100 protein-coding genes, 3 tRNA genes and 1 pseudogene (2 of these 104 only partly in view) are annotated in these 114,343 nt (G+C 71.0%); 60 read left to right on the top strand and 44 right to left on the bottom strand.

The genetic code is table 11. The features are described 5' to 3' along the window. Positions 1-109 carry the 5' portion of a 30S ribosomal protein S20 gene (rpsT, locus tag ACWCQ6_RS04350; protein ID WP_072483588.1) on the bottom strand. 158 nt of this gene lie to the left of the window's left edge, so 109 of the gene's 267 nt are visible here — the first part of the coding sequence; the start codon lies at positions 107-109; its stop codon lies beyond the left edge, outside the window. Between the two features lie 216 nt (positions 110-325). On the opposite strand from rpsT, the gene lepA reads away from it, so the two are divergent. The 4 genes from lepA to hemW all read left to right on the top strand — a co-directional run bounded on the left by lepA (position 326) and on the right by hemW (position 7,858). Then, complete coding sequence (gene lepA / locus ACWCQ6_RS04345) at positions 326-2,200, top strand: translation elongation factor 4 (RefSeq protein WP_451085290.1); 1,875 nt, start codon at positions 326-328, stop codon at positions 2,198-2,200. Between the two features lie 342 nt (positions 2,201-2,542). Further along, entirely contained in the window at positions 2,543-4,432 is a 1,890-nt protein-coding gene (locus tag ACWCQ6_RS04340) for an AMP-dependent synthetase/ligase (RefSeq protein WP_451085288.1), read from the top strand. 186 nt (positions 4,433-4,618) lie between these two features. Beyond that, positions 4,619-6,544, top strand: a complete 1,926-nt coding sequence (locus ACWCQ6_RS04335; RefSeq protein ID WP_451085344.1) for a SpoIIE family protein phosphatase — start codon at positions 4,619-4,621, stop codon at positions 6,542-6,544. Positions 6,545-6,616: 72 nt separating this feature from the next. Continuing rightward, a complete protein-coding gene (gene hemW / locus ACWCQ6_RS04330; protein WP_451085286.1) occupies positions 6,617-7,858 on the top strand; it encodes a radical SAM family heme chaperone HemW in 1,242 nt (413 codons plus the stop codon). Between the two features lie 29 nt (positions 7,859-7,887). Here hemW and ACWCQ6_RS04325 read toward each other — a convergent pair whose 3' ends face one another. Both ACWCQ6_RS04325 and ACWCQ6_RS04320 read right to left on the bottom strand, forming a co-directional pair. Further along, a complete protein-coding gene (locus tag ACWCQ6_RS04325) occupies positions 7,888-8,706 on the bottom strand; it encodes a DUF3097 domain-containing protein (protein ID WP_451085284.1) in 819 nt (272 codons plus the stop codon). A gap of 23 nt (positions 8,707-8,729) precedes the next feature. Further along, on the bottom strand, positions 8,730-9,452 hold the full coding sequence (locus ACWCQ6_RS04320; RefSeq protein WP_451085282.1) for an MBL fold metallo-hydrolase: 723 nt from the start codon (positions 9,450-9,452) through the stop codon (positions 8,730-8,732). A gap of 199 nt (positions 9,453-9,651) precedes the next feature. Between ACWCQ6_RS04320 and hrcA the strand changes: the two genes are divergently transcribed. The 9 genes from hrcA to ACWCQ6_RS04275 all read left to right on the top strand — a co-directional run bounded on the left by hrcA (position 9,652) and on the right by ACWCQ6_RS04275 (position 20,388). Beyond that, positions 9,652-10,668, top strand: coding sequence for a heat-inducible transcriptional repressor HrcA (gene hrcA / locus ACWCQ6_RS04315; protein WP_451085280.1), 1,017 nt, complete (start codon positions 9,652-9,654; stop codon positions 10,666-10,668). Next, entirely contained in the window at positions 10,669-11,805 is a 1,137-nt protein-coding gene (gene dnaJ, locus ACWCQ6_RS04310; protein ID WP_451085278.1) for a molecular chaperone DnaJ, read from the top strand. Positions 11,806-11,929: 124 nt separating this feature from the next. Then, the gene (locus ACWCQ6_RS04305) at positions 11,930-13,003 is read left to right on the top strand and encodes a nitronate monooxygenase (RefSeq protein WP_451085276.1); all 1,074 of its coding nucleotides are present in this window, start codon (positions 11,930-11,932) and stop codon (positions 13,001-13,003) included. After that, positions 13,000-13,746, top strand: coding sequence for a 16S rRNA (uracil(1498)-N(3))-methyltransferase (locus ACWCQ6_RS04300; RefSeq protein ID WP_451085274.1), 747 nt, complete (start codon positions 13,000-13,002; stop codon positions 13,744-13,746). The genes ACWCQ6_RS04305 and ACWCQ6_RS04300 overlap by 4 nt, the downstream gene beginning before the upstream one ends. Before the next feature lie 160 nt (positions 13,747-13,906). After that, positions 13,907-14,389 (top strand): hypothetical protein, encoded by a 483-nt coding sequence (locus ACWCQ6_RS04295; RefSeq protein ID WP_451085272.1) that lies wholly within the window; start codon positions 13,907-13,909, stop codon positions 14,387-14,389. 79 nt (positions 14,390-14,468) lie between these two features. Next, the gene (locus ACWCQ6_RS04290) at positions 14,469-17,702 is read left to right on the top strand and encodes a S41 family peptidase (RefSeq protein ID WP_451085270.1); all 3,234 of its coding nucleotides are present in this window, start codon (positions 14,469-14,471) and stop codon (positions 17,700-17,702) included. A 358-nt stretch (positions 17,703-18,060) separates the two neighbouring features. Next, positions 18,061-18,420, top strand: a complete 360-nt coding sequence (locus ACWCQ6_RS04285) for a histidine triad nucleotide-binding protein (RefSeq protein ID WP_451085268.1) — start codon at positions 18,061-18,063, stop codon at positions 18,418-18,420. Between the two features lie 18 nt (positions 18,421-18,438). After that, the gene (locus ACWCQ6_RS04280) at positions 18,439-19,347 is read left to right on the top strand and encodes a ribonuclease Z (protein WP_451085266.1); all 909 of its coding nucleotides are present in this window, start codon (positions 18,439-18,441) and stop codon (positions 19,345-19,347) included. 48 nt (positions 19,348-19,395) lie between these two features. Beyond that, complete coding sequence (locus ACWCQ6_RS04275; RefSeq protein WP_451085264.1) at positions 19,396-20,388, top strand: adenosine deaminase; 993 nt, start codon at positions 19,396-19,398, stop codon at positions 20,386-20,388. Here ACWCQ6_RS04275 and ACWCQ6_RS04270 read toward each other — a convergent pair. Further along, positions 20,352-21,707: an MFS transporter gene (locus tag ACWCQ6_RS04270; protein WP_451085262.1), complete on the bottom strand. Its 1,356-nt coding sequence runs from the start codon at positions 21,705-21,707 to the stop codon at positions 20,352-20,354. The genes ACWCQ6_RS04275 and ACWCQ6_RS04270 overlap by 37 nt on opposite strands. 339 nt (positions 21,708-22,046) lie before the next feature. On the opposite strand from ACWCQ6_RS04270, the gene ACWCQ6_RS04265 reads away from it, so the two are divergent. The 9 genes from ACWCQ6_RS04265 to era all read left to right on the top strand — a co-directional run bounded on the left by ACWCQ6_RS04265 (position 22,047) and on the right by era (position 30,578). Beyond that, positions 22,047-23,198, top strand: coding sequence for a carbohydrate kinase family protein (locus ACWCQ6_RS04265; RefSeq protein WP_451085260.1), 1,152 nt, complete (start codon positions 22,047-22,049; stop codon positions 23,196-23,198). A gap of 119 nt (positions 23,199-23,317) precedes the next feature. Further along, positions 23,318-24,349 carry a PhoH family protein gene (locus tag ACWCQ6_RS04260; RefSeq protein WP_451085258.1) on the top strand — a complete coding sequence of 344 codons (1,032 nt, stop codon included), beginning with the start codon at positions 23,318-23,320 and terminating at the stop codon, positions 24,347-24,349. Between the two features lie 9 nt (positions 24,350-24,358). Further along, positions 24,359-24,856: an rRNA maturation RNase YbeY gene (ybeY, locus tag ACWCQ6_RS04255; protein ID WP_451085256.1), complete on the top strand. Its 498-nt coding sequence runs from the start codon at positions 24,359-24,361 to the stop codon at positions 24,854-24,856. Next, positions 24,853-26,145, top strand: a complete 1,293-nt coding sequence (locus ACWCQ6_RS04250; RefSeq protein ID WP_451085254.1) for a hemolysin family protein — start codon at positions 24,853-24,855, stop codon at positions 26,143-26,145. The genes ybeY and ACWCQ6_RS04250 overlap by 4 nt, the downstream gene beginning before the upstream one ends. After that, positions 26,142-26,495: an MmcQ/YjbR family DNA-binding protein gene (locus tag ACWCQ6_RS04245; protein WP_451085252.1), complete on the top strand. Its 354-nt coding sequence runs from the start codon at positions 26,142-26,144 to the stop codon at positions 26,493-26,495. Before ACWCQ6_RS04250 ends, ACWCQ6_RS04245 begins: the two co-directional genes overlap by 4 nt. A gap of 76 nt (positions 26,496-26,571) precedes the next feature. Then, entirely contained in the window at positions 26,572-26,925 is a 354-nt protein-coding gene (locus tag ACWCQ6_RS04240; RefSeq protein ID WP_451085250.1) for a cytidine deaminase, read from the top strand. Positions 26,926-27,164: 239 nt separating this feature from the next. Continuing rightward, a complete protein-coding gene (locus ACWCQ6_RS04235) occupies positions 27,165-28,514 on the top strand; it encodes a beta-xylosidase (RefSeq protein WP_451085342.1) in 1,350 nt (449 codons plus the stop codon). Between the two features lie 83 nt (positions 28,515-28,597). Continuing rightward, the gene (locus tag ACWCQ6_RS04230) at positions 28,598-29,542 is read left to right on the top strand and encodes a WxL protein peptidoglycan domain-containing protein (protein WP_451085248.1); all 945 of its coding nucleotides are present in this window, start codon (positions 28,598-28,600) and stop codon (positions 29,540-29,542) included. A gap of 61 nt (positions 29,543-29,603) precedes the next feature. Then, positions 29,604-30,578: a GTPase Era gene (gene era / locus ACWCQ6_RS04225; protein ID WP_451085246.1), complete on the top strand. Its 975-nt coding sequence runs from the start codon at positions 29,604-29,606 to the stop codon at positions 30,576-30,578. Between the two features lie 203 nt (positions 30,579-30,781). Here era and ACWCQ6_RS04220 read toward each other — a convergent pair whose 3' ends face one another. Both ACWCQ6_RS04220 and ACWCQ6_RS04215 read right to left on the bottom strand, forming a co-directional pair. Next, positions 30,782-31,048 (bottom strand): protealysin inhibitor emfourin, encoded by a 267-nt coding sequence (locus ACWCQ6_RS04220; RefSeq protein WP_451085244.1) that lies wholly within the window; start codon positions 31,046-31,048, stop codon positions 30,782-30,784. 31 nt (positions 31,049-31,079) lie between these two features. Continuing rightward, on the bottom strand, positions 31,080-32,156 hold the full coding sequence (locus tag ACWCQ6_RS04215; protein WP_451085242.1) for a M4 family metallopeptidase: 1,077 nt from the start codon (positions 32,154-32,156) through the stop codon (positions 31,080-31,082). A gap of 294 nt (positions 32,157-32,450) precedes the next feature. Between ACWCQ6_RS04215 and leuA the strand changes: the two genes are divergently transcribed. The 4 genes from leuA to ACWCQ6_RS04195 all read left to right on the top strand — a co-directional run bounded on the left by leuA (position 32,451) and on the right by ACWCQ6_RS04195 (position 36,807). Then, on the top strand, positions 32,451-34,238 hold the full coding sequence (gene leuA / locus ACWCQ6_RS04210) for a 2-isopropylmalate synthase (RefSeq protein WP_451085238.1): 1,788 nt from the start codon (positions 32,451-32,453) through the stop codon (positions 34,236-34,238). Between the two features lie 240 nt (positions 34,239-34,478). Then, the gene (locus tag ACWCQ6_RS04205; RefSeq protein ID WP_451085236.1) at positions 34,479-35,156 is read left to right on the top strand and encodes a TerB family tellurite resistance protein; all 678 of its coding nucleotides are present in this window, start codon (positions 34,479-34,481) and stop codon (positions 35,154-35,156) included. Between the two features lie 47 nt (positions 35,157-35,203). Beyond that, positions 35,204-35,950, top strand: coding sequence for a DNA repair protein RecO (gene recO, locus ACWCQ6_RS04200; protein WP_451085234.1), 747 nt, complete (start codon positions 35,204-35,206; stop codon positions 35,948-35,950). 35 nt (positions 35,951-35,985) lie between these two features. Beyond that, on the top strand, positions 35,986-36,807 hold the full coding sequence (locus ACWCQ6_RS04195) for an isoprenyl transferase (RefSeq protein WP_451085232.1): 822 nt from the start codon (positions 35,986-35,988) through the stop codon (positions 36,805-36,807). A gap of 33 nt (positions 36,808-36,840) precedes the next feature. On the opposite strand, the gene ACWCQ6_RS04190 is transcribed toward ACWCQ6_RS04195, so the two are convergent. From ACWCQ6_RS04190 to ACWCQ6_RS04175, 4 genes are all read right to left on the bottom strand, one after another. Continuing rightward, positions 36,841-37,275 carry a Fur family transcriptional regulator gene (locus ACWCQ6_RS04190; protein ID WP_451085230.1) on the bottom strand — a complete coding sequence of 145 codons (435 nt, stop codon included), beginning with the start codon at positions 37,273-37,275 and terminating at the stop codon, positions 36,841-36,843. A gap of 65 nt (positions 37,276-37,340) precedes the next feature. Continuing rightward, positions 37,341-38,234, bottom strand: coding sequence for a metal ABC transporter permease (locus ACWCQ6_RS04185; RefSeq protein WP_451085228.1), 894 nt, complete (start codon positions 38,232-38,234; stop codon positions 37,341-37,343). A 2-nt stretch (positions 38,235-38,236) separates the two neighbouring features. Then, the gene (locus ACWCQ6_RS04180; protein ID WP_451085226.1) at positions 38,237-39,019 is read right to left on the bottom strand and encodes a metal ABC transporter ATP-binding protein; all 783 of its coding nucleotides are present in this window, start codon (positions 39,017-39,019) and stop codon (positions 38,237-38,239) included. Between the two features lie 38 nt (positions 39,020-39,057). Continuing rightward, a complete protein-coding gene (locus ACWCQ6_RS04175; protein WP_451085225.1) occupies positions 39,058-40,011 on the bottom strand; it encodes a metal ABC transporter substrate-binding protein in 954 nt (317 codons plus the stop codon). A gap of 207 nt (positions 40,012-40,218) precedes the next feature. Between ACWCQ6_RS04175 and ACWCQ6_RS04170 the strand changes: the two genes are divergently transcribed. After that, a complete protein-coding gene (locus tag ACWCQ6_RS04170; RefSeq protein WP_451085224.1) occupies positions 40,219-41,601 on the top strand; it encodes a glycine--tRNA ligase in 1,383 nt (460 codons plus the stop codon). Positions 41,602-41,848: 247 nt separating this feature from the next. Continuing rightward, positions 41,849-42,085, top strand: a complete 237-nt coding sequence (locus ACWCQ6_RS04165) for a DUF6243 family protein (RefSeq protein WP_451085223.1) — start codon at positions 41,849-41,851, stop codon at positions 42,083-42,085. 243 nt (positions 42,086-42,328) lie between these two features. On the opposite strand, the gene ACWCQ6_RS04160 is transcribed toward ACWCQ6_RS04165, so the two are convergent. After that, on the bottom strand, positions 42,329-43,813 hold the full coding sequence (locus ACWCQ6_RS04160; RefSeq protein WP_451085222.1) for an MFS transporter: 1,485 nt from the start codon (positions 43,811-43,813) through the stop codon (positions 42,329-42,331). Positions 43,814-43,883: 70 nt separating this feature from the next. On the opposite strand from ACWCQ6_RS04160, the gene dusB reads away from it, so the two are divergent. The 4 genes from dusB to ACWCQ6_RS04140 all read left to right on the top strand — a co-directional run bounded on the left by dusB (position 43,884) and on the right by ACWCQ6_RS04140 (position 50,447). Then, positions 43,884-45,032, top strand: a complete 1,149-nt coding sequence (gene dusB, locus ACWCQ6_RS04155) for a tRNA dihydrouridine synthase DusB (protein WP_451085221.1) — start codon at positions 43,884-43,886, stop codon at positions 45,030-45,032. A 636-nt stretch (positions 45,033-45,668) separates the two neighbouring features. Beyond that, positions 45,669-48,416 (top strand): pyruvate, phosphate dikinase, encoded by a 2,748-nt coding sequence (gene ppdK, locus ACWCQ6_RS04150; protein ID WP_451085220.1) that lies wholly within the window; start codon positions 45,669-45,671, stop codon positions 48,414-48,416. A gap of 506 nt (positions 48,417-48,922) precedes the next feature. Further along, positions 48,923-49,897: an ArsR/SmtB family transcription factor gene (locus tag ACWCQ6_RS04145; protein ID WP_451085219.1), complete on the top strand. Its 975-nt coding sequence runs from the start codon at positions 48,923-48,925 to the stop codon at positions 49,895-49,897. A gap of 145 nt (positions 49,898-50,042) precedes the next feature. Further along, positions 50,043-50,447 (top strand): VOC family protein, encoded by a 405-nt coding sequence (locus tag ACWCQ6_RS04140; RefSeq protein WP_451085218.1) that lies wholly within the window; start codon positions 50,043-50,045, stop codon positions 50,445-50,447. A gap of 12 nt (positions 50,448-50,459) precedes the next feature. On the opposite strand, the gene ACWCQ6_RS04135 is transcribed toward ACWCQ6_RS04140, so the two are convergent. Then, positions 50,460-51,389 carry an oxidoreductase gene (locus ACWCQ6_RS04135; RefSeq protein WP_451085217.1) on the bottom strand — a complete coding sequence of 310 codons (930 nt, stop codon included), beginning with the start codon at positions 51,387-51,389 and terminating at the stop codon, positions 50,460-50,462. Between the two features lie 85 nt (positions 51,390-51,474). On the opposite strand from ACWCQ6_RS04135, the gene ACWCQ6_RS04130 reads away from it, so the two are divergent. Further along, positions 51,475-52,263, top strand: coding sequence for a sulfite exporter TauE/SafE family protein (locus ACWCQ6_RS04130; RefSeq protein WP_451085216.1), 789 nt, complete (start codon positions 51,475-51,477; stop codon positions 52,261-52,263). Between the two features lie 24 nt (positions 52,264-52,287). Here the strand turns inward: ACWCQ6_RS04130 and ACWCQ6_RS04125 are convergent, their stop codons facing one another. Next, positions 52,288-52,911, bottom strand: coding sequence for a class F sortase (locus ACWCQ6_RS04125; RefSeq protein ID WP_451085215.1), 624 nt, complete (start codon positions 52,909-52,911; stop codon positions 52,288-52,290). Between the two features lie 100 nt (positions 52,912-53,011). Continuing rightward, positions 53,012-53,815: a hypothetical protein gene (locus ACWCQ6_RS04120; protein WP_451085351.1), complete on the bottom strand. Its 804-nt coding sequence runs from the start codon at positions 53,813-53,815 to the stop codon at positions 53,012-53,014. Positions 53,816-54,638: 823 nt separating this feature from the next. Here ACWCQ6_RS04120 and ACWCQ6_RS04115 point away from each other — a divergent pair. Continuing rightward, on the top strand, positions 54,639-55,265 hold the full coding sequence (locus ACWCQ6_RS04115; RefSeq protein WP_451085214.1) for an NADPH-dependent FMN reductase: 627 nt from the start codon (positions 54,639-54,641) through the stop codon (positions 55,263-55,265). 83 nt (positions 55,266-55,348) lie between these two features. Next, complete coding sequence (gene cutA / locus ACWCQ6_RS04110; protein ID WP_451085213.1) at positions 55,349-55,687, top strand: divalent-cation tolerance protein CutA; 339 nt, start codon at positions 55,349-55,351, stop codon at positions 55,685-55,687. 36 nt (positions 55,688-55,723) lie between these two features. Here the strand turns inward: cutA and ACWCQ6_RS04105 are convergent, their stop codons facing one another. Continuing rightward, positions 55,724-56,437, bottom strand: coding sequence for a SanA/YdcF family protein (locus tag ACWCQ6_RS04105; protein WP_451085212.1), 714 nt, complete (start codon positions 56,435-56,437; stop codon positions 55,724-55,726). 198 nt (positions 56,438-56,635) lie between these two features. Here ACWCQ6_RS04105 and ACWCQ6_RS04100 point away from each other — a divergent pair, with 198 nt between their 5' ends. From ACWCQ6_RS04100 to ACWCQ6_RS04085, 4 genes are all read left to right on the top strand, one after another. Beyond that, positions 56,636-57,952 (top strand): deoxyguanosinetriphosphate triphosphohydrolase, encoded by a 1,317-nt coding sequence (locus ACWCQ6_RS04100; protein ID WP_451085211.1) that lies wholly within the window; start codon positions 56,636-56,638, stop codon positions 57,950-57,952. Positions 57,953-58,044: 92 nt separating this feature from the next. After that, entirely contained in the window at positions 58,045-59,304 is a 1,260-nt protein-coding gene (locus ACWCQ6_RS04095) for an NAD(P)/FAD-dependent oxidoreductase (RefSeq protein ID WP_451085210.1), read from the top strand. Between the two features lie 103 nt (positions 59,305-59,407). Continuing rightward, complete coding sequence (dnaG, locus tag ACWCQ6_RS04090; RefSeq protein WP_451085209.1) at positions 59,408-61,315, top strand: DNA primase; 1,908 nt, start codon at positions 59,408-59,410, stop codon at positions 61,313-61,315. Between the two features lie 326 nt (positions 61,316-61,641). Beyond that, complete coding sequence (locus ACWCQ6_RS04085; protein ID WP_451085340.1) at positions 61,642-62,775, top strand: RNA polymerase sigma factor; 1,134 nt, start codon at positions 61,642-61,644, stop codon at positions 62,773-62,775. Between the two features lie 286 nt (positions 62,776-63,061). On the opposite strand, the gene ACWCQ6_RS04080 is transcribed toward ACWCQ6_RS04085, so the two are convergent. The 4 genes from ACWCQ6_RS04080 to ACWCQ6_RS04065 all read right to left on the bottom strand — a co-directional run bounded on the left by ACWCQ6_RS04080 (position 63,062) and on the right by ACWCQ6_RS04065 (position 68,708). After that, on the bottom strand, positions 63,062-64,993 hold the full coding sequence (locus tag ACWCQ6_RS04080) for an ABC transporter ATP-binding protein (RefSeq protein WP_451085208.1): 1,932 nt from the start codon (positions 64,991-64,993) through the stop codon (positions 63,062-63,064). Continuing rightward, a complete protein-coding gene (locus ACWCQ6_RS04075) occupies positions 64,993-66,726 on the bottom strand; it encodes an ABC transporter ATP-binding protein (RefSeq protein WP_451085207.1) in 1,734 nt (577 codons plus the stop codon). The genes ACWCQ6_RS04080 and ACWCQ6_RS04075 overlap by 1 nt, the downstream gene beginning before the upstream one ends. Before the next feature lie 168 nt (positions 66,727-66,894). Continuing rightward, positions 66,895-68,340, bottom strand: coding sequence for an FGGY family carbohydrate kinase (locus ACWCQ6_RS04070; protein WP_451085206.1), 1,446 nt, complete (start codon positions 68,338-68,340; stop codon positions 66,895-66,897). 68 nt (positions 68,341-68,408) lie between these two features. Beyond that, positions 68,409-68,708, bottom strand: a complete 300-nt coding sequence (locus tag ACWCQ6_RS04065; protein WP_451085338.1) for a YtxH domain-containing protein — start codon at positions 68,706-68,708, stop codon at positions 68,409-68,411. Between the two features lie 193 nt (positions 68,709-68,901). Between ACWCQ6_RS04065 and ACWCQ6_RS04060 the strand changes: the two genes are divergently transcribed. The 6 genes from ACWCQ6_RS04060 (at position 68,902) to ACWCQ6_RS04035 (ending at position 73,607) form a co-directional block, all read left to right on the top strand. Further along, positions 68,902-68,974: transfer RNA gene (locus ACWCQ6_RS04060), tRNA-Asn, on the top strand. Between the two features lie 5 nt (positions 68,975-68,979). Next, a tRNA-Asn gene (locus ACWCQ6_RS04055) sits at positions 68,980-69,052 on the top strand. 234 nt (positions 69,053-69,286) lie between these two features. Next, positions 69,287-69,360, top strand: a tRNA-Ile gene (locus ACWCQ6_RS04050). A gap of 707 nt (positions 69,361-70,067) precedes the next feature. Further along, positions 70,068-70,274, top strand: a complete 207-nt coding sequence (locus tag ACWCQ6_RS04045) for a hypothetical protein (RefSeq protein ID WP_451085205.1) — start codon at positions 70,068-70,070, stop codon at positions 70,272-70,274. A 125-nt stretch (positions 70,275-70,399) separates the two neighbouring features. Next, positions 70,400-72,283 (top strand): ABC transporter ATP-binding protein, encoded by a 1,884-nt coding sequence (locus tag ACWCQ6_RS04040; RefSeq protein WP_451085204.1) that lies wholly within the window; start codon positions 70,400-70,402, stop codon positions 72,281-72,283. Between the two features lie 58 nt (positions 72,284-72,341). Next, on the top strand, positions 72,342-73,607 hold the full coding sequence (locus ACWCQ6_RS04035; RefSeq protein ID WP_451085203.1) for an MFS transporter: 1,266 nt from the start codon (positions 72,342-72,344) through the stop codon (positions 73,605-73,607). A gap of 304 nt (positions 73,608-73,911) precedes the next feature. Here the strand turns inward: ACWCQ6_RS04035 and ACWCQ6_RS04030 are convergent, their stop codons facing one another. From ACWCQ6_RS04030 to ACWCQ6_RS04020, 3 genes are all read right to left on the bottom strand, one after another. After that, positions 73,912-75,267 carry a carboxyl transferase domain-containing protein gene (locus tag ACWCQ6_RS04030; protein ID WP_451085202.1) on the bottom strand — a complete coding sequence of 452 codons (1,356 nt, stop codon included), beginning with the start codon at positions 75,265-75,267 and terminating at the stop codon, positions 73,912-73,914. Continuing rightward, a complete protein-coding gene (locus tag ACWCQ6_RS04025; RefSeq protein ID WP_451085201.1) occupies positions 75,260-76,729 on the bottom strand; it encodes an acyl-CoA synthetase in 1,470 nt (489 codons plus the stop codon). The genes ACWCQ6_RS04030 and ACWCQ6_RS04025 overlap by 8 nt, the downstream gene beginning before the upstream one ends. A 320-nt stretch (positions 76,730-77,049) precedes the next feature. Next, the gene (locus ACWCQ6_RS04020) at positions 77,050-78,258 is read right to left on the bottom strand and encodes a nitrate/nitrite transporter (protein WP_451085200.1); all 1,209 of its coding nucleotides are present in this window, start codon (positions 78,256-78,258) and stop codon (positions 77,050-77,052) included. A gap of 147 nt (positions 78,259-78,405) precedes the next feature. Between ACWCQ6_RS04020 and ACWCQ6_RS04015 the strand changes: the two genes are divergently transcribed. Continuing rightward, entirely contained in the window at positions 78,406-78,837 is a 432-nt protein-coding gene (locus ACWCQ6_RS04015) for an Lrp/AsnC family transcriptional regulator (protein ID WP_072483521.1), read from the top strand. On the opposite strand, the gene ACWCQ6_RS04010 is transcribed toward ACWCQ6_RS04015, so the two are convergent. The 3 genes from ACWCQ6_RS04010 to ACWCQ6_RS04000 all read right to left on the bottom strand — a co-directional run bounded on the left by ACWCQ6_RS04010 (position 78,815) and on the right by ACWCQ6_RS04000 (position 82,095). Continuing rightward, on the bottom strand, positions 78,815-80,425 hold the full coding sequence (locus ACWCQ6_RS04010; RefSeq protein WP_451085199.1) for a GAF domain-containing protein: 1,611 nt from the start codon (positions 80,423-80,425) through the stop codon (positions 78,815-78,817). The two genes, ACWCQ6_RS04015 and ACWCQ6_RS04010, sit on opposite strands and share 23 nt — an antisense overlap. A 22-nt stretch (positions 80,426-80,447) precedes the next feature. After that, positions 80,448-81,482, bottom strand: coding sequence for a rod shape-determining protein (locus ACWCQ6_RS04005; RefSeq protein ID WP_451085198.1), 1,035 nt, complete (start codon positions 81,480-81,482; stop codon positions 80,448-80,450). Between the two features lie 169 nt (positions 81,483-81,651). Beyond that, positions 81,652-82,095: a MarR family winged helix-turn-helix transcriptional regulator gene (locus ACWCQ6_RS04000; RefSeq protein WP_451085197.1), complete on the bottom strand. Its 444-nt coding sequence runs from the start codon at positions 82,093-82,095 to the stop codon at positions 81,652-81,654. 151 nt (positions 82,096-82,246) lie between these two features. Between ACWCQ6_RS04000 and ACWCQ6_RS03995 the strand changes: the two genes are divergently transcribed. The 4 genes from ACWCQ6_RS03995 to ACWCQ6_RS03980 all read left to right on the top strand — a co-directional run bounded on the left by ACWCQ6_RS03995 (position 82,247) and on the right by ACWCQ6_RS03980 (position 84,984). Then, positions 82,247-83,266 carry an NADP-dependent oxidoreductase gene (locus ACWCQ6_RS03995; protein ID WP_451085196.1) on the top strand — a complete coding sequence of 340 codons (1,020 nt, stop codon included), beginning with the start codon at positions 82,247-82,249 and terminating at the stop codon, positions 83,264-83,266. Between the two features lie 82 nt (positions 83,267-83,348). Continuing rightward, positions 83,349-83,777, top strand: coding sequence for an organic hydroperoxide resistance protein (locus tag ACWCQ6_RS03990; RefSeq protein WP_451085195.1), 429 nt, complete (start codon positions 83,349-83,351; stop codon positions 83,775-83,777). Between the two features lie 112 nt (positions 83,778-83,889). Next, complete coding sequence (locus ACWCQ6_RS03985) at positions 83,890-84,681, top strand: EI24 domain-containing protein (protein WP_451085194.1); 792 nt, start codon at positions 83,890-83,892, stop codon at positions 84,679-84,681. A 24-nt stretch (positions 84,682-84,705) separates the two neighbouring features. Next, on the top strand, positions 84,706-84,984 hold the full coding sequence (locus ACWCQ6_RS03980; protein WP_451085193.1) for a hypothetical protein: 279 nt from the start codon (positions 84,706-84,708) through the stop codon (positions 84,982-84,984). On the opposite strand, the gene ACWCQ6_RS03975 is transcribed toward ACWCQ6_RS03980, so the two are convergent. Together ACWCQ6_RS03975 and ACWCQ6_RS03970 are read right to left on the bottom strand one after the other, a co-directional pair. Further along, positions 84,914-86,872, bottom strand: coding sequence for an FAD-dependent oxidoreductase (locus ACWCQ6_RS03975; protein ID WP_451085192.1), 1,959 nt, complete (start codon positions 86,870-86,872; stop codon positions 84,914-84,916). The genes ACWCQ6_RS03980 and ACWCQ6_RS03975 overlap by 71 nt on opposite strands. 125 nt (positions 86,873-86,997) lie before the next feature. Then, positions 86,998-87,588, bottom strand: coding sequence for a TetR/AcrR family transcriptional regulator (locus tag ACWCQ6_RS03970; RefSeq protein ID WP_451085191.1), 591 nt, complete (start codon positions 87,586-87,588; stop codon positions 86,998-87,000). 150 nt (positions 87,589-87,738) lie between these two features. Between ACWCQ6_RS03970 and ACWCQ6_RS03965 the strand changes: the two genes are divergently transcribed. Then, a complete protein-coding gene (locus tag ACWCQ6_RS03965) occupies positions 87,739-90,210 on the top strand; it encodes a glycoside hydrolase family 3 protein (protein WP_451085190.1) in 2,472 nt (823 codons plus the stop codon). Positions 90,211-90,382: 172 nt separating this feature from the next. Here the strand turns inward: ACWCQ6_RS03965 and ACWCQ6_RS03960 are convergent, their stop codons facing one another. Together ACWCQ6_RS03960 and ACWCQ6_RS03955 are read right to left on the bottom strand one after the other, a co-directional pair. Further along, complete coding sequence (locus tag ACWCQ6_RS03960) at positions 90,383-91,381, bottom strand: aldose epimerase family protein (RefSeq protein ID WP_451085189.1); 999 nt, start codon at positions 91,379-91,381, stop codon at positions 90,383-90,385. An 11-nt stretch (positions 91,382-91,392) separates the two neighbouring features. Continuing rightward, complete coding sequence (locus ACWCQ6_RS03955; protein ID WP_451085188.1) at positions 91,393-92,301, bottom strand: SGNH/GDSL hydrolase family protein; 909 nt, start codon at positions 92,299-92,301, stop codon at positions 91,393-91,395. 350 nt (positions 92,302-92,651) lie between these two features. Here ACWCQ6_RS03955 and ACWCQ6_RS03950 point away from each other — a divergent pair, with 350 nt between their 5' ends. Beyond that, positions 92,652-93,146, top strand: coding sequence for a DUF3145 domain-containing protein (locus tag ACWCQ6_RS03950; RefSeq protein ID WP_451085187.1), 495 nt, complete (start codon positions 92,652-92,654; stop codon positions 93,144-93,146). 85 nt (positions 93,147-93,231) lie between these two features. Here ACWCQ6_RS03950 and fabF read toward each other — a convergent pair whose 3' ends face one another. From fabF to ACWCQ6_RS03925, 5 genes are all read right to left on the bottom strand, one after another. Further along, on the bottom strand, positions 93,232-94,494 hold the full coding sequence (gene fabF / locus ACWCQ6_RS03945; protein ID WP_451085186.1) for a beta-ketoacyl-ACP synthase II: 1,263 nt from the start codon (positions 94,492-94,494) through the stop codon (positions 93,232-93,234). A 76-nt stretch (positions 94,495-94,570) separates the two neighbouring features. After that, positions 94,571-94,819, bottom strand: a complete 249-nt coding sequence (locus ACWCQ6_RS03940; RefSeq protein ID WP_451085185.1) for an acyl carrier protein — start codon at positions 94,817-94,819, stop codon at positions 94,571-94,573. Between the two features lie 63 nt (positions 94,820-94,882). Next, complete coding sequence (locus ACWCQ6_RS03935) at positions 94,883-95,914, bottom strand: beta-ketoacyl-ACP synthase 3 (RefSeq protein ID WP_451085184.1); 1,032 nt, start codon at positions 95,912-95,914, stop codon at positions 94,883-94,885. Positions 95,915-95,927: 13 nt separating this feature from the next. Next, positions 95,928-96,842 carry an ACP S-malonyltransferase gene (locus ACWCQ6_RS03930; protein ID WP_451085183.1) on the bottom strand — a complete coding sequence of 305 codons (915 nt, stop codon included), beginning with the start codon at positions 96,840-96,842 and terminating at the stop codon, positions 95,928-95,930. 89 nt (positions 96,843-96,931) lie between these two features. After that, a complete protein-coding gene (locus ACWCQ6_RS03925) occupies positions 96,932-98,131 on the bottom strand; it encodes a PucR family transcriptional regulator (RefSeq protein WP_451085182.1) in 1,200 nt (399 codons plus the stop codon). 403 nt (positions 98,132-98,534) lie between these two features. Here ACWCQ6_RS03925 and ACWCQ6_RS03920 point away from each other — a divergent pair, with 403 nt between their 5' ends. Then, positions 98,535-99,191 carry a pirin family protein gene (locus ACWCQ6_RS03920; protein ID WP_451085181.1) on the top strand — a complete coding sequence of 219 codons (657 nt, stop codon included), beginning with the start codon at positions 98,535-98,537 and terminating at the stop codon, positions 99,189-99,191. A 41-nt stretch (positions 99,192-99,232) separates the two neighbouring features. Here ACWCQ6_RS03920 and ACWCQ6_RS03915 read toward each other — a convergent pair whose 3' ends face one another. Continuing rightward, positions 99,233-99,823: a GNAT family N-acetyltransferase gene (locus ACWCQ6_RS03915; RefSeq protein ID WP_451085180.1), complete on the bottom strand. Its 591-nt coding sequence runs from the start codon at positions 99,821-99,823 to the stop codon at positions 99,233-99,235. A gap of 206 nt (positions 99,824-100,029) precedes the next feature. Between ACWCQ6_RS03915 and ACWCQ6_RS03910 the strand changes: the two genes are divergently transcribed. Then, entirely contained in the window at positions 100,030-101,229 is a 1,200-nt protein-coding gene (locus ACWCQ6_RS03910) for an eCIS core domain-containing protein (RefSeq protein WP_451085179.1), read from the top strand. A 71-nt stretch (positions 101,230-101,300) separates the two neighbouring features. Here ACWCQ6_RS03910 and ACWCQ6_RS03905 read toward each other — a convergent pair whose 3' ends face one another. Continuing rightward, the gene (locus tag ACWCQ6_RS03905; RefSeq protein WP_451085178.1) at positions 101,301-101,564 is read right to left on the bottom strand and encodes a DUF397 domain-containing protein; all 264 of its coding nucleotides are present in this window, start codon (positions 101,562-101,564) and stop codon (positions 101,301-101,303) included. Further along, positions 101,524-102,372: a helix-turn-helix domain-containing protein gene (locus ACWCQ6_RS03900; RefSeq protein ID WP_451085177.1), complete on the bottom strand. Its 849-nt coding sequence runs from the start codon at positions 102,370-102,372 to the stop codon at positions 101,524-101,526. The genes ACWCQ6_RS03905 and ACWCQ6_RS03900 overlap by 41 nt, the downstream gene beginning before the upstream one ends. Positions 102,373-102,459: 87 nt before the next feature. On the opposite strand from ACWCQ6_RS03900, the gene ACWCQ6_RS03895 reads away from it, so the two are divergent. Next, positions 102,460-102,894, top strand: a complete 435-nt coding sequence (locus ACWCQ6_RS03895; RefSeq protein ID WP_451085176.1) for an ATP-binding protein — start codon at positions 102,460-102,462, stop codon at positions 102,892-102,894. Positions 102,895-102,900: 6 nt separating this feature from the next. Here the strand turns inward: ACWCQ6_RS03895 and ACWCQ6_RS03890 are convergent, their stop codons facing one another. After that, positions 102,901-103,722 carry a serine hydrolase domain-containing protein gene (locus tag ACWCQ6_RS03890; RefSeq protein ID WP_451085175.1) on the bottom strand — a complete coding sequence of 274 codons (822 nt, stop codon included), beginning with the start codon at positions 103,720-103,722 and terminating at the stop codon, positions 102,901-102,903. Positions 103,723-104,021: 299 nt separating this feature from the next. Here ACWCQ6_RS03890 and ACWCQ6_RS03885 point away from each other — a divergent pair, with 299 nt between their 5' ends. The 4 genes and pseudogenes from ACWCQ6_RS03885 to ACWCQ6_RS03870 all read left to right on the top strand — a co-directional run. Beyond that, positions 104,022-104,579 carry a hemerythrin domain-containing protein gene (locus tag ACWCQ6_RS03885; protein WP_451085336.1) on the top strand — a complete coding sequence of 186 codons (558 nt, stop codon included), beginning with the start codon at positions 104,022-104,024 and terminating at the stop codon, positions 104,577-104,579. Between the two features lie 555 nt (positions 104,580-105,134). Further along, on the top strand, positions 105,135-106,385 hold the full coding sequence (locus tag ACWCQ6_RS03880) for a PP2C family protein-serine/threonine phosphatase (RefSeq protein ID WP_451085174.1): 1,251 nt from the start codon (positions 105,135-105,137) through the stop codon (positions 106,383-106,385). A gap of 359 nt (positions 106,386-106,744) precedes the next feature. After that, positions 106,745-107,206, top strand: coding sequence for a MerR family transcriptional regulator (locus tag ACWCQ6_RS03875; RefSeq protein ID WP_451085173.1), 462 nt, complete (start codon positions 106,745-106,747; stop codon positions 107,204-107,206). 17 nt (positions 107,207-107,223) lie between these two features. Further along, positions 107,224-107,367: pseudogene (locus tag ACWCQ6_RS03870) on the top strand (aldo/keto reductase); the annotation flags it as partial. Between the two features lie 27 nt (positions 107,368-107,394). On the opposite strand, the gene ACWCQ6_RS03865 reads toward ACWCQ6_RS03870, so the two are convergent. From ACWCQ6_RS03865 to ACWCQ6_RS03840, 6 genes are all read right to left on the bottom strand, one after another. Then, positions 107,395-108,441 (bottom strand): alpha/beta hydrolase, encoded by a 1,047-nt coding sequence (locus tag ACWCQ6_RS03865; RefSeq protein ID WP_451085172.1) that lies wholly within the window; start codon positions 108,439-108,441, stop codon positions 107,395-107,397. A gap of 161 nt (positions 108,442-108,602) precedes the next feature. Beyond that, positions 108,603-109,286: a response regulator gene (locus ACWCQ6_RS03860; protein WP_451085171.1), complete on the bottom strand. Its 684-nt coding sequence runs from the start codon at positions 109,284-109,286 to the stop codon at positions 108,603-108,605. Further along, on the bottom strand, positions 109,283-110,629 hold the full coding sequence (locus ACWCQ6_RS03855; RefSeq protein ID WP_451085170.1) for a sensor histidine kinase: 1,347 nt from the start codon (positions 110,627-110,629) through the stop codon (positions 109,283-109,285). The genes ACWCQ6_RS03860 and ACWCQ6_RS03855 overlap by 4 nt, the downstream gene beginning before the upstream one ends. 185 nt (positions 110,630-110,814) lie before the next feature. Next, positions 110,815-111,777, bottom strand: coding sequence for a DUF4429 domain-containing protein (locus tag ACWCQ6_RS03850; RefSeq protein WP_451085169.1), 963 nt, complete (start codon positions 111,775-111,777; stop codon positions 110,815-110,817). An 85-nt stretch (positions 111,778-111,862) separates the two neighbouring features. Further along, positions 111,863-113,074, bottom strand: coding sequence for an alpha/beta hydrolase (locus ACWCQ6_RS03845; protein ID WP_451085168.1), 1,212 nt, complete (start codon positions 113,072-113,074; stop codon positions 111,863-111,865). Positions 113,075-113,305: 231 nt separating this feature from the next. Beyond that, a complete protein-coding gene (locus ACWCQ6_RS03840; protein ID WP_451085167.1) occupies positions 113,306-113,992 on the bottom strand; it encodes a TetR family transcriptional regulator in 687 nt (228 codons plus the stop codon). Positions 113,993-114,109: 117 nt separating this feature from the next. Between ACWCQ6_RS03840 and ACWCQ6_RS03835 the strand changes: the two genes are divergently transcribed. After that, positions 114,110-114,343, top strand: partial view of an MFS transporter gene (locus tag ACWCQ6_RS03835; protein WP_451085166.1) — the start only. It continues 1,377 nt past the right edge of the window; only the first 234 of its 1,611 coding nucleotides appear in the window; it begins with the start codon at positions 114,110-114,112; its stop codon lies beyond the right edge, outside the window.

The raw sequence follows: 114,343 nt of genomic DNA, 5'->3' as shown, positions 1-114,343 counted from the left end.
CACGGGCCTTGCGGATAGCGGTCTTGAGCGAGGACTTGACGGCCTTGTTGCGCAGGCGCGCCTTCTCGTTCGTCTTGTTCCGCTTGATCTGGGACTTGATGTTCGCCACGAAAAGAGCCTTTTCAGGTTCGTTGGATCTTCGATGTGCGCCCCACGGCCCAAGAGAGTCGCGAGACACAGCTGTCAACGGTACCAGTCCCGCTCCGACCGGCCCAAACCGGTCTCCGCCCCGCAACCATGGGACCATGGAGGCTACGTATCGATCCGACCGAACCGACATCGACCCGAGACACGGCGTTCGGCGTCTCAAGAATCAGGACCCTGCGTGCCCGCGACTCCTACCAACGTGCCCGAGCCGAGCCGTACCGACCCGGCGCTGATCCGCAACTTCTGCATCATCGCGCACATCGACCACGGCAAGTCGACCCTTGCCGACCGGATGCTCCAGCTGACCGGCGTGGTCGACCAGCGGCAGATGCGCGCTCAGTACCTCGACCGTATGGACATCGAGCGCGAGCGCGGCATCACCATCAAGTCCCAGGCGGTGCGTCTGCCCTGGACGCCCGACACGGGCGAGGGCCAGGGCCGCACCCATGTCCTCAACATGATCGACACCCCGGGCCACGTGGACTTCACCTACGAGGTCTCCCGTTCGCTCGCCGCCTGCGAGGGCACGATCCTGCTGGTCGACGCCGCGCAGGGCATCGAGGCCCAGACGCTGGCCAACCTCTACCTGGCGATGGAGAACGACCTCACCATCGTCCCGGTGCTCAACAAGATCGACCTGCCGGCCGCGCAGCCCGAGAAGTTCTCCGAGGAACTGGCCAACCTCATCGGCTGCCAGCCGGAGGACGTGCTCAAGGTCTCCGCGAAGACCGGCATCGGCGTGGACGCACTGCTCGACCGGGTGGTCAGGGACGTTCCGGCCCCGATCGGCCAGGCGGACGCCCCGGCCCGCGCGATGATCTTCGACTCGGTCTACGACTCCTACCGCGGCGTCGTCACGTACGTCCGTGTCGTCGACGGTCAGCTCAACAAGCGCGAGCGCATCAGAATGATGTCCACCGGCGCCACCCACGAGCTGCTGGAGATCGGGGTCTCCTCCCCGGAGATGACCCCGGCCGACGGCCTCGGCGTGGGCGAGGTCGGCTACATCATCACCGGTGTGAAGGACGTCCGGCAGTCCAAGGTCGGTGACACCATCACCTCCCTGAGCAAGGGTGCGACCGAGGCGCTGGGCGGCTACAAGGACCCCAAGCCGATGGTGTTCTCGGGCCTGTACCCGCTGGACGGATCGGACTACCCGGACCTGCGCGAGGCGCTGGACAAGCTGCAGCTCAACGACGCCGCCCTGGTGTACGAGCCGGAGACCTCCGCGGCCCTCGGCTTCGGCTTCCGCGTCGGCTTCCTCGGACTGCTCCACCTCGACGTGATCCGGGAGCGGCTGGAGCGCGAGTTCGGCCTCGAACTCATCGCCACCGCCCCCAACGTCGTCTACCGCGTCGACATGGAGGACGGCACCGAGCACACCGTCACCAACCCGAGCGAATTCCCCGAGGGCAAGATCGACAAGGTGCACGAGCCCGTCGTGCGCGCCACGGTCCTGGCCCCCAGCGAGTTCATCGGCGCGATCATGGAGCTCTGCCAGAACCGGCGCGGCACCCTGATCGGCATGGACTACCTCTCCGAGGACCGGGTCGAGATCCGCTACACACTGCCGCTCGCCGAGATCGTCTTCGACTTCTTCGACCAGCTGAAGTCCAAGACACGGGGGTACGCCTCGCTCGACTACGAGCCCACCGGCGAGCAGACCGCCCAGCTCGTCAAGGTCGACATCCTGCTCCACGGCGACAAGGTCGACGCCTTCTCCGCGGTCACTCACAAGGACAAGGCGTACGCGTACGGCGTCCGGCTCGTCGCCAAGCTGCGCGAGCTGATCCCGCGGCAGAACTTCGAGGTGCCGATCCAGGCCGCCATCGGTTCCCGGGTCATCGCCCGTGAGACCGTCCGCGCCATCCGCAAGGACGTCCTCGCCAAGTGCTACGGCGGTGACATCTCCCGTAAGCGGAAGCTGCTGGAGAAGCAGAAGGAAGGCAAGAAGCGGATGAAGATGGTCGGCAACGTGGAGGTGCCGCAGGAGGCCTTCATCGCCGTGCTGTCCACGGACGAGTCGGGCGGGGACGGCAAGGGCAAGAAGTAGCCCGCCCCGGCTGCGGCCCCCGCCCCGGCCGCGGCCGTGACCCGGGCTCCGGCTCCGTCCGCTGCCCGGTGGCAGTCCGAACGGGCCCCTGTGTCGCAGTACTTCGCGACACAGGGGCCCGTTTGTTATGAAGCGGCGGCCCGTTGCCTCTTACGCGGTGGACGCGGGCGCTCTACCCTGATCACGGCTTCGTGGTTACTCGCCAGTTAAACAAGCCCCGCGCGGAACAAGCCCGCAGGATTGGCGCCGCAGGATCAAGCACGCAGACACCCGCAGGAACAACAGGAACAAGCAGCAATCAGCAGCCGGTCGTGAAGCACTGCCGCAGGCCCGGAGGACGTCGTGAGCGACACACAGACCTTGATCGAGAACCGACCGCCCTCCGTGGCGAACCTCTTCATCGACCGCGTGGCGGCCACCCCGGACGGGGAGGCCTACCGCTACCCCGTCCCCTCGGCCACCGGCGAGGGACCCGATGAGTGGAAGTCGCTGAGCTGGGCGCAGGCCGCCGAGCGGGTCTACGCCGTCGCGGCAGGGCTCATCGGTCTGGGCGTGCGGCCGGAGGAACGGGTCGCGCTCGCCGCCAGTACGCGGGTGGAATGGATCCTCGTCGACCTCGGCGTGCTGTGCGCGGGTGCCGCCACCACCACGATCTACCCGTCGACCAACGCGGAGGAGTCGGCGTTCATCCTCTCCGACTCCGAGAGCCGGGTGCTGATCGCCGAGGACGCCGCCCAGCTGGCGAAGGCCCGCGAGCGCCGGGCCGAGCTGCCGGACCTCGCCCATGTCGTCGTCATCGACCCCGAGGGCGCCGGACCCGCCGAGGGCGACCCGGAGGGCTGGGTGCTCACCCTCGCCGATCTGGAGGCCCGCGGCGCCGAGTACCTGGCGCAGCACCCCGAGGCCATCAAGGAGCGGGTCGACGCCATCACGGCCGACCAGCTGGCCACCCTGATCTACACCTCGGGCACCACCGGCCGCCCCAAGGGAGTGCGCCTGCCGCACGACAACTGGTCGTACATGGCCAAGGCCACCGTGGCGACCGGCCTCATCACCTCCGACGACGTCCAGTACCTCTGGCTGCCGCTCGCGCACGTCTTCGGCAAGGTCCTCACCTCCGGCCAGATCGAGGTCGGCCACGTCACCGCCGTCGACGGCCGGGTCGACAAGATCATCGAGAATCTGCCGGTGGTCCAGCCGACGTACATGGCCGCCGTGCCCCGGATCTTCGAGAAGGTCTACAACGGCGTCGCCGCCAAGGCGCGGGCCGGCGGCGGGGCCAAGTACAAGATCTTCCAGTGGGCGGCCGGGGTCGCCCGCGAGTACGCGACGGTCTCGCAGGACAATTTCCGGCGCACCGGCACGGCCTCCGTCCCGTTCGCGCTCGCCGCCAAGCACAAGGTCGCCGACACCCTCGTCTTCGCCAAGATCCGTGAGGCCTTCGGCGGTCGGCTGCGCGCCTGTGTCTCCGGCTCCGCCGCGCTCGCCCCCGACATCGGCCTCTTCTTCTCCGGCGCCGGAATCCACATTCTGGAGGGCTACGGCCTCACCGAGTCCAGCGCCGCATCCTTCGTCAACCCGGGCGAGGCCTACCGCACCGGCACCGTCGGCAAGCCGCTCCCCGGCACCGAGGTGCGGATCGCGGACGACGGCGAGATCCTGCTGCGCGGCCCCGGTCTGATGCAGGGTTACCACGGACAGCCGGAGAAGACCGCAGAGGTGCTGGAGTCGGACGGCTGGTTCCACACCGGCGACATCGGCGAGCTGTCCGTGGACGGCTACCTCCGGATCACCGACCGCAAGAAGGACCTGATCAAGACGTCCGGCGGCAAGTACATCGCCCCGGCGGAGGTCGAGGGACAGTTCAAGGCGGTCTGCCCGTTCGTCTCCAACATCCTGGTGCACGGCGCGGACCGTAACTTCTGCACCGCCCTGATCGCCCTCGACGAGCCGACCATCCTCGGCTGGGCCGCCGAGAACGGCCTGGGCGGGAAGCCGTACGCCGAGGTGGTGGCCTCACCGCAGGCCGTCCGGCTCATCGAGGGCTATGTGAAGCGGCTCAACGAGGGGCTGCAGCGCTGGCAGACCATCAAGAAGTTCCGGCTGCTGCCCCGCGATCTCGACATCGAGCACGGCGAGCTGACGCCCAGCCTCAAGCTGAAGCGGCCGGTCGTCGAGCGCGAGTACAAGGGCCTCATCGACGAGATGTACGCAGGGGCCCGCGAAGCCTGAGGGCTGTCCCCACGGTGCTCCTCCCCGCTCATTTTCTCCGCGCACTTCGGCAACTCGTTGCTTATGGGCATGGTCCATCTGTCACTCTGTCGGTGTCGTCAGCGCCGCCCAACGAGAACAGACAGACAGCAACGAGAACAGACAGAGCGAGAACAGGTCAGGAGCTGCACCGTGGGGCCCATTCCCTTGCAGCGGGACATCGTTCAGCGTCCCGGTATTCCCGCAGGCCGTGCGGATGCGCAGCCGGCCGCCCATACGTCACTGCCCGGAAACCTCCTCGCACCCTCCGCGGCCCGCCGGTTCCTGCGGGCCGCGCTCGGCGAGTGGACCGGGCTCGGGCTGCCGGCGGCCGTGGGCTTCAGCGAGCGCGTGGCCGAGGACGCGGAAGTCGTCGTCAGCGAGCTGGTCACCAACGCGGTCGTGCACGCCGGGACCAACGTGGAGCTGCTCGCCCGGCTGGAGGAAGCCACCGAGGACGAGGTCGCGGCCCTGGTGCTGGAGGTCTCGGACCACCATCCGGCCCGCGCCGTGCGCAGCGACCGCCCGGAGTCCGGGAGCGCGGCCGATGTGGCGGAGGGCACCGGCCTCGTCGGTCCCGAAGAGCCCGCCGAGTACGGTCGCGGGCTCCAGCTCGTCGGCACCCTCGCCGAACGCTGGGGCATCACCTACCGCACCGGCCTCAAGACCGTCTGGGCACGGCTCCCCGTGGACGACTGGAACCCCTTCCCGGAACCCGCGGCCGAGCCCGGGTTCCAGCAGGGCCTGCGCGCCGCCGAGCTGCTCGCCCCCACCGCCCGCCGCGCGCTGCGCGACGACGCGGACTGGGCCGGCCGCGGCGCGCTCTCGTTCCTCGCCGAGGCATCGGACCTGCTCGCCGGCCAGCTCGACGAGGACATCGTCGCCGCGCTCTCCGGGCAGTTACTGGTACCCAGGCTCGCCGACTGGTGCGCGATCTGGCTGGAGCCCGAGAACGGCGGACCCTCGGCCGTCCCCCGGCTCGCCAGCATCTGGCACCGGGACGAGGCCGAGACCGGTCAGCTGCGCACCCTGCTGGAGCAGGACCCGATCCGGCTCCCCGAGCGGGTCGGCACCGGGCCCGTCTCCATGCCGTGGCCCGGCGGCGAGGAGGAGGGCGGGGAGACCGAGGAGCGTGCCGCGTCCGCTCTCGCCTACCGGATCACCTCGGGCGGCCGGACCCTCGGCGCCGTACTCCTCGGCCGGGAGGGCCTCGCCCGCGTCCCCGACGAAGTGACCGCGCTCATCGAGGACTTCGTACGCCGGGTCGGCCTCGCCGTCGGCGCCGCCCGCGCCTACACCCGGCAGGCCACCATCAGCCGCATCCTGCAGCGCGCCCTGCTGCCCGGCAAGGTCGCCGACATACCGGGAGTCACCAGCTCGCTGGTGTACGAGCCCAGCGACGACGGCGTCGTCGGCGGTGACTTCTACGACATCTTCCCGTGCCCCGGCGACCGCTGGTGCTTCGTCCTCGGCGACGTGCAGGGCAGCGGCCCCGAGGCCGCCGTCGTCACCGGCCTCGCCCGGCCCTGGCTGCGGCTGCTGGCCCGCGAGGGCTTCGGCGTCGGCGAGGTCCTGGACCGGCTCAACCGGTTGCTCCTCGACGACGCGATGGAGGCCGCCGAGGCGGCCGCGCTCATGGTGGCCGCGGCCGGTGGCCAGCAGACCGCGGACACCGGGCAGTCCCGCTTCCTGTCCCTGCTGTACGGAGAGCTCGTACCGCTGCCCGGCGGCGGCGTGCGCTGCACCCTGGCCAGCGCCGGCCACCCGCTGCCGCTGCTGCTGCGGCCCGACGGTGAGGTACGCCCGGCCGCCGAGCCGCAGATGCTGCTCGGGATCTTCGACGACGTCGCGTACGAGAGCCAGATCTTCGAGCTGGCGCCCGGCGACAGCCTGCTGTGCGTCACGGACGGGGTGACGGAGCGGCGCTCCGGACCGCTGATGTTCGACGACGGCGACGGGCTGGCCCGTGCGCTGGCCGGCTGCACCGGGCTGTCGGCGGACGGGATCGCGGACCGGATCAAGCGGGCGGTGCACGAATTCGCCGAGCGGCCGCCCGACGACGATCTGGCGCTGCTGGTGCTCCAGGCCGGGTGAGGAGACGCGTCGGGGTACGGGCGGCCTCCGTGATCACGGACGTGGCCGGGGGTTCCCCGGCGGCGAGCGACAATGGGCGGTATGCCTTCCGTACTGCCCGATGGTGAACCCGTACCCGACGACGGGGCGCTGCCCCGCCACGCCCTGGAAGGCGCAGCCGGCCGGCCGCTCGGCTTCTACCTGCACGTGCCGTACTGCGCGACCCGCTGCGGCTACTGCGACTTCAACACCTACACCGCCACCGAGCTGCGCGGTTCCGGCGGCGCGCTGGCCTCCCGGGACAACTACGCCGAGCATCTGATCGGCGAGGTCCGCCAGGCCCGCAAGATCCTCGGCGACGATTCGCGCCCGGTCCGCACGGTCTTCGTCGGCGGCGGCACGCCGACCCTGCTGGCGGCCGCGGACCTGGTCCGGATGCTGGGGGCGATCCGTGAGGAGTTCGGCCTCGCGGACGACGCCGAGATCACCACCGAGGCCAACCCGGAGTCCGTCGGCCCGGCATACCTCGCCGAGCTGCGGGAGGGCGGCTTCAACCGGATCTCGTTCGGGATGCAGAGCGCCCGGCAGCACGTGCTGAAGATCCTCGACCGTACGCATACGCCGGGGCGGCCCGAGGCGTGTGTCGCCGAGGCCCGGGAGGCGGGCTTCGAGCACGTCAACCTCGACCTGATCTACGGCACGCCCGGGGAGTCGGACGACGACTGGCGGGCTTCGCTGGACGCGGCGATCGGCGCGGGGCCGGACCATGTCTCGGCGTACGCGCTGATCGTCGAGGAGGGGACGCAGCTGGCGCGGCGGATCCGCCGCGGCGAGGTCCCGATGACGGACGACGACGTCCACGCCGACCGCTATCTGATCGCCGACGAAGCGATGGCCGCGGCGGGCTTCTCCTGGTACGAGGTGTCGAACTGGGCCCGCACACCCGAGGGCCGGTGCCTGCACAACGAGCTGTACTGGCGCGGGGCCGACTGGTGGGGCGCCGGGCCCGGGGCGCACAGCCATGTCGGCGGGGTGCGCTGGTGGAATGTGAAGCATCCGGGGGCGTACGCGCAGGCGCTGGCCGAGGGGCGGTCGCCGGGCGCGGGGCGCGAGATCCTCTCCTCGGAGGACCGGCGGGTCGAGCGGATTCTGCTGGAGCTCCGGCTCGCCGACGGCTGCCCGCTGTCGCTGCTCGCCCCGGCCGGGCTGGCCGCGTCCCGCCGCGCCCTGGCGGACGGGCTGCTGGAGCGCGGGCCGTTCGAGCAGGGGCGGGCGGTGCTGACGTTGCGGGGGCGGTTGCTGGCGGATGCCGTGGTGCGGGATCTGGTGGACTGAGAGCGGGGCGGGGCCGCGCCGGAGGGGCGCTACTCCGGCGCTGTCACGAAGTCGATCAGGTGTTCCACCGAACCCAGCAGTGACGGTTCCAGGTCGTGGTACGAGCGGACCGTGGACAGGATGCGCTGCCAGGCCGCGCCGGTGTTCTCCGGCCAGCCCAGCGCGCGGCACACGCCCGTCTTCCAGTCCTGGCCGCGCGGTACCGCCGGCCAGGCCGTGATGCCCACGGAGGACGGCTTCACCGCCGCCCACACGTCGATGTAGGGGTGGCCCACCACCAGCACGTTCGCGTCCGACACCTGGGCCGCGATCCGGGACTCCTTGGAGCCGGGGACCAGATGGTCGACCAGGACGCCCAGCCTGGCGTCGGGGCCGGGGGAGAACTCGCGCACGATGGCCGGGAGGTCGTCGATGCCCTCCAGATACTCGACGACCACGCCCTCGATCCGCAGGTCGTCGCCCCAGACCCGCTCGACCAGCTCCGCGTCGTGCCGGCCCTCCACATAGATCCGGCCCGCCCGTGCGACCCGGGCGCGCGCCCCGGGGACCGCGATCGAACCCGAGGCCGTACGCGCGGGGCGCGCCGGAGCGGCGGCCGAGGGACGGACGAGGGTGACCACCCGCCCCTCCAGCAGGAAGCCGCGCGGCTCCATCGGGAAGACCCGGTGTTTGCCGAAGCGGTCCTCCAGGGTCACCGTCGGACCCTGGGCCGTCTTCTCGCAGCGGATCACCGCACCGCAGAACCCGGTGGAGACCTCCTCCACGACCAGATCGGCTTCGGCGGGGACCTCGGGAACGGGGGCGGACCTCTTCCACGGCGGGGTCAGGTCCGGCTGGTAGCTGCGCATCGGACGACGATAGGCCCTGAGGGTCACGACACGCCGAAGCGCACGGCGAGTTGTTCGCGCTGGTTCCGTACGAACGCCGCGTCCACCACCGCCCCGTGCCCCGGTACGTACACCGCCTCCTCGCCGCCCAGCGCCAGTACCCGGTCCAGCGCGACCGGCCAGCGGGCGGGGACCGCGTCCCGGCCCGCCTGCGGTTCGCCGGACTCCTCGACCAGGTCGCCGCAGAGCACGATCGCGGGGGAGCCGGGGACCACCGCCACCAGGTCGTGGCCACTGTGCGCGGGGCCCACGTCGGCCAGCAGCACCTCGCGCCCGCCGCCCAGGTCGAGCGTCCGCTCGCCGCACACCTGGTGCTGCGGGACCACCAGCGCGTCGACGGCCTCCGCCGCGTCGTGCTCGCCGACCCCCTGGCGCACCGCCGAGGTACGCAGATCCGCCGCCCCCCGCTCCAGCAGCTCCGCCAGGCCGACCGCCCCGTACACCTCGGCGCCGGGGAATGCGGCGGTGCCCAGAACATGGTCGAAATGAGCGTGGCTGAGTGCGATATGCGTCACCCTCCGGCCCAGCAGAGCCTGGGCCTGGGCGTGTACCTCGGCACCCTCGCGGAGCGTCGATCCGGTGTCGTAGAGCAGCACTCCGTCCGTCCCGGCCACCAGCGCGACCGTCGCGTCCCATCCGGGAAGACGCCGTCGGCCCACTCCGTGACCGAGTCGCTCCCACCCGAACTCTTCCCAAGAGGCATCCATACCGGGACGCTATCGGCAAAGGACCTGCGCGGTCTCGCGGTAGCGTGGCCGGTCGCCCTTGCTAGGTCCCCACTCGGCCGCCGTACACTGGCCGGGGGATTGCTGGCACTCGCGTTGACAGAGTGCCAGGCCGATTCCTGGGCAGAGAAACAGGAACGTCCCGAGAACCACCGAGGAAACGCAGCTGGAGGTGTGCGCGATGCTCAGCGAACGCAGACTCGAAGTGCTCCGCGCCATCGTCCAGGACTATGTCGGCACGGAGGAGCCCGTCGGCTCCAAGGCGCTCACCGAACGACACAAGCTGGGGGTCTCCCCGGCGACCGTCCGCAACGACATGGCGGTGCTGGAGGACGAGGGCTTCATCGCCCAGCCCCACACCAGTGCCGGACGCATCCCGACGGACAAGGGCTACCGGCTCTTCGTCGACAAGCTCGCGGGGGTCAAGCCCCTCTCGTCGCCGGAGCGCCGTGCCATCCACAACTTCCTCGACGGCGCGGTCGACCTCGACGACGTCGTGGGCCGCACCGTACGGCTGCTCGCGCAGCTGACCCGGCAGGTCGCCATCGTGCAGTACCCCTCGCTGACCCGGTCGACGGTGCGGCACGTGGAGTTGCTGTCCCTGGCACCCGCCCGGCTGATGCTCGTGCTCATCACGGACACCGGCCGGGTCGAACAGCGCATGATCGACTGCCCCGCCCCCTTCGGCGAGACCTCTCTCGCCGATCTGAGGGCCCGGCTCAACAGCCGGGTCGTCGGACGCCGCTTCGCGGACGTCCCGCAGCTGGTGCAGGATCTGCCGGAATCCTTCGAGAGCGAGGACCGGGGAACCGTTTCCACGGTGCTCTCCACTCTGCTCGAAACCCTCGTCGAGGAGACGGAGGAGCGGCTGATGATCGGCGGCACCTCCAACCTCACCCGCTTCGGGCACGACTTCCCTGTGATGATCCGGCCGGTGCTTGAGGCACTGGAGGAGCAGGTCGTGCTGCTGAAGCTGCTCGGCGAGGCCAAGGACTCGGGCATGACCGTACGTATCGGGCACGAGAACGCCCATGAAGGGCTCAACTCCACGTCCGTCGTCGCGGTCGGCTACGGTTCGGGCGACGAGGCAGTCGCCAAACTCGGCGTGGTCGGACCGACCCGCATGGACTACCCCGGAACGATGGGAGCGGTACGCGCAGTGGCACGTTACGTCGGACAGATCCTGGCGGAGTCGTAAGTGGCCACCGACTACTACGCCGTACTCGGCGTGCGCCGCGACGCATCCCAGGACGAGATCAAGAAGGCATTCCGTCGGCTCGCCCGCGAGCTGCACCCGGATGTGAACCCTGATCCGAAGACCCAGGAGCGGTTCAAGGAGATCAACGCCGCCTACGAGGTGCTGTCGGACCCGCAGAAGAAGCAGGTCTACGACCTCGGCGGCGATCCGCTGTCCGCCTCCGGCGGCGGTGGCGCGGGCGGATTCGGACAGGGCGGCTTCGGCAACTTCTCCGACATCATGGACGCGTTCTTCGGTACGTCGTCGCAGCGCGGTCCCCGCTCACGCACCCGGCGCGGCCAGGACGCGATGATCCGGCTGGAGATCGATCTGGCCGAGGCCGCGTTCGGCACCACCAAGGACATCCAGGTCGACACGGCCGTCGTCTGCACGACGTGCAGCGGCGAGGGCGCCGCCCCCGGTACCTCCGCCCAGACCTGTGACATGTGCCGCGGCCGCGGCGAGGTCTCCCAGGTCACCCGGTCCTTCCTCGGCCAGGTCATGACCTCGCGGCCCTGCCCGCAGTGCCAGGGCTTCGGCACGGTCGTGCCGACCCCGTGCCCGGAGTGCGCCGGCGACGGCCGCATCCGGTCGCGGCGCACGCTCACCGTGAAGATCCCCGCCGGTGTCGACAACGGCACCCGCATCCAGCTCGCGGGCGAGGGCGAGGTCGGCCCCGGCGGCGGCCCGGCCGGCGATCTGTACGTGGAGATCCACGAGCTCTCGCACTCGGTGTTCCAGCGCCGCGGCGACGATCTGCACTGCACGGTCACCATCCCCATGACGGCGGGCGCGCTCGGTACCAAGGTGCCGCTGGAGACGCTCGACGGCCTGGAGGAGGTCGACATCCGGCCGGGCACCCAGTCCGGCCAGTCGGTCCCGCTGCACGGACGCGGCATCACACATCTGCGCGGCGGCGGGCGCGGCGATCTCATCGTGCACGTCGAGGTGATGACCCCGACGAAGCTGGACCCGGAGCAGGAGCGACTGCTGCGGGACCTGGCGAAGATGCGCAACGAGGAGCGGCCCACCGGCCAGTTCCAGCCCGGCCAGCAGGGGCTGTTCTCCCGGTTGAAGGACGCCTTCAACGGCCGCTGACCGGTCTGCCGCACCCTCTCCGGACGCCGGACGGACCCGCTCGACGGGCCCGTCCGGCGTTCGAGCACAAAGCGGACCCCGTCCTGCGCGTCCCGCGCCGCGCCGGACGTGACACGATGCCGTCATGTCATCCGCGTTGACCGATCTCTGCCGGTATCCGATCGTGCAGGCCCCGATGGCGGGCGGCACGTCCGGTCCGCAGCTCGCCGCAGCCGTCTCCGAGGCGGGCGGGCTCGGTTTTCTCGCCGCCGGGTACAAGACGGCCGACGGTATGTACAACGAGATCAAACAGTTGCGAGGGCTGACCGGCCGACCCTTCGGCGTCAATCTCTTCATGCCGCAGCCGGCGCTCGCCGACCCGAGCGCCGTGGAGGTGTACCGGCACCAGCTCGTGGGCGAGGCCGCCTGGTACGAGACCCCGCTCGGCGACACGGACTCCGGCGGCGACGACAACTACGACGCCAAACTCGCCGTCCTCCTGGAGGACCCGGTCCCGGCCGTCTCGTTCACCTTCGGCTGTCCGACCCGCGACACCCTCGACGCGTTCGCCGGCGTCGGCACGTACACCGTCGTGACGGTCACCACGCCCGAGGAGGCCCAAGCCGCCCAGTGGGCGGGCGCCGACGCGGTCTGCGTCCAGGGCGTCGAGGCGGGCGGCCACCAGTCCACCCACCGGGACGACCCGCAGACCGACGGCACCGGGATCGGGCTGCTCTCGCTGGTGTCCCAGGTCCGCGAGACCGTGCAGATACCGATCGTCGCCACGGGCGGGCTGATGCGCGGCTCCCAGATCGCCGCGGTGCTCGCCGCGGGCGCGGAGGCGGCGCAGCTCGGTACGGCGTTCCTCGTCTGCCCCGAGTCGGGGGCGAGCCCGCTGCACAAGCAGGCGCTGACCAACCCGCTGTTCGTACGGACCGCACTGACCCGGGCGTTCTCCGGCCGCCCGGCCCGGGGCCTGGTCAACCGGTTCATGCGCGAGCACGGACCGTACGCCCCCGCCGCCTATCCGCAGGTCCACTATCTGACCGCCGGGCTGCGCGCGGCGGCGGCGAAGGCCGGGGACGCGCAGGGCATGGCGCTGTGGGCGGGCCAGGGACACCGGATGGCACGCGAGCTGCCCGCGGGCCGGCTGGTCCGGCTGCTCGCCGAAGAACTGGACGCCGCACGGACGGCAGTGAGCACAGGGAGTACGCAGTGACCGCACCGGTCTTCGTCGTCGAACAGGTCCCCGAGGGGCCCGAGTTCGTCCTGGAGGGGCCCGAGGGCCGGCACGCCGTGTCGGTGAAGCGGCTGCGCGCCGGCGAGGAGGTCGTGCTCACCGACGGGCGCGGCCACTGGACGGAAGGCGTCGTCGGGGCCGCCGAGGGCAAGGACCGGCTCGTCCTCACCGGCCTGGGCCCGGTCCGGGAGGAGCCCGTGCCCGGGCCGCGCATCACCGTCGTCCAGGCCCTGCCCAAGGGCGACCGGGGCGAGGTCGCCGTGGAGACGATGACGGAGACCGGCGTCGACGCGATCGTGCCCTGGCAGGCGGCACGCTGCATCACGCAGTGGAAGGGCGACCGCGGCCTCAAGTCCCTCGCCAAATGGCGCAACACCGCCCGGGAGGCGGGGAAGCAGTCCCGCCGGGTGCGCTTCCCCGAGGTGGCCGACGCGATGACGACCAAGCAGGTCGCCGCGCTCCTGGCCGCGGCGGACTTCGCCGCGGTGCTGCACGAGGACCGGGGGCACGACAGCGAGCCGCTGGCCGCCGTACGGCTCCCCGCCCAGGGCCAGATCGTGCTCGTCGTCGGTCCCGAGGGCGGTGTGTCGCCGGACGAGCTGGCGGTCTTCACCGCGGCGGGCGCCCGGACCTGCCGGCTCGGGGCGAGCGTCCTGCGCACCTCGACCGCGGGCACGGCGGCGACGGCGCTGCTGCTGGGGCGCACCGGCCGCTGGTCGTGAACCCTGTCGTGAGCCCGCTGTGCGCCCCGTCGCGTGCGCCGGAGCCGCTCGCGGTTCCGACCGCGAGCCGTCTACCGCTTCACGGGCGAACGGTGGAAAGCTGCCCCGTATGGGGACATCAAGGGCATGGGCCCGGGGAAGAGAACGGCGCTTTCTGGCCGTGTCCGCACTCGTGGTAGCGGCGGTCGCGGGTGCTGTGGGCTGTGAGCCGGCGGGCGGGCTGAACTCCGCGTCCATCGCCGTGACCACCGATCGGGCCGGCACCGGCGCACTGGAGCGCAACGGGGTCGACGTGCGGTGGCTGAACTGCACCGCCGGAGTCGACGGGACCGTGCTCGGGGCCGCCTCGCCCGCCGCTTCCGCACGCCGGACCGCGGATGTCGACTGCACCGGCAAGACCGGGAACGGCGAGGCCATCACCCTCACCGGCAAGGTCACCCAGGAACTCGGCGGACAGTGTGTGCGCGGCGACCTGACCGCGAAGGCGGGCGGGAGGTCCGTCTTCCGGGCGGATGCGCTCGGCGACTGCGACGCCGTCCCTTCGACCGCCGTGGTGGACCCGCTGCCGGCCGGCGGCGGCGCCGGCTTCCGGCCGACGGTCACTGTCACGGTGACGGTGACCGAAGCACCCCGGGGCAAGTGAGTCCGGCGGGCGCCCGGCGGCCCGTCCACTCCGGCCAACCCGGTTACGCACAGCATGGCCGCGGCCTAGGGTGATCGGTGTGACACAGCCTGCCTACCTCCGATACCCCCATGTCCAGGGCGATTCGATCGCCTTCACCGCCGAGGACGATGTCTGGCTGGCGCCGCTGGACGGCGGCCGGGCCTGGCGCGTCAGTGCCGACAACCGGCCCGTCACCGGCCCACGGATATCACCCGACGGAACCCGGGTCGCCTGGACGTCGACCCGGGACGGGGCACCCGAGGTGCACATCGCACCGGCCGACGGCGGCCCCTCGGAACGGCTCACCTACTGGGGCGACGAGCAGACCGCCGTCCACGGCTGGACGCCCGGCGGCGAGGTGCTGGTCATCAGCGCCCAGGGGCAGCCGTCTCACCGGCGCACCTGGGCCCGGGCCGTCCCGGTCGACGGCGGACCCGCGCGGACCCTGCCGTACGGGCCGGTCGGATCGCTCGCGTACGGGCCCGGCGGCCGGGTCCTGCTGCTCTCGGTCACGATGGGGCGCGAGGCCGCCACCTGGAAGCGCTACCGGGGCGGCACGGCAGGCAAGCTGTGGATCGAGCAGGAGCCCCCGGCGGACGGACCGGCGGAGTTCGTACGGATCCACGCGGAGCTCGACGGGAACATCGAGTGCCCGATGTGGGTGGGGGAGCGCATCGCCTTCCTCTCCGACCACGAAGGCGTCGGCGCGCTCTACTCCTCGCTCCCGGACGGCTCCGACCTGCGCCGCCACACCGGCGTCGAAGGCTTCTACGCCCGCCACGCGACCACCGACGGCACCCGCGTCGCCTATGCCTCGGCCGGCGAACTCTGGCTGCTGGACGGCCTGGAGGGCGACGGCCCCCGCCGCCTCGACATCCGGCTCGGCGGCCAGCGCACCGACCTCCAGCCGCACTCCGTGCACGCCGGCAGCCACCTCGACTCCGCCTCCCCGGACCGCACCGGCCGCGGCAGCGCCATCGGGACGCGCGGCGCCGTCCACTGGGTCACCCACCACGGGGGCCCGGCCCGCGCACTCGCCGTGGAACCGGGCGTACGGGCCAGGCTGCCCCACACCTTCCAGGCCGACGGCGACCAGCACGTCGTCTGGGTCACCGATGCCGAGGGCGACGACGCCCTGGAGTGCGCACCCGCCACCGGCACCGCCCCCGGCTCCGCACCGCGCCGTCTCGCCGCGGGCCGCATCGGCAGGGTCCTCGACCTCGCCCCGGCCCCCGACGGCAGCCGGTTCGCCGTCGCCGCGCACGACGGGCGGGTCCTGATCGTCGAGCGGGAGAGCGGCGAGGTCCACGAGGTGGACCGCAGCGAGCACGGCGACGCCTCCGGCCTCGTCTTCTCGCCCGACTCCGCCTGGCTCGCCTGGTCCCACCCCGGTCCCGAGCCGCTCAGCCAGCTCAAGCTCGCGCACCTCGCCGACCTCTCGGTCACCGAGGCCACCCCGCTGCGCTTCCGGGACTTCGCCCCCGCGTTCACCGGCGACGGCAAGCACCTCGCGTTCCTCTCCGAGCGGTCCTTCGACCCGGTCTACGACGCGCATGTCTTCGACCTGGCGTTCGTCGGCGCCTGCCGCCCGCATCTGCTGACGCTCGCCGCCACCACGCCCTCCCCGTTCGGGCCGCAGCGCCACGGCCGCCCGACCGAGAAGGAGAAGAGCGGAGGCGAGGGCGACCAGGACAACCCGACCGCGCTGCCCGTCACCCGGATCGACCTCGAAGGGCTCGCCGACCGGATCCTGCCGCTGCCCGTCGAGGCCGCCAGCTACTCCACGCTGCGGGCCGCGAAGGACGGGCTGCTGTGGCTGTGCCACCCGATGACCGGGGTGCTCGGTACGAGCGGCGCCACGCCCGACTCGGGGCGGCCCGAGACCGTGCTGGAGCGGTACGACCTGGAGAAGCTGCGCTGCGAGGAACTCGCCTCGGGCGTCGGGGACTTCGCGGTCAGCGGGGACGGCAAGCGGGTCGTCCTGCACACCCGGGGCAGGCTGCGCGTCGTGCCGTCCGACAGCCACGTCTCCGCCGACGACGAGGACGGCGGCAGCGACGGCGGCGTCACCGTCGACCTCTCCCGCATCCGGCGGACCCTCGAACCGGCCGCCGAATGGCGCCAGATGTACGACGAGGCCGGGCGCATCATGCGGGACAACTTCTGGCGACCCGACATGGGCGGCCTCGACTGGGACGGGGTCCTGGACCGCTACCGTCCGGTGCTGGAACGGATCGCCACCCACGACGACCTGATGGACCTGCTGTGGGAGGTGCAGGGAGAGCTCGGCACCTCGCACGCCTATGTGATGCCGCCCGGCGGATGGCGCGACGAATCGGCCCGGCAGGGGCTGCTCGGTGCGGACATCTCCCGTGCGGAGGACGGCGGTTGGCGCATCGACCGGATTCTGCCGTCCGAGACCTCCGACCCGGAGGCCCGCTCGCCGCTCGCGGCGCCCGGGGTGGCGGTGCGCGCCGGGGACACGATCCTCGCCGTCGACGGCTGCCCGGTCGATCCGGTGACCGGGCCCGGACCGCTGCTCACGGGCTCGGCGGACAAGCCGGTCGAGCTGACCGTCTCGCCGGTGGACGGCGGTGACCCCCGCCAAGTCGTCGTCGTACCCCTCGCCGACGAGGAGGCGCTGCGCTACCACGCGTGGGTCGCCGACCGGCGGGCGTATGTGCACGAGCACTCCGGCGGGCGCCTCGGCTACCTCCACGTCCCCGACATGGTCGGCTCGGGCTGGGCGCAGCTCCACCGCGATCTGCGGATCGAAGTGGCTCGCGAGGGGCTGGTCGTGGACGTCCGGGAGAACCGCGGCGGCCACACCTCGCAGCTGATCGTGGAGAAGCTCGCCCGCCGCGTCGTCGGCTGGGACCTGCCGCGCGGCATGCGGCCCCTCAGCTACCCGAAGGACGCCCCGCGCGGGCCGGTGGTCGCCGTGGCCAACGAGTTCTCCGGCTCGGACGGCGACGTGGTGAACGCTGCGATCAAGGCGCTGAACATCGGGACGGTGGTCGGTACCCGGACCTGGGGCGGCGTGGTCGGCATCGACAGCCGGTACCGGCTGGTGGACGGGACGGCGGTCACCCAGCCCAAGTACGCGTTCTGGTTCGAGGGTTACGGCTGGGGCGTGGAGAACCACGGGGTCGATCCCGATGTCGAGGTCGTGATGGCGCCGCAGGACCATGTGGCCGGGCGGGATCCGCAGCTGGACGAGGCGATCCGGATCGCGCTGGCGTCGCTGGCGCGGACACCGGCGAAGCGGGCGCCGGAGCTGCCGGAGGCGTAGGGCCTGTCCGGCGGATCAGGGGCGGACAGGGCGCGGCGTCCGGTGCGGTGCGTCGCAAGGCGCCGGAGCGTTCTGATAGCGGAGCTGTTCGGACGTTTCGGCAACGCCGCGAGGCGCCGTGCCGGACGCCGTGACCCCGGCCATGATCCGCCGAGCAGGCCCTGGCGGAGCGGGGTGGGGTGCGGGTCCGGTGCGGCGGGCTCGTCGCCCCTTCCCGTAGCCGGGGGCGCTGCCCCGGACCCCCGCTCCTCGATCGCCGGAGGGGCCGGTTCCCGGGCGGGTAGGGGACAACACCCGCCGCAGGCGGCCCGATAGCATGCCGTACAACGATCACCACCATCTACCGAGGAGCCGCCCCATGGCAGGAGAACCGCAGCCCGACTGCCTGTTCTGCAAGATCGTCTCGGGCGAGATCCCGGCAACCATCGTCCGCGAGACCGAGACCACCGTTGCCTTCCGGGACATCAACCCGCAGGCCCCGACCCACGTACTCGTCATCCCCCGCGTCCACCACGCGGACGCCGCCGCGCTCGCCGTCGCCGAGCCGGCGATCGTCGCCGACATACTGCGTGAGGCCGGGCAGGTCGCCGCCGACGAGAAGATCGTGGACACCGGGTACCGGGTCGTCTTCAACACCGGCTCCGGCGCCGGTCAGACCGTCTTCCACGCGCACGCGCACGTCCTGGGCGGCCGCGGACTGCAGTGGCCCCCCGGCTAGATCGACCGGTCGCACACCATGTCCGTACGCGAACTCGTGGTCCTCGGCACCGCCAGCCAGGTCCCGACCAGACACCGCAATCACAACGGCTATCTGCTGCGCTGGGACGGCGAGGGCATCCTCTTCGACCCCGGTGAGGGCACCCAGCGCCAGATGCTGCGAGCCGGTGTCGCCGCGCACGACATCGACCGGATCTGCGTCACGCACTTCCACGGCGACCACTCACTGGGCCTGGCCGGGGTGATCCAGCGGATCAACCTCGACCAGGTCCCGCACCCGGTCACCGCGCACTACCCGGCGAGCGGACAGCGCTACTTCGAACGGCTGCGGTACGCCACCGCCTACCGCGAGTCCGTCGAGCTGACCGAGGCCCCGGTCGACACGGACGGGGTACTCGCCGTCACCGACGCGTACACGCTCAGCACCCACCGGCTCTCGCACCCCGTCGAGTCGTTCGGCTACCGGCTCGTCGAGCCCGACGGGCGGCGCATGCTGCCTCAGAAGCTCGCCGAGCACGGCATCAAGGGCCCGGACGTCGGCCGGATCCAGCGCGAGGGCGCCCTCGGCGGCGTCACGCTCGACGACGTCTCCGAGCGCAGGCGCGGCCAGCGGTTCGCGTTCATCATGGACACGAGGCTCTGCGAGGGCGTGCACGTGCTCGCCGAGGGCTGCGACCTGCTGGTCATCGAGTCGACCTTCCTGGACGAGGACGAACGGCTCGCCACCGACCACGGTCATCTGACCGCCGGCCAGGCGGCCCGGGTGGCCCGGGACGCGGGCGTACGGCACCTCGTGCTGACGCACTTCTCGCAGCGGTACGACGACCCGGCCGTCTTCGAGGCCCAGGCCCGCGCGGCGGGGTACGAGGGCGAACTGACCGTCGCCCAGGACCTCGGCCGGGTTCCCGTGCCCACCCGGCACCTCTGAACACACCGGCACCACATCAGCACCACCGTCTGTGAGCGTGAAAAACCCGTGCACCTCCCCAAAGCCGAACTCCACCTCCACATCGAAGGCACCCTCGAACCCGAACTGGCCTTCGCGCTCGCCCGGCGCAACGGCGTACAACTGCCGTACGCCGACACCGAGGAGCTCCGCACCGCCTACCTCTTCGAGGACCTGCAGAGCTTCCTGGACCTGTACTACGCGCTGATGGCGGTGCTCCGGACCGAGGAGGACTTCGAGGAGCTCGCCGACGCGTACCTCGCCCGTGCCGCCGCACAGGGTGTTCGGCACGCGGAGATCTTCTTCGACCCGCAGGCGCACACCGCCCGCGGCGTCCCGATCGGCACCGTCGTCGAGGGGCTCGGCCGGGCGCTGGACCGCAGCGAGGAGAAGCACGGCATCTCCACCCGGCTGATCATGTGCTTCCTGCGCGACCGGTCGGCCGAGTCGGCGATGGAGACCCTGGAGGCGGCGAAGCCGTATCTGCACCGGATCAGCGCGGTCGGCCTCGACTCGGCGGAGGTCGGCCACCCGCCCGCCAAGTTCCGCGAGGTGTACGAGGCGGCCGCGGCGCTCGGGCTGCGCAAGGTCGCGCACGCCGGCGAGGAGGGCCCGCCCGAGTACATCCGGGAGGCCCTGGACGTCCTCGGGGTGGAGCGCATCGACCACGGGCTGCGCTGCATGGAGGACCCGGAGCTGGTGAAGCGGCTGGTCGCGGACCGGGTACCGCTCACCCTCTGCCCGTTGTCCAACGTACGGCTGCGTGCCATCGACACCCTGGAGGAGCACCCGCTGCGGGCCATGATGGCCGCCGGACTGCTCTGCACGGTGAACTCCGACGACCCCGCCTACTTCGGCGGATACGTCGGGGACACCTTCCACGCCGTCCGCGAGGCGCTCGGTCTGGACCACGAGCAGCTGCGCACGCTGGCCCGCAACTCCTTCGAGGCGGCCTTCCTCGACCACGACGAGGAGCGCAGGGCGCGCTATCTGTCCGAGGTCGAGGCGTACGCGTTCGACTGACCGGCCCCGCCCGCCGGACCGGCCGTCCGGAACGCACCCCGGACCGGGCGTTTGCGGCGCACGGGCAGGCTGATCTCCGTGACGGCCTGCTCGGGCGCGCCCAGCTCGGGCACGGCGCCCGGCACCGCTCCGGTGGTGACGGCGAGCAGCGCGGCCGGGGCACCGCCCCTGCGGCGCACCGATCCCGGCACCAGCGGGCGGCCGCCGGTGTGCAGGGCGACGGCCGTGAACGGGGCCGCGACCAGGAGGGTGAGCGCGCCCAGGATCAGGCCCATGACCGGGTAGCCGGCCCGCTCGGACAGCACACTGCCGAGGACCGGCCCGCAGGCCACGCCGACGGAGGACGCGGAGCCCGCGAGGACCGCCCAGCGGCCGCGTACGTCCAGGGAGGCGGCCAGGCCGATCAGGTACGACAGGACCACGGGGTAGATCGTGTTCCAGAGGATCTCGCCGGTCGCGAACCGGCCGAGGCTCCCGGCCGACGAGCTGAGCACGATGCTCGCCGCGATGATCACGGTGCCCAGACCGATCGGCACCGCCCGGCCGAGCCTGGCGCCCAGCACCCCGGCGCCCATCACCCCGAGCAGACCCGCGCCGAGCGCGGTGGCGAACACCGCGCCGACGGTGACCTCGGAGAGCCCGACCTGGACCACCCCGATCCGGCTGCTCACGCCCCACAGCGCGTTCTGCGCCATGGACCAGACGAGCATGCCGCCCGCGAGCACCAGACCGGAACGGCGGTGCGGCAGCCGGGCGGCGGCCGGGGCGGTGGGGCCGGCCGGCACGACGCCGCCGAGCCGTGCGGTGGCCGGCCAGACGACCAGGGCGACCAGGGCGATCGAGGCGAACGGCAGCCGGTGGCCGCCGCCGAGGTGCGGGATCGTCAGATAGAGGGCGCCCGCCGTCGCGGAGACACTGAGCAGCCCGAGCGACGAGGCCCGGTGCGGATCGCGCTGGGCGGCGATGCCCGCGGCGGCCACCGCGGTCGCCGTGCCGGAGCCGAAGCCGCCGATCATCGCGCCCATGACCACCAGCGGCACCGACCCCGCCAGGGCGGCGCAGCCGTAGCCCGCCATGGCCAGCACCAGCCCGATCCGTGCGGGCCGCCGCGGCCCGCACGTCTCGACCCGGCCCGCCAGCGTGAACCCGGCGGTCGCCGAACTCAGCAGCAGGGCACTGCCGACCAGCCCGGACTGCGCCGCACTGAGGCCGAGATGGACGGAGAGCCGCCCGACGATGGTGGGCAGCAGATAGGAGGCGAGGTAACCGGCGGTGAACACGGCGACCAGGGGCCACGCGGCGCGCGGGCGCGAGGACATGGGCGTTCCTGAAGACATGCCGATACGGCAGAAAAGGCAGGGGAGGGCAATGCGGGAAATGCGGGGGAAGTCGGGCCACTCGTCGGCAACCGTCGCCGAAGGGGCTCGCGGGCCAATTTGTATCAACCGCGGCCAGTCGACCGAAAGGCAACCCCATGTGATCTAGGTCACATATGTGTTTATGCTCGGGGAGTGCGGGTAGCAGCGCATGTTTATGCAGGTCAGTGCGCGGATGTGAGGTACCGGGGTGGGCCTTGTCGGCACCTGCGGCGCGCGCCCTCCGGATACGGCAGTGAATCGGGCACACTGGCCGGATCTGCCACGACCGGGGAGTGCAAGGTGAGCACGGACATTCCAGGTATCGACCCACTGGACGGGCTGCGTGCCCCGCAGGACCCGGACTGCGACGTCTTCCTCACCGGCACGGTCTTCCTCGACATCATCTTCACCGGCCTGGACAGCGCCCCGGTACGCGGCACCGAGTCCTGGGCACGAGGCATGGGCTCCAGTCCCGGCGGCGTCGCCAACATGGCCACCGCCCTGGCGAGACTGGGGCTGCACACCTCGCTGGCCGCGGCCTTCGGCGACGACCACTACGGGGAGTACTGCTGGGACGCCCTGGAGCAGGGCGAGGGCATCGATCTGTCCATGTCGCACACCGTCCCCGGCTGGCACTCGCCGGTGACCGTCTCGATGGCGTACGAGGGCGAGCGGACGATGGTCTCGCACGGTCACGAGGCGCCCGGCCCCGAGGGCGCCCCCGGCGCCGCCCTCCCCGCCGGGGAACCGTCCTTCCCCCGCTGCCCGCCCCGCGCCCGCGCCGCCGTCGCCTCGCTCGCCCCCGGCCGCAGCGAACCCTGGGTCGCCACCGCGGCCCGCAACGGCGCCCGGATCTTCGCCGACACCGGCTGGGACGAGACCGGCCGCTGGGACCTGGACGCCCTCGCCGACCTGGAGCACTGCCGGGCCTTCCTCCCCAACGCCGAGGAGGCGATGCGCTACACCCGCACCGACTGCCCGCGCGCCGCCGCCCACGCCCTGGCCGAGCGCGTGCCGCTCGCCGTGGTCACCCTGGGCGCTCAGGGCGCGTACGCGGTGGACTCGGCGACCGGGGAGAGCGCCGAGGTGCCCGCGATCGAGGTCGAGGCGCTCGACCCCACCGGCGCGGGAGACGTCTTCGTCGCCGGTTTCGTCACCGGCACCCTGGCGGACTGGCCGCTGGCCGACCGGCTGGCCTTCGCCGGACTGACCGCGGCGCTCTCGGTCCAGGAGTTCGGCGGATCGCTGTCGGCGCCGGGCTGGGCGGAGATCGCCGCCTGGTGGCAGCAGATCCGTACCCTTGCCGACCAGGACCCGGCCGCGCTCCAGCGCTACGCCTTCCTGGAGGAACTGCTGCCTGCCGCCGCCAGGCCCTGGCCGCTGCGCCGCGCGGTCCCGACGATCGGCTTCCGGCATCCCGCCCGACCACCGGGCGGGCGCACCCGTTCGTGAGCGTGTGCGAAAAAGCCCTCGGTGTTGTCGGTGCGGAGTCGTAGGCTTGTAAATCCGAGAGGTTGTCGATCGGCGAGAACCTTGCAACGGGAGGTATGTGCAGGCCACAGAGCCGGCCCATGACTCAGACACCCACAGCCCAGACCCCTGCGCCGAGGCAGGCGCGAGCCCACTTCACCGTCCCCGCCAGCCATCCGATGGTGACCGTTCTGGGTTCCGGCGACGCCTTGCTGCGCGTGATCGAGACGGCCTTCCCGGCGGCCGACATCCACGTCCGGGGAAATGAGATCAGCGCCGCCGGAGACGCGACGGAAGTCGCCCTGATCCAGCGCCTGTTCGACGAGATGATGCTGGTGCTCCGCACCGGTCAGCCGATGACGGAGGACGCAGTGGAACGCTCGATCGCCATGCTCAGGGCGAGTGAGAGCGGCGAGGGGGACGGCGAGGAGACACCGGCCGAGGTGCTGACCCAGAACATCCTCTCCAGCCGCGGTCGCACGATCCGCCCCAAGACGCTCAACCAGAAGCGGTACGTCGACGCGATCGACAAGCACACGGTCGTCTTCGGCATCGGCCCCGCCGGTACCGGCAAGACCTATCTCGCCATGGCGAAGGCCGTCCAGGCCCTGCAGTCCAAGCAGGTCAACCGGATCATCCTGACCCGGCCCGCGGTCGAGGCGGGCGAGCGGCTCGGCTTCCTGCCCGGCACGCTCTACGAGAAGATCGACCCGTATCTGCGCCCGCTCTACGACGCGCTGCACGACATGCTCGACCCCGACTCCATCCCCCGGCTGATGGCCGCGGGCACGATCGAGGTGGCGCCGCTGGCGTACATGCGCGGCCGTACGCTCAATGACGCGTTCATCATTCTCGACGAGGCGCAGAACACCAGCGCCGAGCAGATGAAGATGTTCCTGACCCGGCTCGGCTTCGACTCGAAGATCGTCATCACCGGTGACGTCACCCAGGTCGACCTGCCGAACGGCACCAAGAGCGGTCTGCGCCAGGTCCAGGAGATCCTCGACGGCGTCGAGGACGTCCACTTCTCCCGGCTCACCTCCCAGGATGTCGTCCGGCACAAGCTCGTCGGCCGTATCGTCGACGCGTACGAGAAGTACGACAACCGAGACAGCCACAACGGGAAGCAGTAGCAGCGCACCATGTCGATCGATGTCAACAACGAGTCCGGAACCGAGGTCGACGAGCGGGCGATCCTCGACATCGCCCGCTACGCACTCGCGAGGATGCGGATCCACCCGCTCTCCGAGCTCTCGGTGATCGTGGTGGACACCGACGCCATGGAACAGCTCCACATCCAGTGGATGGACCTTCCGGGCCCGACCGATGTCATGTCCTTCCCGATGGACGAGCTGCGTCCGCCGGCCAAGGACGACGAGGAGCCCCCGCAGGGGCTCCTCGGTGACATCGTGCTCTGCCCGGAGGTCGCCAAGAAGCAGGGCGAGGACGCGGAGACCCGGCACTCCATGGACGAGGAGCTCCAGCTCCTCACCGTCCACGGAGTGCTGCACCTCCTCGGGTACGACCACGAGGAGCCGGACGAGAAGGCCGAGATGTTCGGCCTCCAGGCCGCGATCGTCGACGGCTGGCGCGCCGAGCACGGCCTGACCGGCCCGTCGCCCGCCCCCACCGTCTCGTGAGCGTTCCTCTCGTACTCGGTGCCGTTCTGCTGGTCGTCGTCGGCTGGCTGGCGGCCTGCGCGGAGGCGGGCATCGCCCGGGTCTCCAGCTTCCGGGCCGCCGAGGCGGTCCGCTCCGGGCGGCGCGGCAGCGGGAAGCTGGAGCAGGTCGCGGCGGATCCGACCCGCTATCTCAACGTCGCCCTGCTGGTGCGGGTCGCCTGCGAGATGTCGGCCGCGGTGCTCGTCACCTACGCCTGCCTGAAGGAGTTCCCGCGGACCTGGGAGGCGCTGGCCGTCGCGATGGGCGTGATGGTGCTGGTCTCCTACGTCGCCATCGGGGTCTCGCCGCGCACGATCGGCCGCCAGCACCCGCTGAACACGGCCACCGCCGCGGCGTACGTGCTGCTGCCGCTGGCCCGGGTCATGGGCCCGATCCCGCAGCTGCTGATCCTCATCGGCAATGCGGTGACCCCGGGCAAGGGCTTCCGCAAGGGGCCGTTCGCCAGCGAGGCCGAACTGCGCGCGATGGTCGACCTCGCCGAGGCGGAGTCGCTGATCGAGGACGAGGAGCGCCGTATGGTGCACTCCGTCTTCGAGCTCGGCGACACGCTGGCGCGCGAGGTCATGGTGCCGCGGACGGACCTGGTCTGCATCGAGCGCTACAAGACGATCCGGCAGGCGCTCACCCTGGCCCTGCGCTCCGGCTTCTCACGGATCCCGGTCACCGGGGAGAACGAGGACGACATCGTCGGCATCGTGTATCTCAAGGACCTGGCCCGCAAGACCCACATCAACCGCGAGTCGGAGGCGGATCCGGTCTCCACCGCGATGCGGCCGGCCGCCTTCGTCCCCGACACCAAGAACGCCGGTGACCTGCTGCGCGAGATGCAGCAGGAGCGCAGTCACGTCGCCGTCGTGATCGACGAGTACGGAGGCACGGCGGGCATCGTCACCATCGAGGACATCCTTGAGGAGATCGTCGGCGAGATCACCGACGAGTACGACCGCGAGCTCCCGCCCGTCACGGAGCTGGAGAACGACTGCTTCCGGGTGACCGCGCGCCTGGACATCGGCGACCTCGGGGAGCTGTTCGGCTTCGACGAGTACGACGACGAGGACGTGGAGACCGTCGGCGGGCTGCTGGCCAAGGCGCTGGGGCGGGTTCCGATCGCCGGGGCCTCGGCCGTCGTCGACCTGCCGGACGGCCGTCGGCTGCGGTTGACCGCGGAGTCCCCGGCCGGCCGCCGCAACAAGATCGTCACGGTGCTGGTGGAGCCTGTGGAGCCACCGACGGAGGACGAGGAATGACCCCGCAGCAGCTGAGGGCCTGCTGTCTGGAGTTCAACGCGAGTGCCGAGGAGTTCCCGTTCGGCCCGGAGACCTCCGTCTTCAAGGTGCTCGGCAAGATGTTCGCGCTCACCGCGCTGGACGCCCGGCCGCTGACAGTGAACCTGAAGTGCGACCCGGACGAGGCGGTGCGGCTGCGGGAGAAGTACGACGCGGTGGTGCCGGGCTGGCACATGAACAAACGTCACTGGAACACGGTGACGGTGTCCGGGGTGCCCGACCGGGTGCTCCGCGAGCTGATCGAGGACTCCTACGACCTGGTGGTGGCGGGGCTGCCGAAGGCGGACCGGCTGCGGCTCGACCGGCCGTAGGGCCTCTTCGGCCCCGATCCGCCGACAGGCATCGGGCGGTGCGCGGGCCGGCGCGCCCGGTTCGTATGCTCGGCACATGACTGAGAGCACCGACCTCGGCGCCGAGGACCGCAAGATCGTCACGCTGGCGCGCAGCGCCCGCGCCCGCAACAGTGTGCCGGAGGGCGCGGCCGTACGCGACGAGACCGGCCGTACGTACGTCGCGGGCACCGTGCGGCTGGAGTCGCTGAAGCTCAGCGCGCTGCAGACCGCCGTGGCGATGGCCGTGGCCAGCGGGGCCACCTCCCTGGAGGCGGCCGCGGTCGTCTCCGAGGCCGAGACCCCGTCGGACGAGGACCGTGCCGCGGTACGGGACCTGGGCGGCCCGGACACCCCCGTACTGCTCGCCGGGCCCGACGGCACACTGCGGGTCAGCGTGACGGCGGGCTGACACCGGCACGAGCCGCACGCCGTGCGCGAACGCCCCGCATCCGGACGTGCGGGGCGTTCGCGCACCGGGTGCGGGAATCACGGATCTTGACAGCATCTGATGGGCCATCAGCCCGCGCGTTCCGCTCCCATTGACTTCTTCGGGGCCGGAGCCGTCAATGGGCCCCCGTCGGCGCGGAGAGCCGCCGCGCCGCATCCGCAGGAGGGGGCTCCATGCGTCAGACCGTCCGAAGAATCAGCATGCGGAGATCCGGTGCCCGAAGACGGCCGGGCCGCCGCTGGGCCGCCGCGCTGGGCGTCGGCGCGCTCGTCGTGGCCGGGGGCGGGGGACTCGCGGTCCCCGCGCAGGCCATGGTCACCGCCTCGGTGCCGGTGGACTTCCCCACCCACTGCATCCCGCCGGCCATCGCGGGCATCCCGCCGATCGACGGGCCCACAAAGGCCGAGATCACCGTCGACAACGCCGCCCCGAGGGTGGGCGACACGGTCACGGTCACATACACCGTCGTCGAGCCGGCCGCCGGGAACCCTGTCGACCTGGCGCTGCCCGCCGACATCATGACGCCGACCGGCAAGGTCACCGTCGGCGGCGCGCAGAGCGCGAGCGTCACCGTCGCGGGCCCGAAGAAGAACGACCCGGTACCCGGCAAGGGAGCCTTCCCGTCGTTCTCGATGACCGGCACCTTCACGGTCACCGCACCCGGACAGATCACGCTCTCGCCCGGTGACTACAACATCCACACCAGCTACATCATGGAGCTGGACACCCCCTGCACGGTGACCGACCCACCCGCCCCCGTCTCCGAGACGATCATCGCGACGGACGACGGCGGCCAGGTCAACGAGCGCGCCATCCAGCTCGGGGCCGCGTCCGGCAAGGCGGGCGACGAGGTCACCGTCACCGGGTCGAAGTTCACCCCCGGCGCGGACATCACCCTCGCCGGGCGGGCCGGTGACGCACAGACCGCCGACACGGCCACCGCCAAGGCGGACGGCTCCGGCAACTTCAGCGGCCGGCTCACCGTCGACGATCCGGCGACCACCGGCATCGTCGCCTACGAGGGCGGCAGCTGGGACCCGGCCAAGGGCGCCGGCCCGCAGGCCTACACCGTCACCGGTGGCGGCGGCGAGATCCCGGACGGCAGCCAGCGGCTCAACACCTCCGTCGAGGCGGGCACGCTCTCCATGGTCCAGGCCGGGGACACCGTCGAGATGTCGGCAGTCGACTTCGGCCGCGGCGGCGCCTCCCGGGGCTCCCTGCAGACGGTCACGGTCGAGGACTTCCGCGGCGGCCCCGCAGGCTGGTCCCTGACCGGAAAGGTCACCGACTTCAAGGGCCCCGGCGGTGCGACGATCGGCGCCTCCGCACTCACCTGGACCCCGGCCTGCGCGACGAAGCCCGGCAGCCCGAGCACCTGCGCGGCGGGTTCCGCAGGTTCGGTCGGCAGCGCGGGCGCCACCCTGGCGTCCACGCCGAACGGGACCGTCACCGGCGGCGAGTTCAACGTCGACGCCCGGCTCGCGCTGAAGGTACCGGCGTACACCGCCCCCGGCGCGTACTCCGGCGTGCTCACCCTCACCCTCACCTGACCGAGCGGTCCCGACCAGCAGGCGGACCGGGCGCGCACCCGCCCGGACCGCCCGTCCCGACCACCACCCGGGGGCTTCGCACCGTGCGCACCATCTACCTGACTCTTCTGGCCGGCGCCCTCCTGCTGATCGGGGCGCCCGCCGTCCAGGCCGCGGACAACGGCAGCTGGTCGGTCTACCCGGCCACCGAACGGGCCGGTCAGCGCCCGTACTTCTACCTCTCGGCCGATCCCGGCGCCACGCTCCACGACAAGGTCACCGTCACCAACAAGACGGACCGGCCGCAGACCCTCCGGCTGTACGCGGCCGACGCCTACAACACCGCGCGCGACGGCGGCTTCGCCGTACGGACCCGCGACGAGCGGCAGCGCTCGGTCGGCGCCTGGGCCAGGACCGACCGCGACCGGGTCACCGTGGAGCCGCACGGCTCGGTCACCGTCCCGCTCACCATCACCGTCCCCGAGAACGCCGAACCGGGCGACCACCCCGGCGCGCTCGTCGCACTCGACGAGCGCATCGACCCGGCCGACGCCGGTGCCGTCGCCGTGGGCATTCAGAAGGCGGTCGGCGCCCGGATCTATCTGCGGGTGAACGGTCCGACCATGCCCGCGCTCTCCGTGGACGACATCCGGGTCGAGCACACCCAGCCGCTGGTTCCCGGCACCGGGCGCAGCCGGGCCGTCATCTCGTACACGCTCCACAACCGGGGCAATGTCACCCTCAGCCCCAAGGTCGCACTCAAGGCCGAGGGACTCTTCGGCCGCACCCTGCTCGCCCGCGACCTGAAGCGGATCCCCTCCGAGCTGCTGCCCCGCCAGGAGGTCCGGCTGACCGAGCAGTGGGCCGACGCGCCCCAGCTGGAATGGGGCGAGATCCGGCTGACCGCGAGCGCCCGGCAGACCCGCGAGTCCGCCGCTGTCGCGTACTTCGCCCTGCCCTGGCTGATGGCCGGGATCCTGCTGGTGCTCGTCGGCGGGGGCTCGGCGGTGTGGATACGGGCCCGCCGGGGCCGTGCCCGTACCGCCTGAGGCGACACCCGGCGGCCCCGCCGCGCCCCTTGGTGCGGCGAGGCCGCCGGGATCGGGGACAATGGGCGCCATGAGCGTTCGACCTGACACAGAAGCCGCTGCGCAGCAGGCCGCGGACAAAGCCCCCCACCGGGCCGGTTTCGCCTGCTTCGTGGGCCGCCCCAACGCGGGCAAGTCCACCCTCACGAACGCTCTGGTCGGCCAGAAGGTGGCGATCACCTCCAACCGCCCGCAGACCACCCGGCACACCGTGCGGGGCATCGTGCACCGCGACGACGCGCAGCTGATCCTGGTCGACACGCCCGGCCTCCACAAGCCGCGCACACTGCTCGGCGAGCGGCTCAACGACGTCGTACGCACCACCTGGGCCGAGGTCGATGTCATCGGCTTCTGCCTGCCCGCCGACCAGAAGCTCGGCCCCGGCGACAAGTACATCGTCAAGGAGCTCGCGGGCATCAGGAAGACCCCGAAGATCGCCATCATCACCAAGACCGACCTGGTCGACTCCAAGCAGCTCGCCGAACAGCTGCTCGCCGTCTCCCGCCTCGGCGAGGACCTCGGCTTCGAGTGGGCGGAGATCATCCCGGTCTCCGCGGTCAAGGACACCCAGGTCGACCTGCTGGGCGACCTGATCGCCCCGCTGCTCCCGGAGAGCCCGCCGCTCTACCCGGAGGGCGACCTCACCGACGAGCCCGAGATGGTCATGGTCGCGGAGCTGATCCGCGAGGCCGCGCTCGAAGGCGTACGGGACGAGCTGCCGCATTCCATCGCGGTCGTCGTCGAGGAGATGCTGCCGCGCGAGGGCCGTCCGGCGGACAAGCCGCTGCTCGACATCCACGCCAACGTCTACATCGAGCGTCCAAGCCAGAAGGGCATCATCATCGGCCCGAAGGGCAGGCGGCTGAAGGACGTCGGCACGAAGTCGCGCAAGCACATCGAGGCACTGCTCGGTACCCCGGTCTTCCTGGACCTCCATGTGAAGGTCGCGAAGGACTGGCAGCGCGACCCGAAGCAGCTGCGCAAGCTGGGCTTCTGAGTTCTGCCCGGTCCGGCGGCCGGAGGGCGGCGCAGCTGTCCGAAGCCGTCGAGGCCCCCTGGGGCCGATGGGTGCGAGGGCGGGAGTCGAGACGGGTGCCGAAGCAACCGCGCAAGCCGGGGTTCTGCCCCGGGTCGAAGGGCCCGCGCCGAGGGGACCGGGGTACGGGGAATCCGGCGGCCCGGGTCACCGGCAGGCCGGTCTCACGCGCCCTCCTTCAGGACGCGTGAGACCAGGGCCCGCTGGGCGTCGGTGAGCCTCGGGTCCGCGCAGTGGACCGTCCGGTCGCCGACCGTGATCCGGTACTGGAAGCCGTCCGGCACCCCCTTGGGCGGGGTGTCGTGGCCCGCGGCCAGCGCCGACTCGGCCAGCGCCTCCCACTCCGGGGCGTCGTCCCGCCCGGCGGTGTCGACCTCGCTGTGGCGTGCGATGCCGGCGAAGCCGCCGGTCCTGCTGACCTGAATCCGCATGCGATGTCCTCCAACGCCGGACGTCCGGGTTCTACGCGGTCGGTACGCCCACTTCCGACCATGCCTTCAGGACGGCCTCGGTCTCGTCGCCCTCGCCGAAGCGGCTGCGGGCCGCGGCGACCGTCAGCCGGGCGAAGGACGCGAAGTCCGCGTCCACGGCCAGTTGACCACCTGTGAGCACATCGAACCAGAGCTGCCCGGCACGCTCCCACGCATGGCCGCCGAGCGCCGTCGCCAGCAGACAGAACGCGCGGTTCGGGATGCCGGAGTTGAGATGCACCCCGCCGTTGTCCTCGCCGGTGTGGATGTAGTCCTCCATCGACGCGGGCTGCGGGTCCTTGCCCAGCACGTCGTCGTCGTAGGCCGTGCCCGGCGCCTTCATCGAGCGCAGCGCGACGCCCTGGACGCCGGGCGCCAGCAGCCCGGCGCCGATCAGCCAGTCCGCCTGGTCGGCGGTCTGGCCCAGCGTGTACTGCTTCACCAGGGAACCGAAGACGTCGGACATGGATTCGTTGAGTGCGCCGGACTGGCCGTAGTAGCTCAGATTGGCGGTGTAATGGGTCAGGCCGTGGGTCAGCTCGTGACCGATCACGTCGATGGCGACGGTGAAGTCCTGGAAGATCACGCCGTCCCCGTCGCCGAAGACCATCTGCTCGCCGTCGAAGAAGGCGTTGTTGTACTTCTCGTCGTAGTGCACGGAACCGATCAGCGGCAGTCCGTTGCCGTCGATCGAACTGCGGCCGTATGCCTTGAGCAGCAGCTCGAAGGTGGCGCCGAGCCCCGCGTACGCGCGGTTGACGCTCGCGTCCTTCGTCGGATCCTGTCCCTCGGAGCGGACCTTGGTGCCGGGCAGCCGGGTGCGGTGGCGGCAGTCGTAGAGCGTGCGGTCGGGCTTGTCGGAGGCTTCCCCGTCGGTCGCGGGGGCGACGGGCACGGTGACGACCGTGGCCATCTGGCGGCGGGTGCGGCGGGCCGCGTCGCCCTCCAGGGTGCGACGGGAGGGGCCGGCGAGATCGGGGTTGTCGGACTGCGACAGCTTGTCGAGGAGGTGAGGCGGCACGATCGTGCAGAAGACGGGGTGGAACCCGTGCTGTGACTGAGGCTGCATACCGCCGACTGTGGCACCAGGTAATCGATATGTCACTGGTTGCGATCAGGATTGACGAAATGGAGTGATCGGTCACCGTCGGGTGTTTCCTGCGCCCGGTCCCGCATAGTGATACGGGGCCGACGCATCAGGCGCCCCTCGGCTAGTCTCTTTGCATCATGCGTTTCGGGCTGCTTCTTCTTAGCTGCCGCGGCGAGGGCCTGTAGTCGTAGGCCGACCCCCTCCCCGCGGAGTCTTGTGTTGCAGCGACACAGTCGGCCGTCCCATTGGTTGGACCCCGAGGAGCCGTACGCCATGACTGCCGCAAATCCCGCCCAGATCCCCGCCGAGTCCGCCGTCGGCCGTCCGACGCCGATCACCAACGCGACCCAGCTGCAGAAGCCGTCCGGGATGCCGATCCACAAGTACGGCACCTACGAGGCCGTCGACATCCCCGACCGCACGTGGCCGGACAAGCGGATCACGGTCGCGCCCCGCTGGCTCTCCACCGACCTGCGCGACGGCAACCAGGCGCTGATCGACCCGATGTCGCCGGCCCGCAAGCGCGAGATGTTCGATCTGCTCGTACGCATGGGCTACAAGGAGATCGAGGTCGGCTTCCCGTCCTCCGGCGAGACCGACTTCGCTTTCGTCCGCTCCATCATCGAAGAGGGCGCGATCCCCGAGGACGTGACGATCTCCGTCCTGACACAGGCCCGCGAGGACCTGATCGAGCGGACCGTGGAGTCCCTCGTCGGCGCCCACCGCGCCACCGTGCACCTGTACAACGCGACGGCGCCCACCTTCCGCCGGGTCGTCTTCCGCGGCTCCAGGGACGACATCAAGCAGATCGCCGTGGACGGCACGCGGCTGGTCATGGAGTACGCGGAGAAGCTGCTGGGCCCGGAGACGATCTTCGGGTACCAGTACAGCCCCGAGATCTTCACCGACACCGAGCTGGACTTCGCCCTGGAGGTCTGCGAGGCGGTCTGCGACGTCTGGCAGCCGGAGGAGGGCCGCGAGATCATCCTCAACCTGCCCGCCACCGTGGAACGTTCGACGCCGTCCACGCACGCGGACCGGTTCGAGTGGATGTCGCGCAATCTGTCGCGCCGCGAGTTCGTCTGCCTGTCGGTCCACCCGCACAACGACCGAGGCACCGCTGTCGCTGCCGCCGAGCTGGCCATCATGGCCGGTGCGGACCGGATCGAGGGCTGCCTGTTCGGCCAGGGTGAGCGCACCGGCAACGTCGACCTGGTCACCCTGGGAATGAACCTGTTCTCGCAGGGTGTCGACCCGCAGATCGACTTCTCGCAGATCGACGAGATCCGCCGCACCAGCGAGTACTGCAACCAGATGGAGGTCCACCCGCGCCACCCCTACGCGGGCGACCTGGTCTACACCGCCTTCTCCGGCTCCCACCAGGACGCCATCAAGAAGGGCTTCGACGCCATGGAGGCCGACGCTGCCGCCCAGGGCAAGACGGTGGACGACATCGAGTGGGCGGTGCCGTACCTGCCGATCGACCCGAAGGACGTCGGCCGCAGCTACGAGGCCGTCATCCGGGTCAACTCCCAGTCCGGCAAGGGCGGAATCGCCTACGTTCTGAAGAACGACCACAAGCTGGACCTGCCGCGCCGGATGCAGATCGAGTTCTCCCGGATCATTCAGGCCAAGACGGATGCCGAGGGCGGCGAGGTCACCCCGACGCAGATCTGGTCCACGTTCCGCGACGAGTACCTGCCCAACCCGGACAACGCCTGGGGCCGCGTACAGCTGCGCACCGGCCAGACCACGACCGGCTCCGACGGCCAGGACACGATCACCGTCGAGGCGACCGTGGACGGCGCGGACACCGTGCTGACCGGCACCGGCAACGGGCCGATCTCCGCGTTCTTCGAAGCGGTGCAGGCCATCGGTATCGACGCCCGTCTGCTGGACTACACCGAGCACACCATGAGCGAGGGCGCCAGCTCCCAGGCCGCCTCGTACATCGAGTGCGCGATCGACGGAAAGGTCCTGTGGGGCATCGGCATCGACGCCAACACCACCCGGGCCTCGCTGAAGGCGGTCGTCTCCGCCGTCAACCGCGCCAGCCGCTGATCCGGCGCCCGCGAGGGCGTCGAGCCGCACGGCCGAGGACCCCGTCCACCCGCATCCGGGGGGCGGGGTTCGGCCATCTCCGGAGGGTTGTGACGAGCGAGGTGCTGACGCCGCATCACGACTGTGGTTAACATCACGTCCACACGGCAATGTTGCCGGAGGGGGCACCTCCCGTGCCCTTGGGGCTACGGGGGAGTTACGGAGGTGTGCGACGTGCGGTCAGCCCTGGGACAACGCGCCATGAAGCTGCGTATCTGCGGCATCCGCACTGTCTGGGACCCCGTGGGCGACGGCGAGTTCTTCTGCCCCGGCTGCGGCGGCGACCGCAACTACCGCCGCCTCACCGGTCGTCGGCGCTTCGTGGTGCTCGGCGTGCCGATGCTGGCACGCGGCACGGTGGGCCCCGTCGTCGAATGCGCCGCCTGCCGCGAGCACTTCGGCACCGATGCGCTCGACCACCCCACCACCACCCGGCTCTCCGCCATGCTCCGGGATGCCATCCACACCGTCACGCTCGGCGTCCTCGCGGCGGGCGGCACCACCTCGCGTACGGTGCTGGAGACCGCGGCCGCCATCGTGCGCGGAGCCGGATTCGACGACTGCACCGAGGAGCAGCTCTGCACCGTCGTCGAGGTGCTCGCCGCCGACACCGGCAACGGCTCCGCCTTCGACGCCGCGGCCGAGGCCTGCGGGGCGGCCCTCGCCATCGAACTGCACGAGGCGCTGGAACCCCTCGCCCCGCATCTGGCCCCCGCCGGACGTGAATCGATTCTCCTCCAGGGCGCCAGGATCGCGCTCGCCGACGGCCCGTACGGACAGACGGAGCGCGAGGTGCTGACCACGGTCGGCGGCGCGCTGCAGCTCTGCGCCCAGGACACGGCCCGGCTGCTCGCCGAGGCGGCGCGCACCCCCTCCTGACCGCCCCGGGGGGCCGGTGAGCCGACGCCGTACCGGACAATGGTCGTATGAGCTTGTTCCGGGACGACGGCGTGGTGCTGCGCACGCAGAAACTGGGCGAGGCCGACCGGATCATCACGATCCTGACCCGTGGCCACGGCCGGGTCCGCGCCGTCGCGCGCGGGGTGCGGCGCACGAAGTCCAAGTTCGGGGCGCGGCTGGAACCCTTCTCCCACGTCGACGTGCAGTTCTTCGCCCGCGGCAGCGAACTGATCGGCCGCGGACTGCCGCTCTGCACCCAGAGCGAGACGATCGCCCCGTACGGCGGCGGCATCGTCACCGACTACGCCCGCTACACCGCCGGCACCGCGATGCTGGAGACCGCCGAGCGGTTCACCGACCACGAGGGCGAGCCCGCGGTCCAGCAGTACCTGCTGCTCGTCGGCGGGCTGCGCACCCTCGCCCGCGGCGAGCACGAGCCGCATCTCGTCCTCGACGCGTTCCTGCTGCGCTCGCTCGCCGTCAACGGCTACGCACCCAGCTTCGAGGACTGCGCCAGGTGCGGAATGCCCGGACCCAACCGGTTCTTCTCCGTCGCGGCGGGCGGTGTCATATGCGGCGACTGCCGGGTGCCCGGCAGCGTCGTACCCTCGGCTGAGGCCATCACCCTGCTGAGCGCGCTGCTCACCGGCGACTGGGAGACGGCGGAGGCGTGCGAGGCGCGTCATGTCAGGGAGGGGAGCGGACTGGTGTCCGCCTATCTGCACTGGCACCTGGAGCGCGGGCTGCGCTCACTTCGGTACGTAGAGAAATGACTCAGGCAGATCAGGCACAGGGAGCGAGACAGTTCATGGCAGTACGCGGGATGCTCGGCGGCCGTAAGCGGCGCGACTACAAGACCCCGGAGCCGCACCCCTCCGGCGCCACGCCCCCGAAGATCCCCGGCGAGCTGGTGCCCAAGCACGTGGCCGTCGTGATGGACGGAAACGGCCGCTGGGCCAAGGAGCGCGGCCTTCCGCGCACCGAGGGCCACAAGGTCGGCGAGGGCGTCGTCATGGACGTGCTCAAGGGCTGCATCGAGATGGGCGTCAAGAACCTCTCGCTGTACGCGTTCTCCACCGAGAACTGGAAGCGGTCCCCGGAGGAGGTGAAGTTCCTGATGAACTTCAACCGGGACGTCATCCGCCGCCGCCGCGACGAGATGGACGAGCTGGGCATCCGCATCCGCTGGGTGGGCCGCATGCCCAAGCTGTGGAAGTCCGTGGTCCAGGAGCTCCAGGTCGCCCAGGAGCAGACCAAGGACAACGACAGAATGACGCTGTACTTCTGCGTCAACTACGGCGGCCGGGCCGAGATCGCCGACGCCGCGCAGCGCATCGCGCAGGACGTCGCGGCCGGGAAGCTGGACCCGTCCAGGGTCAACGAGAAGACCTTTGCGAAGTACATCTACTACCCGGACATGCCGGACGTCGATCTCTTCGTCCGCCCCAGCGGGGAGCAGCGCACGTCCAACTATCTGATCTGGCAGAGCGCCTACGCCGAGATGGTCTTCCAGGACGTGCTCTGGCCCGACTTCGACCGCCGCGACCTGTGGCGGGCCTGCCTGGAGTACGCCCAGCGGGACCGGCGCTTCGGCGGTGCGGTGGAGACGGGGCAGGAGCCGAAGGGCTGAACGGCGGGGTCCGGGGGCAGCGCCCCCGGACCGTCACTTCTTCGCTTCCGCGCACTCCGCGCAGGTACCGAAGATCTCGACCGTGTGGGCCACGTTCACATAGCCGTGCTGGGAGGCGATGGTCTCCGCCCACTGCTCCACCGCGGGGCCCTCGACCTCCACGGCCTTGCCGCACATCCGGCACACCAGGTGGTGATGGTGTTCCCCGGTCGAGCAGCGCCGGTACACGGACTCGCCGTCCGTGGTGCGCAGCACGTCGACCTCTCCGGCGTCGGCGAGGGACTGGAGGGTGCGGTAGACGGTGGTCAGCCCGACCGAGTCGCCGCGGTGCTTGAGCACGTCGTGCAGCTCCTGGGCGCTGCGGAACTCGTCCACCTCGTCGAGCGCCGCCGCCACCGCCGCCCGCTGCCGGGTCGACCGGCCGCGTACCGGGGCCGCGTTCGTTCCACTGATCGGCGCCGTTGCCACAGCAGCCTCCTCGTGTCGCCCGTACCTGTGTCGGGCCATTGTGCCAGCCCGTCCCGGGGCCGCGGTCAAACCCGGAGCTCGTCCGGGGCCGGACGGGAGGCCGGTACCTCAAGGGTGCACTCCCCGGACGCCGTTTCGCTCCGGCGGGCGCGCCTTCCGGCCAGTGGCGTGGCGAGCAGTGTCACGGCGATGAAGACCGCGATGGCCAGCAGCACGATCGTCGCGCCGGGCGGGACGTCCTGGTAGTACGAGGTCACGGTGCCGGCCAGGGCCACCGCCGTACCGATGACGACCGACAGCACGAATGTCACCCGGAAGGACCTGGAGACCTGCTGCGCGGCAGCGACCGGCACCACCATCAGCGCGCTGACCAGAAGCAGCCCGACGACCCGCATCGCGACGGTGACGGTCACCGCCGCCGTCACGGCGACCAGCAGATTCAGCGCGCGCACCGGCAGTCCGGTGACCCGGGCGAACTCCTCGTCCTGGCTGACCGCGAAGAGCTGGCGGCGCAGCCCCAGCGTCACCAGCAGCACGAAGGCCGCCAGCAGGCAGATCGACACGATGTCCTCGGAGGAGACCGTGGACAGCGAGCCGAAGAGGTACGAGGTGAGGTTGGCGTTGGAGCCGGTGTCGGAGAGGTTGATCAGCAGGACACCGCCCGCCATGCCGCCGTAGAACAGCATGGCCAGCGCGATGTCGCCGCGGGTGCGTCCGTACCAGCGGATCAGCTCCATCACGACGGCACCGGCGACGGCGACCGCGGTGGCCATCCAGACCGGGCTGGTGGAGAGCAGGAAGCCGAGCCCGACGCCGGTCATCGCGATGTGGCCGATGCCGTCGCCCATCAGGGCCTGTCGGCGCTGGACGAGGTAGATGCCGACGGCGGGGGCGATGACGCCGACGAGCACGGCGGCGAGCAGGGCCCGCTGCATGAAGGGAGGGTTGAGGAATTCCATGATCAGCTCAGCAGTCCCGTCCGGACGGGCCCGGTGGCCGCGTGGGGGTGTACATGGTCGTGTCCGGGCAGGGCGTGCTGGCCCAGCGCCTTCGGGGGCGGCCCGTCGTGCATCACACAGCCGTCGCGCAGTACGACCGCGCGGTCGATCAGCGGTTCCAGCGGGCCGAGCTCGTGCAGCACCAGCAGCACCGTGGTGCCGGCCGCGACCTGCTCGCGCAGGGTCGTGGCGAGGATCTCCTGGCTGGCCAGGTCGACGCCGGCCATCGGCTCGTCCATGATCAGCAGCTCGGGTTCGGCGGCCAGCGCGCGGGCGATCAGCACCCGCTGGTGCTGGCCGCCGGAGAGCGCGTCCACCGAGTCCTCGGCGCGGTCGGCGAGGCCGACGAGCTCGATGGCCCGGTCGACGGCGGCCCGGTCGGCCTTGCGGAGCAGGCCGAGCCTGGTGCGGGACAGCCGTCCGGAGGTGACGACTTCGCGGATCGTGGCGGGGACACCGCCGGCCGCCGTGGTGCGCTGGGGTACGTAGCCGATCCGTGCCCAGCCGCGGAAGCGGCGCAGCGGGGTGCCGAACAGCTCGACGGAGCCGCCGGTGAGCGGGACCTGCCCGATGACGGAGCGCACGGCGGTCGACTTGCCCGAGCCGTTGGCGCCGAGCAGGGCGGTGACCTCGCCGCGGTGGACGGTCAGGTCGATGCCCCGCAGCACCGGCCGTGCGCCGAGCGTGGCCGTGGCGCCCCGCAGGGCTATCACGGGTTCGGTCGTGGTGCTCCCGGTCTCGGGCATGAGTGCCTCCGATGCTGCTGTGGCGGGTGGTACGGGGGTCACTTCGCGCCGAGCGCCTTCTGCAGGGCGGCGAGGTTGGACTGCATGACCTCGATGTAGTCGTCGCCCTTGGACTCGGTCGTGATTCCTTCGAGCGGGTCCAGGACGTCGGTCTTCAGGCCGGTGTCCTCGGCGACGGTCTTCGCGGTCCTGTCGCTGGCGAGCGTCTCGAAGAACACGGTGGTGGCCTTGTTCTTCTCCGCGATGGTGTGGATCTCGTTGATCCGGGCGGGGCTGGGCTCGGCCTCGGGGTCGACGCCGGCGATGCCCTCCTGGGTGAGGCCGTAGCGCTCGGCGAGGTATCCGAAGGCGGAGTGGGTGGTGATGAACGTCTTGGTGGAGGTGTTCTTCAGCCCGTTCACGTACGCCGTGTTCAGATCGTCGAGCTTGGTGACCAGCGCGTCCGTGCTCTTGCGGTAGTCCGCGGCGTGGTCGGGGTCGGCCTTCTCCAGGGACGCGCCCACGCCCTTGGCGACCTCTGCGTACTTCACCGGGTCCAGCCAGATGTGCGGGTCGGCCCCGGCCTCGTCGCCGTGGTGCTCGTGGTCGTGCTCGTCGGCGCCGGTCTCGGTGCCGTGGTCCTCCAGCGTGGTGAGCTTCGAGGCGTCGGTGACGTTCTTCGCGCCGGACTGCACGATGGCGTCGTCCACGGCGGGCTGGATGCCCTTGATGTACAGGACGAGGCCGGCGTCGGTGAGCCCGCCGATCTGCCGCGGGCTGAGCTCCAGGTCGTGCGGCTCCTGGCCCGGCTTGGTCAGCGTGGTGACGGAGACATGCTTCCCGCCTATCTCCTCGGCCAGGAACTGCATCGGATAGAACGAGGCCACCACGTCCAGCTTGTCGCCGTTCTTGCCGTTTGCGGCGTCGGGGGAGGAGCAGGCGGTGAGGGCGGTGAGGCCGAGGGCGACTGCTCCGGCGACGGCGGAGGTGGGTATGAGGCGGCTTACGTTCATGACAGTCATTTTCAACAAAGTTGGAAACGATTGTCAACAAGGCTTATGAGATGACTTCCCGGCCGGCGATGCCGGTACCGATTTGATCCAAGGGGCGTGCCCGCCGGTAATCTGAGACATTCGCCCGCCCGTCTCCTGATCACCACCCCCACCGAGGCGCGCTTCGCGCCACCCCTGTCCAACTTTCGTCGCAATGAAGAGAGCACCGTGGCCGCCGACAAGATCGACTCCATCGTCAGCCTGAGCAAGCGCCGTGGCTTCGTCTACCCGTGCAGTGAGATCTACGGAGGCCAGAAGGCCGCCTGGGACTACGGGCCGCTGGGCGTCGAGATGAAGGAGAACCTCAAGCGCCAGTGGTGGCGCTACATGGTCACCTCGCGCGAGGACGTGGTCGGTATCGACTCGTCGGTCATCCTCGCCCCCGAGGTCTGGGTCGCCTCCGGTCACGTCGCCACGTTCACCGACCCGCTGACCGAGTGCACCTCCTGCCACAAGCGCTTCCGTGCCGACCACCTGGAGGAGGCGTACGAGGAGAAGCACGGCCACGCGCCCGCGAACGGCCTGGCCGAGCTCAACTGCCCCAACTGCGGAAACAAGGGCACCTTCACCGAGCCCAAGCAGTTCTCGGGCCTGCTCTCCACCCACCTCGGCCCGACCCAGGACTCCGGCTCGGTCGCCTACCTGCGCCCCGAGACCGCCCAGGGCATCTTCACCAACTTCGGCCAGGTGCAGCAGACCTCGCGCAAGAAGCCGCCGTTCGGCATCGCCCAGATGGGCAAGTCCTTCCGGAACGAGATCACTCCGGGCAACTTCATCTTCCGCACCCGCGAGTTCGAGCAGATGGAGATGGAGTTCTTCGTCAAGCCGGGCGAGGACGAGGAGTGGCAGCAGTACTGGATGGACCAGCGCTGGAACTGGTACACGGACCTCGGCCTGCGCGAGGAGAACATGCGCTGGTACGAGCACCCGAAGGAGAAGCTCTCCCACTACTCCAAGCGCACCGCCGACATCGAGTACCGCTTCCGCTTCGGCGGCAGCGAGTGGGGTGAGCTGGAGGGCGTCGCCAACCGCACGGACTACGACCTCAAGGCGCACTCCAAGGCGTCCGGCTCCGACCTGGCGTACTACGACCAGGAGGCCGGCGAGCGCTGGACCCCGTACGTCATCGAGCCGGCGGCCGGTGTCGGCCGGGCGATGCTCGCCTTCCTCCTCGACGCCTACATCGAGGACGAGGCGCCCAACGCCAAGGGCGTCATGGAGAAGCGCACCGTGATGCGCCTCGACCCGCGCCTCGCGCCGGTCAAGGTCGCCGTCCTGCCGCTGTCCCGCAACCCGCAGCTGTCGCCGAAGGCCAAGGGCCTCGCGGCCGACCTGCGGAAGAACTGGAACATCGAGTTCGACGACGCGGGCGCCATCGGCCGCCGCTACCGCCGCCAGGACGAGATCGGTACGCCGTTCTGCGTCACCGTCGACTTCGACACCCTCGACGACAACGCGGTGACCGTGCGCGAGCGCGACACCATGAAGCAGGAGCGCGTCTCCCTGGACCAGATCCAGGCCTACCTCGGCGCCCGTCTGCTGGGCTGCTGACCCACCGCGCCCACGGGCGGAGCCCCGGTCCCCGCGCAGGGGACCGGGGCTCCGTCGTACCGCGGCACCGGCCGCCGCCCGGCCGGAAATCGGGTGCGACGGCGGGGCGGGCCGGGGTACGGTTCCGGCATGTATTCGTTCTTCCAGATCTACGAGTGAGAGCGCGGCGGGGTCGACCACCCGCCGCCCACCGGACCGATTCCAGGTCGCCTCAGACCTCACTTCGCACTACGAACGGGAGAACGCCGTGGCCAAGAGCCGTAACAACCTGCTGGGTGTGGGCGGACAGCGCAAGAAGCTGTCCCGCGCCGGGCAGCAGGGCGCCGGCCCTGCGCGCGATGCCGACCGCAAGGCGGCCGCCGACCAGAAGCAGGAGCTGCTGCGCAAGATGCGCGAGCGTGCGCAGTCGGGCGCGACGGAGCCCTCGTCGGACGACACCGCGCAGCCGGAAACGACCGGGCAGGACGCACCGGCGCAGAGCTGACGCCTCTTCGACACCCGTACGGGCGTGGGCCCGGATCACACCGCGTGATCCGGGCCCACGCCCTTGTCCGTGCCCCGTGTTCACGCCACCCTGCGCGGCAGCCGCAGACTGAGCAGCGTCGTCAGCACCCCGGCCAACTGCACCAGCGGCGTGACGGCCGGCGCGTCCTGCATGCCCGAGCGGTCCGCGCATGGTGACGTACGCCCCCGCCGACGAGGGGACCGGGCAGCGGCTCCAGAGCCTTCAGGCCCTGGAGCTCGCCGACGCCTGATCCCCGGACGGGGCGCCCGTCGGCTTCTCCAGCCGCTGCGCGGTCCGGCGTGCGGTCTCCCGCGCCCAGTGCCCGCTCGTCAGCGCCCCCACCAGCAGGACGCACAGCCCGCACCCGCCGATGATCCACCAGGCGGGCTTGCTCGCGTCCACGAACGCCGCCGCGTACTCGGAGCCGCGCGGCGACCCGGTCCCGGCCACCCCCGCCGCCAGCACCGCGCCGATCACGGCGACCCCGAGCGTCCCGCCGATCTGCCGGCTGGTCGACGCGACCGCGGCCGCCACCCCGGCCTGCGAACGCGGCATCCCGGAGACGGCCGTGTTGGTGATCGGTGCGTTCACCATGCCGAAGCCGAGGCCGAACAACACATAGCCGGTGAACAGCAGGACGTCGTCGGTCTCCGCGTCGAACACGGCGAACAGCAGCCCGCATGCCGTCATGGCCACGCCCGCCACGAGCAGCGGCAGCCGCGGCCCCCGGCTGCCGACGAGCCGCCCGGACAGCGGCGCGCAGACAAAGGTCAGGGCCGCCATCGGCAGCATGTACAGACCGGCGTGCAGCGCGCTCAGCCCGCGCACGTTCTGCAGATAGAGGGTGTTGAGGAAGAGGAACCCGCTCAGCGCGGCGAAGGCACAGACCGCTATGACGGTGGCCCCGCTGAACGGGGCGCTGTGGAAGAACCGCAGATCGATCAGCGGCTCGGCACGCCGGGGCTCGTACAGCAGCAGCCCGATCAGGGAGCACCCGGCGAGCGCGGCGAACAGCAGGATCCGCGGCGAGTCCCAGCCCTCCGAGGGCGCCTCGATGATCGCGTACGTCAGCGAACCGAGCAGCCCGATCACCAGCAGCTGCCCCACCGGGTCCGGGCGGCGCGGCTTCGGGGCGCGGGACTCGGGGACGTACCGCCAGGTGAGCAGGAGTGCGGCGAGACCGACCGGCAGATTGATCCAGAAGATCGACCGCCAGCCGACCGAGTCCACCAGCAGACCGCCGACCACCGGGCCCGCCGCCATGGAGATGCCGACGACACCGCCCCACACACCGATGGCGCGGGCCCGCTCGCGCGGGTCGGTGAACGTGTTGGTGATGATCGACATCGCGACGGGGTTGAGCATCGAACCGCCCACCGCCTGCACCATCCGGAACGCCACCAGCGACTCCAGGTTCGGTGCCACGGAGCAGAGCAGCGACCCGAGGGTGAACAGGACGAGCCCGATCTTGAAGACCTTGCGGCGCCCGATCCGGTCGGCGGTGGAGCCCGCGAGCATCAGCAGTGAGGCCAGGACAAGGGTGTACGCGTCGATCGTCCACTGCATGCCGGCGACGGTGGCGTGCAGCTCCTTCTGCATGGAGGGCAGGGCGACGTTGAGCACGGTGTTGTCGAGACTGACGAGCAGCAGGCTCATGCAGCAGATCGCCAGTACCAACTGCCGTCGGCGGTGACTGAGCTCGGGCATACATGGATAGTACGGTTAACTAACGAACTCCGCTGCCGGAGGGCGCGACTCCGTACGCGACAATGGAGCAATGACCACGCTCGCCCCTTCCCTCCCGCTGCTCCGGATCGGCCCGCACGCGGTGCAGCCGCCGGTGGTGCTCGCCCCCATGGCCGGCATCACCAACGCCCCGTTCCGCACCCTGTGCCGGGAGTTCTCCGGCGGCAAGGGGCTGTTCGTCAGCGAGATGATCACCACGCGGGCGCTGGTCGAGCGCAACGAGAAGACCATGCAGCTGATCCACTTCGACGCGAGCGAGACGCCGCGCTCGATCCAGCTGTACGGAGTGGACCCGGTCACCGTCGGCAAGGCCGTCCGCATGATCGTCGACGAGGACCTCGCCGACCACATCGACCTGAACTTCGGCTGCCCGGTCCCCAAGGTGACCCGCAAGGGCGGCGGCTCGGCGCTCCCTTACAAGCGGCCGCTGCTGCGCGCGATCCTCAACCAGGCGGTCTCCAACGCGGGCGATCTGCCGGTCACCATCAAGATGCGCAAGGGCATCGACGACGACCACATGACCTACCTGGACGCGGGCCGGATCGCGGTCGAGGAGGGGGTCACCGCCGTCGCCCTGCACGGCAGGACGGCCGCCCAGCACTACGGCGGCACCGCCGACTGGGACGCCATCGCCCGCCTCAAGGAACACGTCCCGGAGATCCCCGTCCTCGGCAACGGCGACATCTGGTGCGCGGACGACGCCCGCCGGATGATGCGCGAGACCGGCTGCGACGGCGTGGTCGTGGGCCGCGGCTGCCTGGGCCGCCCCTGGCTCTTCGGCGACCTGGTGAGCGAGTTCGAGGGCACGGGGGCTCGGCAGGCGCCGGAGCTCCGGAAAGTCGCCGAAGTGATGCTGCGGCACGCGACGCTGCTGGGGGAGTGGATCGGCGACGAGACACGCGGGGTGATCGACTTCCGCAAGCATGTCGCCTGGTACCTCAAGGGCTTCTCGGTCGGCTCGGAGATGCGCAAGAAGCTCGCGGTCACCTCGTCGCTGGAGGAGCTGGGCGGCCAGTTGCAGGAGCTGGACCTGGACCAGCCGTGGCCGGACGGCGCGGACGGGCCGCGCGGGCGCACCTCGGGCAACAACCGCGTCGTGCTGCCGGACGGCTGGCTGAAGGACCCGTACGACTGCGCGGGCGTGAGCCCGGACGCGGAGCTGGACACCTCGGGCGGCTGAGGCGGTCCACCGAGGGGCGGCAACGGGCCTTCCGGGCCCTTGCCCGGCTCGCCCCGCCTCTTCCATGGCACGCGGCGCCACAGGCACCGCGTGCCTCTTCTTTTGCATCGCTCATATGAGCGCAATATCTGGCCGGATTCGATGGCAGTTCGGCGGGTGGGCGAGTCGAACCAGCCGACTGTGGGTATCACGCGGCGATTCCGTTCACTCTCAGGTTTGATTCATAATCATCTCGTGACTGCCGGTTGTCGATCAGGTGTCCGGATGGTGACATCTGAGCACCGGCCGTAGAGTGATTCTCGCCACCCTGAGAGCCTGCATGCTCAGATGAGCGCAATTTTGAGGGCTTGACTTCTCAAATGATGGCACTCGGTGCCAAAGGTCCTCCGGTTTGATCGATCGACGCTTCCGTTGCGGAGTGTCGCTGTAATGTCGAAACTCGTGGCCCTGAGTGCTGATTCGTTCAAGAAGTGAATGCGCGGCTCTGTTCCGGCGACAGGTGACGTCACTTTCGATCTACTGGCGGACGGGTGGTTGAGGCCTCATGACGCGCAAGTGGACGTACCCAGACACCTTCGATCTGGGTATGTTCCTCGCCGTCAGGGCAGCCATCGCGTCCTCGAGGAGTCGAGACCCGTGTCGGAAAACAAAGATTCCCACGTATCCACCCCGGAATCCCGGGAGTCCGAGGGCGAGAAGTTCGTTTATGACTTCACCGAGGGCAACAAGGACCTGAAGGACCTCCTCGGCGGCAAGGGCGCGAACCTCGCCGAGATGACCAACCTCGGGCTCCCCGTCCCTCCGGGATTCACCATCACCACCGAGGCGTGCAAGGTCTACCTCGAGAGTGGCGAGGAGCCGGCCGAGCTGCGTGCCGAGGTCAGCGCCCACCTCGACGCCCTTGAGGCACGGATGGGCAAGAAGCTCGGCCAGGCCGACGACCCGCTGCTGGTCTCCGTCCGCTCCGGCGCGAAGTTCTCGATGCCCGGCATGATGGACACGGTTCTCAACATCGGCCTCTCCGACGAGTCCGTGGCCGGTCTCGCCGCCCAGGCCGGCGACGAGCGGTTCGCGTGGGACTCCTACCGCCGCCTCATCCAGATGTTCGGCAAGACCGTCCTCGGTGTCGACGGCGACCTCTTCGAGGAGGCGCTGGAGGCGGCGAAGGAGTCCAAGGGCGTCACCGTCGACGTCGACCTCGACGCGGCCGACCTGAAGAAGCTGGTCAAGCAGTTCAAGAAGATCGTCGCCCGGGACGCCGGCCGCGACTTCCCGCAGGACCCGCGCGAGCAGATGGACCTGGCCATAAAGGCCGTCTTCGACTCGTGGAACACCGACCGGGCCAAGCTCTACCGCCGCCAGGAGCGCATCCCCGGCGACCTGGGCACGGCCGTCAACATCTGCTCGATGGTCTTCGGCAACCTCGGCCCCGACTCCGGTACGGGCGTCGCGTTCACCCGTGACCCGGCCAGCGGCCACCAGGGCGTCTACGGCGACTACCTGCAGAACGCGCAGGGCGAGGACGTCGTCGCCGGCATCCGCAACACCATGCCGCTCGCCGAGCTGGAGTCGATCGACAAGAAGTCGTACGACCAGCTGATGCAGATCATGGAGACCCTCGAAACGCACTACAAGGACCTGTGCGACATCGAGTTCACCATCGAGCGCGGCCGGCTGTGGATGCTCCAGACCCGGGTCGGCAAGCGCACCGCCGGTGCCGCCTTCCGGATCGCGACCCAGCTCGTCGACCAGGGCCTGATCGACGAGGCCGAGGCGCTCCAGCGGGTCAACGGAGCGCAGCTCGCGCAGCTGATGTTCCCGCGCTTCGACGACGAAGCAGCCACCGAGCTGCTGGGCCGCGGCATCGCCGCCTCGCCGGGCGCCGCGGTCGGCAAGGCCGTCTTCGACTCGTACACCGCGGTCAAGTGGTCGCGCTCCGGCGAGAAGGTCATCCTGATCCGCCGCGAGACCAACCCCGATGACCTCGACGGCATGATCGCGGCCGAGGGCATCCTGACCTCGCGCGGCGGCAAGACCTCGCACGCCGCCGTCGTCGCCCGCGGCATGGGCAAGACCTGTGTCTGCGGTGCCGAGGACCTGGAGGTCGACACCAAGCGCCGCCGGATGACGGTGGGCGGCCGGGTCATCGAGGAGGGCGATGTCGTCTCCATCGACGGCTCCACCGGCAAGGTGTACCTCGGTGAGGTCCCCGTCGTGCCGTCCCCGGTCGTCGAGTACTTCGAGGGCCGGATGCACGCCGGCGCCGACGACGCCGACGAGCTGGTCGCCGCCGTGCACCGGATCATGGCGTACGCGGACCGGGTGCGCCGGCTGCGGGTGCGGGCCAACGCCGACAATGCCGAGGACGCGCTGCGGGCCCGCCGCTTCGGCGCCCAGGGCATCGGCCTGTGCCGCACCGAGCACATGTTCCTCGGCGAGCGCCGCGAGATGGTCGAGAAGCTGATCCTCGCGGACACCGATGCCGAGCGCGAGGTCGCGCTGCAGGAGCTGCTTCCGCTCCAGAAGGCCGACTTCATCGAGCTGTTCGAGGCGATGGACGGACTGCCCGTCACCGTGCGGCTGCTCGACCCGCCGCTGCACGAGTTCCTGCCCGACATCACCGAGCTCTCGGTGCGGGTCGCGCTCGCCGAGTCCCGCAAGGACGCCAACGAGAACGACCTGCGTCTGCTCCAGGCCGTGCACAAGCTGCACGAGCAGAACCCGATGCTCGGTCTGCGCGGGGTCCGTCTCGGTCTCGTCATCCCTGGTCTGTTCGCCATGCAGGTACGGGCGATCGCCGAGGCCGCGGCCGAGCGCAAGAACGCCAAGGGCGACCCGCGTGCCGAGATCATGATTCCGCTCGTCGGCACGGTCCAGGAGCTGGAGATCGTCCGCGAGGAGGCCGACCAGGTCATCGCCGAGGTCGAGGCCGCCACCGGCACCCGGCTGAAGCTCACCATCGGCACGATGATCGAGCTGCCGCGTGCCGCGCTGACCGCGGGCCAGATCGCCGAGGCCGCGCAGTTCTTCTCCTTCGGTACGAACGACCTGACGCAGACCGTGTGGGGCTTCTCCCGCGACGACGTGGAGGCCTCGTTCTTCACCGCGTACCTGGAGAAGGGCATCTTCGGGGTGTCGCCGTTCGAGACGATCGACAAGGACGGCGTCGGCTCGCTGGTCCGCAGCGCCGTCGCGGCCGGCCGGGCCACCCGCCCGGACCTGAAGCTCGGCGTCTGCGGCGAGCACGGCGGAGACCCGGAGTCGGTGCACTTCTTCCACGAGGCGGGCCTGGACTACGTGTCCTGCTCCCCGTTCCGTATCCCCGTGGCCCGGCTCGAAGCGGGCCGGGCGGCGGCGGGTTCGACGGGCAGCGACAGCCGCTGATCCGGCACCAAATCCCCTGACTCCGCTCCGGAGCCGCCGTCGGCCCCTCACCACCCTCACCGGCTCGACGGCGACTCCGGAACGCTTCAGGACGGCGGCACCCTGTGCGGGGGTGTCGCTGTTCCGTTTCGTTCTGGGGAAATCTTTGTTCGGCGTTGTTCCTTTTTCTTCGCGCATTAGTCACGGTTCGTTCAATGCGCAAAGAGGTGAGCCGAGAACGGGCCGGGATGCGGTCCACGGGTCCCCACCCATGGACCGCACCCGGGTTACCCCGTCGGGTACGGTGCCGCACCGTCGTCCACCGTCGTCGGGCGCGCGAAACCCCCCACGGCCTTCACTCGCCCTCCCGGTGGCGCCGGAATCGTGCCCGACGCCGTACAGCTTTTCGGGTGATGGCGGGTGGGTGCGAGGCGTTTCACCTCTGGCCGAAACCCCGTGGTGACGTGCTGTTACGGATCACCTACCCTGGGGTGGGGGTAATTGCAGGTGCAACAGGTGGGGGCCCGGTGCTGCGTATCCATATGTCCGGAGTGGACCTTTCCAAGGTGCGGATGGCCACTCGGCCGGACGCGTTGTGGGAAACCGCTCTGAGTTTCCACCGGCTGAGGGACCGGCGTGGTTCCGCGGTGTTCGGGAAATGGCGTACGGAAACCCGGCGTCGGTTGAAGGGGGAAGTGCGCCCGTTGGCCGCGGTGATTCCACCGCGCGGCTATTTCCCGGATTTTCTGACGCCTTCCCAGGAAGGCGGCGAACCGTACGGCATCGACGCGGGAATGGAGGCATTACGCGGCACCTCGCCCGGCCGGGTCCTCGCCGAACTCGCCCTGCTCGCCGCCGAACGCCGCGATCCGGGCCGCTCCCCGGACGGCCGCGCCGAATCGTTCGGCCGCCTCGTCGGCGCCCTGCGCAGCTACCACCGCGCCGCCATCGAGCCGTACTGGCCGCACATCCGGGCCAGCGTGGAGGCCGACCGCGCGGTCCGCGGCCGCGCCCTGCTGGACGGCGGCGCGGACGAACTGCTCGCCTCCCTCCCGCCGATGATCCGCTGGCGGGCCCCCGTGCTGGAGGCGGACTACCCCGTCGACCGGGACGTCCATCTGGACGGCCGGGGGCTGCTGCTCCAGCCGTCCTTCTTCTGCCGCGTCACCCCCGTCGTCTACCGCGACCCGGAGCTGCCGCCGGTCCTGGTCTACCCGGTCACCCACTCCCGCGCCCCGGTCTTCGCCGAACCGGGCCCCTGGCTCGGCCGGCTCCTCGGCAGCACCCGCTCGACGGTCCTGAGCGCCATAGGGAACGGCTGCACGACCAGCGAGCTCGCCCTGCGAGCCGGAGTATCCCTCGCCTCGGCGAGCCAGCACGCCTGTGTGCTGCGCGAGGCGGGCCTGATCCACACCCTGCGGCACGGCGGCTCGGTCCTGCACACGCTGACCCCCCTGGGTGGATCGCTGCTCCGGGGCGGCGCACCGCTCGCCATGTCCTGAGGCGGGCGCCGGCCCTGAGGGCTGATGCGACGGCAGGCGGACGGGATCCGAAGCGGCGAGAATTTTTTTGCGGGCGGCGATGAGTTCCGCGATGCCCCACCGTCTACCTGTCGTACACGTTCGAACAACAGAGAGCGAAGCGGCCATGCCTCAGATGATCTTCGTCAACCTGCCGGTCAAGGACCTCGAAGCAACCAAGGCGTTCTTCGGCAAGCTGGGCTTCTCGTGCAATCCGCAGTTCACCGACGAGAACACCGCGTGTCTTGTCATCAGCGACACCATTTTCGCGATGCTCCTCACCGAGCCGCGGTTCAAGGAGTTCACCAAGAAGGAGATCGCCGACGCCTCGAAGTCCACCGAGGTGATTCTCGCCCTGAGTGCCGAGAGCCGGGAGAAGGTGGACGAGCTGGTCGACACCGCCCTCGCCTCCGGCGGATCGCCGGCCAACGAGACGGTGGACTACGGCCACATGTACGGCCGTTCCTTCCAGGACCCGAACAACCACATCTGGGAGGTCATGTGGATGGATCCCGCGGTCGTCGAAGGCTGAGGGCGGTCCCGCTCAGGGGGTGAGGTCCGGATATGTCACCCCGGTGAGCTGTTCGGACGCCACCCAGAGCCGCTCGCTCGTCACATCGTCGCGTGTCCAGCCCGCCCGCCAGGACGGGGCGGGCGCACCGCGCCAGCCCAGCGCTCCCGGCCCGGTGAACGAGTCGGGGCGCACGCCGGGCGCGGTGGCCGCGTACAGCGTGGGCAGCGCACCGGCCGAAGCGGGCTGGGCGACGATCCGGTTGCCCAGCTCGAAGAACCGTTCCATCGCCCGGCGGCTCTCCATCCGGGCGGCCGCGGACTGGAGGTTGGTCGCCGCGTATCCCGGGTGCGCGGAGGCGGCCACCAGCCGGGAGCCGGCCTTTGCGAGCCGTCGCGCCAGCTCGTGGACGAAGAGCAGATTGGCGGTCTTCGAGCGGCCGTATGCGATCCAACGACGGTAGTTCCGCTCGCTGTTGAGATCCCCCATGTCGAGGTCGGACAGCGCGTGCATCCCGCTGGAGACGGTCACCACACGTGCCCCGGGGGTGTCGAGGAGCCGGGGGAGCAGCAGCCCGGTGAGGGCGAAGTGTCCCAGGTGGTTGATGCCGAACTGCCTCTCGAAGCCGTCGGATGTCGTCCCGTACGGGAGGGCCATCACGCCTGCGTTGTTGATCAGCAGATCGAGCCGGGCGGGCACGTGGGTCGCGGCGAACTCGCGCACCGAGCCCAGATCGGCCAGATCGAGCGGTACGAACGCCACCTCCGCGCCGGTCACGGCCTTTCGGATGCGGGCCTCGGCCTCCCTGCCGCGCGTCTCGTCACGGCAGGCGAGCAGGACCCTCGCTCCGTGCCGGGCAAGCTCCCGCGCGGTGTGCAGGCCGATACCGCTGTTGGCTCCGGTGACCACGGCCGTACGGCCCCTCTGGTCCGGTATGTCGTTCGCGTTCCAGCCGTGGCTCATGCGCCCAGCGTACGGCGGCTCGGGAACCTCAGGTTTGGCTCAATCCGATGGACTGTGCATGGATCGCCTCCCTAGGGTCGCGACCATGCCCGATATCACCATCACCACCCTGATCGTCCTCTGCCTCGCCGCAGCCGCCGCGGGCTGGATCGACGCGGTGGTCGGGGGCGGCGGACTGCTTCTGCTGCCCGCGTTGCTCCTGGGCCTGCCGCATGTCCCGGCCGCGCAGGTACTGGGCACGAACAAGGCCGTCGCGATCGTCGGTACGTCGGGCGCCGCCGTGACGTACGTACGCAAGGCGCCGGTGAAGGTCGGGACCGCGCTGCGGATCGGGCTCGCGGCGCTGGCCGGATCGATGGCCGGGGCGTTCTTCGCCGCCGGGATCAGCAGCGAGGTGCTGCGGCCGGTGATCATGGTGGTGCTGCTGGCCGTCGCGGCGTTCGTGATGCTGCGGCCCTCGTTCGGCAAGGACACCGGCGACGGCGAGCGGCAGAAGGTCACCCGGGCCCGCACGATCACGGCCATCGTGCTGGTCGGCGGCGGAATCGGCCTCTACGACGGGCTGTTCGGCCCCGGCACGGGAACGTTCCTGGTGCTGGCGCTGACCGCGGTGCTCCGACTCGACCTGGTGACGGCGTCCGCCACCGCCAAGATCGTCAATGTCTGCACCAACGGCGGCGCGTTGGCGATGTTCGCCTACCAGGGCAGTGTGCTGTGGCAACTGGCCGCGCTGATGGCGGTGTTCAACCTGGCGGGCGGACTCCTCGGGGCGCGGATGGCGCTCAGGAAGGGCAGCGAGTTCGTCCGCGGTGTGCTGCTCGTCGTGGTGTTCTCGCTGGTCGCGAAGCTGGCCTTCGACCAGTGGACGGCCTGAACGGCCCGTGCCCGCAGGCCGGGTTCAGCGGACGGTGGTCAGATGCGCGTACGCCACCACATTGCCCTGATAGCCCGTCGTCTTCGAGAAGCCGCCGCCGCACGTGATCAGCCGCAGCGAGGCGAAGGGCGAGGCGCCGTAGACCCGCTGGTCGGGGAAGTTCTCGTTCTCGTAGACCTCGATCGCGTCGATGGAGAAGACGGCGGTACGGCCGTCCTGACGGACCACCTCGACCGTGCTGCCCTTCTGCAGGGCGCCCAGGTCGTAGAAGACCGACCTCCCCTGCGCGTTGTCCACATGGCCGGCGACGATCGCGCTGCCACTGGAGCCCGGGGGAGTGCCGTCCCGGTACCAGCCGACGATGTTGCGGTTCCCGGCGGGCGGCACATCGAGACTGCCGTCGGCCCCGAGCCCGAGCCGCATCATCGGGGCGTCGACCCGGATGCTCGGGATGCGGATGCGTACGGGGGCAGAGGGCTTCAGCGGTTCGGCGACCGGCGATCCCGGCTGCGGTGCCGGGCCGCCGGCGAAGGCCTGGGCGGCGGTCGGCCGGGGTGGGGACAGTTGGGTGTCGGCACCGTTCCGGATCAGCCAGACACCGGCCAGCGCCGTGATGGCCAGCAGCCAACCCTTGGCCTTCTCGGACACGGTCGTCCTCCGGGAGACGGGAATGGGGACGGTCCCGTCCCGGTGGCGCGCTGCCACCGGGACGGAAACCGGGCGGTACGGCGACGTGAATGCGTCTCCGTCAGCCGTCTCCCTGCGTGCCGCTCGCCCGGCGACGCAGGAGCCAGGCTCCGCCGACGGCGGTCACGGCGAGAACGCCGGTGCCCGCCGCGATCTGGGTGGTGTCGGGCCGGACGCTGCCGCCGACTCCGGTTTTGACGTGCCCGGTGGGGCCCGCGGGGGCGTCCCCGGGGCGGTGCCCGGAGGAGGAGTTGTCGTGTTCCGACGAGGACGAGTCGTCGCGCCCGGACGAGCTCTCGCCTTGGCCTGCTTCCTCGTCCCGGCCCGTGTCTTCGCCTTGGTCCTTCTTTTCGCCTTGGCCCGTGTCCTCGTTTTGGTCCTTCTTCTCGTCTCGGCCCGTGTCTTCGCCTTGGTCCTTCTTCTCGCCTTGGCCCGCGTCCTCTCCTTGGTCCGTCTTTTCATCTCGGCCTGCGTCCTCGGCTCGGCCCGCGTCATCGCCCCCGGACGGGGTGTCGGACCCGCCCGGGACATCGAGTCCGGAGAAGTCGCCCCCCGAGGCGGAGTCGAGCAGCGAGGGCGCGACGAGGCCGGAAAGGTTGTCGAGGCTGAACGGGTTGTCCGTGCCGGACCCGGTCTCATCGCCCCCGGAGTCGTCGCCCGCGGCCTTTTCGGCGGTGGTGGCCGCTGCCCCGGCGGTGGTGGCCTGTGCCCCGAGGTCTCCGGTGGTCCGGGACACGGCACCAGCGGCGTCGGCCTGCGGTGCGCCGGCATCATCTGCGTACGCGGACGGCCCGGCGAGGAAGCCGAGCGTGGCTATGGCGACCGCGGATGCGGCAGTACCGGTCACTAGGCGGGCAGGACGCATGGGGGTTCCTCCGGCGATGGCGCGAGTAGGCGTGTCCTGACCCCGAGCTAACGGCCGGTCCGCCACCGATGCCTGCTGACATCGAGTCAGCTTGCACCCGAACAGATCGGCGCGACCTCCTTGCCAAGGTGTAAACGCGCAGGTCACGGTGGTGATCGAGGTGGGCGGGGTCGATCCCGTGCCACCAGGCGCCGATCGGGTGACGCCACCCGGGAGGAAAGTGGCGTACGTCACAGGAATGACCTCGCGGGTGGCGGGCACACGTCTCACACCCCCCACGGGACGGTGCACGAGGCCGCCCCCGGCCACCGCCCCCGCCGGGCCCCTCCCCCCTGGGCCCGGCGGGGGCGGATCCGCGCCGGAGAGGATCGGCCGCACGGTCATGGTCCGTGGCCGACTGCCGCAGCGGCACTTCGACCTCATGGCGAGAACGGTCAAAGGCCGGTGCAGGCCCGCAGCGTGGACCGGGTCGGCGTGCGCGCATACGGACCCGTGCAGGACCTGATGGGGCCCTGAACCCGCGACTGCCCGTCTTCCGACTGCTCGCCGAACCCCTCCAGGCCGTCGGTCGGGACCGCGAGCCGATCCGCTCCCGGGTCCGTGAACTTCTGGCACCGGTCCGCCTGGACGCCTCGGCGGGCGGCCGTTTCCCGGCCGCGCGCTCCGGCGGACAGCGCCGGCGGCTCGGTATCGCCAGGGCCCCCGGCAGCGCCCTTCCCGGCGCGATCGCCCGGCCACGGCGGGGCGGGACCGTCGGTCCCGGCGGCAGGACCGGGCCGAACGGCCTTGACCTCAACCATGGTTGATATATGAGCCTTTACGCATGGACCTCACCACAGTTGCCTCATCCACCGCATCCACGACCGGCTCCACCGCACCCCTGAAGGTCGCGGTCATCCTCGCCAGCAATCGCGAGGGCCGGTTCGGCCCCGTCATCACCGACTGGTTCCTCTCGCACACCGCCCCGCACCCCGACATCGAGACCGATCTGATCGACGTCGCGGCACTCGATCTCCCGGTCGCCCTCACCTACCGGCCCGACGCCGGGGCCCAGGCCCGGCTCGCGGCCGTTGCGCCCGGACTGGCGGCGGCCGATGCCTTTGTCGTCGTCACCCCCGAGTACAACCACTCCTACCCGGCCCCGCTGAAGAACCTCATCGACTGGCACCGCGCCGAGTGGCAGGCCAAACCCGTCGCCTTCGTCTCGTACGGCGGGGTCTCCGGCGGGCTGCGCGCCGTCGAGCACCTGCGGCAGGTCTTCGCGGAGCTGCACACCGTCGGCATCCGCGAGACCGTGTCCTTCCACAACGCGGGCGCCCTGTTCGACGACGAGGGCAGGCACCGGGACCCGGCGGGCTGCGACGCGGCGGCCAAGGTGCTGCTCGACCAGCTGGTCTGGTGGGGGCACGCCCTGCGCGACGCCAAGGCCGTCCGCCCGTACGGCGCCTGACCCCGTAGGCGCTGCGCCGCGCCGCGACATCCCCGACAATCGACGGGTACCGGGACACAGGACCGACCCCGCAGGAGCCGAAGGTGACGACGCCGGCATGGCTGACCGTACTGACCACGACGGACAGTGAGGAGAAGGCACACTCCCTCGCGCAGGGCGTGGTGGAGGCGCGGCTCGCCGCCTGTGTACAGATCTCCGCGCCCGTCACCTCGGTCTACCGCTGGCAGAACGCCATCGAGACCACCGAGGAGTGGCAGCTGCTGTTCAAGACGACGACCGAGCGGTACGACGAGCTGGAGGCCCATCTCCAGGCGGCGCACGACTACGAGACCCCGGAGATCATCGCGATCCCGGTGGTACGGGGCAGCGCCCGCTACCTCGCCTGGGTCTCGGCCGAAACCGCCTCGGTCACGTCGCTGTAGCCCCGGGCCCGCCCCGGCCCGGGGCCACGGCCCGTACTACCGCCCGCCCTCCGCCGCCAGCGCCTCCCCGATCCCGGGCTCCCGCGGCCCCAGAAAGTGCGGGTCGGGCCGGAACAGAGCGTCCAGCGCCGCCTTCCCCGCCGCGAACACCTCCCGAGTTCCGCCGTAGTACCAGGTCGTGTCGTGGACGGCGTCCACGCCGACCCCGTACGCGTCGATCCCCGCGGACCGGCACAGCGCGATCGCCCGGCGGATGTGGAACCCCTGGCTCACCAGCACCGCGCGGTCGACCCCGAAGACCTTCTTGGCCCGCACGCACGAGTCCCAGGTGTCGAACCCGGCGAAGTCGCTCACGATCCGCTCGTCCGGCACCCCGTGCTCCCTGAGATAGGCGCGCATGGCATCCGGTTCGTCGTACTCCTTCCGGCTGTTGTCACCGGTCACGAGTACGACCTTCACCTTCCCGTCCCGGTACAGCTCGGCGGCGGTCCTCAGCCGGTTGGCGAGATACGGCGACGGTCTGCCCTTCCAGAGCCCCGCCCCGAACACCACGGCCACCTCGTGCGCGGGCGCGTCCGCCGTCGTCCCGACCCGGGAGCCGGCGACGGCGTACGTCCAGGTCGAGGGCGCCAGCGCGAGCACACAGGCGGCCATCACCCCCTGCACGGCCCGCCGCTGCCCGCGCCGCGTCCGCGGCCACCGGGGCCGAAACCGCCCCAACAGCTGTCGTCCCGGCCACTTCACCCGCATGGGACCCCCCCGCTCCGTACTCCGTCGTTCCACATGGTCGGACGACACCCGGGTCGAAAGGGTTCTCGAACGGGCAGAATCCGTCACCCGACCAGAAACGGAACCCGCAGGACCGCAACCGGCGGAAGTCCGGCCGCCGGACATCCGCGGGCCGCTGCCTGAGCCTTCTTGTCGGCCCGGCCGTTTACTGTCGGAACCATGGACTGTACGCACGGCACACCGGACCACGGCACGGCTCCCTACGGCGCGGCCGACTCCGAGCGCTGGGACACCGAGCCGGACAAACGGCCGGGCCGTACGGCCTTCCAGCGCGACCGTGCCCGGGTGCTGCACTCCGCCGCCCTGCGGCGGCTCGCCGGGAAGACCCAGGTCGTCACCCCGGGCACCCGCGGCCACGCCTGGGACGCCAGTCCCCGTACCAGGCTCACCCACTCCCTCGAATGCGCCCAGGTCGGCCGCGAGCTCGGCGCGGCGCTCGGCTGCGACCCCGACCTGGTCGAGACGGCCTGCCTCGCCCACGACCTGGGCCACCCGCCGTTCGGCCACAACGGAGAGCAGGCGCTCAACGACTTCGCATCGGACTGCGGGGGCTTCGAGGGCAACGCCCAGTCGCTGCGCCTGCTGACCAGGCTCGAACCGAAGCGGTTCGTCCCCGACACCCGCACCGGCGAGCTGGTCAGCGTCGGGCTCAACCTGACCCGGGCCGCCCTGGACGCCGCCACCAAGTACCCCTGGCCGCGCGGCGCGCACCCCGCCGACCCCGGCTCCCCGAAATTCGGGGTGTACGAGGACGACCTGCCGGTCTTCGAATGGGCCCGCAAGGAGGCCCCGAAGGACCGCAAGTGCTTCGAGGCCCAGGTCATGGACTGGTCCGACGACGTCGCCTACTCCGTGCACGACTTCGAGGACGGGCTGCACGCCGGCCACATCGACCCCGACTGCCTCTGCGCCGAACCGGAGCGCAACGAGATCTGGGCGGTCGCCCTCGGCCGCTACGTACCCGCGGACACCGAGCCCCAGGAGCTGGCCGACGCACTGGACCGGCTCGTCGCCCAGGACTGGTGGCCGCACGGCTACGACGGATCCGCCGTCGCCCAGGCCCGGCTCAAGGACGCGACGAGCCAGCTGATCGGCCGGTTCTGCCTCGCCGCCGAGAGTGCCACCCGGCACGCCCACGGGACGGGCCGTCTCGGCCGGTACGCCGCCGAACTGGTCGTCCCCCGCGAGGCACGCAACGAATGCGCCGTGCTCAAGGCGGTCGCCGACCGTTACGTCATGCAGCGCGCCGAGCAGGAGGCGATCCGCGCCGACCAGCGGATCGTGATCGCCGAGCTGGCCGCCGCACTGACCGCGCGCGCCCCCGAAGGACTGGAACCGCAGTTCCGGGCGCTGTTCGAAGCCGCCCGCGACGACAGGGCCCGCAAGCGGGTCCTGGTCGACCAGATCGCCGCCCTGACCGACGCCTCGGCACGCTCTCTGCACGCGTCGCTCACGGAACGCAGACACCGGGTGTGACCTGATCGGGGTACACCCTCTTTCGCCATCACACTGCGTGCGGGACGCTCGCAGTTGGCGGCGCCGCGAAGCAAGCACCCAGGAGGCATCAAGTGGTCGACGCACATCGGACGTTCGTCATCGTCGGCGGAGGGCTGGCGGGAGCGAAGGCAGCCGAGACGCTCCGGGAGGAGGGTTTCAGCGGCCGGGTGATCCTGCTCGGCGACGAACGGGACCACCCGTACGAACGCCCTCCGCTCTCCAAGGGCTACCTCTGCGGCAAGGAGGACCGGGACAGCGTCTTCGTCCACGAGACCGCCTGGTACGCGGGCGCCGACATCGAGCTGCACCTGGGGCAGCCCGTCACCTCGCTCGACCGGGAGGCCCGCGCCGTACAGCTCGGCGACGGCACCGTCGTCCACTACGACAAGCTGCTGCTCGCCACCGGCGCCGAGCCGCGCCGCCTCCCCGTTCCGGGCACGGACCTGGCCGGCGTCCACCATCTGCGCCGCCTCGCACACGCCGACCGGCTGCGCAATGTACTGGCCGCACTCGGCCGCGACAACGGCCATCTGGTGATCGCCGGGGCCGGCTGGATCGGCCTGGAGGTCGCGGCGGCGGCGCGCGGCTACGGCGCCGAGGTCACCGTCATGGAACCGGAGCCGACCCCGCTGCACCACGTCGTCGGCCCCGAACTCGGCCAGATCTTCACCGATCTGCACAGCGACCACGGGGTCCGCTTCCACTTCGGCGTCCACCTCACCGAGATCATCGGCCAGGACGGCCTGGTGCTCGCCGTCCGCACCGACGACGGCGAGGAGCACCCCGCCCACGACGTGCTCGCCGCGATCGGCGCCGCGCCCCGCACCGCCCTCGCCGAGACCTCCGGGCTCGCCATGGCCCCGCGCGCGGACGGCGGAGGCATCGCCGTCGACGCCTCCCTGCGCACCAGCGACCCGCACATCTTCGCGGCCGGTGACGTCGCCAACGTGTACCACCCGCTGTTCGGCGCCCGGCTGCGTGTGGAGCACTGGGCGAACGCGCTGAACAGCGGCCCGGCTGCGGCCCGCGCCATGCTCGGCCAGGAGGTCAGCTACGACCGGGTGCCGTACTTCTTCTCCGACCAGTACGACCTCGGTCTCGAGTACTCGGGCTGGGCGCCGCCGGGCAGCTACGACCAGGTGGTCATCCGGGGCGACGCGGGGAAGCGGGAGTTCATCGCCTTCTGGCTGAAGGACCGCCGGGTGCTGGCCGGGATGAACGTCAACGTGTGGGACGTCACCGAGACCGTACAGGGGCTGATCCGGTCCGGCCGGCAGATCGACCCGGACGCGCTGGCGGACCCGTCCGTACCGCTGGAGACCCTGTCCTGAGCCGTGCCCGACCGGGCCCGGCCGTCCGTGCGGCGCGCACGGCTCTTTGCGGATCACATCGGCGCGCGGCACGGCTGTCCTACCCCACCCGTAGACTTCATCCGTGGCAGGCAGGATCAATGACGACGACGTGAAGGCGGTACGGGACGCGGTCCCGATCGACGCCGTCGTTTCCGAGTATCTCCAGCTGCGCAACGCGGGCGGTGGCAACCTCAAGGGCCTCTGCCCCTTCCACGACGAGAAGTCCCCCTCCTTCCAGGTCAGCCCGAGCAAGGGTCTCTTCCACTGCTTCGGCTGCCAGGAGGGCGGTGACACGATCGCCTTCGTCATGAAGATCGACCACCTCTCGTTCTCCGAGACGGTCGAGCGGCTCGCCGCCAAGGCGGGCATCACCCTGCGGTACGAGGAGGGCGGCTACAACCCCTCCCACCAGCGCGGCGAGCGCATCAGGCTGGTCGAGGCGCACAAGGTGGCCGCCCAGTTCTACGTCGAGCAGCTGGACGGCCCCGAGGCCGAGATCGGCCGGAAGTTCCTCGCCGAGCGCGGCTTCGACCAGGCAGCCGCCGCCCACTTCGGCGTCGGCTACAGCCCGGCGGGCTGGGACCACCTCACCCGCTATCTGCGCGGCAAGGGTTTCAGCGACAAGGAGTTGATCGCCTCCGGCCTCTCCCAGGACGGCAGGCGCGGCCCCATAGACCGCTTCCGCGGCCGGCTGATGTGGCCGATCAGCGACACCTCCGGCGACATCGTCGGCTTCGGCGCCCGCAAGCTGCGCGACGACGACAACGGCCCGAAGTACCTCAACACCCCCGAGACCGCGATCTACAAGAAGTCCCAGGTGCTGTACGGCATCGACCTGGCGAAGAAGGACATCGCCAAGGCCAGCCGGGCCGTGGTCGTCGAGGGCTACACCGACGTCATGGCCTGCCATCTCGCCGGGATCACCACCGCCATCGCCACCTGCGGCACGGCCTTCGGCGGCGATCACATCAAGATCCTCCGCCGGCTCCTGATGGACAACGGCAGCGCCCGGGTGATCTTCACCTTCGACGGCGACGCGGCCGGGCAGAAGGCCGCCCTGCGCGCCTTCGAGGACGACCAGAAGTTCGCCGCGGAGACGTACATCGCGATCGCCCCGGACGGCATGGACCCCTGTGATCTGCGCCTGGTCAAGGGCGACGAGGCGGTCCGCGACCTGGTCGAACCCCGCACCCCGCTCTTCGAGTTCGCACTCCGTCAGATCGTCGGCCGGTACGACCTGGAGACCCCGGCCGGCCGCGCCGCCGCGCTCGACGAGGCGGCCCCCGTCGTCGCCCGGATCAAGAACAGCTCCTCGCAGCACGAGGTCGCCGTCCAGCTGGCCGGCATGCTCGGCATTTTGGACACCCAGTTCGTCGTCAAGCGCGTCGGCCAGCTCGCCCGCTGGGCCCGCGAGCGGGGCGACCAGCGGGGCCCTGCCCAGCCCCCCTCCCGAGGCGACCGCCGGCACCAGCAGATCCAGGCACCCGCCGTACCCTCGGGCCCCGCCCTCAACCTCCGCAGCCCCGCCCACCGCACCGAGCGCGAGCTGCTGAAGCTCGCCCTGCAGAAGCCGGCACTCGTCTCACCGGCCTTCGACGCCTACGGGGCGGACGAGTTCACCGCCCCGCCGTACGCCGCCGTCCGCCAGTGCATCGCGGAGGCGGGCGGCGCCGAGACGGGTGTCCCGGAGACCCGCGAATACCTGGCCCAGGTGCTCGACGCGACCCCCGACGACACGGTGCGCAAGCTGGTCACCGAGCTGGCGGTCGAGGTCTTCCACGGCAAGACCATCGATGAGGCGTACGCGGGCGAGCATCTGGTCAAGGTCCGGCTGCGCGCCGTGGACCGCCGGATCAACGAGGTACAGGGCAGCCTGGCCCGGCTGGGCAGCAATGTCGCCCCGGACCACCTGGCGGCCGCACAGAACGAGGTCTGGGTCCTCCAGCAGTACGCCCAGTCCCTGCGCAACAGCGGGGCCGACGCGCTCTGAGGGTCTGTCGGGCGACCTCCGACCGGGCGGCCACGCCCTGGAGCGCGCGCTTCCCGCATTGCCGTGGGTCGCCGACGCTCCGCGGTCACACCCTCCTCCGCCTTGGAATCGCATGCACCGGACCGCGTCCGCCATCCGAACCGAGGTCACCCGACAGGTCCTGAGCGAGCACCCGGCACGGCAAGCGCCCCCGCGTAACCGACCGGTCACGGAACGGACTCAGAAAGTCGTCGCACGCCCCTCGTGGCGGCGATGTGTCTTCCCCCACACTGGGGGCGGTGCCTGAGACATCGGAGCGCGGGCGGCCCACCGAACGGTGGTCCTCCATCCCGCGGTCCGGCAGCGATCACCTGGAGGTCGCCCCCGTGCAGACCCGGACCCTGACCAAGACCGAGCACGTCTCGGCCGTCCCCGCACAGAACCGGGCCGTGCACCGTCCGGAGGGCGCGGTGGAGCCGCCGTTACCGAACGAGCCGCCGGAGCCGCTCTCGGAGGAGCCGCCCCGGGCTCCCGGGACGGCCGGGCCGCGGAGCCGTCCGGAGACCGCCGGTCCGTCCTCCGACCTCTTCCGCCAGTATCTGCGGGAGATCGGCCGGATCCCCCTGCTCAGCGCCGCCGACGAGGTGGAGCTCGCCCGCCGCGTCGAGGCCGGACTCTTCGCGGAGGAACGGCTCGCGAGCACCCCGGACCCGGACACCCGGCTGGCCGTCGACCTCGACCGGCTGGTGGTCATGGGGAGGATGGCCAAGCGCCGCCTCATCGAGGCCAACCTCCGGCTCGTCGTCTCCGTGGCCAAACGCTATGTCGGCCGCGGGCTGACCATGCTCGATCTGGTCCAGGAGGGAAACCTCGGGCTGATCAGGGCCGTCGAGAAATTCGACTACGCCCGGGGCTACAAGTTCTCCACGTACGCGACCTGGTGGATCCGTCAGGCCATGTCCCGCGCCCTCGCCGACCAGGCGCGGACCATACGGGTCCCGGTCCATGTCGTCGAGCTGATCAACCGCGTCGTACGCGTCCAGCGCCGGATGCTCCAGGAGCGCGGATGCGAGCCCACGGCGGAGGAGGTCGCCGGCCAGCTCGACCTCACCCCGGAGCGGGTCGGCGAAGTCCTGCGGCTCGCCCAGGAACCGGTCTCGCTGCACGCCCCGGTCGGCGAGGAGGAAGACGTCGCCCTCGGAGACCTGATCGAGGACGGCGACGCCGCGTCCCCGGTCGAGTCCGCCGCGTTCCTGCTGCTGCGAGAGCACCTGGAAGCGGTGCTCTCGACTCTCAACGAGCGCGAGCGGAAGGTGGTCCAGCTGCGCTACGGGCTGGACGACGGGCGGCCCCGCACCCTGGAGGAGATCGGCAGGATCTTCGGCGTGACCCGCGAACGCATCCGTCAGATCGAGTCCAAGACCCTCGGCAAACTGCGCGACCACGCCTTCGCCGACCAGCTCCGCGGCTACCTCGACTGACGGCACGAGGGCCCGCACCGCCGGGCGGCGGTGCGGGCCCTCACATCCGAACGGACAGCGTTCCTAAGGCGTGTGTTCGAAAGTCCCGCCTGGTCGGGGCGGACGACGCTGCTTTCGAAACCTAGGGTCTGTCCGGCGGATCATGGCCGGGGTCGCGGCGTCTGGCACGGCGCCTCGCGGCGTTGCCGAAACGTCCGAACAGCTCCGCTTTCAAGACGCTCCGGCGCCTTGCGATGCACCGCACCGGACGCCGCGCCCTGTCCGACCCTGATCCGCCGGACACGCCCTAGTCGACCTCGGCGACCGCCTGCGCGAACTGCGCCGAATACAGCCGGGCATAGGCACCCTCGGCGGCCAACAGCTGCTCGTGCGTGCCCTGTTCGACGATCGAGCCGTTCTCCATCACCAGGATGACGTCGGCGTCCCGGATGGTGGAGAGTCGGTGCGCGATCACAAAGCTCGTACGGCCGTGGGCCAGCCGCGCCATCGCCTTCTGGATCAGCACCTCCGTACGGGTGTCGACGGAGCTGGTCGCCTCGTCGAGCACCAGGATCACCGGGTCGGACAGGAACGCCCGCGCGATGGTGATCAGCTGCTTCTCGCCCGCGCTGACGCCGGAGCCCTCGTCGTCGATCACCGTGTCGTAGCCGTCCGGCAGGGTACGGATGAACCGGTCGGCGTGGGCCGCCTTCGCCGCCTCCTCGATCTCCTCGCGGGTGACCTCGCGCGAAGCGCCGTACGCGATGTTGTCCGCGATCGAACCGCCGAACAGCCAGGTGTCCTGGAGGACCATGCCGATGCCCTGCCGCAGCTCGTCGCGCGACATCTTCGTCACGTCGACCCCGTCCAGCGTGATCCGGCCGCCCGTCACCTCGTAGAACCGCATCAGCAGATTGACGAGCGTGGTCTTGCCGGCGCCCGTCGGGCCGACGATCGCGACCGTGTGGCCGGGCTCGACGTTCAGCGACAGATCCTCGATGAGCGGCTTCTCCGGGTCGTAACGGAACGACACCTTCTCCAGCGCGACGCTGCCCCGCAGCTCCTCGGGGCGCTCGCGCTCGCCGGGCGCGGGGTCGGCGCACTGCTCCTCGGCGTCCAGCAGCTCGAAGATCCGCTCGGCCGAGGCGACGCCCGACTGCACCAGGTTCGCCATCGAGGCGACCTGTGTCAGCGGCATCGAGAACTGCCGCGAGTACTGGATGAACGCCTGCACGTCACCGATCGAAAGCGCCCCCGAAGCGACCCGCAGGCCACCGACGACGGCGATCAGCACATAGTTCAGGTTGGAGACGAACATCATCAGCGGCTGCATGATCCCGCTGTTGAACTGCGCCTTGAAACCGGCCTCGTACAGCGCTTCGTTCTGCTCGGCGAAGTCCTTCGCGGACTCCTCCTGCCGGCCGAAGACCTTCACCAGGGTGTGCCCGGTGTACATCTCCTCGATGTGGGCGTTGAGCTTGCCCGTCACCTTCCACTGCTGCACGAACTGCGGCTGCGAGCGCTTGCCGACCTTCGTGGCCACGACCACCGAGAGCGGCACCGTCACCAGCGCGACCAGAGCCAGCAGCGGCGAGACCCAGAACATCATGATCAGCACGCCGACGATGGTGAGCAGGGAGCTGATGAGCTGGCCCATCGTCTGCTGCATCGTCTGCGAGATGTTGTCGATGTCGTTCGTCGCCCGGCTGAGCACCTCGCCACGCTTGGCCCGGTCGAAGTACGACAGCGGCAGCCGCGAGAGCTTCGTCTGGATGTCCTCGCGCAGCTGGAAAACGATCCGGTTGATGATCCGGATCGACAGCCGGGTCGCCACCAGCATCAGCAGACCGGCGCCGACATAGACCGCCAGCGCCACCAGCAGTACGTCGCGCACGGCGCCGAAGTCGATGCCGTGACCGGGGACGAAGTCCACCCCGGAGAGCATGTCGGCCAGGCCGCTGTCGCTCTTGCGCAGCCCCTCGACGGCCTGGTCCTTGGTCGTCCCCCCGGGCATCTCCCGGCCGACGACCCCGGCGAAGATCAGGTCGGTCGCCCGGCCGAGGATCTTCGGCCCGATCACCGACAGGGCGACGCTCAGCACACAGGCCGCCAGCACCCCGTACAGCGAGACCTTCTCCGTCCCGAAGCGCCTGAGCAGCCGCTTCGAGGACCCCTTGAAGTCCATGGACCGGTCGGTCGGCGCCCCGCCCGCCATCATGCGTCCGCCAGGCCCGGCCATTACGCGGCCTCCGCTTCCGTCAGCTGGGAGAGCACGATCTCCCGGTACGTTTCATTGCCGTCCATCAGCTCGTGATGGGTACCGGAGCCGACGACCCGGCCCTCGTCCAGCACCAGGATCCGGTCCGCGTTGCGGATGGTGGACACCCGCTGCGCCACGATCACCACGGTCGCCTCGGCCGTCTCCCGCGACAGTGCCCCGCGCAGCGCGGCGTCGGTGGCGTAGTCGAGTGCGGAGAACGAGTCGTCGAAGAGATAGATCTCCGGCCGCTGCACCAGCGTCCTGGCGATGGCCAGCCGCTGCCGCTGCCCACCCGAGACATTGGTGCCGCCCTGCGCGATCGGCGCGTTCAGACCGTGCTCCAGCGCCGTGACGAACTCCTTGGCCTGCGCCACCTCCAGCGCGTGCCACAGTTCCTCGTCGGTCGCGTCCGGGTTTCCGTACCGCAGGTTCGTCGCGACCGTCCCGGAGAACAGATACGGCTTCTGCGGCACGAGGCTCACGGTCTTCGCCAGCAGCGCCGGCTCCAGCGTCCGCACGTCCGTACCGTCGACCAGCACCTGGCCGTCCGTCACGTCGAACAGTCGCGGTACGAGACCGAGCAGCGTCGACTTCCCGCTGCCCGTCGACCCGATGATCGCGGTGGTCTCGCCGGGGCGGGCCACCAGATCCACCGCCCGCAGCACCGGCTCCTCGGCGCCCGGGTAGCGGAAGTCCGCGCCGCGCACCTCCAGATGTCCGCGGGCGCGCAGCTCGCGGACCGGCTTGACCGGGGGCAGCACGCTGGACTCGGTCTCCAGGACCTCCTGGATGCGCTCGGCACAGACCTCGGCGCGCGGCACCATCATGAACATGAAGGTGGCCATCATCACCGACATGACGATCTGCATCAGATACGCGAGGAAGGCGGTCAGCGCGCCGATCTCCATGCCGCCGCTGTCGATGCGGTGGGCACCGAACCAGAGCACCGCGATCGACGAGACGTTCACGACTGTCATCACGGTGGGGAACATCAGTGCCATCAGCCGGCCCGTGGACAGCGCCACGTCCGTCAGCTCGGTGTTGGAGCCGCGGAACCGCTGCTCCTCGTAACCGTCACGGACGAAGGCGCGGATGACGCGGTTGCCGGTGATCTGCTCGCGCAGCACCCGGTTCACCGTGTCGAGCCGCTCCTGCATGGTGCGGAACAGCGGACGCATCCGCTTCACGATCAGGCTCACTGCGATGCCGAGCACCGGCACGACCGCGAGCAGCACCGCCGACAGCGGGACGTCCTGGCCGAGCGCCATGATGATGCCGCCGACGCACATGATCGGGGCCGACACCATCAGGGTGAACGTCATCAGTACCAGCATCTGGATCTGCTGGACGTCGTTGGTCGTACGGGTGATCAGCGAGGGCGCCCCGAACCGTCCGACCTCACGCGCCGAGAACGACTGCACCCGGTCGAAGACCGATGCCCGGATGTCACGGCCGAGCGCGGACGCGGTACGGGCGCCGAAGTAGACGGCCCCCATGTTGCAGACCACCTGGCCGATGCTGACGGCGATCATGATGCCGCCGAATTCGAGGATGTAGCCGGTGTCCCCCTTGACGACACCGTTGTCGATGATGTCGGCGTTCAGGGTGGGCAGGTAGAGGCTGGCGCAGGTCTGCAGCAGCTGGAGAAGAACCAGCAGCAGGATGGGCTTTCTGTACGGACCGAGATAGGCCCGCAGGAGTTTTATGAGCACGCGTGTCTCTCGGAGTCGGCAGAGGGCGGGAGTCGATCCATTTTCCGGCACCGGCGACGGCGACTGCGAGCGATTTTACTCAAGACCAGGTCAAAAAACAGACCGAGTACACAAGTGGAGGGGTTCATCCCCACTGGTGTACCCGGCCGTGTCGCACAGGTGGGCGGCTCAGCGTGCGGAGTCGAACGCTCCGGGGTGGATCTGGTCCCGCGTCGCCACGTACTGCCGGCGCACCGCCTGCCCGGCCGCCAGCTCCTCGCCCGGCTCCAGCACCTGCGCCGCGGCGCCCTGCCAGGCCGGGGGAATGAGTGGATCGGCCGTTCCCTGCGATACCCCCAGCGCCCAGGCCGCCTGCCGGGCCGCGCCCAGTGCCGCGTACTCGGCGGGCTGCGGCACGACCACCTGCGTACCGAACAGCGCCGGAGCGATCCCCTGCACGGCGGGCAGTTCGGCCGACGCCCCCAGCAGGAACACCCGCCGCACCTCGACGCCCCGGCCGCGCAGCACATCGAGCGCGTCGGCCAGCGAGCAGAGCATCCCCTCGAACGCAGCCCGCGCCAGATGCTCCGGCTTCATCGACTCGCGCCGCAGCCCGCACAGCGTCCCCGCGGCGTGCGGCAGCTGAGGCGTCCGCTCGCCCTCCAGGTACGGCAGGAGCACCAGCCCGGAGGCGCCCGGCGTGGACTTCAGCGCCAGCGTGGAGAGCTCTTCGAGGCCCTCCACGCCGAGCATCTCGGCAGTCCCGCGCAGCGCCCGTACCGCGTTGGAGGTGTGCACCACCGGCAGATGCTTCCCGGTGGCGTCCGCGAACGAAGTGATCGTCCCGGCCGGATCGGACAGCGCCTCGTGGTGCACCGCCATGACCGAGCCCGACGCCCCCAGCGACACCACCGCGTCGCCCGCACCGACCCCGAGCCCGAACGCCGCGGCCATGGTCTCGCCGGTCCCCGCGGAGATCAGCAGCCCCTCGGGCGTCGTCCCGGCCGCGTCGGCGGGGCCGAGCACCTCGGGCAGCGCGGCCTGGTGCCCGAGCGCGAGCTCCACCAGATCGGGCCGGTAGGAACCGGTGTCCGCAGACCAGTAACCGGTGCCGGACGCGGCGCCCCGGTCGGTGGTCCGCCGGGCCGGACGCCCCAGCAGCTGCCACACCAGCCAGTCGTGCGGCTGGAGCACCGCGGCCACCCGCTGGGCCGCCTCCGGCTCGGTACGTGCCAGCCAGCGCAGCTTCGACACCGGCTGCGCGGCCTGCGGCACCGCCCCGACCGCCTCGGCCCAGGCCTGCCGCCCGCCGAGCCCGTCGATCAGATCGGCCGCGGCGGCCTGGGCCCGCTTGTCGTTGCCGAGCAGTGCCGGGCGGACGAGGTTGCCCTGGTGGTCCAGCGGCACCAGGCCGTGCTGCTGGGCGGAGACGCCGATGGCCTGCACCCCTTCGAGCAGCCCCTCGGTGGCGGCCTCACCGAGCGAGAGCAGCCACGCCTGAGGGTCGACCTCGGTGGCCTTCGGCTCGACGGGGTGCGCGGCGAACCCCCGGCGCAGCACGGCGCCCGTGTCCGTATCGCAGACGACGATGTGCGTGAAGGCGGAAGAGCTGTCCAAGCCGGCGACTATCCCCATGCCCAAGATTCTGCCGCACCGCCGGGGCTTTTCCGTACCGGTGGCGCGGCAGTGGTGGTGCTGTCCTGCTAGGTGTTGCTGGTGCCCCAGTCGTCCTCGCCGTTCTGCCCGCGCTCCCGCAGCGACCGCACCCGGTCGGCCACCGAGGCGGGCACCTTCTCGCCGACCTTCTCGCTCACCGCGTGGTACGCCTTGCCGGCCAGGTCGCGGCCGCTCTGCGCCGCGGACTCGGCGGTGTTGCGCACAGCCGGATTCTGGGCGAACTGGCGCGCGGACTTCTTCATCTGCTCGTAGCGCTCGCGCCCGGCCCTCGTCCCGATCACGTATCCGAGGGCCAGTCCGGCGATGAACGTGAGCCGGTACCGCATGGCTGCCACCCTTCCTTGCTCAGTGCGACGCTCAGTGCGACGTGTGGTGCCCGCCTACCCGCGGGCACCCGAGATCACCCCGGGGGATACCGATTGGCAAAGCACCCCCCTGCTTGCGCTAATGTATGTGTCGCAGCGAACGCGCGCCGCCCGGCAGCAGCCAGGTAGGTAGGGTTCGGTGCATACGCAGCAATCCCCTGTAGCTCAATTGGCAGAGCAGCCGGCTGTTAACCGGCAGGTTACTGGTTCGAGTCCAGTCGGGGGAGCGCGATCCCCTGTAGCTCAATTGGCAGAGCATTCGGCTGTTAACCGGAGGGTTACTGGTTCGAGTCCAGTCGGGGGAGCCGAACGGAAGAGGACCCTGCGGGGTCCTCTTTCGCGTGCCCGTGGTCGGATCGTCGCCGTGGTGCGTGCGGGACGTAGGTGACTCTTTCGCGTCAACTTCGCTCGGATCGGAACCGGGCAGGGTGCGGCGCGGTCTTCATGGTCATGCGAAGCCGACCATCCGGAGCGAGAGATCGTATGACCGGCTATGCTGCGGCAGACGGCGCGCACACTTGTACGCGCCACGCCGAAAAGGGGCGGTAGCTCAGCCGGTTAGAGCAGCGGACTCATAATCCGTCGGCCGTGGGTTCGAGTCCCACCCGCCCCACCGAGCATCCCCAGGCAGAATCGTTCTGACCTGGGGAAACGCGTTTTCCGGCCGTGTTTTGCATGCAGCGTACGCTTCGCGGTGGTGCAGCAAAACTTGTCCTCGCGCCCGCGGGGATGGTCCGTCGGCGGCGCCGTAGGTCTGGGCCAGACTCTGGTTGCCCCCGCGTCGCCTGCGGGGATGGTTCCGCAGCCTGACCACCTACAGATTTTCGTAGAGGGTTGTCCCCGTGCCCGCGGGGATGGTCCGTGACAGACCATCACAAAAACGTCAAGTACCCAGTTGTCCTTGCGCCCGCGGGGATGCTCCGGCGGTACCCGGCGACGCTGCCGCCGCGCCCGCGTCGACCCCGCGCCCGCGGGGATGGTCCGCACTACGACCACCACGTCAGCGGCACAGGACGGTCGACCCCGCGCCCGCGGGGATGCTCCCTGAATGGGGATCACGCCGCCTTTCCTCGTCAGCCGGAGCCCCGTTGCCGTGGGCGAAGGTGGGGCCGCTGGAAGGGCATCGGTGTCCGGGCCGGGCCGGCATGGGGTCTGCGGAGAGTCACTTATGACGACCCTGTGAGCAGATTGCTATTGTTTTTAACTTTTATTCGGATTGTGGCTTGCACGACTTGTTGGTCGTAGGGGGTAGTCGTAGTGTCGAAAGTGCCGCAGCAAGAGCAAGGAGCGGCGCAGTAGCACCCTCCGAAGGAGGCGAAGATGAAGGTTCGTAGCATCTTCGATCACAGGGACGGCGGACACGGCGGCCACGGCGGACGCGGCGGTTACGGCGGACGCGGTGGATACGGCGGACGCGGTGGATACGGCGGACGCGGTGGATACGGCGGACGCGGTGGATACGGCGGACGCGGTTATGGCGGCTACGGCTACGGCTACGGCCGTGGTGGACGCGGCTGGGGTTACTGACACCCTTCACTCCCGGTCCCTGACCCCAATGCGAGGCAGGCTCGCGCACACCGCGCGGGTCCGCCTCGTCGTATGGGGCCCATGGTTACGGTCCCTGGCCCGAGCACCTCTGTGACGTGATGCCCATGCGCTTTCACAGCCCGCTCCAGCGTTCCGCCCGTACCGAAGAGCCGCCCGAGGACCCGGTGACGGACGTTCCGATCCGTACCGACCCCGTCAGCATCCTGGCGTCCTTCCGGCGCTTCTGGCCGTTGACCAGAGGCGACCGGCGCTGGCTCGTCGTCATCTTCATCTGTGCGATCCTGGCCGCCCTCGCCGAGACCGTCACCGTCCTGCTCTTCGCCGAACTCACCGACAAGGCGCTGCAGAGCGGCGACGTCAGCGCCTTCTGGAAGCCCGCCGGTCAGTGGCTCGCCGTGGCGGTCGCCGGTGCCGTGCTGGGGTACCTGGGCAGTTCGCTCGCGGCCTGGACCGCCGAACGCTTCGTGCTGCGGCTGCGGGCCCGCGTGTTCGGCCATCTCCAGAATCTCCCGCCGCACTTCTTCCAGCGCAATCGCCGCGGTGACCTGGTGGAGCGGCTGACCGGCGACGTGGAGGCCATCGAGGCGTTGGTGGTCTCCGGCATCGTCGGGGCGGCGTCCGCGCTGTTCGGCACCGTCTTCTACGCCGCTGCGGCCGTGTGGCTCCGCTGGGACCTGGCCCTCGCCACCTTCGTCATGGTCCCGATCCTCGTGATCGCGACCCGCGGGTTCGCCGGGCCGCTGCGAGCGGTGTCCCGGCGCGGCCGTGCGGCGGACGGCGCCATCACGGCGGTGGTCGAGGAGACACTGGTCAACGTCGTCATGACGCAGGCGTACAACAGGCAGCAGGACGAGGAGGACCGGCTCAGCAGCAAGGCGCGAGTCCGGTTGAGGACCGCGGTGAGGGCCGTCCGTCTCACCGAGTTCTACGAGCAGTTCATCGAGGTCCTCGAAACGCTCTGCGTCCTGACGATCATCGGCCTGGGGGCTTGGGAGATCTCGGCCGGCCGGATGACCCTCGGACAGCTCCTGGCCTTCGCCGCCTTCATCGGCTACCTCTACCCGCCGATCCGCTCGCTGGGCCAGCTCGGTCTGACCGCCACCGCCGCTACCGCGGGCGCCGAACGACTGCTGGAGATCCTCGACGCCGAGCCCGCCGTCACCGACCCGGGCGACCGTGTGCCGGTGCCGCCGCGAAGCCGGGCGCTGGGCCGGGTGGAGGCGCGCCAGGTGTTCTTCCACTACCCCGGCAGCAGCGAGATGGTGCTCAGGGACCTCTCGTTCACCGCAAACCCCGGTGAACTGCTGGTCATCACCGGCCCCAGCGGTGCGGGCAAGTCGACCCTGGCGGCGCTGCTGCTGCGGTTCTACGACCCGGACGCCGGCAGCGTACGGCTGGACGGTGTGTCCGTGGACGGGATGCCGCTGACGTACCTCCGCCGGAACGTCACGTTGCTGCCGCAGGACACCCTCGTCCTGCACGACACCATCGAGCGGAACATCGGCTGCGGAAGCCTCGACGCGAGCCACGACGACGTCGTGCGGGCTGCGCGGGAGGCCGACGCCCATGCGTTCATCGAGGCCCTCCCGGAGGGATATGAAACCGTGATCGCCCCCGGCACCTCCCGGCTCTCCGGCGGCCAGTTGCAGCGCATCGCCATCGCCCGCGCCATGCTGCGCGACGCACCCGTCCTCCTCCTCGACGAGCCCACCACCGGACTGGACCGGCTGGCCGCGGAGCGCATCCTGGAACCGCTGCGGCGGCTGGCCCGGGGCCGCACCACCATGGTGATCACCCACGACCTGGCCCTGGCCGCGGACGCCGACCGCATCCTCGTCCTGGACGAGGGCCGGCTGGTGGAGTCCGGCACCCACGCCCAACTGCTCGGCAGGAGCGGCCTGTACGCCACGCTGTTCGAGCGCCGCTCCAGGCCGCACAACGGAACGGTGTACAAGCCTGCCCGGCCGTCAGGAATCCACTGGAGGTAGCCGGCCCGGGGAAACAAGCCCCCAACTGTAGGGACCGACCCGGCCGTTACTATCCGGCGTGACCGAAACGACCGAAGGACCCGCCCCTCGTACCCGCATATTCGCCGATCTGACACCTCTGCGGAGCTCGCCCGACTACCGGCGGCTCTGGTTCGGGAACACGGTTTCCTGGATCGGGCAGGGGATGACCTCGCTCGCCGTGTCGCTCCAGGTCTACGACATCACCGGCTCCGCCTTCTCGGTCGGGCTCATCGGATTCTGCTCGTTCCTGCCGCTGGTCGTCTTCGGGCTGTACGGCGGGGCCGTCGCCGACACCATCGACCGCCGCAAGCTGGGCCTGGCCAGCTCCGCCGGGTCGTTCGCGCTCTCCGTCGCCCTCGTCGCCATCACCGTCGCCGGGGTGGAGCAGGTGGGGCTGCTGTACGCGATCGTCGGCCTCCAGGCGGCCTGCTTCGCGGTCAACGCACCGGCCCGCAGCTCGATGATCGCCCGTCTGCTGCCGGCCGAGCAGCTGCCCGCCGCCAACGCGCTCAACTCCATGACCAGCACCACCGGAATGCTGCTCGGGCCCATGCTCGGCGGGCTCGTCGTCGGCTGGTGGGGCTACCGGGCCGCGTACACGGTCGACGCCATCACCTTCACCGCCTCGCTCCACGCGATGTGGCGGCTGCCCGCCATGCTGCCGCAGCGCGAGGAGGGAACGGGGGACAAGCGGGCGTCCGTCGCGGACGGGTTGCGCTTCCTCGGGACCAGGCCCAACCTCCGGATGACCTTCTTCACCGATCTGTGCGCCATGGTGCTGGCCCATCCCCGGGCGCTGTTCCCCGTCGTCGCCGTCCTCTGGTACGGCGGGGACGCGCGGACCACCGGGCTGCTGGTCGCCGCCCCGGCGCTCGGGGCGCTGCTCGGCGGGGTGTTCTCCGGCTGGCTGGGGCGCGTCCGGCGGCACGGGCTGGCCGTCCTGATCGCCGTGGCCTGCTGGGGCGCCGCCATCGCGGTCTTCGGCCTGACCCGGCAGCTCTGGCTCGGGCTGCTCTTCCTGGCGCTCGCCGGGTGCGCGGACACCACCTCGATGGTCTTCCGCAACACCATGCTCCAGGCAGCCGTGCCGGACGAGATGCGCGGGCGGCTCCAGGGAGTGTTCATCGTCGTTGTCGCGGGCGGGCCCAGGCTCGGCGACTTCCTGGCGGGATCGGTCGCCGACCTGGCCTCGCCCGCCCTGGCGGTGACCGGCGGCGGGATCGCCTGTGTCGTCGCCGTGGCCCTGCTGGCGCTGCGGTGGCGCGGGTTCGCGCGGTACGACGCGCGGGACCCGCAGCCATGACCGCCCCGCCCGCGCCTCAGAGCCTGTCGGGCGGCCTTCGACCGGTTGGCCTCCGGCCGGGTGGCCTTCGACCGGGTGGCCTTCGACCGGGCGGCCCACGACCGGGCGGCCCACGACCGGGTGGCCTCCGGCCGGGCGGCCACGTCCTGGCATGCACGCTCCCGAGTCGTCGTCGGTCGCCAACGCCCCTTCCCCAAGCTCTCGGTCCCGCTCGACCAGGGGAGACCCCATCCGACTCCCTCCTCCGCCGGGAAGCGCACGCACCGGACCGCGTCCGCTGTCCGGTCGGAGGCCCGACAGGCTCTCACTCCCGCGACGGCCCCACCACCGAGCGGGCGAAGCCCAGTTCCACCAGGTCCTGGGGGCGCAGCCGCAGCTGGTCGGCCGTGGCACGCACCTCGTGCGGAGCGCGCTTCAGGATCGCCGCCGCGAGTTCCGGGGCGATCACCGAGAAGTAGCTGTCCCGGGTGACATGGGTGTTCCCCGGTGCCGCGAGTGCCAGCGCGCCGCCCGAACCGCCCTCGCCGATCACCAGGGTGGTGACGGGAACCCGGGCCTGCGCCATCGCCGCGAAGGCGTCGGCGATTGCGGCGCCCGCACCCGCCCGTTCCGCCTCCGCGTCGTTCGCCGCGCCCGGGGTGTCGATCAGGGTGAGCACGGGGACACCGAGCCGGTCGGCCAGCCGGATCACCCGCGCCGCCGCGCGATAGCCGGCCGGGCGGGTCGCGGTGCCGCACTGGGCGACGTACGCGATTGACCGGCCGTCGCGCCGCCCGAAACCGCAGAGCAGCCCGGGATCCGTGCCCCCGCAGCGGTCGCCGCCGAGCGGGAGCCGGTGGTCGAAATAGGCGTCCAGATACGCCTCGGCGCGCGGCCGGGCGGGCGAGCGGGCCTGCCGGACCGCGTCCCAGCCGCTCTCCGGGAGGCCGGTGGCGGACAGGGCGTCCGGCACGGGGGCGGGAAGTGCCGGGGAGCCCGGGGCGTGCAGCGCCCGCAGCCAGTGCGCCACCGTCTGCGGGAGTTCCCCGGGCGGGACGACCGCGTCGATCTGCCCCGCGGCCAGCTGGCCCTCGGCGGTGTACGCGTGGGGGTCCGCGTCCGGGGGCCGTACCCGGGAGCCGGCGAACCCGATCTGGGCGCCCGGAAGCGCCAGGATCACATCGGCGCCCGCCCCCAGCGTGGCCCAGCCGCCGCCCGTCGTCGGGTCGCGCAGGACCGCGAGCTGCGCCGGGCCCGCCGCCCGCAGCCGCGCCGAGGCACGGGCCACCCGCTGGAGCTGGGTCAGGGCGACCATGCCCTCCTGCATCCGGCTGCCGCCCGTCGCGATCAGCGAGACGAGCGGCAGCGCCCGGGTCCGGGCGGCCTCGTACGCGGCCTCCAGCCGGTCTCCGGTGCGCTGACCCAGCGAACCGCCCAGGAACCCGAACTCGAACGAGACCAGCACACAGCGCCGGCCGCCGACCGAGGCGAGGCCGTGGACGACGGACTCCTCCTCGCCGGTACGGGCGGCGGCGCGGGCCCGGGAGTCCGCGTACCCGGCCCAGGAGAGGGGCCCGTCCCCGTCGCGGCCGGGCGCGGCGCTCTCCCCGGGCACCGCCGACTCCTCGAAGTCGTCGGTGAGTGCCGCGACCGCCTCTCTTGCCGTCAGCCGGTCAGGCATGGAGCGACCGCTTCATGATCTTGCCGAGGTCGTTGCGGGGCAGCGCCTCCAGGTAGCGGACCGTGCGCGGGCGCTTGTGCGGGGACAGCTGGGCGGCCACATGGCCGGCGAGCTCGTCCGCGGACGGCGGCGACGCCGGGTCGGCCGGCACCACCCAGGCGACGATCCGCTCGCCCAGATCCGGGTCCGGCTCCCCGGTGACGGCGGCCTCGCGGACGCCGGGGTGGTCCAGGAGCGCGTTCTCGATCTCACCGGCGCCGATCTTGTAGCCGCCGCTCTTGATCAGGTCGGTGGCCTTGCGCCCGACGATCCGTACATAGCCGTCGGCGTCCCGGGTCGCCATGTCGCCGGTACGGAACCAGCCGTCCCCGGTGAGTGCGGCGGCCGTGGCGTCCGGGCGGTTCAGGTAGCCGGTGAAGAGGTTCGGGCCGCGCACCTGGATCTCGCCGATGGCGTCGGGGCCGGTGGCGTCGGAGGCGAGGACGGTGCCGTCCTCCTCGACCAGGCGGAGCTCCACACCGCGCAGCGGCGCGCCGACTGTTCCGGGGCGCGGCTCGCCGTCGGCCCGGACGCCCGTGTTCATCAGGGTCTCCGTCATGCCGTACCGCTCGATGACCCGGCGGCCGGTGGCCGCCGCGATCCGTTCGTGGTCGTGCACCGGCAGCGCGGCCGACCCGGACACCAGCAGCCGGGCTCCGGCCAGCGCCTTCGCCAGACCGGCCGCGCCGGGGCCGGAGCCGTCGAGGGCCTCGGCCAGCCGGTGGTACATCGTCGGTACGCCGAAGAGCATCGTGCCGCCGGACGACAGCTCCCGGGCCACTCCCTCGGTGGAGAACCTGCCCAGGTGCCGCACCGATCCGCCCCGGCGCAGCGGCCCCAGCACGCCCAGGATCAGACCGTGCACATGGAACAGCGGCAGGGCGTGGACGAGCACGTCGTCGCCGGTCCACTGCCAGGCGTCCTCCAGCGCGTCCAGCGAGGCGGCGATCGCCCGGCGCGGCAGGATCGCGCCCTTGGGCGGGCCCGTGGTGCCGGAGGTGTAGACGATCAGCGCGGGGGACTCGGGAGAGGGCTCGGGCAGCGCGGCGCCGGAGTCCCGCGGGCCGGTGTCGACGTCGATGCGGTCCAGCGCCTCCAGCACCGGCGGGAGCGGGTCGTCCGCCCCGGCCAGCACCACGGTCGGTTCGCTGTCGGACACGATGTGGGCGAGCTCGCGCGTCCCCGTCTTCGGGTTGAGCGGAACCGCGGGCACCCCGGCATGCAGCGCGGCCACGACGGCGATCACGGTCTCGGGGGTGGGAGTGGCCCAGACCGCGACCCGTCCGGCGCCGGCGATGCGCGCGGCGAGCGCTGTGGAGGCGGTGGCCAACTGCTCGTAGGTCATGGTGTGTTCGCCGAACCGGGTGGCTTCCCGGGTCGAACCGTCATCCGGCACAAACAGAAGAGGAGTCACCCACCGCACCCTAAGGGCTGCCGCAAACGGAGACACCGGAGCGGTTTCGAAAGTCCCGCCCGGGCGGGGGCTTCCGGCACGGACGCTCGCCGCGTTGTCGGTCGGCGCACCGGACGCCCCCGACCCCGCCCTCCGGGCGGACGACGCCACTTTCGGAACTCGCCCCAGGGCCTGTCCGGCGGATCACGGCCGGGGTCGCGGCGTATGGCACGGCGCCTCGCGGCGTTGCCGAAACGTCCGAACAGCTCCGCTATTGGGACCGCCCGGCGCCCTGCGATGCACCGCACCGGACGCCGCGCCCTGTCCGACCCTGATCCGCCGGACAGGCCTTAGGCCCGCTGGAGTCCGCGCATGCGGCCGTACGCGTACACGCACCCCGCCAGCGCCAGGTCCGACAGCAGCATGAAGCCGATGGAGTACGAGCCCTTCGCGCTGTAGATCGCCCCCATCACCAGCGGCGGCACGAAGCCGCCCAGGCCGCCCATCGCGCCGACGATCCCGGTCACGCTGCCCACCTTCGCCTGCGGTGTCACCTGCGAGACCAGGGCGAAGACGCTGCCGCTCGCGGTGCCCAGGCCCGCCGCCATGCAGAGCAGCGCGATCGTGCCGACCGGGGTCAGCGTCGGGTCGAAGGCCTGGACGATCGCCATCAGGGCGGCCAGGCCGAGCGCCGCCGCCGTGACCAGGGCCGGGTGGAAGCGGTCCGAGAGCCAGCCGCCGATCGGCCGGAAGACGACCGTGACCAGGGCGAAGCCGGCCGCCTTCGTGCCGGCGTCGGTGGGCGACAGGCCGTACCAGGTCTTCAGGTACGTGGGGAGGTAGACGCCGAACGCGACGATGCCGCCGAAGCCGATCGCATACAGCGCGGACAGCTCCCAGGTGACCCGCAGGCGTCCGGCGTCGGCCAGCCGGTGGGCGAGCGAGGCGGTCGGCACCGGGCGGTCCGGACGGTCGGTGATCAGCACGGCGGCCAGCGCCGCGTACACCACGAGCGCCGCCGCGACCACCAGATACGGCAGGTTCTCACCGTGCCCGGCGATCCTCGGGGTGAAGTACCCGGACAGGGCGACACCGCCCATCCCCATGCCGAAGATTCCGAGCGCGAGCCCCCGCTTGGCCGGCGGGAACCACGAATTGACCAGCGGGATGCCGATCGCGAACGTGGTGCCGCCCAGGCCCAGCAGAAAGCCCACGACGAGCATCGCGCCGTAGGAGTCCCGCGCCGGGATCAGCAGCAGTACGGGCGCGATGGTGAGCGCCGAGATCAGCGGGAACATCAGCCGCGCACCGTACTTGTCGGTGAGCGCGCCCACCGGGATCCGGCCCAGCGAACCGACCAGCACCGGCACCGCCACCAGCAGCGACTGCTCGACCGAGCTCAGCCCCAGCCGCTCCTTGTAGTCCCCGGACAGCGGCGCGATCAGATTCCAGGCCCAGAAGGTGAGCCCGAAACCGATCGTGGCCGTCACGAGGTTGCGATACGCGGCCGCGGACGACGCGTCGAACGTGGCGGGGGACTGCTTGACGGCGGTATCCACCCCCTCAGTCAAGGGCGGCCGCAGGCCCCGAGCCCGCCGGAATCCGCCATGCGGGTCACGCGTGACCCAGGGCCGGGAACGGGGGCGGGATGCCGCCGGACGCGACTTAACCGGTCACAAACCGGACAAAGCTGCGACAATCGCAGTATGGACCGTCTGGACAGAGAAATCCTCGGCATCCTCCAGGAGGACGCCCGGATCTCGTACCGCGATCTGGGCGTACGGGTCGGGCTCAGCGCCAACGCGGCAGCCGACCGGGTGCGCCGGCTGCGCCGCGACGGAGTCATCCGCGGCTTCACCGTGATCATCGACCCGGCCGCCGACACCCGTACCGGACTCGTCGTCTTCATCGACGTGACGCTGCGGATCGATACGACGAACGAGGTGTTCGAGCGGGCGGTGCTCTCCCTGCCCGGCATCACCGAAGTGGTCCATGTGACCGGCGGCCACGACTATCTCGTACGGGCCGCCGTCGCCGACACCGCGGCCCTGGACGGACTGCTGCGCAGGCTCAAGCGGGAGGCCGGGGTCGCCCACTCCAGCACCCGGGTCGCGCTCAGAGCGGCGCCTGCCAGGTGACGGTCGACGGGCGCGAGCCGTCCTCCTCGCGCCCGTCGTCGGCGACCGTCAGCCGGACCGCCGCCCGCCCGTCCGGAAGAACGGCCGTCGCGTCCACCTCCACCTCGATCGCCGAGACCCCGGCCCGCCGGTGCGCGGCCGCGAGCGCGCTCCGCAGCGCGGCGAGCAGCTGCCGGTCCACGGGCTCCCGGACCAGCGCGTCGACCGCCCCGGTGAAGTGCACCGACGGCGGGAAGCCGAGCACGGCGGCGGCGCCCCCCGTCTCCCGCAGCACCCGGCCGCGGAAGGTGGCGGGGGCCTCGGCGGGCGGCTGCTGAAGGGCGAAGATCGCAGTCCGCACCTCCTGAATGGTGGAGTCCAGCTCGTCGACGGCCCTGCCCAGCAAGTCGTCCGTCTCCGGGGCGGCGGCCCGGCGGCGGGTCGACTCCAGCATCATCTCGGTCGCGAACAGTCGCTGGACCACGAGGTCGTGCAGATCGCGGGCGATCCGGTCCCGGTCCTCGTACACCGCGAGCTGCTCCCGGTCCTGCCGGGCGTCCGCCAGGACCAGCGCGAGCGCCGCCTGCGAGGCGAACTGGGTGGCCAGCAGCCGGTCCACCGCCGTGTACGGGCGGTCACCGCGCCGCCGGGGCAGGGCGAGGGTGCCGATCAGCCGCCCGCCGCTCTGCAGCGGCAGCATCATGCTGGGGCCGAACCGCGAGCGCACATGTGTCGTCATCCGCGGATCGGTCGCCGAGTCGTCTATGAACACCGGCTCCCCGCCCAGCAGCTGGACCAGCACCGGGGAGCCGGGCTCGATCGCCGTGCCGACGATCCCGGCCGGGTCGTCGAGCGTGGACGCGGTGACGATCTCCATGCCGCCCGCCTCGTCGGGCTGGAGGATGACCCCGGCGCTGGCGTCGGCGAGCGTTCTGGCCCCTTCGGCGACCGTCATCAGCGCGTCGGCGGCGCTCCCGCCGGTCAGCAGTGCGGTGGTGACGGCGGCCGCCCCCTCGATCCAGCGCTCCCGCTGCCGGGCCGCCGCGTACATCCGGGCATTGGCGATCGCGATGCCGGCCTGCGCGGCCAGTGCGCTCAGCACCGCCTCGTCCGAGTCGGTGAACCGGCCGGTGTGCTTCTCGGTGAGGTAGAGGTTGCCGAAGACCTGGTCGTGGACCCGGATCGGCGCCCCGAGGAAGGAGCGCACCGGCGGATGGCCGGACGGCACCCCGCCGGCCCACGGGCCGGCGGCCGGATCGTCGTGGCGCAGCGGCTGCGGCCCGTCGGCGGGTGCGCCGAGCATTCCCGAATGCCCGTTCGGGAACCTGTCGATCCGCTGCCGCTCGGTGTCGTCGAGCCCCGTGGTGTACAGCTCGTCGATGGTGCCGAGCTCCGGGTCGAGCACGCCGAGCGCGCCGTACCGGGCTCCGGTCAGCGCCGTCGCGGTGTCCACGATCTGCTGGAGCATGACCGGCAGTTCGAGATCGGAGCCGATGCCGAGCAACGCTTCCAGGAAAACCGACAGCGGGGGCTTCTCCGGGACGGGTTCCGCCGCGGCGGTCTCCTCGCCGGGCGGCCCCGCGGCCGTATCCGTCGTGTCGTCGGTCATGCGCCGCACCCCCGGGGTGTGCTCAGCAGGCGATCGGGTCAAGGACCATCGGCTCGATCTTTCCGTCCAGCATGGCACCGAGCCCCAGCACCGCGCAGACGTCCGGGCGCTCCGCGATGTGTACCGCCATGCCCGTCGCGTTCCGCAGCATCTGGTCGAGGCCGGGCAGCAGCGCGCTGCCGCCGACCATCATGATCCCGCAGTCCACGAGGTCGGCCACCAGATCCGGCGGGCAGTCGCGCAGGATCGCGCCGAGCCCGTCCAGGACCGCGGTGAGCGGGGCGTGGATGGCCTGGCGTACGGCGGCGGTGTCGACCTGCACCGAGCGGGCCAGCCCGGTCGCCACGTCACGGCCGTGGATCTCGGTCGTTGCGGGCCCGTGCGCGGTCAGACCGCCGCTGAGCGCCAGTTGCAGCGGGCGCACCGACTGGCTCGGCAGCATCAGCGCATGGTGCTGACGCAGATGCTGGATCACCGCGTGGTCGATGGCGTCGCCGCCGACCGGGATGCGTACGGCGGTCACGATCGAACCGAGCGAGAGCACCGCGATCTGGGTGGTCGCGGCCCCGCACACCATGATCATGGATGCGGTCGGCTGCTCGACCGGAAGTCCGCAGCCGACGGCCGCCGCGATCAGGGTGTCGACCAGTTCGACCCGCCGGGCACCGATCCCGACCATCGTCTCGACGGCGGCCCGCTGGGCGAGCGGATCGCTGTCGTGCGGGGTGCAGGCGGCGGCCCGCAGCCGGGGCTTGCGGCGCAGCTGGCGGCGGAGCTTCTCGCCGAGCAGATGGCGGAGCATCCGCTGGGCCATCTCGATGTCGATGACGGTCCCGCCGGTGACCGGGCGGACCACCCGGATGTAGTCGGGGGTGCGGCCCGTCATCTGTTCGGCGAGCGCGCCGACGGCGATGAGCGACCCGGTACGGGTGTTCACCGCGGCCACGCTCGGCTCGTCGACGACGAGCCCGAGGCCCTTGACGTACACCCGGGTCCGGGCGGCCCCGAGGTCGACGGCGACATGGCAACGGCGCAGCTGCTCAAGGCTGACGGTCACGGCAGGTTCTCCCGAGTGCGCGGACGACGGCACCGGCAACAGCCGGTTCTCTCTGGCATCGTGCGCCGTTCGGAGTCCTGGCGCGCGCCGGGATGAGCCGTAGGAGGTACGAGGCTGACGGTCCGGCAGCAGGGGGCGGTACGCGGCTCGGCGCGGCGAACCGCAGGGCCTACCCGCCCAAGGGGCCCGGCTCGCCCAGCATCCGGCGCAGCAGGTCCCGCAACATCGTCCGGTCCCCGTCCGACAGCTCGGCCAGCGGCTCCCGGGCGAAGGTGAGCGAATCGCGCAGCTGCTGCGCGGTCCGCGCGCCCAGCTCCGTCGGAGCGGCCAGCTTCACCCGTCGGTCGGCCGGATCCGGCCTGCGCTCCACCAGACCGCGCGTCTCCAGCCGGTCGACGATGCCGGTGACGTTCGACGGCTCGCACTTCAGCTTCTGGGCGACCCTGCGCATCGGCATCGGCTCCAGCGAGAGCAGCCCGAGCACCCGCGCCTGCGCACCGGTGAGCGAGTGGGCTGCCGCCGCCTCGTCGTACTCCTCGTAGTAGCGCGCCACGACGGTGCCGATGAGCTCGACGACTTCGAGGGTCAGGGGGTCTGTGCGTGGGGTGGCCATGACACCCAGGATAGCCGGTTGCTTGACAATATGAAATATTTAGGAGCATGGTTGTTTCACTGTATGAAGTATTTCGCTGCCCCGGTGCGTCCCCCACCGCCCCCGCGGGAGCTTCCACCACCTCGTAGGACATTGAGGAGAACCCGAGCCCATGTCAGCTGCACTGCCCACGTCCGGCCGTGAATGGCACCTCGTCGCCCGCCCCCACGGCTGGCCGAAGGCCGAGGATTTCGCGCTGCGTGAGGCCCCGGTCACCGCACCCGGCGAAGGCCGTGTCCTCGTCCGCAATCTGTACTTCTCGGTCGACCCGTACATGCGCGGCCGGATGAACGACGTGAAGTCGTACACCCCGCCCTTCGAGCTCGACCACCCCATGGACGGCGGAGCGGTCGGCGAGGTCATCGCCTCGAACGCCGAGGGCTTCGCCGTCGGCGACCACGTCCTGCACGGCCTCGGCTGGCGCGAGTACGCCGAGCTCCCGGCCGAGCGCGCCGTGAAGGTCGACGCCTCGCTCGCCCCGCTCTCCGCCTACCTCGGGGTGCTCGGCATGACCGGGCTCACCGCCTACGCGGGCCTCTTCGAGGTCGCCTCCTTCAAGGAGGGCGACGCCGTCTTCGTCTCCGGTGCGGCCGGCGCGGTCGGCAGTCAGGTCGGCCAGATGGCGAGGATCAAGGGCGCCTCGCGGGTCATCGGCTCGGCCGGCTCCGACGAGAAGGTCAGGCTCCTCGTCGAGGAGTACGGCTTCGACGCGGCCTTCAACTACCACGACGGCCCGGTCGCCGAGCAGCTGCGCGCGGCCGCCCCCGACGGCATCGACGTCTACTTCGACAACGTCGGCGGCGAGCACCTCGAAGCGGCGATCTCCTCGCTCAACCTGCACGGCCGCGTCACCGTCTGCGGAATGATCGCCCAGTACAACGCCACCGAGCCGACCCCGGGCCCGCGCAACCTCGCCCTCGTCATCGGCAAGCGGCTGCGCATCCAGGGCATGCTCGTCAGCGATCACGCCGCGCTCCAGCCGCAGTTCGTCCAGGAGGTCGCCGGCTGGCTGGCCTCGGGCGAGCTGAAGTACCGCGAGACCTTCGTCGAGGGCATCGAGAACGGCTTCGACGCCTTCCTCGGTCTGCTGCGCGGCGAGAACACCGGGAAGATGATCGTCTCCCTCGTCTGACAGCCGCCCCGGTTAGGCTCCATGTACAGGCCGTCGCGATCACGGGCGCGATTCGCGGCGCACAGCAGGAGGAATCCTCAGCATGACCATTCAGGACATCACCGTTGCCTACACCGCCGTCGCCACCGCCGAGAACGGCCGTGACGGGCGCGTCTCGTCCGACGACGGCAACCTCGACGTCATCGTCAACCCGCCCAAGGCCCTGGGCGGAAGCGGCGCGGGCACCAACCCCGAGCAGCTCTTCGCGGCCGGCTACAGCGCCTGCTTCCAGGGCGCGCTGGGCGTGGTGGCCCGCCAGGAGAAGGCCGACATCTCCGGCTCCACGGTGACCGCCGCGGTCTCCATCGGCAAGACGGCCGAGGGCGGCTTCGGCCTGGAGGTGGCGATCAGCGCCACCATCCCGAACGTCGACACCGCCACCGCGCGGGCGCTCGTCGAGAAGGCCCACCAGGTCTGCCCGTACTCGAACGCCACGCGCGGCAACATCAAGGTCGAGCTGTCGGTCGCCTGACCGCCCCGCTCACGGCGGACCGAGGGCCGCACCCCTTCGCGGGGTGCGGCCCTCGGTCCGCTGTCGACAACCGCCCGTCCGGCGGTTCCCTTCCCACCAGTACGCTGACGTCATGCGTGATCTAGGGGCGGGCTTCGGCTACTTGACAAACGGACAGCGCTGGGTCGGCCGGCACGGACGGTGGTTCGGCCTCGGGCTGCTGCCCGGACTGATCACCCTCGTGCTGTACGCGGGGGCGCTCGTCGGTCTCGGCTACGGCGCCGACGACCTGGTGAACTGGGCGACCCCGTTCGCCGACGACTGGTCCTCGCCCTGGCTCGGCGTGTTCCGCACCACCCTGACCGTGCTGGTCTTCGGCCTCGGGCTCTTCCTCGCCGTGATCACCTTCACCGCCGTGACACTGCTGATCGGCCAGCCCTTCTACGAGTCGCTCTCCGAGCAGGTCGACCGCACCGAGGGCGGCGAGGTCCCCGAGTCCGGGCTGCCGCTCTGGCGGGAGCTGTGGATCTCCGCCCGCGACAGCGTCCGCATCCTGGTGCGGGTGGGGCTCTACTCGGTGCTGCTCTTCGCCCTCGGGTTCATTCCGGTGCTCGGCCAGACCGTCGTCCCCGTGCTCGGCTTCTGCGTCACCGGCTACTTCCTCGCCGAGGAACTCACCGCCGTCGCGCTGCAGCGCCGCGGCATGGTCCTGAAGGACCGGCTCGCCCTGCTGCGCGGCCGCCGCCTGTTGACCCTCGGCTTCGGCGTACCCCTGGGGCTCGCCTTCCTGATCCCGTTCGTCGCCGTGTTCCTGATGCCGGGCGCCGTCGCCGGAGCCACCCTGCTGGCGCGCGACCTGGTGGCGCCGGAGGACGAGGACGACGCCGATCCGGCACCCGTGCCGTACACGCTCGACGAGGGCTGAGGAGCGCCCCCTACCGAGACCGGGGTGTGGCAGCGGGCGGGCTACGGACTGTTCCTGTCCGCCGCCCGCTTCGGCTGGTTCGTCCTGGTCGCGCTGTTCTTCTCGAACTCGCGGCTGTGCACCTCGATGCCGAGGTGGCAGAAGGCCCTCAACCGGGGCATCGGGTCGGTGCTCGTCGGGCTGGGCGTCACCCTGGGCCTGTCCCACTGGGCGACGCCCAGCCAAACCCGGGTCAGCTGCTGTGCACCTCCAGCGCCGACCGGACCGCCGACTCCAGCGCCCCCTCGATCCAGGCCGGCTTGATCGAGGTGTGGTCGCCGGCGAAGTGCAGCGGCCCCTCGACCGAGCGCACATCGGCGAACAGTTCGGTGTGCTGCCCCGGCAGCAGCACCGACGCCTCGCCGTACGCGTACGGGTCGCGCATCCACGACTGGGTGGCGCCCGCGCCCGTGTAGAAGACCTCGACGCGCTGCCCGTACACGTCCTGCACCCCGCCCAGGGCGTGCGGGTAGCGCTCGTCGTCGTCCAGCGAGTCCCACTTCAGCGCGTCGTCGGCCCAGCTGTACGAGGCGAGGACGACACCGCCCGCGCTGCCCTCGACCGGGTGCGAGGGCTGGAAGACGAAGCGGTTGGCGTTGTCGGTGACCGATCCGCCGCCGATGACGTGCGCCGCCTCGGGCTGGTTGCGGGCGGTGGCCCGGTGAGCCGCGTAGTGCACGCGCTGGTTGGGCGGGAGGTGGCCGGGCGGCACGGAGGGGTGGGCGCCCAGCAGTGAACCGTCGGCCGGTGCCTTGCCCAGCCGGTAGGCGTCGTACAGGCCGGGCTTGATCCGCTCCAGCTCGGTCTTCCAGTCCTTCTCCTCGAACTCCCACCAGCGGCGGCTGAATTCGAGCAGCACCTTGGTCGCCGCGTCGTAGTGGATCTCGGTGATCGCGCGCCGCTTGCCGTACGAGAGCGCGGGCGTGACGGGGATGTGGCGCAGTCCGGAGAACGGCACGGTGATGATCGCCCGGTCGCCGCGGAAGGTCTGCCGCACCAGCGGCCTGCCGTCGCGGCCCTCGGAGACCGTCTCGACCTCGACGCCGTCGGTGCCGTGACTGATCCGGGTGGCCCGGCGGTCCAGCCGCACCAGGTCCTTGACCCGCTCGTACATCGCGTCGGCGAGGACGCCCGTGCCGCCCGGCAGCTCGAAGAACGCGGTGTCCGGGCTGATCAGGGAGGCCCCGATGAAGCTGTGCACAAAGGCGAGGTGCAGCCGGGAGGTGAGGTTCTCGACCGTGCCGATGAGGTCGATGGTGCGCTCGTCGAGCTTGGCCGCCTCGGTCAGGAAGCGGAACATCGACCAGTGCCCGTACCGCTGGATCACCCGCGCCCAGCCCTCGACGAGCTCCCGGCCCTCCTTGCCCTCGAATTCCTTGCGCACGGGCGCGAACGCCTCCCGCACGATCGTCGCGGCGGCCTTGTCCTCGAACGCGGCGGGCACCCCGAACGAGCGGTTGATCGCCTGGGGCTTCGCCGCGTAGTCGGCCTTGCGCATCCGGATGCCGTTGACGTGGATCCAGGTGCGGTTGGCGGGCTTGCCCTCGGCGTCGACATCCACCAGGTGGAAGCGGCGGCGCTTCAGGTCGAAGCTGTCCATGAGGCCGGTGACCAGCGGGTGGCTGTCGGGGATGCGCATCGCGCCGGCCTCGGCGGTCTGCTTCGGGTCGGCGAACGGCGCCTTCGCGTTCTCGTGACCGCCCTGGCGGAAGGTCTTGATCCGGCCGCCGACGCGATTGCCGTTGGCCTCGATGACGGTGACGGTGTGCCCGGCCTCGCGGAGCAGATGGGCGGCGGTGAGCCCGGCCGGGCCGGCGCCGACGATCAGCACCTTCTTGGGGCTCTTGCGGCCGCGGGGCAGACCCTTGGAGAGCAGGATGTCGCGGTAGTACGGGACCAGCGGCTGGTCCTGTTCGTCGCGTACGAGGATGGCGCGGGCGACGGCCAGGCAGGCGTTCCAGTCCGAGCCGGTGGCCGCGGGGGCGAGCGCGGTGCCGACTGCGGCGGGGGAGCCGGCGGTGCCGGGCGCGGCGGCGCCCGCGGTGCCGGGGGCCGCGGCGACGGCCAACGCGGCGGCACCGGCGGTGGCGCCCGTGATCAGGGAGCGGCGGGAGGGCAGGCCGGAGGAGGGTCCGGCGGGCTCGGTAGTCATGCGGCAACCCTGGGGCGCCCGGAGGGGTGCCCTGCGCCCGGACGCGCGTAGACCGGCCCGAAATCACTCGCAGGGGGAACGCATTGATCTGGTTCCGCTGCGCGTCGCCGCAGGCCATGTCACGATTATCGGTTCTTCGCAGCCCCTTGTTCCGGCGGCTGCAGCAGCGCCAGGAAGTCCCCGAACGCCGCGGGCATGTCCACCGAGTCCGGATCCAGCAGCCACTGGTACTGGAGCCCGTCCAGCACCGCGACGAGCAGCGGAGCAGCGCGCTCCGGAGTCAGCCCGCCCGGCAGCCGTTCGCCGTACTCCGCGCGCAGTATCGCCGCCATGCTCGACCGGACCTGGGTGTAGCGGCGGGTGAAGAACTCCCGCGCGGGATGCCCCTCCGTCACGCTCTCGCCGAGCAGTGCCGAGAACGTCTGGACGATGCCGGGCCGCATCGCGTTGTACTCCACCAGCGAGGCCAGCAGCTCGATCCGCCAGACGCCGTCGCTCCGGGTGCCGCCGCCGGTGTCCCACTGGTCGCGCTCCGCCAGCACGGCGACGAGCAGCGCCTCCTTGGTAGGGAAGTAGTGCAGGAGCCCCTGCTGGCTGAGGCCGACCCGCTCGGCGACCGCGCTCAGCGAGGCGCCGCGATAGCCGCGCTCGGCGATCACTTCGAGGGTGGCCCGGACGATCTCCGCCCGCCGCTCCGTACTCCTGCCCCGCACCATCGCCCCGGCCCCTTTCGGCGCTCCACCGGTCCTGCACTGGGGACCGTACGCCATCCGAATATCACGGAGTAATAACGAAACCTACTGGTCTACCTGCCGTGGGGTCAGTATGGAGGCATTCAGTCCGGATTCCGACGAGGAGGTACGGCCGTGGCAGGCGCGTCCACACCCACCAACCCCGATGCGGCCCGCGAGACCGCGGTCGAAGCGGCGCTCGCCGCGCTCGGGCTCGACGACAAGGCGCGGCTGCTGGCCGGCCAGGACATGTGGTCGCTGCCCGCACTGCCGGCTGTGGGGCTGGGCTCCCTGGTGATGTCCGACGGGCCGATCGGCGTCCGGGGCGTCGCCTGGAGCGCCGACGACCCGTCCGTCGCCCTGCCCTCGCCCACCGCGCTGGCCGCGACCTGGGACCCGGCCCTGGCCCGCCGGGCCGGCCGGCTGCTGGCGCAGGAGGCCCACCGCAAGGGGGTGCACGTCCTGCTCGCCCCGACCGTCAACCTCCACCGTTCCCCGCTCGGCGGGCGCCACTTCGAGACGTACAGCGAGGACCCGTACCTCACCGGCGAGATCGGCACCGGCTATGTGCTCGGGGTGCAGGACGGCGGAGTCGGCACGACCGTCAAGCACTTCGTCGCCAACGACGCCGAGACCGACCGCTTCACCGTCGACAACGTCGTCGCCCCGCGCACCCTGCGCGAGATCTACCTCGCCCCGTTCGAACGCATCGTCAAGAACGCCCACCCGTGGGGCATCATGGCCGCCTACAACCGGGTCAACGGCTCCACCATGACCGAGCACCGCTATCTGCAGAACGCGGTGCTGCGCGGCGAATGGGGCTTCGACGGCTTCATCGTCTCCGACTGGCTGGCCGCCCGCTCCACCGTCGCCGCCGCCGACGGCGGCCTCGACGTCGCGATGCCCGGCCCGAAGACGGTCTACGGCAAGGCGCTCGCGGACGCCGTGCGGGCCGGCGAGGTCGCGGAGTCCGTCGTCGACGGCGCCGTACGCAATGTGCTGCGACTGGCCGCCCGTGTCGGCATCCTGGACGGCGCCCCGCCCGTCGTCGACGAGGCCGGCCGCCCCTCCGCCGTCGACGGCGAAGCGCTGGCCCGCGAGATCGCCCGCCGCTCCTTCGTCCTCGTACGCAACGAACGCGCCGCCCTCCCCATCGACCCGGCGGCCGTCCGCAGCGTCGCGGTCAGCGGGGCACTCGCCCGGGACGCCCGGGTGCTCGGCGGCGGCTCCGCCCAGGTCTTCCCGCCCCACGTCGTCAGCCCGCTCGACGGCCTCCTCGCCGCCCTCCCCGAGGGCGTCGTCGACTACCGCGTCGGTGCCGACCCCAACACCGAACTCACCCCCGCCGAGAAGGGCTTCGGGCTCAAGGCCGTCTGCTACGACGAGTCCGGCACCGTCATCGGCTCCGCGCCGCTGCGGGGCGGCACCGTCCAGTGGATCGGCGACGAACTCCCGGAGGGCGTCACCCGCGGCACGCTGCACACCGTCGAGATCACCGGCACCTTCGTCCCGCGCGACAGCGGCGAGCACGTCTTCGGCACCCGCGGCACCGGCGCGTTCACCCTCACCGTCGCGGGCGAGACCCTGTACGACGGGATCCACCGGGTCACCGGATCCGCCGACCCCGGCGAGGCCTTCTGGGGCAACCCGCTGGAGCGCGGCCGGATCGCCCTCACCGCGGGCGAAGCCGTCGAGGTCTCGCTGCGACAGGTCCCCGAGACCCTGGACGACGACCAGCCGGTCCCCGGCGTCTCGTTCTCCCTCTGCCACCTCGCCCCGCGCCGCGACCCCCAGGAGCTGATCGCCGAGGCCGTCGAGGCGGCCCGCGCCGCGGACACCGCGATCGTCGTCGTCGGCACCACCGAACGCGTCGAGTCCGAGGGCTTCGACCGCACCGACCTGAAGCTCCCCGGCCACCAGGACGACCTCGTCCGGGCCGTCGCCGCCGCCAACCCGCACACCGTCGTGATCGTCAACTCCGGCTCCCCGGTGGAGCTCCCGTGGCGCGACGAGGTCGCCGCCGTGCTGCTCGGCTGGTTCCCCGGCCAGGAGGCCGGCCACGCCCTCGCGGACGTCCTGCTCGGCGCCGGGGAACCGGGCGGGCGCCTCCCCACCACCTGGCCGGCCGCGCTCGCCGACGTCCCGGTCTCCGACACCACCCCCACCGACGGCGAACTCCACTACGACGAGGGCGTCTTCGTCGGCTACCGGGCCTGGGAGAAGGCGGGCACCGCGCCCGCTTACCCCTTCGGGCACGGACTCGGCTACACCACCTGGGAGTACGAGAGCCTCACGGCGGGCCCGGACTCCGCCACCGTCCGCCTCCGCAACACCGGCACCCGGCCCGGCGCCGAGACCGTCCAGATCTACCTCGCCCCGCAGGGCGACACCGCCGAACGCCCGGCCCGCTGGCTGGCCGGCTTCGCACGGGTCGAGGCGGCACCCGGCGAGAGCGCCGAGACGGTGATCGCGCTGGAGCGGCGCACGTACGAGATCTGGGACGAGGAGGCGTACGACTGGGTCCTCGTCCCCGGCACGTACGAGGTGCAGGCGGCCCGCTCGCTCGCCGACGTACGTCTGACGGCGACCGTGGGCATCAAGGAATAGCGGACGGGCGGCAGGCGACGTTCACCTCCGTCGCGACGCCCGGCACGCACTCTCACCGCACCGGACGAAAACCCGAGTACAACCCAGTACGAGGACTTCCGGCCGGCACGCCGAGAGCACGCACCGGACGCCGCTCCTCGACGGGCAGACGTTGCCTGCCGCGGCACCACCGTCAGCGCACCGTGAATCCGTACACGGTCGTCGAGACGAACTCCTCGCCCGGCCGCAGCACCGTGCTCGGGAACGCGGGCCGGTTCGGGGAGTCGGGGAAGTGCTGGGTCTCCAGCGCGATCCCGGCGCACGGGCCGAAGGGCCGCCCGTCGAAGTGGTCCGCCGTGTACAGCTGGAGCCCCGGCTCCGTCGTCGTCACGGTCAGCACGCGCCCCGAGGCCGCGTCGTACAGCTCGGCCGCCGGAACCGTTCCCGCCGCGTCGAGCACGAAGTTGTGGTCGTAGCCCGCACCGACCGGCCGCGGCTCACGGAAGTCGAACCGGGTCCCGTCCACCGGCAGGAACTCGCCCGTGGGCAGCGACTCGGCGTCCGCCGGGGTGATCCGCCCGGCCGCGATCCGCAGCGCCTGCCCGAGCGCGCTGCCGCTGCCGGCGCCGGCGAGGTTCCAGTACGTGTGGTTCGTCAGGTTCAGCACCGTCGGGGCGTCGGTCGTCGCCCGGTACGCGATCCGCAGCGCCCCGCCCTCGTCCAGGGTGTAGGCCGCCGACACCGCGAGATGGCCCGGGAAGCCCTCCTCGCCGTCCTTTGAGACCAGCGAGAGCTCCACACCCTCGGCCACCTCCCGCGCCCGCCACACGCGCTTGTCAAAGCCCCTGGCCCCGCCGTGCACCTGGTTGCGCCCCTCGTTCGGCGTCAGCCGGTGCGTGCGCCCGTCCAGCTCGAAGCGGGCCCCGCCGATCCGGTTCGCGTACCGCCCGACCAGCGCGCCGAAGTACGGGCCGGGGAAAGCCTGGTACCCGGCCAGGTCCCGCAGCCCGAGCGCGACCTCGGCCCGCGTCCCGTGCCGGTCCGGCACCTCGACCGACTGCACGATGCCGCCGTACGTCAGCACGCGCACCCGCGTACCGTCCCGCTCCAGCGTCCACCGGTGTACGCGGCTGCCGTCCGCGAGGGTGCCGAAGTCTTCCGTACGTATCCCCGTGCCCGAACCCATGACCATGATCACGGACCTTACGCCGGAGGCCGGGCGGCGGTGACATTGCGGTACGCGATCTCCGCCAGCCTCGCCTGCCCGTCGCGCCCCGGATGGAACCAGTCCCACCGGCTGAGCTGCCTGCCGGTGAACGGGTAGTCGAAGACCGCCCCGCCGTCGTAACGGCAGCGCCGGTCCTTCGCGCACACCTCCCGGAGCACCTTGTTGTACGCCACGACCCGCTCCTGCACCGATGCGCGCCGGGCCGCCGCCCGTGCGCTCATGTCGTCCGCGTCGCCCAGCATCGACTGACAGATCCCAAGTCTCCAGATCTGCTTGCCCAGTGCGTTGCCGCGCCCCGTCGACCAGAGCCGCTTGAGGTCCGGCACGCTCGACACGTAGACCTGCGCCTTGGGCGCCCCGGCCCGCAGCTGACGCATCGACGCCTCGAACGAGGAGCGGAAATCAGCCACCGGTGTCATGTACCGCGCCGAGTCCCGGCAGGCGTCATTGGCGCCGATCATCACCGTCACCAGATCGGGCTTCTTCTTCGCGGCCAGCGCCATCTGTTCCGGCAACTGCGCGATCCTGGCCCCCGTCTCGGCGTGGTTCCAGCTGCGCGAGGAGGCCCCCGACTCACCGAGCAGCCGCACGGCCAGGCTGCGCACCTCGCTGTCCGTACCGGTCGCCCAGGAGACCTCGGGGCAGTCCGCCAGCACCGAACAGGCGTCGAAGCCGCGGGTGATGGAGTCGCCGACGGCGGCCAGGGAACCCGGCTCGCGGTCCCAGACCGGGCCCGGCCTGGGCGAAGGCTGCGCGGCCGCCCCCTTCGTCGTTCCCTCCGGGCCGGATTCACAGCCCGTCAGCACGACCGTGCCGAGCACCGAGACGGCCGCCAGGACGGCGGCCGCGCTACGCGAACGGCGACGGGCGGAACGATCCTGCATCCCTTGGTCCCCTCGGTTGTGCCCCCGGCAACCCCTGGTGGCACCGGTCTGAAGGCCCGGCCGCTCCGGCGGGTGAAAGCTGAGCGATTGATGGGCCCAGGACCGACCGTACGTCACACCTGGGCCCCCGCCGCGCGGTAGCTTTTCCTCGTCGAACCAGCGGCGCGTTCCCCCGCCCGGCTCCACTCGGGTGGCTTTCAGGAAATCACATCACGTCACATACTGTCCCTTTTCAGGAGTTTCACCCCGATGCTGTTTACTGATGACAACCTCGGGATCCGGCCGAGAACAGACGGTACGGGTACGAGACCGCTGGGGAAGGCGAACTTCGTCCCACACTGGAGGTCCCGGTGACGACACGTGGAGTTCTGTACGTTCACTCCGCACCGCGCGCGCTCTGCCCCCATGTCGAATGGGCGGTGGGCAGTGTCCTCGGTGTGCGGGTCCAGCTGGACTGGATCAGACAGCCTGCCGCGCCCGGCACCTGGCGGTCCGAGTTCTCCTGGCAGGCGCGCCCCGGCACGGCGTCCAAGCTCGCCTCCGCGCTGCGGGGCTGGGACCTGCTGCGCTTCGAGGTGACGGCGGAGCCGAACGCCACGTCGGAGGGCGAGCGCTACAGCTCCACGCCCGGCCTCGGCATCTTCCACGCCGTCACCGGCATGCACGGCGACATCCTGGTCCCCGAGGACCGGCTGCGGGCGGCGCTGGCCAGGTCCGCCCAGGGCGAGACCGACCTGGAGGCCGAGATCGCCAAACTGCTCGGCAAGCCGTGGGACGACGAACTGGAGTCCTTCCGCCACGCGGGCGAGGGCGCGCCGGTGCGGTGGTTGCACCAGGTGGTGTGAGTAGGACCGACCGGCAATCGGGGGGAGCCCCCGAAACGGACGAGGCCCGCCTTCCCAGGAGGGAAGGCGGGCCTCGTCGTGCAGGTCAGACGCTGCGGAACGCCAGGACCACGTTGTGCCCGCCGAATCCGAACGAGTTGTTGATCGCGGCGATCGAGCCCTCCGGCAGCGGCCGGGGCGTGTCACGCACGATGTCGGCCTCCACGTCCTCGTCGAGGTGCTCCACGTTGATCGTGGGCGGAGCCGTCCGGTGGTGCAGCGCCAGGACCGTCGCGACGGTCTCGATACCGCCCGCGCCACCGAGGAGGTGACCGGTCATCGACTTCGTCGCGGAGATCGCGACATGGTCGAGGTCGTCGCCCAGGACCTTGCGCAGGGCCTTCAGCTCCGCGACATCGCCCTGCGGCGTCGACGTGGCGTGCGCGTTGAGGTGCACGATCTCGGACGGCTTGAGGTCCGTCTGGTCCAGCAGGTTCTGCATCGCGGCGGCGATACCGCGCCCGGTCGGCTCGGGCTGCGCGATGTGGTGGGCGTCCGCGGACAGCCCCTGGCCCAGCACCTCGCAGTAGACCTTGGCGCCACGCGCCGCGGCGTGCTCCGCGGACTCCAGGACGACCACTCCGGCGCCCTCGCCGAGGACGAAGCCGTCACGGCGCGTGTCGTACGGGCGGGAGGCCTTCTCGGGCTCCTCGTTGTGCTTGGACATCGCCATCATGTTGGCGAACGCGGCGATCGGCAGCGGGTGGACCGCCGCCTCGGTGCCACCGGCGAGGACCACATCGGCGCGGCCGGTGCGGATCATCTCGATGGCGTACCCGATCGCCTCGGCACCCGAGGCGCAGGCGGAGACCGGGGTGTGGACACCGGCCTGGGCGTTGACCTCGAGGCCGACGTTGGCGGCCGGGCCGTTGGGCATGAGCATGGGCACGGTGTGCGGGGAGACGCGGCGTACGCCCTTCTCCTTGAGCACGTCGTACTGGTCGAGCAGAGTGGTCACGCCGCCGATGCCGGAGGCGATGACCGAGCCCAGCCGCTCGGGCTGGATCTTCTCGTCCTCGCCGGCCTTGCCGGTGAAACCGGCGTCCGCCCAGGCCTCGCGGGCCGCGATCAGCGCGAACTGCGCCGAGCGGTCCAGCTTGCGGGCGAGCGGACGGGGCAGGACGTCGCCCGGGTCGACAGCCGCGAGGGCAGCGATCCGGACGGGCAGTTCGGCGAAACGTTCGCCCTCGAGAGGCTTGACGCCGGAACGGCCGGCCGTCAGACCTTCCCAGGTCGACGCCGAGTCGCCACCCAGCGGAGTGGTTGCGCCGATACCGGTGACGACCACGGTGCGATTGGTCGAGTTCACTGGAAAATCTTCTCCACGTGTAGAGGGTCGTGAATCAGCGGCGCCACCGCCGGGTGGCGACACAGGTGCAGGCTGATCAGCCCTGGTGCTTGAGGATGTATTCGGCAGCGTCGCCGACCGTCTTGAGGTTCTTGACGTCGTCGTCGGGGATCTTCACGTCGAAGCGCTCCTCGGCGGCGACGACGACCTCGACCATGGACAGCGAGTCGACGTCCAGGTCGTCGGTGAAGGACTTGTCCAGCTGGACGTCCTCGACCGGGATACCGGCGATCTCGTTGACGATCTCGGCGAGACCCTTGACGATCTCTTCCTGAGTGGCGGCCATGTTGGCGCTCCTTCGATGTTTATCTGCAGGTTGGGACGTGCGGGCCGAAACGGCCCGGTGTGCCTAGGGGAGGGTAACGACCGTTGCGGCGTAGACGAGACCCGCCCCGAAGCCGATGACGAGCGCGGTGTCGCCGCTCTTCGCCTGACCGGTCGCCAGAAGCCGCTCCATCGCGAGCGGAATCGAGGCGGCGGAGGTGTTGCCGGTGGTCTCCACGTCGCGGGCGACGGTGACGTTCTCCGGCAGCTTCAGGGTCTTCACCATCGAGTCGATGATCCGCATGTTGGCCTGGTGCGGAATGAAGACGTCCAGGTCTTCCGGTGCGATCCCGGCCGCGTCCAGCGCCTGCTGGGCGACCTTCGCCATCTCGAAGACGGCCCAGCGGAAGACCGCCTGGCCCTCCTGCGTGATGGCCGGGAACTTGACGTTGCCCTGGGAGTCGAGCGGGAGCTGCGACACGTCGCCGATGTGGAACTGGTTCCACGGCACGGTCTGCTTGATCGTGCCGGCCTTGTCGCCCTCGGAGCCCCACACGGTCGGGCCTATGGCCGGAACATCGGAAGGCCCGACGATGACCGCGCCGGCGCCGTCGCCGAACAGGAAGGCCGTCGCCCGGTCCTCCAGGTCGGTCAGGTCGGACAGCCGCTCCACACCGATGACCAGGACGTACTCCGCCGAACCCTCGACGATCATGCCCTTGGCGAGGGTCAGTCCGTAGCCGAAGCCGGCGCAGCCCGCCGAGATGTCGAACGCGGCGGCCTTGTCGGTGCCGAGCTTGTCGGCGATCTCGGTGGCGATCGCGGGCGTCTGCGCGAAGTGCGAGACGGTGGAGACGACCACGGCCCCGATCTGGTCGGGACGGATCCCGGCGTCCGCGATGGCCTTGCCGGACGCCTCGATCGACATCGCGGCGACGGTCTCCTCGTCGTTCGCCCAGTGGCGGGTGGCGATGCCGGAGCGCGAGCGGATCCACTCGTCGGACGAGTCGATCTTTTCGAGAATCACCTCGTTGGGCACGACCCGGGTCGGGCGGTAGCCGCCGACACCCATGATCCGCGCGTACGGGGCGCCTTGGCTGGGCTTGATCTTCGACATTCTCTCGGGCTCCTTAGGCGCCCACGTGCTCGGAGATGAGCGCGCGGGCCGCGTCGAGGTCGTCGGGGGTCTTGAGCGCGAGTGTCTGGACACCGGGCAGCGCGCGCTTGGCGAGCCCCGTGAGGGTGCCGCCGGGGCACGCCTCGATGAGAGCCGTGACGCCCAGCTCCTTGAAGGTCTCCATGCACAGGTCCCAGCGGACCGGGTTGGCCACCTGGCCGACCAGCCGGGAGATGACCTCGTCGCCGGTGGCGACGGCCTTTCCGTCGGCGTTCGAGATGTAGGTCACGGCCGGGTCGGCGGGCGCCAGCTCGGCGGCGGCCTCGCGCAGCCGGTCGACGGCGGGGGCCATGTGGCTCGTGTGGAAGGCACCGGCGACCTTGAGGGGCACCACGCGGCGCACACCCTCGGGCTTGTCCTCGACCAGCGCGGCGATCTGCGCGGCGGTGCCCGCGGCGACGATCTGACCCGCCCCGTTGACGTTCGCCGGGGTCAGCCCGAGCTTCTCCAGGTGTGCGACCGACACATCGGGGTCGCCGCCCAGCAGCGCCGCCATGCCGGTCTCGGTGACCGCCGCGGCCTCGGCCATGGCGAGCCCGCGGGCCCGTACGAGACGCAGCGCGGCCTCGTCGCCGATGACTCCGGCGAGGGCGGCTGCGGTGATCTCACCAACGCTGTGACCTGCGACGACGTTCGGCGACGCATCGAGTGCGGCGGCGGACAGCAGACCGGCGGCCACCAGCAGCGGCTGCGCCACCGCGGTGTCACGGATCTCATCCGCGTCGGCCTTGGTGCCGTAGTGGGCGAGGTCGAGCCCGATGGCGTCGGACCAGCCCGCGATGCGGTCGGCGGCACCGGGGAGGTCGAGCCAGGGAGTCAGGAAGCCGGGCGTCTGAGCGCCTTGGCCGGGAGCGACGAGTACGAGCACCCTCACACTCTCTCTTGTGAACGGTCCGGAACACCCGTGGGGACAGGGACGAAGAACCGTATGGGGAATTGTTGATGTCCGACAAAAGTCTAGGACTGAGGATCTCTCGCGACCAAGCGCCCCAGGATCAGGGCGATCCGCAGCGTGAATGCCGAGCGAACGTCGGAAGGGGACCATCCGGTGACGTCTGTCACACGTCGGAGCCGGTAGCGCACGGTGTTCGGGTGGACGAACAGCATTCTGGCCGCGCCCTCCAGACTGCTTGCCTGCTCCAGATACACACTGAGAGTTTCGAGCAGAGCGGAGCCCGCTTCTTCCAGCGGTCTGTAGATCTCCTCCACCAACTGGTCCCGCGCGGCGGGGTCGCCCGCCATCGCGCGCTCCGGCAGCAGATCGTCGGCGAGCACCGGCCGGGGGGCGTCCTGCCAGGCAGCGCACGCCCTGAGTCCGGCGGCCGCGGCCTGCGCGGACCGGGTCGCCGCCAGCAGGTCGGGCACCACGGGTCCGGCGACGACGGGGCCCGCCGCGTACGGGCCGATCAGCGCCTTCGCGACCTGCAACGGGTTGTCGCTGCCGCCCGCGATGACCACCAGGCGGTTGCCGAGCACCCCGGTCAGGACCTGGAGCTTGGCGTGCCGGGCGGCCCGCCTGATCGCCTCCACGGTCAGCTCGCTGTCGCCGTCCGGAGCGGTGCCGAGCACCACGCAGACGTGCTCGGGGGAGTTCCAGCCGAGCGCCGCGGCGCGTGACACGGCGCCCTCGTCGGCCTCGCCGGACAGCACCGCGTTCACCACGAGCGATTCCAGCCGGGCGTCCCAGGCGCCGCGCGCCTCGGCGGCCTGCGCGTACACCTGGGCGGTCGCGAAGGCGATCTCCCGGGCGTAGACGAGCAGCGCCTCGCGCAGCACCGACTCGTCGCCGGGCGCGGCGACCTCCTCGATCGCGGCCTCCATGACCTCGATCGTCGTACGCACCATCTCGACGGTCTGCCGCAGGGTGATCGCCCGGGTCAGCTCGCGCGGAGCCGTCCCGAAAACGTCGGTGGAGATGGCCTGAGGGGTCTCCGGGTGCCGGAACCACTCGGTGAACGCCGCGATACCGGCCTGGGCCACCAGGCCGATCCAGGACCGGTTCTCAGGAGGCATCGCCCGGTACCACGGCAGCGACTCGTCCATGCGGGCGATCGCGTTCGCGGCGAGCCGGCCGGAGGACTGTTCCAGACGCTTCAGGGTCGCGGCATGCAGGTGGGCGGCGTTCGCATCGGGCTGTTCAGGATCGGGTCGGGACACGGAGACAAGAGTGCCTTATCAGGCCACGGGCGCGGAGAGCCGGGGCGACCGCGGGTCGTACCGGCGGGTAGCGGCCGGGGGTTCCCGCGTTCCCGCCCGGGGGCTTCTCTGCGTTCCCGCGCGGGGGTTTCTCCCGTGCCCCTGCCCGGGGGCTTCTCTGCGTTCCCGCGCGGGGGTTTCTCCCGTGCCCCCGCCCGGGGGCTTCTCTGTGCTCCCGCCCGGGGATTCCCCCGTGCTCCCGCCCGGGGATTCCCCCGTGCTCCCGCCCGGGGATTCCCCCGTGCTCCCGCCCGGGGATTCCCCCGCGCTCCCGCCCGGGGATTCCCCCGTGCTCCCGCCCGGGGATTCCCCCGTGCTCCCGCCCGGGGATTCCCCCGTGCTCCCGCCCGGCTACCGTGGGCGGGTGATCTCCGTACACCGCGCCGAGGACCGGTACCAGGGCGGCGACCAGGACGCCGGCATCCTGTCCCGGCACGCCTTCTCCTTCGGCAGCTTCTACGACCCGGACAATCTGCGCTTCGGCCCGATCCTGGCCTGCAACACGGAGCGGCTGGAGCCCGGCGCGGGCTTCGACGAACACCCCCACAGCCATACGGAGATCGTCACCTGGGTCGTCGAGGGCGAGCTGACCCACCGCGACTCCACCGGCCATGCCACGCTCGTACGCCCCGGCGACCTCCAGCACCTCAGCGCCGCCTCCGGCGTGCGCCACGTCGAACGCAACGACGGGGCCGCCCCGCTGACGTTCGTCCAGATGTGGCTGGCACCCCTCGAACCGGGCGGCGAACCCTCGTACTCGATCGTCCCCGGCCTCACCGACGATGCCCCCTACGCCCTCCCTGCGGCCGGTGCGCTGCTCCATGTGCGCAGGCCGGCCACGGGGGAGCGGGCGGCGCTGCCGGACGCGGCGCGGGTGTACGTCCAGGTGGTGGCCGGGGGCGTACGGCTCGGCGACGAGGAGCTGGAGCCGGGCGACTCGGTACGGATCACCGGGGAGGAAGGGCTGGAGCTGGTCGCGACCGGACCGGCCGAGGTGCTGATCTGGGAACTGTCTGCCTGACCTACCGGCCGAGGTGCCGAACCGGGAACCGCCGGCCTGACCTACCGGCCGCTGTCCCGGCGCCACATCGACCACATCGGCGGCCCGGACCGGAACGTCATCTCCTCGTGCACCACGAAGCCGTGCCGCTGGTAGAAGGTGAGATTGCGGCGGTTGCTGGACTCCAGGAAGACCGGCCGCCCGTCCGCGTCCGCCCGCTCCAGCAGCCCGCCGAGCACCCGCGCCCCGCGCCCCGTGCCGCGCGCGTCCGCCCGGGTGCCGATGTACTCGACGTACCAGTGCTCGGGACCGGCCGGGTGACGGTGCTCCATGGCGAACAACCGCCCGGCCGTACGTGGGAGTTGAGTCCTTGCCGCGCGTACGAGTGGCCCCGCGTTGCGCAGCAGGTACGTCATCGGCAGCTTCCATTTCCCGGGCTCCGCCCACACCGCCGCGACGGTGCGGTCCGGATCGGTCCACACGCGGCCGGCCGGGACCTGCTGGGCCAGATGCGCGGTGAACAGCAGCCGCAGCCGCCGGTCCCGGTCGCGCGGCATCAGCCAGCTCCAGACGGGATCCTCGGCATAGGCACTGGCGAGTACGGCGGCGAGTGCGGGGACATCGGCGGCGGTAGCGCGGACTGTGTCGGCCATGGCCGAGGAGAGTAGCGGGTGTCGCGTCGGCCATGCCTCTCTGTCCGGCGGGCCGACCGATTCTGCCCCCGTGTACCTGGCCCGCACCTGCATGTTCCGCGTAGTGATGGAGGGGCCACCACCACCCCGTGCACCCTTACGGAAGGCTTCTGATGCGCGCACGAGACTCCGAACGCACCCGTGGTTCCGCTCGCGCGCGTACCCCGGTGAGACGGCCGGAGACGGGCGAGCTCCCCGAGCACCTGCCGCTCACCCTTCAGAGCAGCCTCGGCAACGCCGCCGTCGTCCAGCTGCTCCGCCAGGCCGGACACTCCTGGGCGCAGCCCGAGGAGCAGCAGCATTCGGAGGAGCACCAGCACGAGGTGCAGCGTTCCGCCGTCCACGACGTCCTGCGTACCGGCGGCAAGCCGATGGACACCGGACTCCGGGAGGAGATGGAGTCGCGCCTCGGCGCCGACTTCTCCGACGTACGCATTCACGACGACAGCGCCGCACGGGCCTCCGCCGCCGAGGTCGGCGCCCGCGCCTACACCTCCGGCCACCATGTCGTCGTCGGCGCGGGCGGAGGCGACAAGCACACCCTCGCCCATGAACTGACCCACGTCATCCAGCAACGGCAGGGCGCGGTTGCCGGCACCGACAACGGCGCGGGCCTGCGGATCTCCGACCCTTCGGACACCTATGAGCGGGCCGCGGAGCAGAACGCCCGCCGGGTCATGTCCGCACCGGTACGGACCGGGGCGCCCGGCGACCGGGTGAAGCCGGAATCGCATGCGCCGTCGACCGCCGGGACGCCGGTTCAGCGAGCCGGTGACTGGAAGAACAATCCGACGAAGAACGCCTTGGCCGCGCAGAAGGCGGCCAACCCGGGCAACGCGCTCGTGCACACCCTGCACCACATCGTGCCCAAGTCACTGCTCGAAAAATTTGCCGGGCTCCTCACCCCGGGCCAGCTGACCGATGTCGTGACGGCTCTGGCGCCGGTCGCCCCGACCGCGTTCACGAGCAACAGCGCCCAACTCAACGCCGTGTCCAAGGCATTGAAGAACGTTCCGGCCAACTTCGCGCTCGGTCCCGAACCGGCGGTCCGTAACGACGACCCGGGCAGCGGCGGACCGGACCTCAACTTCGCCGGGGACGGTGCCATCACGCCCCGGTCCGAACAGCTGGAAAGGGTTTACGACTTCATCGACGCGAAGGTGACCGCCGGGGCGGCGGTCGCGCAGGCGGATCTGCAGAACGACTTCATCGACCCCCTGAAGCAGGCCTGCATCGAGCACAATGCCGTGATCGCCCGTCTCGGCCTCGCCAACGGTGTGGGACTCGACCCGAACCGAACGGCCTGGTCGGGCAACGCGGCCACGCGGTCCCAGCACCGGACCCACATGATCGAACCGCTCGTCTGACGAGGACGAAGGGGCCCGGGACGACGGTCGGTCGTCCTCGGGCCCCTTCGCCGTTCAGGCTTCGGACGACCTCAGAGCGTGCCCACGAACGCCCGCCAGGCGTCCGCCCCGACGACCAGGACCGGCCCGTCCGGGTTCTTGCTGTCGCGCACGGGCACGGCGCAGGGGAGACCGTCGACCACTTCGAGGCAGTCGCCGCCGCTGGTGCCGCTGTAGCTGGACTTGCGCCATGCGGCGCCGCCGGTGACGGTGCACTCGACGCAGTCGCCGCCGGTGTTTCCGCTGTAACTGGACTTACGCCACGGCGCGTTCTTCAGGTCGCGACTGGTTTCCATAACGCTCCTCCATCACGCGGGCGATCAGTGCGGTCGACGCCTCAACGGAGAGTGCCGCAGCCTGCAAGTGAGCGTAACGGAGCGAGGCTTCCCTGATGGTGTCGGGGCTGGCAGTCATGTGACCGGAGATGACGTCCTCCGTGTAGACGAGGTCGGGGTCGTTTTCGAAGCGGAGGAGGTTGAACGACCCAGCAAGGCTCGCGTGTTCGCCCGCCTCGAAGGGCAGCACCTGGATTCGCGTCCACCGACGGTCTGCATACTCCAACAGGCGGCTGAGTTGGTCCCGCATGACTTGGTAGCCGCCGATCGGCCGGTACAGTGCGGCCTCGTCGAGGACGACCCATGCGAGCGGTGGCAGTTCCCGCTCCAGGATGCGCTGGCGTTCCATGCGAGCAGCCACCAGGCCTTCGAGGTCGTCAGGCAGGCCGGTGGCCAGCAGCGCCCGCGCGTAGTCCTCCGTCTGCAACAACCCGTACACCATCTGCGCCTGGTAGGTGGAGATATATGCCGCTTTGGCCTCCATCTCTGCGTACGGTTGGAACCAGGCGGGCAGTTGGCTGTGCAGGACCAGGCCGATCAGCCGCGAGAACACCCCGCCCGTGTTGAGCGCCGCGTCCACGCGCTCGGAGAAGTCGCGGGTGGGCACCTTCTTGGTGGTCTCGATCTGACCGATCAAGGAGCCCGTGCAGAAGATGATGTCGCCGAGCTGATTCTGCTTGAGGCCGGCGGCCTCTCTCTGGCGGCGCAGTTCCCAGCCGTAGTAATCCAGTGGGGAAGCGCTCGGGTCGAGCGTGTGGATGTTGGCCACGGCGGGGCGCACCTCCGGCGTTCAACGCCTCGCGGCGTTCGTTTCCGTACGTAGCCGAGCGTAGTCAAACCGCTGCACTCTGGTGACATGAATCACGTAACTGCTCCGCCGCCGGAGAGTATCGAGCCGACCTACCACGCCGACTTCGCGGTGGGCGAGCACTCCGCGCGGCATCTGCGCCGCATCCTGCACCTCTACCTCACCGGCTGGGAACTCCTGGAGGTGGCCGACGCGGCGGAGCTGGCGCTGACCGAGCTGATCGCGAACGTCGTACGGCACGTGCCCGGCCGTCGCTGTCAGACGTTCATCTTCCTGCTCCCGACCGGGGGCGTGCGGGTCGAGGTCGCGGACGGCTGTCCGGACGTGCCGAGGATGGTCGTCGGAGACGAACTCGACGAGGGCGGGCGCGGGTTGCTGCTGGTCGCCGCGCTCACCGACTGGTGGGGCGTCGAGCCGCGCCGGGACGGGCGCGGCAAGACGGTGTGGTTCGAGTGCCTGGCCGCGAAGGCGGCGGACCGGTGATCCCCCTCAGCGGCCGGAGCGCAGCTCCGCGAGCACCGCGTCCGTGAACGGCGGCCATGCCTCCACCGCCCACGGGCCGAAGGCCCGGTCGGTCAGCGCGACGCACGCCGCGCCCGCGACCGGGTCGATCCACAGGAACGTGCCCGACTGCCCGAAGTGCCCGAAGGTCGCGGGCGACGAGGAACTGCCCGTCCAATGCGGTGACTTGGAATCCCGGATCTCGAAGCCGAGTCCCCAGTCGTTGGGGTTCTGGTGTCCGTAGCCCGGCAGCACGCCCTTCAGGCCCGGGTGTACGACGGTCTGCGCGGCGAGCACCGTGTGCGGGTCGAGCAGCCGGGGCACCTGCACCTCCGCCGCGAACCGCACGAGGTCGTCGACGGTCGAGACGCCGTCCTTGGCGGGCGAGCCGTCCACCGTCGTCGCAGTCATGCCCAGCGGTTCCAGTACGGCCTGGCGCACGTACTCCGGGAACGGGATGTCGGTGGCCTTGGCTATGTGGTCGCCGAGCACCTCGAAGCCCGCGTTGGAGTAGATCCGGCGGGTGCCGGGCGCGGACATCGTACGGTGCTCGTCGAAGGCGAGCCCGCTGGTGTGGGCGAGCAGGTGCCGGACGGTGGACCCCTCGGGCCCGGCCGGTTCGTCGAACTCGATCGCGCCCTCCTCGTACGCCACCAGCGCCGCGTAGGCCGCGATCGGCTTGGTGACGGAGGCGAGCGGGAATCGGTGCGCGGTCGGGCCGTGCGTACCGAGAACGGTGCCGTCCGCTCGTACGACGGCAGCCGCCGCGGTGGGGACGGGCCAGTTGTCGATCATCGCCAGGCTCTGCATGCGTACGAGCCTAAGGGCTGTCCCGTAATCCCTGGTGGGCGCACGACGACAGCTACTTCCCCAAGCTCTCGGCTGCGCTCGAGCAGGGGAGACCCATGACGTCCCGTTCTTCCTAAGGCGTGCGCGCCTCGACGAGCGGGGGAAGAGGGCCGACGAGGCGGTCCCGTATTGGCTGCGCCGGAGAGGTGAGTGACGGGGCTGCTCTCGCGCGCGGAGCGCAGATTCCGTGTCCCGGGCCTGTTGTCTGTGTGCTTGCGCCCTCCTTCCGAGGGGCGATGAACTGAAGGAAGGGAGCCGTGATGGAACCTGGTGGCGATGTGATCGTGGAGCTGATGGCCGACCATCGTGAACTTGAGGCGTTGTTTTCGCAGATCGAGTTGCAGCCGGTTGACCACCCCCGGCGGCGGGTGTTGGCGGACCGTCTGACCGCGGAACTGGTTCGGCACACGGTCGCCGAGGAACTGCATCTCTATCCCGCGGTGCGCAACCACGTACCGCACGGTGCGGCACTGGCAGACAAGGAACTCGCCGATCACGCCGGAGTCGAGCAGATGCTCAAGGACCTCGAAGTCCGAAACGTCGATGACCCGCAGTTCAACGACACGATCGCGAAGCTGAGGTTCGAGGTCGCCTCCCACGTGCGCGAGGAAGAGCACGAACTGTTCCCGAAACTCGCAGCGGCTCTCCCGCCCGAGAAGCTGGACGCACTCGGCCGGCTGGTGCGCCGGGCCAGGGAAACAGCCCCCACCCGCCCCCATCCATCCCTCCCGAACACTCCGCCCGCCAACAGACTGCTCGTTCCTGGAGCCGGTCTGGTGGACCGGGTACGCGACCTGCTCCGCACAACCACCGGCTGAACCCCGAGCCGGGTGGAACTCGCGCCCCGCGATGCCCAGGCAGACCCTGCCGTCGGTGTCCGCTTCGAGCACGTCGGCCGTGTAGATGTACGCACTGATCTTCGTGATGTCTGCCATGGGATTTCCTTCCGTCGGTGAAGGCGAGGGCGTGGTCGCGTTGGCACGCCAGGCGTGCGTCCTGCCTCGGTGTCCGTGTGCGGGTGCCGCAAAGTCCGGCGTCGGCGGGGATACGAACGTGGCTGGCTGCTCGCTTCGGGAAGCGGCCCGGGACGGTTCCGGCCCCGTGCGCGGTGCCGGGCCGCCGCCACGGCGCCCGGCCTCCTCACCCCCGGCTGTTGCTAACGGTATTTCCACAGGCGCTTACAGTGACTGTTCTTGTGGAGGCGCTCGTTCCGCGCTTGGTGCGGCCTGGTCGTGTCCGCGGGCGAGTCCACTGCCGTGACCGAGGCCGTGGCGGAGCAGGAAGCGGCTGCCCGCGTAGAACCCATGGCAGGAGACCCGATACGTGCTCGTCGGCTGGCTGGCGGTGCGCTGTCGATGGAACATGAGGGGGATATGGATGTGCGACGTTCGTGGGATCACTTCCTGGAGCCGCCATCAGGCCGTGGTCTGGTGGCGATCCCGTTCGTGCTGATCGTGACGATCACCGTGCTGGACATCTACACCGGGCCCGATGTCCAGCTGGGCCCCTTGCTGGTCATTGCGCCCGCTCTGACCGCCTCCCTCGCCGGGACACGCCTCACCGCTGTCGCCGGGGTCCTGGCAGTGGCGGCCCAAGTGTTCATCGCCGTCTCCCTCGGCGGACTGACCACGCCCAACCGCATGGCGCAGATCGCCGCGCTGGCCGTGCTCTCCGCCTTGGTGCTCTTCATGCGGTTCGTGCGGGAGCGGCGCGACCGGGCACTGAGCCTGGCACGCTCTGTGGCCGAGACGGCTCAGAGGGTGCTGCTTCGGCCTCCGCCACGCCGGATCGGGCCGTTGCAGGTGGCATGGCTGTATATGTCCGCGCAGGACGAGGCCGAGATCGGGGGTGATCTGTTCGCGTTCGCCCGCGCCGCGCATGCCGCGACCCGGGTGGTCATCGGCGATGTCCGGGGCAACGGGCTGGCCGCCATCGGCGAGGCCTCGCTGGTGCTGGGGGCATTCCGAGAGGGCGCTCACCGGCAGGCCACCCTCCCCGAGCTGGTGACTGCCCTCGAAGACAGCGTCTCCCGGAACCTGGAGGACGTGGCGGACACCGAGCACGACCCCGGCGAACACTTCACCACCTGCCTCGTCCTGGAACTCCCCGACGACGCACCCTTGGCCGCCGAGATGATCAACCGCGGGCACCCTCCGCCCCTGCTGGTGCACGATCAGCAGGTCACGGCCCTGCACGCCCGAGAGCCCCTGCCTCCGCTGGGCGTGTGCGAACGACCGATCGAGGACGACCGCATCGACCCCTTCACCTTCACATCTGGTGACATGCTCGTCCTCTACACCGACGGTGTCATCGAAGCCCGCGACTCGTCCGGCGCGTTCTACCCGCTCGCCGAACGAGTCGCCTCCTTCCCTGCCGGCAGCCCCGACACTCTGCTGCACCACATCCACCGCGATCTGCTCACCCACATCGGCGGCTGCCCCGCCGACGACGCCGCCCTCCTGGTCATCAAGCGCGCCCCGTCCCACCGGCCGCACCTCACACCCCATCCCGTTGGTCACGGTCACCACCGCCGGCACCACCTCAGTGGCAGATCAACTCGGCCGGCGGGATCTACCGGTACATCGGGGACCAGCCGAACTGATCCCGGAAGCCGACGAAGGTGACTGGGCCCGTGGTTCGTCCGGGCCCGAGCCCGGATACCTGTATCGCCTCCATCACGGCGGTGACCCCGGGGGCGGTCGTTCGTGCTGCCGCCCGTGACCACCAGAGCGAGCGGACGGCCCAGGATCCTGCTGGTCCGCCCTCCTCGGTGCCGGCCGAGCGCCCGTGCCACCCCTGCCCGGGACTTCTCTGGGTTCCTCGCGCACCTCGCGGAGACAATGATCGCCTACGTCGTGATCTTCCTGCTCCCTCGTCTGCTCCCGGTCCACCCCCGGCCTCTGAAGAGGGTTCGGCAGCTGCCACCACTCTGTCCCGCATTGTGCTTGCTTCGAGTGCACTCCAAGGTTCTAGCGTGGAGGGCATGACGGTGATGGAGAGCACTTCCGCGAAGGTGGACGCCTGCGCCACGGCCCCGCAGGCGCATCCGCGTCCCGAGGGGCAGGACCGGTACACCATCAGCGAGGTCGCGGCCCTCACCGGGCTCACCGCGCACACCCTGCGCTGGTACGAGCGGATCGGGCTGATGCCGCACGTCGACCGGTCCCACACCGGCCAGCGCCGCTTCACCAACCGCGACCTGGACTGGCTGGCCTTCGTCGGCAAGCTGCGGCTGACCGGGATGCCGGTCGCCGACATGGTCCGGTACGCGGAGCTGCTGCGCGAGGGCGAGCACACCTTCGAGGAACGGCAGGAGCTGCTGGAGGCGACCCGCCGCGACGTGAGGACGCGGATCGCGGAGCTCCAGGACACCCTCGCCGTGCTCGACTACAAGATCGACTTCTACGCGAGCGCCCGGCGGGCGCCGGAAGGGCCCAGTGCCTGACCGCGTCCGTGAACGCAAGGAGCAGCAGGCTGCTGGAGAACGTGACGGCCACCCGACTCATGCTTACCGCCGAGGAGTTGGCGCAGCTGGAGCCGATCGCGGGGCCGATGCCCGGGGACCGGTACCCGGACATGAGCCTGACGTCCGCAGCGCGCGAGTAGGCGGCTGCCCGGGGACTTACCGGGCACTCACCGCGCCTTCTCCTCCGTGATCGCGGCGAAGGCGCGGAGCGAGTCCGTGCCCGGGGCGAAGTAGCCGGTGTGACCGCGGGCGTCGTCGGCCGGGACGCGGCGCGCGCCGAACTCCGGGGAGGCCGGGTCGGGGCCGTGGCCCAGCCCCGCCACCTCGACGTTCGGTACGTCGTCGATCCAGTCCGTGGCGTCCTTCGCGGCCCAGACCCGGGCGCCGGTCTGCAGATCGGCGACATCGTCCGCGCGCATCCCGGGCGAGCCGAGGACCACCAGGTCCCGGGCGCGCAGCCGGGGCGCGGCGAGCCCGCACACGACGGAGCCGTAGCTGTGGCAGAACACGGCGGGCGCGGGCACGCCGTCGGCCGCGAGACCGTCCGTGAACCGCTCCAGCCGGTCGGCCCCCGCCTCGGCGAGCGAGCCCGTCGCGGCATCGATGCCGAGGCCCACGGGGGTGGTGTACCCGGCCCAGGCGATGACCGCACTGCCGGGCCCGGTCCGGGCGTACAGCGCCTTCGCCATGCCGGCCGGAGTGCCGTACACATCGTGCGTACGGCCGAAGGTCCCGGCGTCGATGTCCGAGCCCGGTACCACGACCGCGACATGCCGCGCGGTGCGCAGGTCCCCGAAGACCTCGGCGACCTGGCCGCGCCCGCGCGGGTCGAACGCGAGGATCTGCCGCCCCCGGCCCTTTCCGAGGTGGGCGTACCGGCGGTCGTGACTGGCCTGCAGGGAAAGGGCGTTGGCCCGGTAGCGCAGTTCGACCGGGACGCCGTCCAGATTGCCGACGACGAGCGGATGGCGTATGGCCAGGGCCTGTTGCTGTGCTTCGGTCAACCCCTGGAAGAAGCGGGCCACTTCGGCCGGGGTGCTCCGTCCCGGGTCGGGCAGCTCCCGGCCCGGCGCGTGGTCCGCACGCCAGGCCGCGGTGCCCGGGGGCGGCCCGGTGAGGGCCTGCTGGGCGTTCCCGGACGCCCACCCGGCCGACCCCGCCACCATGGTCGTGGCCAGTGCGAACGCGACCAGAGCCCTCGCGTAACGGGGCATCCCCTCGCCCTCCCTCTCCGGCTGTTCCGGCTCCCGTGCGCCGTGCGGCGCGACGGGGAGGAAGGTAGGGAGAGGGCGGGTCCGGGGGCGTCACACCAGGGGGCCAAGTACGGAGTCATACCGGGGTAGGGCGTATGGGCTCCGGGCGAGCGGGAGGACCCTCACCCCTCGCCCGGCACCACCACCCCCGCCTCGTACGCGAAGATCACCGCCTGTGCCCGGTCCCGCAGGTCCAGCTTGGCCAGCACCCGGCCGATGTGTGTCTTCACCGTCTGCTCGGCCAGCACCAGCTTCCCCGCGATCTCCTGGTTGGACAGGCCCCGCGCGATCAGTTCGAGCACCTCCGTCTCGCGCGGAGTCAGCCCGTTCAGCCGCAGCGACTGGCCGCTGCGGGTGGCCCCGGTCGGGCCCTGGCGGGCGAAGTCCGCGATCAGTCGACGGGTCACGGACGGGGCGAGCAGCGCCTCGCCCGCCGCGACCACCCGCACCGCCGAGATCAGGTCCGCGGGCGGTGCGTCCTTCAGCAGGAAGCCGGACGCCCCGGCGCGCAGTGCCTCGTACACGTAGTCGTCCACGTCGAACGTGGTGAGCATCAGGACCTTCGGCCGGTGCACCACCCCCGCCGGGGGGTTCAGCAGTTCGCGGGCCGCCGCCAGACCGTCCATCTCGGGCATCCGGACATCCATCAGGACCACGTCCGGGTGGACGCTCCGGCTGACCTCGATGCCCTGGCGCCCGTCCGGGGCCTCACCGACCACGTCGATATCGCTCTGCGCCGAGAGCAGCGCCGCGAACCCCGCCCGCACCATGGCCTGGTCGTCGACGATGATCACGCGGATGGTCAAGAGTCCTCCGGAACCGTGGGAGCAACAGGGGTCAGGGGCAGCCGCGCGGCCACCCGGAAGCCGCCGTCGGGCAGCGGTCCGGTGTCCAGCGTGCCGCCGGTCAACCGTACTCGTTCGCGCATACCGACCAGGCCGTGCCCCGTCCCGGTCGTCTCCAGCGGCGAAAAGGGTTGCTCCGCAGGGTCGTTGACCACCAGGACGGTCAGATGCGCGCCGTCGGACGTGACCGACACCCGGGTCCGCGCACCGGGCGCGTGGCGGATCACATTGGCCAGCGCCTCCTGCACGATCCGGTACGCCGACACATCCACCGCCTGCGGTACGTCGGGTAGTTGGGCCGGGAGCGACAGCTCGGCCGGCAGCCCCGCCCGTACCGTCGCCTCCACCAGCTGCTGCACCCGGTCGAGCCCCGGCTGCGGTGCCCGCTCGCCCTTGGTTCCGTCGCTGCGCAGCACCGTGAGCAGCCGCCGCATCTCCGTCAGCGACTCCCGCGCGCTCGCCGCTATCGCCTCGAACTCCTCGCGCGCCTGCTCGGGCAGGCCGCTGATCCGGTAGGGCGCGGAGTCGGCCTGGACCGTGATCACGGACATGTGGTGCGCGACCACGTCGTGCAGCTCACGGGCGATCCTGGCGCGCTCCTCCAGCAGCGTGCGCTGCGCCCGCTCCGCCTCGCTGATGGTCTCCTGCTCGGCGAGCCGGCGCTGCGCGTCGCCCCGTTCCCGGATCACCGCACCGATCACCATGAGCACCGCGCCGAACGCCGGGAGCAGCGCCGAGGTGCCATTGCTGCGGCCGGTGCCGCCCAGGTGCAGGACCAGGCTCGCCAAGGCGGTCAGCGCCCAGACGGAGGCCACGGTCCGCCGGGTCTCGCGCAGGGCCACCGCCAGCATCACGAAGAGGTAGCAGATCAGTGTGGGCGGGGGCCACGGCCAGATGCCCGTCGGCGGGTCCGGGTACTCCAGCAGGACCAGCGCCCCCAGAATGTCCGCGGGGAAGACGATCCACCACGCCTGCAACGGGCGGTGCGCCAGCATCAGCAGCGGCGCCGTCTGGGCGACGGTCAGCAGGCCCGCCAGTCCCTGGCCCACACCGTAGTCGTTGGTCAGCACATTGAGCGTGACCGGGACGAAGACCGCCCCGAGGGCGAGGACGACCACGTACGGCAGCAGCCTCCGCCACCGCTTGGGCGCGTCCGCGAGCGGCGGAACCGGGGGATGGGACGGATGCGAGAGGCCGTGGGTGATTTCGCACAGATTGCGGCGGGCGGCGCTCAGCAGGCCGTCGGCGGCGGGCTGCGGGCGCGGCGGCGCCCCGGTCGGGGCATGGGGCGGGGAAGTGGTCATGACCGCATCAGCCTAGGACGTGTTTCGAGAGTGGCGTCGTCCGCCCGGAGGGGGCGCCCCCGACCAGGCGGGACTTTCGAAACACGCCCTGGGGAGCGGACCTGCCCGGTGGCGTCATACCTGGGTTCCGGTCCGCCGCCGGGCCTCTCGTACGGGGGTACTACCGGCCGACCGGCCGCAGTGCGCTACAACTCGGCGAGCAGTTGGGCCTTCTTGGCGCTGAACTCGTCGTCCGTCACCAGACCGGCCTGGTGCAGATCCCCGAGGTGCCGGATCCGCTCCGCGATGTCCGCGGGGTCGCGCCGCCCCGCGCCCGCCAGGACGGCCGCGGGCACCACGGCCGAGGAGTGGTTCCTGCGCACCGATTCCAGCACGGCCGCGGCGAACGGCAGCGACTCGTGCACCGGGCCATAGCCGAGCCCGAAGACCACCGCGGCCGGGTCCTGATCGGCCCGGGTGGGGCGGGACGCCACCGGCTGCGGGCCGGGCACCGCACCCGGATCCGCGACCATGTCCGCACCACTGCCCCGGCAGGGGCCCGCGCCCGGTCCCGGAACCGCGTTCTCCAGGCCCCTCGGCATCAGCCGCAGGTAGCCCTCGAACCCCTCCGGCGAGCGCCACTCGACGCCGCTCAGCTCCGTCACCGGGAACGTCTGGTCGCCGGCCTTCCACTTCGCCGTGGAGGCGCCCGTCCAGAACCAGCGGAAGGAGACCCGGTCGCCGTCGAAGCCGGCCCGGCCGTCGTACGCCTTGAACTGCATCGGTGCCTCGGGCGCCGCGACCAGGAACCGGTCGGCGGGCTCCGATGCCTCGGGGCCGAGCCGGGCGCGCAGTTCGTCCGCGTAGTACTCGGCCAGCGTCTCGCGCTCGGCGGGGAGCACCAGCCGGTACGGATCGCAGCCGTCCTTCAGCTGCCCGGCAGCGGCCTCGACCAGTGGATCGGCACCGCGTCTCGGCACGGCACGCAGGACCACCGTGCCCCGCTTGCCCGGGGTCAGCGTCACCGACGACAGCGCCGCGTGCGGGACGCGTCGTTCACGAAGGCTCTGGAAGAGCTTCGGTGTGCGGATTCCCCGTTCGAAGCGGATGAGCACGGAGTCGGTGTCGAACTCCCAGGTGGCATGAATTCCGGCCAGCACATCACCCATGTGCCTCATCGTATGCGGCACTTGCCTCGTACGTCCCCCCTCGGCGCAGGCATCGGTCGATGGTCGGCCAGGGCCCCCGCGCCCGTCAGATGCCCTGGCTTCCGGTGATTCGTTCGCGGCAGCCGCCGTCGGAGACGGCGCAGCTCACCGATTCGTAGGCGCCCACGCCGATGGCGGCGAAGTTGCCGAGACTCTCGGTACCCGGCTCGAAATAGCCGCTGTGCCCGACCGCACCGCCCGCCGAGACGATCCGCGCGCCGAAGCCCGGGTCGACCGGGTCCGCGCCGTGGCCCAGCCCGCCGAGCTCCAGGTTCGGTACGCCCTCGATCCAGTCGTCGTGATCGCGCATCGCCCACACCCTGGCCCCGGTCCGCAACTGCGCGGCGTTCTCCACCCGCATGCCGGGGCTGCCGGCCACCGCGATGTCGCCGACCCTGGTGGGCAGTTGGTGCGCGGCGACCCCGCAGAGCACCGAGCCGTAGCTGTGGCAGAACAGCGAGACCGGGGCATGGCCGGGCAACGCGCCCACCAGTGCCCTCAGCCGCACCGCCCCGCGCTCGGCGAGATTGCCCAGGGCCGCGTCCATGCCGATTCCGGCGGGCGTGATGTAGTCGGCCCAGGCGATGACGGCGGTACGGATGCCGGGGCGCGCGGCGCGCTCCGCCGCGTACAGCGACTTCGCCATGCCGACCGGCGCGGTGTTCACCTTGGGCGCGGACCGCTCCAGCGTCAGCAGATTGGTGTCCACGCCGGGGACGATCACCGAGATCCGGTCGGCCCGGTCGAGACTGCCGAACACCTCGGCGGCCCGGCCCTTCCCGGACGGGTCGAAGGCGAGGAAGTGGCGGCCCCGGGCGAGCATCGAATCGAAGCGGTCCATCCGGCGGACCGCCTCGGCGCGGCCGTCCGGGGAGAGCCGCACATCGTGCATGCGCCGCCGCTCGACCTGCCGTGCCTGTGTCAGGGCCCGCCGGTTGGCGCGGTAGCGCAGGGTGACCGGGGCTCCGTTCAAATTGCCCACGACCAAGGGGTACTTGTCGGCCAGCGCGGAGCGCTGCGCGGCCGTGAGCGTGGCGAAGAACTGGGCCAGCCGGTACGGCGGGGCGTCGATGTCCGGCAGCGCGTGACCCGCCACCCTGCCCCGCGCCCAGGCGGCGAGTGCGATCGTGCGTGGCTCGTCGGAGGGTTGGTGACGTACGGCGGTCCAGCCAGTGGTCGCCAGCATCACGAACACGACCGCGACGGCGAGCAGCGCGCGCCATGCGGTGAGCGTGGGGGAGGAGTCGAAGGAAGTCACTCCGGCCCACATTAGGAGACACGCGACGACAGCCGTGAAGAGGGTGACACACATCACCCGGCTGCGGGGAATTCGGGTGCGTGCCTTTCACGCTGTGTGGTTGTCACACGCACGCTCAGGCGCGCGGAGCGCCTCCGGGATGTCGTATGTGGCCGCAGGGGAGCGGCTGTTGTGGCGTCGGTCGTGCCGCGGCGGTGAGGAGTGCGGGACGCCGGACGGGTCGCCCGGTCGTCACACCGTTCCGGCGTCCGCCCGCCAGTTGCCGGCCAGTGCCGGTCCGAGCTGGTCCAGGTACGACTCGGTCAGGACGCGCAGCGATTCCACGTCGCCGTCCCGGCTCCGCCCCCAGAGCTGACCGGTCACCCGCATCACCCCGCAGAAGGCCGCCACGGCCACCCTCGGCCGCGGGTCCTCGTCCACGTCGAGCCCCTCGCGCCCGGCGATCAGCTGGGCGACCTGGTTCTCCAGGGCGCAGCTCCGTCGCAGATGGGCGGCGAGCAGCGTGGGCGTCGACTCGATCATCCGGTACGTACGCATGTGGAGTTCGACCGTGATGATCTCCTGGGTCACCTCGCCGATGCTGCTCCAGGCGCAGAGGACCGCGTTGCGCATCGCCTCGAACGGGGTCTCGTCGGCGGGGCGTCGGCGCAGCTGCGCGAGGAAGTGCGACTCCACCATCTCCTGGATGGCGAAGGCGGCCTCCTCCTTGGAGGCGAAGTAGCGGAAGAAGGTGCGCTGGGAGACCTCCACGGCGTCGACGATCTCGTCGACGGTGGTCTCGTCGTACCCCTGGGTGGTGAAAAGATCGAGGGCGGCGTGCAGCAGGGCGTCCCGGGTGCGTCGCTTCTTCCGTTCGCGCAGTCCGGTCTTCCGGTCGCGCAGTCCGGTCGGATACGCGGCCTGCTGCCCATCGGTCACTGAACTGGCCTTCTTTCTCCTGCTTTGTCCAGCTCAGCGTACCTGTGAGCTACGTGACAGTTACCGACTAGTGAAATGGTTTGTCAACTGTCAGAGGCTGACACTAATCTCCCGGACATGACTAGTCAGACCACCGTCGACAAGGCGTCGCGGGAGCCGCGGAAAGCCGCCGCTCCAGCACCCGCCAAGGGGCTGCGCGGCCACCCCTGGCTGACGCTCTTCTCCGTGGCCATCGGCGTGATGATGGTCGCGCTCGACGGCACGATCGTCGCGATCGCCAACCCCGCCATCCAGCAGGATCTGCACGCCTCGCTCGCAGACGTCCAGTGGATCACCAACGGCTACATGCTC

The sequence above is a fragment of the Streptomyces sp. NPDC001880 genome, assembly GCF_053594575.1.
This window is presented reverse-complemented; position numbering and strand designations above follow the sequence as displayed.

Coding starts and splice junctions, on each gene's coding strand:
- ACWCQ6_RS04040 (WP_451085204.1), top strand. CDS start 70,400: ATGCGCTTTCACAGCCCGCTCCAGCGTTCCGCCCGTACCGAAGAGCCG.
- ACWCQ6_RS04100 (WP_451085211.1), top strand. CDS start 56,636: ATGGACTGTACGCACGGCACACCGGACCACGGCACGGCTCCCTACGGC.
- ACWCQ6_RS04080 (WP_451085208.1), bottom strand. CDS start 64,993: ATGGCCGGGCCTGGCGGACGCATGATGGCGGGCGGGGCGCCGACCGAC.
- ACWCQ6_RS04320 (WP_451085282.1), bottom strand. CDS start 9,452: ATGGATGCCTCTTGGGAAGAGTTCGGGTGGGAGCGACTCGGTCACGGA.
- ACWCQ6_RS04185 (WP_451085228.1), bottom strand. CDS start 38,234: ATGGAATTCCTCAACCCTCCCTTCATGCAGCGGGCCCTGCTCGCCGCC.
- ACWCQ6_RS03850 (WP_451085169.1), bottom strand. CDS start 111,777: ATGGGTGATGTGCTGGCCGGAATTCATGCCACCTGGGAGTTCGACACC.
- ACWCQ6_RS04240 (WP_451085250.1), top strand. CDS start 26,572: ATGACTGAGAGCACCGACCTCGGCGCCGAGGACCGCAAGATCGTCACG.
- ybeY (WP_451085256.1), top strand. CDS start 24,359: ATGTCGATCGATGTCAACAACGAGTCCGGAACCGAGGTCGACGAGCGG.
- ACWCQ6_RS04220 (WP_451085244.1), bottom strand. CDS start 31,048: ATGCGGATTCAGGTCAGCAGGACCGGCGGCTTCGCCGGCATCGCACGC.
- ACWCQ6_RS03895 (WP_451085176.1), top strand. CDS start 102,460: ATGAATCACGTAACTGCTCCGCCGCCGGAGAGTATCGAGCCGACCTAC.
- ACWCQ6_RS04305 (WP_451085276.1), top strand. CDS start 11,930: ATGTCATCCGCGTTGACCGATCTCTGCCGGTATCCGATCGTGCAGGCC.
- ACWCQ6_RS03915 (WP_451085180.1), bottom strand. CDS start 99,823: ATGGCCGACACAGTCCGCGCTACCGCCGCCGATGTCCCCGCACTCGCC.
- ACWCQ6_RS03970 (WP_451085191.1), bottom strand. CDS start 87,588: ATGGTGCGGGGCAGGAGTACGGAGCGGCGGGCGGAGATCGTCCGGGCC.
- ACWCQ6_RS04120 (WP_451085351.1), bottom strand. CDS start 53,815: ATGCGTCCTGCCCGCCTAGTGACCGGTACTGCCGCATCCGCGGTCGCC.
- ACWCQ6_RS04325 (WP_451085284.1), bottom strand. CDS start 8,706: ATGCGCAGCTACCAGCCGGACCTGACCCCGCCGTGGAAGAGGTCCGCC.
- ACWCQ6_RS04065 (WP_451085338.1), bottom strand. CDS start 68,708: ATGCGGTACCGGCTCACGTTCATCGCCGGACTGGCCCTCGGATACGTG.
- ACWCQ6_RS04175 (WP_451085225.1), bottom strand. CDS start 40,011: ATGAACGTAAGCCGCCTCATACCCACCTCCGCCGTCGCCGGAGCAGTC.
- ACWCQ6_RS03955 (WP_451085188.1), bottom strand. CDS start 92,301: ATGCAGGATCGTTCCGCCCGTCGCCGTTCGCGTAGCGCGGCCGCCGTC.
- ACWCQ6_RS04115 (WP_451085214.1), top strand. CDS start 54,639: ATGGACCTCACCACAGTTGCCTCATCCACCGCATCCACGACCGGCTCC.
- ACWCQ6_RS04280 (WP_451085266.1), top strand. CDS start 18,439: ATGTCCGTACGCGAACTCGTGGTCCTCGGCACCGCCAGCCAGGTCCCG.
- hemW (WP_451085286.1), top strand. CDS start 6,617: ATGGGCGGTATGCCTTCCGTACTGCCCGATGGTGAACCCGTACCCGAC.
- ACWCQ6_RS04285 (WP_451085268.1), top strand. CDS start 18,061: ATGGCAGGAGAACCGCAGCCCGACTGCCTGTTCTGCAAGATCGTCTCG.
- dusB (WP_451085221.1), top strand. CDS start 43,884: ATGACCACGCTCGCCCCTTCCCTCCCGCTGCTCCGGATCGGCCCGCAC.
- hrcA (WP_451085280.1), top strand. CDS start 9,652: ATGCTCAGCGAACGCAGACTCGAAGTGCTCCGCGCCATCGTCCAGGAC.
- ACWCQ6_RS04245 (WP_451085252.1), top strand. CDS start 26,142: ATGACCCCGCAGCAGCTGAGGGCCTGCTGTCTGGAGTTCAACGCGAGT.
- ACWCQ6_RS04270 (WP_451085262.1), bottom strand. CDS start 21,707: ATGTCCTCGCGCCCGCGCGCCGCGTGGCCCCTGGTCGCCGTGTTCACC.
- ACWCQ6_RS04235 (WP_451085342.1), top strand. CDS start 27,165: ATGCGGAGATCCGGTGCCCGAAGACGGCCGGGCCGCCGCTGGGCCGCC.
- ACWCQ6_RS03985 (WP_451085194.1), top strand. CDS start 83,890: ATGCGTGATCTAGGGGCGGGCTTCGGCTACTTGACAAACGGACAGCGC.
- ACWCQ6_RS03890 (WP_451085175.1), bottom strand. CDS start 103,722: ATGCAGAGCCTGGCGATGATCGACAACTGGCCCGTCCCCACCGCGGCG.
- ACWCQ6_RS03865 (WP_451085172.1), bottom strand. CDS start 108,441: ATGCCCCGTTACGCGAGGGCTCTGGTCGCGTTCGCACTGGCCACGACC.
- ACWCQ6_RS04160 (WP_451085222.1), bottom strand. CDS start 43,813: ATGCCCGAGCTCAGTCACCGCCGACGGCAGTTGGTACTGGCGATCTGC.
- ACWCQ6_RS04180 (WP_451085226.1), bottom strand. CDS start 39,019: ATGCCCGAGACCGGGAGCACCACGACCGAACCCGTGATAGCCCTGCGG.
- ACWCQ6_RS04130 (WP_451085216.1), top strand. CDS start 51,475: ATGCCCGATATCACCATCACCACCCTGATCGTCCTCTGCCTCGCCGCA.
- era (WP_451085246.1), top strand. CDS start 29,604: ATGGGCGCCATGAGCGTTCGACCTGACACAGAAGCCGCTGCGCAGCAG.
- ACWCQ6_RS04030 (WP_451085202.1), bottom strand. CDS start 75,267: ATGCCTGACCGGCTGACGGCAAGAGAGGCGGTCGCGGCACTCACCGAC.
- ACWCQ6_RS04045 (WP_451085205.1), top strand. CDS start 70,068: ATGAAGGTTCGTAGCATCTTCGATCACAGGGACGGCGGACACGGCGGC.
- ACWCQ6_RS03885 (WP_451085336.1), top strand. CDS start 104,022: ATGGAACCTGGTGGCGATGTGATCGTGGAGCTGATGGCCGACCATCGT.
- ACWCQ6_RS03940 (WP_451085185.1), bottom strand. CDS start 94,819: ATGGCCGCCACTCAGGAAGAGATCGTCAAGGGTCTCGCCGAGATCGTC.
- ACWCQ6_RS03875 (WP_451085173.1), top strand. CDS start 106,745: ATGACGGTGATGGAGAGCACTTCCGCGAAGGTGGACGCCTGCGCCACG.
- ACWCQ6_RS03905 (WP_451085178.1), bottom strand. CDS start 101,564: ATGGAAACCAGTCGCGACCTGAAGAACGCGCCGTGGCGTAAGTCCAGT.
- leuA (WP_451085238.1), top strand. CDS start 32,451: ATGACTGCCGCAAATCCCGCCCAGATCCCCGCCGAGTCCGCCGTCGGC.
- ACWCQ6_RS04010 (WP_451085199.1), bottom strand. CDS start 80,425: ATGACCGACGACACGACGGATACGGCCGCGGGGCCGCCCGGCGAGGAG.
- recO (WP_451085234.1), top strand. CDS start 35,204: ATGAGCTTGTTCCGGGACGACGGCGTGGTGCTGCGCACGCAGAAACTG.
- ACWCQ6_RS04215 (WP_451085242.1), bottom strand. CDS start 32,156: ATGCAGCCTCAGTCACAGCACGGGTTCCACCCCGTCTTCTGCACGATC.
- ACWCQ6_RS04015 (WP_072483521.1), top strand. CDS start 78,406: ATGGACCGTCTGGACAGAGAAATCCTCGGCATCCTCCAGGAGGACGCC.
- ACWCQ6_RS03960 (WP_451085189.1), bottom strand. CDS start 91,381: ATGGTCATGGGTTCGGGCACGGGGATACGTACGGAAGACTTCGGCACC.
- ACWCQ6_RS03975 (WP_451085192.1), bottom strand. CDS start 86,872: ATGACTACCGAGCCCGCCGGACCCTCCTCCGGCCTGCCCTCCCGCCGC.
- ACWCQ6_RS04070 (WP_451085206.1), bottom strand. CDS start 68,340: ATGGGGATAGTCGCCGGCTTGGACAGCTCTTCCGCCTTCACGCACATC.
- ACWCQ6_RS04260 (WP_451085258.1), top strand. CDS start 23,318: ATGACTCAGACACCCACAGCCCAGACCCCTGCGCCGAGGCAGGCGCGA.
- ACWCQ6_RS04135 (WP_451085217.1), bottom strand. CDS start 51,389: ATGAGCCACGGCTGGAACGCGAACGACATACCGGACCAGAGGGGCCGT.
- ACWCQ6_RS03990 (WP_451085195.1), top strand. CDS start 83,349: ATGACCATTCAGGACATCACCGTTGCCTACACCGCCGTCGCCACCGCC.
- ACWCQ6_RS03880 (WP_451085174.1), top strand. CDS start 105,135: ATGGATGTGCGACGTTCGTGGGATCACTTCCTGGAGCCGCCATCAGGC.
- ACWCQ6_RS03995 (WP_451085196.1), top strand. CDS start 82,247: ATGTCAGCTGCACTGCCCACGTCCGGCCGTGAATGGCACCTCGTCGCC.
- ACWCQ6_RS03935 (WP_451085184.1), bottom strand. CDS start 95,914: ATGTCGAAGATCAAGCCCAGCCAAGGCGCCCCGTACGCGCGGATCATG.
- ACWCQ6_RS04000 (WP_451085197.1), bottom strand. CDS start 82,095: ATGGCCACCCCACGCACAGACCCCCTGACCCTCGAAGTCGTCGAGCTC.
- ACWCQ6_RS03855 (WP_451085170.1), bottom strand. CDS start 110,629: ATGACCACTTCCCCGCCCCATGCCCCGACCGGGGCGCCGCCGCGCCCG.
- ACWCQ6_RS04105 (WP_451085212.1), bottom strand. CDS start 56,437: ATGCGGGTGAAGTGGCCGGGACGACAGCTGTTGGGGCGGTTTCGGCCC.
- ACWCQ6_RS04140 (WP_451085218.1), top strand. CDS start 50,043: ATGCCTCAGATGATCTTCGTCAACCTGCCGGTCAAGGACCTCGAAGCA.
- ACWCQ6_RS04195 (WP_451085232.1), top strand. CDS start 35,986: ATGGCAGTACGCGGGATGCTCGGCGGCCGTAAGCGGCGCGACTACAAG.
- ACWCQ6_RS04205 (WP_451085236.1), top strand. CDS start 34,479: ATGAAGCTGCGTATCTGCGGCATCCGCACTGTCTGGGACCCCGTGGGC.